This window comes from Streptosporangium brasiliense (assembly GCF_030811595.1).
Classification (GTDB): Bacteria; Actinomycetota; Actinomycetes; order Streptosporangiales; family Streptosporangiaceae; genus Streptosporangium; species Streptosporangium brasiliense.
In genome coordinates this window covers 1025628-1138921 of record NZ_JAUSRB010000001.1, presented here as the reverse complement: position 1 = coordinate 1138921, position 113294 = coordinate 1025628, and the positions used below count along the sequence as shown (strand labels likewise).

Here is a 113294-nt window from a genome sequence, read left to right as displayed (position 1 = left end):
ATGTGGCCGGAGGGGATCTCCGGGCCCACGACCGGGGCGATGTGCACGTTCTCGATCAGGGTCGCGCCCATGTGGCCTCCTCCGGCCGCCCGGCCCGCGTACCCGCCCGGCCGCCGTCCCGCCCGCTCACTCCGCGGCCGACTTCCGGGCGGCGGCGAGCCGTACGGCCTCAATGATCTTCTCGTAGCCGGTGCACCGGCACAGGTTGCCCGCCAGCGCCTCGCGGATCTCGGCGTCGGAGGGGCGCGGGACCCGCTCGATCAGGTCGTGGGCCTGGACGATGAGGCCGGGGGTGCAGAAGCCGCACTGGACGGCGCCGCACTCGACGAAGGCCTCCTGCAGCGGGTCGAGCCGGTCGCCCTCGGCCAGTCCCTCGACCGTGCGGATCCGCCGCCCCTCGGCCTGGCCCGCCGCCACCAGGCAGGCGCAGACGGGGGCGCCGTCGAGGTAGACGGTGCACGAGCCGCACTCGCCCTGCTCGCAGGCGTTCTTGGCGCCCGGCAGGCCCACCCGCTCGCGCAGGACGTACAGCAGGCTCTCGCCCTCCCAGACGTCGTCGGCCGTCTCCTCGCGGCCGTTGACGGTGAAGCTGACGCGCATCAGCCCGCCCTCCTTCCAAGCTGTCCGGCGCGGAAGTCGTTCCATGCCCAGGTCAGGGTGCGGCGCGCCATCACGCCGATGGCGTGCCTGCGGTAGCCGGCGGTGCCGCGCACGTCGTCGATCGGCGAGGCCGCCTCCGCGGCCAGCTCGCCGAAGCGCCGCAGCACCGCGGGGTCGAGCGGGGCGTCCCAGTCGAGTTCGGCGGCGAGGAACTCCTCGGCCGCCGCCGCCCGGCGGGGGGTCGGGGCGGCCGAGCCGATGCCGGTGCCCACCCGCCGCTCGCCGGGGTGGAGCGCGACCGCGAACGAGCAGACCGCGATCACCATGGCGTTGCGGGTGCCGACCTTGGAGAAGTATTGGGGGCCGCTCGCGGGGCTCATCCAGAACGCCCGGATCAGCTCGTCGGCCGCCAGGGCGCTCCGCTTGACCCCGAGGTAGAACCCGGCGGCGGGGATCATCCGCACGCCGCGGGCGGCGGACTCGACCTCGATGACCGCGTCCCCGGCCAGCAGCGGCGGGTGGCTGTCCCCGGCGGGCGAGGCCGCGCCGAGGTTGCCTCCCACGGTGCCGCGGTTGCGGATCTGCGGCGAACCGACCGTCCGCGCCGCCTGCGCCAGGCCCGGCAGGCGGTCGCCGAGCTCGGTGATCAGCCGCGCGTACGGCACGCCCGCGCCGACCCGCAGCCGCCCGTCCTCCTCGGCGCTCCACGAGGTCAGCTCGGCGACCCGGTTCAGGTCGAGCAGCGCGGCGGGCCGGCGGAGGTCGAAGTTGAGCTCCACCATCATGTCGGTGCCGCCCTGGATGGGCGCGGCCTCGGGCGTCTCGGCCTTGGCCGCCAGTGCCTCGGCCCATGTCTGCGGTCGCAGGAAATCCATGGTCAGTCCCAGGCGCAGTGGGCGGCGGGGGCGTCGTCGTGGAGCACGGCGCCCTCGATCAGCCCGTAGGGGCGGTCGGCGGCGTAGAACACCTCGTCCGGGTTGTCGAGCCCGAACGGTGTCAGATCCACCGGGAAGTGGTGCTTGTTCGGCATCGCCAGGCGCACCTCGCAGATCTCGCCACGGGCCTGCAGCACCCGCTCGCCCATCGCGTAGAGCGTCTGCTGCAGCGACAGGCTGTGGGTGTCGGCGAACGCCTCCAGCAGGCATCGCCGCACCTCACTGTACGACTTGCCGAACGGGGACCCGTCGGAGACATGCCGCCACGCGGCCGAGACCTCGGTGGCCAGGACGCGGTCGAAGGCGGGCTGGAGGGTGGTGTAGTCGTCGACGGCGAAGCCGTGGAACTCCGAGCCGGTGGAGTTCAGCACCATCAGGTTCTTGAGCCCGGAGACCACGGTCGAGGTCCCGTCGCGGTCGTGGTGGACGACACAGGTGCGCACCTCCCTGCCCGAGCGGACGAAGGAGTGCCGCTCGTCGGCGGGCCCCTGGGTGGGGATGCGGTCCCAGAAGTATTCCTCGATCTCCACGCGGGCGTGGTGGACGGCCGGCTGGGAGCTCACGTAGTGGCGGGCCAGCAGCAGCGCGAAGTCCTCGATCTGATCCACGCCGTGCTTCCTGGCGAAGGCGTAGGTGGTGTTCTTCTGCGTGTCCGTCGGCAGCACCGCGGCGTTGTCGCCCCGCAGGTGCGTCTCCCGCATGTCGCCCGAGAGCGCGGAGCTGACGTTGATGTCCTTGATGTGGTGGACGCCGCCGTCCCTGACGACGCGGACCAGGCGGGTCTCGGCCTTGCCGTAGCGATTGGGCCCGAGGATGACGGCCATGTCTAGCTCCCTCGATACGTCGAGTAGGCGAACGGGCTCAGCAGCAGGGGCACGTGATGGTGCTCGTCCGGGTCCCGGACCGTGAAGTCGATCGAGACCTGCGGGTAGAAGGTCTCCACCCGCCGGGCGGCGAAGTAGCCGCCGGTGTCGAAGACCAGCCGGTGGGCGCCCGCCCCGGACGTCCAGCCGCCTATCCGGCCGTCGGCGTCGGTGACGCCCTCGGCCAGCACCGCCCCCGCCCGCTCCAGCCGTACGGCGACGCCGGCCGCGGGCCTGCCCAGCGCGGCGTCCAGCACATGTGTGGACAGGCTCATGCTCGCTCCTCCTCTCTCATGCGACCTCCTCCTCCGTCATGCGGTCTCTCGTCATGCGGTCTCTTCCAGCAGCTTCGCCACGCGCAGGCGGGTGATCTCGGCGAGTTCGGCGCGGACGACCCCGTGCTCCGCGTCGTCGTCGTTACGCAGCCGCCCGCGCAGCCGGCTCAGCATCTCCTCGGCCGTCAGGCCGGTGGCGCAGACCAGGTAGACGTGGCCGAACCGCTCCTCGTAGGCCCGGTTGCCCTCGGCCAGCCCGTCGAGCACCGCCTGGCCGGCCGCCGCCACGCCGGACTGCTCCCGCCGGGACCAGGACGCCTCCCGGCCGGCCCCGCCGGCGCGCTCCCCCGATGCGCGGGTGCGCCTCCAGTGCCTCCTGGACGTCCGGCCAGGCCAGGGCGCGCACCGCGGCGACAGCCGTCTCGGCCAGCTCGGCGAGGTCGCGGTAGGGGCGCCGCGCGGCCACCTGACGGGCGAAGGCCCGGGAGGCGCAGCACGTCAGCAGTCCGGCCTCGGCCTCGGCGACGCTCAGCGCGTTGAAGCCGGCCGTCCCCGCCGGCGGCGTGGGGTTCACGTTCGGCATGACAGCAGTACACACACCGGTCCCCGGCGCGGTCCAGCAGCGGGAGGTCCGAAGGGGGCCAAGGGTTTGCCCCGGGTTTTCGTGTCATGCTCCAAACCGGGGCGGCCCGCCCCGGCCGGGAGCCCGCGACGGCCGGAAACCGTCGGCCCCAGCGCCTAAACTGAGCCCATCATGACTTCTCTCTCCCTCATCGGCGGCCAGGTCTCCGTCACCGGCGGCCTGGCCAAGGGCGGCCTGCAGTACGCCTCGGACATCGGCGCCGAGATGATCCAGGTGTTCGTCAGCAACCCCCGCGGCTGGGCGCTCGCCGCGGGCAACCCGGTCCAGGACACCCGGCTGCGCGAGTCGGGCGTGCTGTCCTTCGTGCACGCCCCCTATCTCATCAACATGGGCTCCCCTAGCGCCGACACGCTGGAGAAGTCGGTGGCGACCGTACGGCACGGCCTGCAGCGCTCCTACGCGATCGGCGCCGCGGGCATGGTGGTCCACACGGGGTCGGCGGTGAGCCAGTCCCGGGAGGCGGCGCTGCGCCAGCTCCACGAGCACCTGCTCCCGCTGCTGGAGGAGATCCCCGACGACGGCCCCGACCTGCTGCTGGAGCCGATGGCCGGGCAGGGCGCGATGCTCTGCGCGACCGTCCAGGACCTGGAGCCCTATCTGGCCGCCCTCGACTGGCACCCGAAGGCGGGCATCTGCCTGGACACCTGCCACGCCTTCGCCGCCGGCCACGACCTGTCGACCCTGGAGGGCGTCGGGGAGACCCTCGACGCCCTGCACGCGATCGCCCCGGGGCGGCTGAAGCTGATCCACGCCAACGACTCCAAGGACGTGTGCGACTCCAAGAAGGACCGCCACGAGAACATCGGCGCGGGCCACATCGGCATCGAGCCCTTCGGCGAGCTGATGCGTCACCCGGTGGCCGCCGGGGTGCCGCTCTGCATCGAGACCCCGGGCCCCGTCGACAAGCACCGCGAGGACATCGCGCTGCTGAAGAAGCTCCGCGACGCCTGAGCCCGCGCGGCCACCGCCGCCGACCTTACGGCGTGGGGACCTGGGCGAGGCCGGCGACCCGTGGCGGTGACAGCGCGGGCCCGCCACCCGTGTCCCGACGCCCGCCACCGGATCGAGCACTGCGCGGTCACCGCTGACGCCGCCCGCCGGCGAGCCCCCTTGCCCGCCGGCGGGATGAGACGGGACGCCCGGTCTCGTGATCCGGCCGCCCCCGCGGGCCAGATCACGGGCCGGCCCACGGGCTGGCGCGGACGTCCCGTCACACCGGAGAGCGCCGGGCCCTCCCCCCGATCCGGGGCCCGGCGACCGGACGGCCGGCCGTTTCCGCGACCGCCCGGGACTCCGCGCACCAGGACCTGTCCGAGCCTCCCGGCTCTGTCCCCCCCTGGTGCGGCGGGTCCGGCTCTCCGATGAAGGGAACACTAGAGGGGCGCCCCGGCGGGCGACCGCTCCTTTCCGGCCAGCGCGTCTAACGGTGTGTAGTCGTCGATGTGCGGAGAGTGTCGGCGCGACGAGCGGCGGGACCGGAGCGACGAGCGGTCGATTCCCGCGGCGGCACGCGCTCCGGGACGCGGGTCCGACGGGCCCGCGGGCGGCGCCCGGCGGCTCATCTGAGCGCGCCGGAGGCCAGCGAGCGGTCCTGGAGCTGGCGGTCGCGGACGAGCTGCTCGCGGACCTGGCGGGTGTGGCGGCGGCTGACCGGCAGCGTCTCCGAGCCGACCTGCAGGGTCACGCGGCCGCCGTCGAAGCGCATCTCGCTCACGTGCCGCACCGAGACCAGCGTGCTGCGGTGCACGCGGATGAACCCCGATCCGGCCCAGCGCCGCTCCAGCGCGGCCAGCGACATGCGCACCAGATAGTTGCCGTCGACGGTGTGCAGCCGCACGTAGTCTCCCCGCGCCTCGGCGAAGCGGACCGCCTGCTGGGCCACGAAGCGGGTGCGCCCGCTCAGCTCGACCGGGATGACGTCCTCCGGGACCGGCTCGCCCGCCGCCGGCGTCATGGACTCCAGGCGCCGTACGGCCTCCGCCAGCCGGTCGGCCCGGACCGGCTTGAGCAGGTAGTCGACCGCCTCCAGGTCGAACGCCTGGATCGCGCAGTCCTCGTGGGCGGTGACGAACACCAGCCGGGGCGGGTTGGGGAAGGCCCCGATGAGCCGGGCCAGGTCGAGGCCGCCCAGGCCCGGCATCCGGATGTCGAGGAACACCCCGTCGAGCCGTTCGCCGGCGCCGATCATCTGGACCATGTCCTGAAGCGCGGTTATCCCTCCGGGGGCGGTGGAGACGTGCTCGATGCGGGGATCGTGGCGGAGGAGGTGGGCAAGCTCCTCCAGCGCGGGGACCTCGTCGTCAACGGCCAGGACTCGCAACATGGATCCACGCTGCCCCGGAACCGCGCCCACCGCAATAGAAATGTCAACTTTAAGTAAAACTATGACTACTAATAGCTATAACTCAGGGGGGACCTTGGGCACGCGCAGCCGTATTCTGGTACCGGCGCCCAGCTCGGTCTCCACGACGAGCCCGTAGCCCTCCCCGTAGATCCGGCGCAGCCGCACATCCACGTTGGCCATGCCGATGCCGCCCTCGTCCGGCCCCTGGCCCCGGTCGTCGGCCAGCAGCCGCCGGGCCCGCGCCGGGTCCATGCCGAGCCCGTCGTCCTCGACGGCGATGTGGACCTCGGGGCCGGCGTCCCTGACGACCACCTGGACCTCACCGGCGCCGCCGGTGGCGGCTATGCCGTGTTTGATGGCGTTCTCGACCAGCGGCTGCAGGCACAGGAACGGCACCGGCACCGGCAGCGCCTCCGGCGCCACCTGGACGGTGAAGCGGAGCCGCTCGCCGAACCTGGCCCGCTCCAGCAGCAGGTAGCGGTCCACGCAGCGCAGCTCGTCGGCCAGGGTGGTGAAGTCCCCGCCCCGGCGCAGCGCGTGCCTGGTGAAGTCGGCGAAGTCCATCAGCAGCTCGCGGGCCCGCTCGGGGTCGGTGCGGACGAAGGAGGCGATCGTGGTCAGGGAGTTGTAGACGAAGTGCGGGGAGATCTGCGCGCGCAGCGCCCGCGTCTCCGCCTCCATCGCGCGCCTGCGGGAGGAGTCGAGCTCGGCCAGCTCCAGCTGGCCGGAGACCCAGCGGGCGACCTCCGTGACGGTCCGGACCAGCGCCGCGCTCACCTCGGCGTCGTAGGCGGCCAGCGCGCCGATCACCCGGCCCTCCACGGTGAGCGGCACCACCGCCGCGCCCCGGATCACGCAGCCCGGCGTGTCGCAGGCGAGCACGCCCCCCGCCACCACGTACGGGCGTCCCGACGAGAACACGGTGCGGGCGTGCTCGGGCGCGTGGTCGCGGTGGCAGTCCATCGCGCCGTCCCAGGCGAGCACGCCGTCGATGTCCGTCACCGCGATGGCGCTGGTGCCCAGCAGCGCGCGCAGGTGGCGGATCGCCTTGCGCGCGGAGTCGCGCGTCAGGCCGGCCCGCAGCGACGGGGCCGCCAGGGCGGCGATGTGCAGGGTGGCGAAGGTGGCCTCGTCCGGCAGGCCCGCCGGATTGCGGGGGGCGGCCGGCCGCCGGCGGGACAGGACGAACCCGAGAAAAGTGCTGGCGGCGCAGAGCAGCACCCAGGCACTGGTCGACCACATGCGGGAAACCGTAGTCAACCGCTCCGGTCAATCAGGGGTGAACGCCGATCACGGCGGGCCTTCGCCCGGTTCCTCCTGATAGGAGTAGCGCTGCTCGCGCCAGGGGTCGGCGACGTTGTGGTAGCCGCGCTCCTCCCAGAAACCGCGCCTGTCCTCCAGCAGGTATTCCACCGCGCGCACCCATTTGACGCTCTTCCACGCGTACAGGTGCGGGACGACCACCCGGACCGGGAACCCCCGTTCCGGGGAGATGGGCTTGTCGTCGAGCTCCAGGGCGAACAGCGTGTGGCCGCGGGTGAAGTCGCTCATCCGCATGTTGGCGCTGTAGCCGTACTCGGCCCAGATCATCACGTGCCTCACCTCGGGGGCGGGCGGGGCCATCTCCATCAGCGTCGCCGCGGACACCCCTCGCCACTCGTTCCCCATGATCGAGAACTTGGTGACGCAGTGGAAGTCGGCCAGGACCGTGGTGCGCGGCAGTTCGGAGAACTGCGGCCAGGTGAAGCGGTGCTGCTCGCCCGAGGCGGTCGCCCCCATGACCCGCAGCTCCCACGTCGCCGGGCGGAACGTGGGCACCCGGCCGTAATGGATCACCGGACGTCCCCGGGGGACGTACTGGCCTGGAGGCAGGCGAGTCTCCTCCCGTGGAGTTTCGGACTGCTCCACCATCACTCCCCTCGCCGTTGTCCCCACCGGCACGGGGTGGTCCTGTTCCCCGGCGGCACGGGGGCAATCCTGCCATCGCCGGTCCGCCGCCACCGCAGCGGCCACCGGATAACGCCCTCCGCCGTGTCGGCGCGGGGCGCCCGCCGCGGTCCGGACGCCGGCGGCCGCTCCCGGCCGGCGGGCCGGCGTGTCCCGGCGGTGCGCTACTATTGCCGGCGATGCGTACTGCGTTCTGGTTTTGGTATGGCGACGGACCCGTGGGTCGGACCGTTCGCCGCCAGATGCTGCGCTGACAGCCAGGCGAACGAAGGCCCCGGGTCCGTTACGGACCCGGGGCCTTCTGCGTTCACGGACCTTTTCATCGAAGGAGAGACATGGTCATCGTCATGGGCCCGGATGCCGCCCCCGCGGACATCGAGGCGATCGTGGAGACCATCGGCGCGGCGGGCGGCGAGGCGTTCGTCAGCCGCGGCGTGAGCCGTACGATCATCGGGCTGGTGGGCGACGTCGCCCAGTTCAGCGCGCTCGACCTGCGCGGCATGCGCGGGGTGGCCGACGTGATGCGGGTGACCGCCCCCTACAAGCTGGTCAGCCGTGACAACCACCCCGAGCGGTCCACGATCCGGGTCGGCGGCGTGCCGATCGGCCCCGGCACCGTCACCCTGATCGCCGGCCCCTGCGCGGTGGAGACCCCCCAGCAGACCCTGGAGGCGGCCGAGATGGCCAAGGCCGCCGGGGCCACCCTGCTGCGCGGCGGCGCCTACAAGCCCCGCACCTCCCCCTACGCCTTCCAGGGGCTGGGCGAGGCGGGTCTGCGCATCCTCGCCGACGTGCGCGAGCAGACCGGCCTGCCCATCGTGACCGAGGTCGTGGACGCCCACGACGTCGAGCTGGTCGCCTCCTACGCCGACATGCTGCAGATCGGCACCCGCAACGCGCAGAACTTCGCGCTGCTGCAGGCGGTCGGCGGCGTCGGCAAGCCGGTCATGCTCAAGCGCGGCATGAACGCCACCATCGAGGAGTGGCTGATGGCCGCCGAATACATCGCCCAGCGCGGCAATCTCGACATCGTGCTGTGCGAGCGCGGCATCCGCACCTTCGAGACCGCCACCCGCAACACGCTGGACGTCTCCGCCGTCCCGGTCGCCCAGCGCCTGTCGCACCTGCCGGTCATCGTCGACCCGTCCCACTCCGGCGGCCGGCGCGACCTGGTCCTGCCGCTCACCCGCGCCGCCATCGCGGTCGGCGCCGACGGCGTGATCATCGACGTCCACCCCCACCCCGAGCAGGCCCTCTGCGACGGCCCCCAGGCCCTGGTCGACGGTGACCTGGACGAGCTCGCCCGGGTGATCCGCGAGTTCCCGCCGCTGGTGGGCAGGACCGCGGCCGGCGACGCCCTGGCGTCCGCCTGACCGTCGCCCATGTCCGACCCCGCGTTTCAGCCACGCCACGAGCGCCCGTTTCTCCCGGCGCGGCCGGCGCCACAAGCCGCCGGCCGCGCCCACGGATGACCGGACCCACCTCCGGCGGGGATCCGCGCCGGCGGGACGGGCTCAGCCCTCCAGCTTGTACTCCTGGAGGGATCCGGCGAGCTGGACGGCCAGCTCCTCGGCGTCGAGACGCTTCTCGATCTGCCGCAGGTCCGCGATCTTGGCGGCGGTCTCGGCTCGGCGGGGCGCCAGGAGCGTGCAGCAGTCCTCGTCGGGCAGCTCGGAGATCTCCAGGGTGCCGATACGGCGGGCCTCGGCCATGATCTCGGTCTTGTCCAGGCCGATGAGCGGCCGCAGGATCGGCAGGTCGACCGCGTCGTCCTGGGCGGTGATGTTCTGCAGGGTCTGGGAGGAGACCTGGCCCAGGGAGTCACCGGTGATCAGCGCTCCGGCCCGGAGGCGGCGGGCGACCTCCTCGGCGGTCTTGAGCATCAGGCGGCGCTGGGAGATGACCGCGAGCCGGTCCTGACCGGAGGACTTGATGGACTGCTGGGCCTTGCCGAACGGGACGACCCAGAGCCGGGACCTGCCCTGGAACTTGTCCAGGGCGCGCACCAGGGCATACGCCTTGTAGATGGACTCCGACGTCGTGAACGGGATGCCGGAGAAGTGCAGGAAGTCCACGCGCAGGCCGCGGCGCATCATCCGGTAGGCGGCCACCGGCGAGTCGATGCCGCCGGACATCAGGACCAGGCCGCGGCCACTGGTGCCGACCGGCAGGCCGCCCTGACCGGGGGTGCCGCCGGTGAAGACGAAGACCTCGTCCCGGTCGACCTCGATGGAGACGACCAGCTCGGGGTTCTTCAGATCGACCGGCAGGCCGTAGATGTCGTTGAGCTCGCCGCCGATCGAGCGGTCCATCTCCATCGAGGTCATCGGGAAGCGCTTGTCGCGGCGGCGGGAGCGGACCGCGAAGGAGACGCCGCGCCTGACGTCCTCCCGGTCGGCCAGCAGCTCGATCGCCGCCTTGGTGACCGCGCCCGGGTCCTTCTCCACCCGCCAGGCGCGGTGGATCCAGACCAGGCCGGGGACGTAGGAGACCCGCTCGGCGACCGCGTCGGCGACCGCGGGCGCGGTGCCGTCCGGCAGGAAGAGCGCGATGACGCCGTGGCGCTGGCGCACGTCCACCTTGAAGTCGAAGTCCTTCAGGGCCGCCTTGATGTTGGCCTGCAGCCGCTGCTCGAAGAGCTCGCGGTTGTTTCCTTTGAGGACGACCTCGCCCAGTTTGAGCAGAACGCAGGGCTCTCCCAAGGCGGACATGGTCATGCTGCAACCTCCGGTGGAACAGTGAAGTTCGGGGGAAATACGGGCCTACCGCCCAGTGTGGCGCGTAACCGCCTCAAGACAACGCCTCGACCTAGTCACTTTAGTCCGCCTCACGACCGTCCGGAGCGGCACCGGGGCTCGACGCGGCACGGGGACTCGCACCGGCGCGGCGGCCCGACCCGGCACGGGGACTCATCCCGGCACGGCGGCCCGACCCGGCACGGATCCGGTGAACGCTCGGCGTGACGCGGAACGGGGCCCCGGCGGACGGGCCGTACGCTCGGCGCATGATGAACCCCCGTTGACGGACGATCGTCCGTCAACGGGGGAGGAAGGTCAGGTGTCCACGGGATCCGGTGTGCGCAACGGCTCCGCGCCCACCTGACGGCCAGCCGGGTCCGCGGGATGGCGCCGACGCGCGGCGCCGCCGACCTCGGCGATCACGCCATGCCACCCGGCTCCGATTCCGATGCCCCCACGGGCCGGTCCTCTCTCCGTCAAAGGTCATGACGGGCGGCTCTTCTTTTCTCTGTACGGCTTTTCTCTGTACGGCCCCCGCCGCAGCGGTTGCTCTGGAATGCGGCGGAGCGACCACGCAGGCAGCCCTCGCCTTCCGAGGCGGATTCCGCCTTCTGTGCCGAGCACGCCCTGACGGCCTCACCGCGGACGTTCTCGGTCTTTTCGATCTCTCTCCCGTCCGGGCCGTTCCGCAAGGCCGGCGGGAGAGTCCTTCACCTGTCCGGGCGGACCTAGTTGTTGTTGTTATTGTTGTTGTTGTTCCCGCCCCGCAGGTTGTTGTTGTTGTTATTGTTGTTGTTGTTCCCGCCTCCGTTGTTATTGTTGTTGTTATTGTTGTTGTTCCCGCCTCCATTATTGTTGTTGTTGTTGTTATTGTTGTTGCCTCTGCCGTTGTTGTTGTTGTTGTTATTGTTGTTGTTCCCGCCTCCGTTATTGTTGTTGTTATTGTTGTTGTTGTTCCCCCTGCCGTTGTTATTATTGTTGTTGTTGTTATTGTTGTTGCCCCGGCCGTTGTTATTGTTGTTATTGTTATTGTTGTTGTTACCTCGGCCGTTGTTGTTGTTATTGTTGTTGTTGTTGTTCCCGCCTCCGTTGTTGTTGTTATTGTTGTTGTTGTTATTGTTGCGCTTCCGCGGCGGACGTGCCGCCGGGGTCAGCAGGGAAGTGGTGACGGTCGTGGCCGCGGTCACGCCCGAGGTGCTGGCGCCGGCAGACTGAGCCGGCAGCGTCGCGGGAGCGATGAGGGCAGAGGCCACCATCACACCAGCGGCGAGAGCGTTTCTGGCCTTGGTCATAGAGATCACTCCATGTCGCGTTGGACGCGTCCGGGCGATACCCGGGCGATGAAAACGCCGGACCGGTATCACGGAAGACGCCGACACGGCGCGGAACCTGAATTCGACGCTAGTTGAGGAGAACTGGGAGGGTCATCCCAGTGAGGCAAAAGGCTCGGTTTCGGTGTGATTACTTCCCGGCCTCGAATGGCCACCCAGAGCGATCGAACAATTACCTGGAGTCATTATTGCCGGGGTGGAGGCAATGGGAGACGGGACGGCGGGCGGGCCGGTCAGGGTCACGGGCGCGTAAGCGACACCCCGAGCCGATCACGTGAATATCCGGCTGACGGGCCGGGGCCACCGCCACGGTCCGCCCCGGCTCCGCACGCGATGTCTCCGGCTGCCCCGCGGAGCAGTTCTCAACAGCGGTCGTTCACCAATTTCCGGCCACGAGAACACAGTTCTCACCCAGAAGGACATGGAAGACCCGATGCCGGCCGTACCGGCGGCCGTACCGGCGGAGAGCGGAGGGGTCGCGGAAGGGCCCACAGGAAGCGGAAGGGCCCGCGGAGACCGGAAGGGCCCGCGGAGAGCGGAAGGGGCCGCCCCACCGGGGCGGCCCCTTCTCTCACGTCCCGTCGCGGACCTGTCAGCCGAAGAAGACCTCGGCCTCCTCGTAGCGGCCGACCGGCACGGTCTTCAGCTCCTTGGTGGCCTCGGCGAGGGCGACCCTGACGATGTCGGTGCCCTGCAGCGCGACCATGATGCCGAAGTGGCCGTCGTGCACGGCGTCGATGGCCTGCAGGCCGAACCGGGTGGCCAGCACCCGGTCGAAGGCCGTCGGCGTGCCGCCGCGCTGGATGTGGCCGAGCACGGTGGTGCGGGCCTCCTTGCCGGTCCGCTTCTCGATCTCCTTGGCGAGCACCTCTCCGATGCCGCCCAGCCGGACGTGGCCGAACGAGTCGAGCTCACCCGCCTGGAGCGCCATCTGGCCCTCGATCGGGTGCGCGCCCTCGGCCACCACGACGATCGGCGCGTAACGGGTCTTGAAACGGGACTCGACGTAGGCGCAGACCCGGTCGATGTCGAAGGGCTTCTCCGGGATGAGGATGACGTTGGCGCCCCCGGCCATGCCGGCGTGCAGGGCGATCCAGCCCGCGTGGCGCCCCATGACCTCACAGATCAGCGCGCGGTGGTGGGACTCGGCGGTGGTGTGGAGCCGGTCGATCGCCTCGGTGGCGATGTTGACGGCGGTGTCGAAGCCGAAGGTGTAGTCGGTGGCGCTGAGGTCGTTGTCGATCGTCTTCGGCACGCCGACGACCTTGACCCCCCTGTCGAAGAGCTGCTTGGCGACGCCGAGGGTGTCTTCGCCACCGATCGCGATCAGCGCGTCGACGCCGGTCTCCGCCAGGTTGTCCTTGATCTTCTCGACGCCGCCATCGATCTTGATAGGGTTGGTCCGCGACGAGCCGAGAATCGTGCCGCCACGCGGCAGAATGCCCCGGACGGCCTGAATGTCCAGCGGCATGGTGTCGCCTTCGAGCGGACCGCGCCAGCCATCGCGGAATCCGATGAATTCATGCCCGTAGACGCTGGTCCCTTTGCGTACGACTGCGCGGATAACGGCGTTCAGGCCGGGGCAGTCGCCGCCCCCGGTTAGCACTCCAATACGCATGGCATCCTCCGGTGGTGGTTCCGAGGCAAGACGGCCAGACTAAATGGGGTGACGCGGCCGGTGCGGGATTTCCGGCGCCGACGCAACGCATTCTGCCTGCTGATGTGGCCAATGGTCTAGACCAAATTGGAGGAGTCCTCACATGTCGCTTCTCGCCATCGGTGTTGGAACGGCCGGTGGTGTGGAGCGCCGGCTGTCATCCCAGTCTTCTCCATGCTCCTCACGCGTCCGCGCGTGAGGAGCACGTCACGCGTCCGCGCGTGAGAAGCACCTCACGCCCCGCTCCGCCACCGGCCCGCCCGGGTCCGGGGTCCGCGGCCGTCGCCGTCAGGTCAGCGGCAGCACGCACGAGGGGGTGCCCACCGCGAACACCTCTCCGCCGAACCGCGGGATCCCCTCCTCCAGCGTCAGTACGGCGATGCCGTCGGAGCGCTGGTTGGCCACATACATCCGGCCGTCGGCGATGGCGAAGTGTCGTGGCCAGACGCCGCCGCAGGCGACCTCCCCGACCGGTTCCAGGCCGGGCGTGGAGAGCACCGAGATCGTGTCGGGCCCCCGGTTGCCGACGTAGACGTACCCGCCGGACACCTCCAGGTGTGAGGGGTGGTTGGGGCCCCCGGCGGTGCTGGCGGGGACGGCCCGGTTCTCGTGCCAGCCGTCGTCGTAGACGCGGACCGTGCCGTCCAGCTCCCCGGCGACGTACCAGTGCTCCCCGGAGCGGGCCATGTGCCGGGGGCCCATCCCGGGCGCGAGCCGTACCGGGCCGTCGGGGTGCGGTCTCACCTGGCCGTCGACCACGTAGCGGCGGACCTCGTCGGCGCCCAGGTCGGTCACGTACAGCACGCCGTCGGGGCCGAAGACGGCCTGGTGGGCATGGGCGCCGTCCCGGTAAGGGAAGATCGACACCTCGGTGAGGAGGCCGGACCCGTCGATCCCGTGCACGCTCACCGTGCCGTCGCCGTAGTTGGCCACCGCGAGCAGCGCGCCCGACGGGTCGACGGCCAGATGGCAGGGCGCCGACCCCTCGCTCGGCCGCTGGGCCAGCGGGGTCAGGGCGCCGTCGCCGGCCCTGCCGAAGACGCTGACCGTGCCCCTGTCGCTCTCCCCCACCGCGTACAGGACGGGGAGGCGGGGGTGGACGGCGAGGAAGGACGGGCCCGAGGCCACAGTGGTGCCGAGCCGTACGAGACTCCCCAGCTCCATCAGCGTGATCCCCACCCCCGACCCTCCGGTGTCCGGGGTGTATCCACCGACATACGCAACCTCAGCCATCATGCTCCCGTCGTAAAGGGCGACTTGTGCCGCTCGCAGGTCAATCATCCCTTCATGCCCGGGTTCACCCTCGGGTTCACCCCCCCGCACGACCGCCCGGCGCCCGCGCCGGCCGCAGACCGCCGGGACAGACCCGGAACGATATTCCATTGACTGAGTCAATGGAATGATTGATCCTGTCAGACATGCAGAACCATGTCGCGGAGGTCCGCGCCTTCAACCGCTTCTACACCGGGGTCATCGGCGTGCTCCACCAGGGCGTCCTGGACACTCCCTACTCCCTCACCGAGGTGAGGGTGCTGTTCGAGCTCGCCCAGCGCGACCACATGGAGACCGGCGAACTGCGGCGGCTGCTCGGGCTCGACGCCGGATACCTCAGCAGGATGCTCGGCCGGTTCGAGACCGACGGGCTGATCGTGCGCGAGCGGTCGGCCGCCGACGGCCGGCGGCAGGTCGCCGGGCTGACCGAGGCGGGCAGGGCCACCTTCGCCACCCTCGACGAGCGCTCGGCGACGCAGGTGCGTGGCCTGCTGGAGGAGGTGGGAGAGGAGGACCGGCAGCGGCTGGTGGCGAGCATGGCGGCGATCCAGGAGATCCTCACCCGGGCCCCGAAGGCCCGCCCCTACGTCATCCGCCCGCCGCGCCCGGGAGACCTCGGCTGGGTGGTGCACCGCCACGGCGTGCTCTACAGCCAGGAGTACGGCTGGGGCGAGGACTTCGAGGCGCTGGTGGCCAGGATCGTGGCCGACTACGTCGACGCCCACGACCCCGGGCGCGACGCGGGGTGGATCGCCGAGGTGGACGGCGAGCGGGCCGGATGCGTCTTCTGCGTGCACAAGGACGACGAGACGGCCCAGCTCCGGATGCTCCTGGTCGAGCCGTCCGCCAGGGGGATGGGGATCGGCGGGCGGCTCGTCGAGGAGTGCCTGCGCTTCGCCAGGGCGGCGGGCTACCGGCGGATCATGCTGTGGACCAGGGACGTGCTGACCGGCGCCCGCCGGATCTACCGGGCGGCGGGCTTCGAGCCGGTCGGCGAGGAGGCGGGCGACGGGTTCGTCGAGGAGATCTGGGCCAGAGACCTCTGACCCGCCGCACCACAGGAGCCCGCTGTCGCGGGACCTCGCAGGCCGCCCCGTGGATTCACGCCCGTGACCTGGGCGGAGAGTCGCGCCCGGCCGACGGGCGTTTCCGATGTCAGGTCCGGACGGGTCAGCCGGAGGGCTCCGGAGCGCCGCAGTGCCACCACATCGTGATCGTCAGGAGTCGCTCGTCCGACGGCGGAACGGACCGCTGACCTCGTAGGTGACGCCGCCGGTCCCGGCGGCGTCACCGCGGGCCCCGCGCTGGGAGGAGAAGTAGAGGCGGCTGCCGTCCGGGGAGAAGGCGGGGCCGGTGATCTCCGACCTGGGGTGGCCGTCGACCCGGAGGAACGGGGCGACCACCCGGCCGGGGGTGATCAGGTTGATCTGCATGTCGCCGCCGTCCTCGGCGACGTAGAGGTCACCGCCGGGAGTGCCGGTGATGTTGTCCACGCCGTTCAGCGGGGTGTCGGCGTCGTAGACGATCTCCAGGCGCTCGTTCTCCGCGTCGTAGCCCCACACCCGGTTGTCGCCCTTGGTGGTGAAGAAGCAGACGCCGTCGGCGTAGTGGCAGCCCTCTCCCCCGGCGAAGTGCCTGGCCGCGTCGACCTGGTGGCGGGTCGCCTCCAGCAACGCGGCCGGGTTGGGCACCCGCCGCCAGGTCACCGGCCCGGTGCCGGAGGGGGCGCACAGCACCTCCAGCAGGCCCGACGTCAGGTCGCCCCAGTGGGCCGGCCGGAACCGGTAGAAGCAGCCGTCCGGCTCGTCCTCGGTCAGGTAGACGACCCGCCGGTCCGGGTCGCAGGCGGTCGCCTCGTGCTTGAACCTGCCCATGGCCAGGCGCGGCATCGCGGCGCGCGAGCCGTACGGGTCGCACTCGAAGACCCGCCCGCGCGGGACCTCCTCGCACGACAGCCAGGTGTTCCACGGGGTGCGGCCGCCGGCGCAGTTGAGATTGGTGCCCGACAGGATCCGGTAGGCGCCGCGGACGGCCCCGCCGGGCCCGAACCTGATCGCCGTGGCGCCGCCGAGCAGCGGGATCTCGGAGTTGGACACGTAGATCCAGCCGTCGTCGTCGGGGAAGCACGCGCCGCCGTCGGGCGCCGGGTGCCAGAGCACCCCGCCGACCCGGTGGCCGGTGCGGGCCACGACCCTGCTGGTGAACCCGGCCGGCAGCGCGACCCCGTTGGCGTCGGGCGGGCCGGGCGGGCCGTAGGGGCCGCGGGAGCGCACCGGGGTGGCGCGCGCGGCCCCCTGCCAGAGCGATCCGGCCAGGGCCGACCCGGCGGCCAGACCTCCGGCGCGGACCAGCGTACGGCGGAGCATGGCGCCTCCTCGTTGCCTCACGGTACGCGCCCAGTCGATCGAATTCACATGAACGGGGTGACCGCCCCGGCCCAAACTTTCCGGAAACCCGGGGGCAAGCGTTCCCCAAAACCGGTCGCCCTATCGCCAAGATCCGCATGCGGCGGCGCCCGGCCGTCCAGAGTGGGGCACACATCGCCGTCAGGACGGGAGCACCGTTGAGCGAGGGACTGGCCTCCGCGCATCCGACCTTCGAGACCGCGCCCCGGGTGGGTGCCCGCAGGGCCCTGGTCTTCCTCGACCCCTCTCCGGACGCCCCGCCCGGCTCCCCGCCCGGCCCGGCCCGCACCGCCCCGCCGGACGTGCGCCTGGCCGGCGCGCTGCGCGCCGAGGGCTTCGCCGTCGACTCCGAGCGCGGCCGCGGGGCGCACGCCGACGGCGAGCGGGTGTGGGAGTTCCTGCGCTCGGCGCAGGAGCGCGACCTGCTGGTCGTCCGCCTCCCCGGCGACAACGGCTGGACCTCCGGGCAGCTCGGGTCGATGATCGGCGCGTTCGGCCGGCAGGTCGGCGAGTCGTCGGCGGCCGCCGTACTGCTGATCGTGGACTTCGGCTGGAGCGCCCTGGAGGGTTCCGCCGCACCGGTCCGGCAGCTCGCCGTGGCGGGCGAGCCCCGGGTGGCCGCGGCGGCGCTCACCCTGACCCTGAGGCTCGACGAGAGGGTCCACGGGCCCGCGCAGAGCCTGACCGGCGTCCTCGCCGACGGCCTGACCACCCGGGCCGCCGACCTGGACGGCGACGGGGTGATCACCATCGGTGACCTGCACGCCTACGCGCTGCGCCGCTACGAGAGCGTCTCCGCCGCCCGCACCCCCATCCTGATCGCCTACGGCGACGTCACGGACGTCGCGGTGACCCAGGCCCGGGACCTGTCCGCCCGCCCGCCCGCCGCCTTCGCGCGCGTGCTGGCCCGGCTCGGCGATCCCTCGCCCCCGGCCTCGGGCGCCGAGATCGTCCGGCGGGTCTACGAGCTCCAGTTGAGCGAGCCGGCCAGGGAGCTGCTGCGCAAGGCATCCCTCCTGGAAGAGGGCGAGTCGATCGACGATCTCCTCGGCGACGCCACCGAGCTCAGGAACTGGGGGCTGCTCGGCGAGACGACCATGTTCGTCCATCCGGCCGTGCGGGACTTCGCCTACTCGCGGCTGTCGGCGGCCGAGCGCGCCCGGACCTGCGCGGTGCTGCGCCGGCTGCGGGCCGGGCGGCGCCCCGTGCAGCCGCGGGCCAGGCTCACCGCCGACCGGTGGACCACCCAGGACCAGCTCGGGCACCGGGTCTACGCCGAGGCCATCGCCGCGTTCGTCCGCCACCCCGAGACGCGGCCCCCGCTCACGATCGGCGTCAAGGGGCCGTGGGGCACCGGGAAGACCTCCCTGATGCGGATGATCCAGGACCTGCTGGACCCCGGGGCCGCCGGAGACCGCCCCGCCGAGATCCACCTGCCCGGCTCCCGCGGGGAGCGGGCCCTGACCAACTCCGAGGTGCTGGCCCGGGCCCGGCGGCGGCCCGGGGAGAGCGCCGAGCTGGCCGAGCCTGGCACCCTGCCGGTGCGTCAGGCGGACTGGCGGCCGACGGTCTGGTTCAACCCGTGGATGTACCAGAACGGCGAGCAGGTATGGGCCGGGCTCGCCCACGAGATCATCAGCCAGGTCACCCGGCGGCTGCCGCGCGCGGAGCGGGAGCGGTTCTGGCTGGAGCTCAACCTGGCCAGGATCGACCGGGAGGCGGTCCGCCGGCGCGCCTACCACCTGGCGGCGACCCGGCTGATCCTGCCGGCCCTCGCCCTGGCCGCCACCCTGGTCCTCACCGGCGCCTTCCTGGCGGGCGCCGCCCTGCTGCCCGCCTCCGCCGCCCTGCTGCGGGACGCCGCCGCCGCCGTCGGCACGGCCGGCCCGCTGGCCGTGGTGGGGGCCGGCGCCGTACGGCTGGCGAGGTTCCTGCGGGAGTCGGCCGACACCGCCTTCCAGGGGCTGGTCCGCCAGCCCGACCTGCTCTCCCCCGGCACGGCGGAGGGAGCCGTCGCCGAGGCCGTGATCAACCCCGGCTACCGCTCCAGGACGGGTTTCCTCCACCTGGTCCAGACCGACATGCGGCAGGTGCTCGATCTGATCGCCACCGAGGAGCGGCCGCTGGTGGTGTTCGTCGACGACCTGGACCGGTGCTCGCCGGGGACGGTGGCGCAGGTCATCGAGGCGATCAACCTGTTCCTCGCCGGCGAGTTCCCGAACTGCGTGTTCGTGCTGGCCATGGAGCCGGAGGTGGTGGCCGCGCACGTGGAGGCCGCCTATCCGGAGCTGGTGGAGACGATGCCGGACGACGGGCGCTCCGGGCTGGGCTGGCGGTTCCTGGAGAAGATCGTGCAGCTGCCGCTGAGCGTGCCGCTGCTGGACGACGCCGACCGGCTGCCCGGCTTCGTGCGGGCGCTGCTGGGCATGCCCGAGATCTCCGGCACCGGCGGGGGCTCCGGGACGGATGCCCGCGGCGGTGCCGGCGGGACAGGCGGCGGCACGGACGCTCACGGCGAGGCACCGGAGGCACAGGTGCCCGGAACCGCGCCCGAGGCGGGGCTCCGCGGGAGGGTGCCGGAGTCGCGCAAGCCGCTCGACCTGCCGCTCGCCCTGCCCAGGACACGTCCGGTGGAGCCGGCGGACCCGGCGCTGGTGAGCCGGCTGGAGGATGCGATCTGGGGGCTGCGGCCGACGGCCGCGGATCTGGACGAGGCGGCGCGGCGGGCGCAGGAGATCCTGGGCGTGGAGGCGCTGGACGCCATCGGCGGCCTGGCCTCGGCGACGCGCGAGGCGGCCGACCGGGTCTTCGACGACCTCTACAGCGACGAGAACGCCTACCGGGCGATCGAGTCCGTGCTGCCGGTCGTGACGTTCTTCAACCCGCGCGAGATCAAGCGCTATGTGAACGTCTTCCGCTTCTACTCCTTCCTCGTCTACCGGCGCACGCTGGCCGGCGCGGCGCCCGCCTCCGACGGTGAGGTGGCCAAGCTCGCGGCGCTGACCATCCACTGGCCGCACCTGCTGTCACCGCTGGTGCGGGAGATCGACGGGGTGAGCGTGCTGCGGAGGCTCGAACGCGCCGCGGACGACGACCGGAGCTGGGAGCGGGCCGTCCGCGAGGCGGGACTGACCGGCCCGGACGCCCCGGGCCCCACCCACCTGGACACCCTGCGCGGCCTGCTCTCCTGCCCCCACCCCATCGCCGACCTGGCCCGCCACCTCCTCTGAGGGAGCGGCCTCAGACCTCCGGCCCCTCGCCCGCCGGCGGCGGGGCGGCGGCCCGGAACCGGGCGGCCTCCTGGTAGGCCGTGATCACGGCGGCGAACATGCTGACCGGCGCGGCGAGCAGGAACAGCAGCCAGCCGACGCGCGGCAGGAACAGCGGCGCGAAGAACGAACCTGTGGCGAAGATGATCCACATGACGGGAACGCCCGGGACTCTCAAAAGTCCTCCCTCCACTCGTACCAGGGTCCGCGCAGGTGGTGGTAGGCGCCGCCGTAGTCGTCCGGGGGCTCCCCGCCGGGACTCCAGGCGAAGCCGTAACGGTCGATGAAACCGGTGCCCGCCACCAGGAAACGGACGACGCCGTCGGTCCGTTCGGCCCAGTCCAGGGTGTACAGCCCCACCCAGCGGCCGCCGACCTCCAGTTCCTCCCCGGCCGCCACGGCCCGCGCGAAGCGCTCCAGGCTCGCCTCGGAGAGCGCGAAGCGGGCGGTGGCGGGGACGTCGAAGTACAGCAGCCCGGTCACGGCCGCCCCCATCACCGGCGCCGCCGCCCAGCGCAGCCAGTGCCGGCGCAGACCGGGACGGCCGTCGGCGCGCAGCAGCGCCACGACGAAACGGGGGATCCAGACGATCGCGAGGACCAGGCACAGGAAGCCGGCGAGCATCACCGTCAGGAAGTAGTCCCCCGGGACGCTCACCCCGTACATCAGGAGGGAGCCGGCGAGCGCGGTGGCGGGCAGCAGCAGGCGGCCGGGGGGACCGATCAGCGCCCGGATGAGCGGCGGCAGGCCCGGCTGTTCCGGCGGCCGTGTCATCGGCGAGTCCAGCGGCCGTTCCGGGGGGTTTCCAAGCATGCCGCAATGTAGCCCACTGATGATCACACCGGCCAGCGGGACGCCGGCCGGGCGTCACCGCCGGGCGACCGGCCCCCGCCGGGACCGGTCACCGGCGTGACGGGCCGGCTAGCGCTGGGCCTCGATCATCCAGTGGTGCTTCTCCAGGTCCTGGGTGATCTCGATGAGGATGTCCTGGGTCACCGGGTCGGGCTCGTCGGTGGCCTCGACGCGCTCGCGCATCCGGCGGACGATGGATCCGAGGATGTCCGTCATCGCGGCGACGACCTTGCCGTCGTTGATGTAGCCCGGCTCCAGCTGCTGCACCTCGGTCGTGTTGGCGATCGTGGAGGAGCGGCCGTCGGGGTTGCATCCGAGGGCCACCGCGCGCTCGGCGACGGTGTCCGCGTGCTCCCTGGCCGCCGCGACGATCTCGTCGAGCTGCAGGTGCAGCGAGCGGAAGTTGTGGCCGATCACGTTCCAGTGAGCCTGCTTGGTCAGGAGCGACAGGTCGAGCAGGTCGACGAGCGCGCCCTGGAGCGCGGCGGCGACGACCTTCTTGTCTTCGGGATTGAGCGGGCTGGTGATCGCGGACATGGGATGTCCTCCCCCTGTTTCGATATCAGTTTCCCTTTTGGCACGAAACGTCCCTACCCCGCCCCGCGCCCCTTATGTTGACACTGTCATGGTGACAGTGTCACTATCGAGACATGGAATGGACCATCGGTGAACTGGCTGAGCGGGCCTCCGCGGCGCTGACCCCCACCGCCCAGCTCAACGGGCGGGTCAGAGACGTGCCCAACGAGCGCCTCATCCGGTGGTATTCCACGATCGGCCTGCTCGACCCGCCGTCGGCCCGCCGCGGCCGCGTCGCCATGTACGGCCGGCGCCACCTGCTCCAGCTCATCGCCGTCAAGCGGCGCCAGGCCGAGGGCCGGACCATCGCCGAGATCCAGGCCGAGCTCACCGGGGCCACCGACCAGGTCCTGGAGTCGATCGCCCGCCTCCCCGAGCCCCCGGCCGAGCCGGCCGTCCCCAGGACCGCTCGGCCGCGCTTCTGGGCCGAGCCACCCACCCCGGCCGCGCCACCCCCGGCCGCCGCGGCCGCGCCACCCCCGGCCGCCGCGGCCCCGTCCTCGCCACCCCCCCGACCGGCCGCGCCACCGGCCCGCGCGGCGGCCGCCGGCGCCCGGCCGCCCGCAGCGTCCGCTCCATCCACCCCACCCACCCCGACCGCCGCCCCGTTCACCCCGACCGTCCCTACCGCTCCGACCGCCGCGGTCGTCCACGGCGTACGGCTGGCGGCCGGAGTGACGCTGCTGCTCGACGGCGGCGGCCGCGCCCCCTCACCCAACGACCTCGCCGAGATCGGCGCCGCATCCGAGGCGCTCCTCTCGATCCTGCGTGAACACGACCTCGCCCCTCCCGAAGGGAAGAAGCTGCCATGATTACCTCGATCGCGACGCTGCCGCCGGAGGAGTGCGAGCCGGTCCCGGACGCCGGGCTCGGAACGCTCGTCACCGAGCGCGGCAACCTGCCGCTGGAGAGTGTGGACGTCACCGCCGCCGTGTCCGGCCTGATCGCCGGGGTGGAGGTGGTCCAGGGCTTCCGCAACCCGCACGACGTGGCGCTGGAGGCGACCTACGTCTTCCCGCTGCCCGACCGGGCCGCCGTGACCGCCTTCAGGATGGAGGCCGACGGGCGGGTCATCGAGGGGACCCTCAAGGAGCGCGGCCAGGCCAGGGCCGACTACGACCAGGCGGTCGCCGAGGGCAGGCGGGCCGCGATCGCCGAGGAGGACCGGCCCGACGTCTTCACCATCAGGGTCGGCAACATCGTGCCGGGCGAGCGGGTCACCGTACACCTCACCCTCAACCAGCCGCTCCCCTACGAGGACGGCGCGGCCACCTTCCGCTTCCCGCTGGTCGTCGCGCCCCGCTACATCCCCGGCACCCCGCTCGACGGCGGCCAGGCCGGCGACGGCTGGGCCCCCGACACCGACGCGGTCCCGGACGCCTCCCGGATCACGCCTCCGGTGCTGCTGCCCGGCTTCCCCAACCCGGTACGGCTCTCGCTCGCGGTCTCCGTCGACCCGGCCGGGCTGGAGCTGCGCGAGCTCCGCTCCAGCCTGCACGTGGTCCAGGAGGAGGGGAGCACCGTCCGCCTCCAGCCGGGCGAGCGGCTGGACCGTGACTTCATCCTGCGCCTGTCCTTCGACGCCTCCACCTCGCTGGCGCTGGTCCCCGACGACGGCGAGGGCGACGCCGACGGCGACGGCACGTTCTCGCTGACCGTCGTCCCCGATCCGGCACCCGCCACGGCCGCCGCCAAGGACGTCGTGCTGGTGCTGGACCGCTCGGGCAGCATGACCGGCTGGAAGATGGTCGCCGCCCGGCGCGCCGCCGCGCGGATCGTCGACACGCTCACCCGCGGCGACCGGTTCGCGGTGCTCTCCTTCGACACCGTGGTGGAGCGGCCCGAGGGGCTCGGCGAGGGACTGTCGGAGGCCTCCGACCGCAACCGCTACCGGGCGGTGGAGCACCTGGCCCGGCTGGAGGCGCGCGGCGGCACCGAGATGCTGGCCCCGCTGGAGCAGGCCGTCGCACTGCTCGCCGGCTCCGACGGGGACCGGGTCCTGGTGCTCGTCACCGACGGGCAGGTCGGCAACGAGGACCAGATCCTGGAGCGGGTCGGCGCCCGGCTGGCCGGGGTGCGGGTGCACACGGTCGGCATCGACCGGGCGGTCAACGCCGGATTCCTCGGCAGGCTGGCCGGGCTGGGCTCGGGCCGGTGCGAGCTGGTGGAGTCGGAGGACCGCCTGGACGAGGCGATGGAGCACATCCACCGCAGGATCGGCGCCCCGCTGGTCACCGATCTGTCCCTCAAGGCCGACGGGCTCGACCTGGTCCCCGGCACGGTCAGCCACCTCGGCTCGATCTACCCGGGCGTGCCGCTCACCGTCCTGGGCCGCTACCGGCACCCGCGCGACGGGGCGCTGACCGTGCACGGCGTGGACGGAGCCGTCCAGCCGTGGGAGCGGCGGGTCGCCGGGGTCCGCACGGACAGCCCCGCGACCCGCGCGATCTGGGCGCGGGCCCGGCTGCGCGCACTGGAGGACCGTTACGCCGCCGGCGACCACTCGCTGGAAGGGGAGATCGTCGAGATCTCCCTCGAATACGGCGTGCTCTGCCGCTTCACCGCGTTCGTCGCGGTCGACAGCAAGGTGGTCGCCGAGGGCGGGCCGGGGCACCGCGTCATCCAGCCGGTGGAGCTGCCCAGCGGCTGGCAGAGCCCGGCCGTGGCGGCGGCGCCGATGATGATGACCGCGATGGCCCCACCCCAGCCCGGCGCGCCCGCCGGACCGCCCGGAGCCCCCGGCGCGGCGCCGAAGTTCGCGGCCGGCGGGATGGGCGGCGCGCCGCGGGGCGTGGCGGCCGGCGGTTCCGCCCCGCGCGCCAGGATGGCCCCGCCCCGTCCCGCGCCGGTGGCGGCACCCGCCGCGGCGAGGGAGCTGCCCCGGGCCGAGCTCGGCGAGGAGCTGCGGCGGCTGCGCGCCGCCGAGTCCCTCGGCGCCGCCGACCAGCTGCGCTACCTCCAGGACCTGGGCAGCCGGCTGGCGGCGCTGGCCGTCCACCTGGGCGGTCACGCGGAGCTCGAAGCCCTGGCCAGGGACCTGCAGTCCGGCACGGACGTGGACGCGCTGTGGCAGCGGGCCGTCGACGGGCTGGAGGCGCTGAGCCGCTCCGGGGGGCGCCGCCCGTTCTGGAAGAGATGAACCGTGACCGAAGTCGTCAAATCGTGTCGATCATCCAGTGACTCCCCAGGTCAGGTCGGCTAAAGTGCCGGGATGACCAGCCCGATCTTCGCCCTTTGCGATGAATATGTCACCCGTTCGGCGGCGCTCGACCCGGTCGGCGCCGGGGCGAGCGGCATCGACGTCGAATTCGCCCCGGCCACCGACTACGGCCCGGACGGCATCGCCGCCCGGGCCGCCCTGATCAGCGAGACGCTGGGCAGGCTCACTCCCCTGCGCCCGCAGGGCGAGGCGGATGTGCGGGCCGCGGCGCACCTGCGGGAGCGCCTTGAGGCCGAGCTCGCCTGGTACGAGATCGGCGAGCCGTTCCGCGCGGTGCAGGCCCCGTTCGGATTGATCACCGACCTGCGCGACAGCGTGGACCTGCTGCCGCACGGCAGCGACGACGAGTGGCGTAACGTGGCGGCCCGGCTCGCGGCCGTCCCCGAGATGCTGGACGGCTGGCGGGCGAGCCTGGCGGCCGGCCTCGCCCAGGGCATGTCGGCGGCCCGCCGCCAGGCGCTGGAGCTGGCCGTGCAGACCGAGCTCTTCGCGAGCGACGGCACGCACCAGGCGTTCGTGACGAGCTACGGCGACGGCCCGGTCCGGGAGGAGCTGGAGCGGGGCGCGGCGGCCGCGCACGCCGCCTACGCCGAGGCCACCCGCTACCTGCGGGAGGAATACGCCCCCCGCGCGGCGGAGGACGACCCGGTGGGCGCCGAGCGCTACGCGGTGGGCGCCCGGCTCAACCTGGGCGCCGACATCGACCTGGTGGAGGCCTACGAGTGGGGCTGGGCCGAGCTGTCGCGCATCGAGGCCGAGCTGTCGGCCGAGGCGCAGCGGGTGCGGCCGGGCGCCTCGGTGGAGGAGGCGACCACGATCCTCAACGAGACGCAGTACGTCGACGGCCTGGACGCCTACCGGGGCTGGCTGCAGGAGCGGCACGACCAGGCGGTCGAGCAGTTGCACGGCACCCACTTCGACATCGCCGAACCGCTGCGCCGGGTGGACGTCACCCTGGCCCTGGGCTCGACCTCGGGCGCGGCCTACTACACCTCGCCCAGCGAGGACCTGTCGCGGCCGGGCCGCACCTGGTGGCCGGTGGGCGGTGACCGGGGCCGGTTCGAGACCTGGAGCGAGCTGACCACGGTCTTCCACGAGGGCGTGCCCGGCCACCACCTCCAGCTCGGGGCCACCCGCGTGGCCGGGGACAGCCTGTCGCGCTTCGGCAGGAACTCCTGGGTGAGCGGGCACGGCGAGGGCTGGGCGCTCTACGCCGAGCGGCTGGCCGACGAGCTGGGCTGGTTCACCGAGCCGGGCACCCGGCTGGGCATGCTCGGCGCGTCGGCGCTGCGGGCCGCCCGCGTGGTCATCGACATAGGCGTCCACCTGGACCTGCCGCTCCCCGACGGCTCGAAGTGGACCTTCGAGCGGGCCTGCGAGGTGCTGCGCGACCAGGGCCGGTGCGAGCCGCACCGGGTCCACGCCGAGGTGGTCCGCTACTTCGGCTGGCCGGGCCAGGCGCCCTCCTACAAGCTGGGCGAGCGCGCCTGGCTGGCCGCCCGCGAGGAGGCCAGGCAGCGCCTGGGCGCGGACTTCGACCTGCGCCGCTGGCACACCTCGGCTCTGGAGCTCGGCCCGGTGGGTCTGTCCGGCCTGGCCGAGGCGCTGCGCCGGATCGGCTGAGTCCCCGCCCGGCCTGGCCCGGCCCGGTGCCCGCCCCGGCCGGTCCCCGGCCGGTCCCCGGCCGGTCCCCCGGCCTGGGCGGCGGCCGGGGCGGCGGGCCGGGTGTCCGGACACGGCGCCGGGCTCCCGGACGCCGCGGATCGGCCGGTCCCCGGCCGGGGCCGGCGCCCCACCCCGGCCGCGAGGGCCGTCGCTGCGGCCTGCGCGGCCGGGGCCACGGTGGCGCGGGGGCGCGGGGCCCGCGCCGCGGGACCCCGTGGAGATCGCCGGCGAGCCGGCACGCCGACAGAAGTGACATAAAGTAGCGAAATGGTAATTCTGGACGGCGGACTGGCCACACATCTGGAGGCGCTCGGCGCCGACCTGCGGGACGAGCTCTGGTCGGCCAAGCTCCTGATGGAGAACCCCTCGGTGATCAGGCAGGCGCATCTCGACTACTTCGCCGCCGGAGCCGAGGTGGCGACCACCGCGAGTTATCAGGCGAGCATCCCGGCGTTCATGCGCCGAGGGCTGAGCGCGGCCGAGGCCGAGGAGCTGATCCTGCTGTCGGTACGGCTGGCCGCCGAGGCCAGGGACTCCCACGGCACCGGCACGGTGGCCGCCAGCGTCGGACCCTACGGGGCCTATCTGGCCAACGGCGCCGAATACACCGGCGACTACGACCTCGACGAGGACGGCCTCGCCGACTGGCACCGCGACCGCTGGCACATCCTGGCCGGCAGCGGGGCCGACCTGCTGGCCTGCGAGACCATCCCGTCCTACGCCGAGGCCAGAGCGCTGGCCCGGCTGCTGGCCGAGACGCCCGGGACCCGGGCCTGGGTGAGCTTCTCCTGCCGCGACGGCGAGCACATCAGCGACGGCACCCCGCTCAAGGAAGCCGCCGCGCTGTTCGCCGGCGACCGGCAGGTGATCGCCGTCGGTGTCAACTGCACGGCCCCGCGCCACATCCCCAGCCTCATCGGCCGGATCGAGGGCAAGCCGGTGATGGTCTACCCCAACTCCGGCGAGACGTGGGACGCCGTGGACCGCCGCTGGCTGGGGCTGGCCGATCCGGTGGAGTTCGGCGCGGCGGCGGCCGGGTGGCACGCCGCGGGCTCCGCCTTCGTCGGCGGCTGCTGCCGCACCACCCCCGAGCACATCCGCCAGATCCGCGCCCATCTGGCGGAGCCGCCCACCGCCTGAGAGCCCGGCCCCGGCGGAGCCATCCGCCGCCTGAAAGTCCGGCCCGGTAAAAACGTTTTAATAAAACCGCCGGCGAAGCTACGCGGGACGCGCCGCTGTCAACACCCGGGTGCGGCCGCCCGAAACTCCGCGATGGTGCCCCGCCGGCCACGGTGGGGCACCATCGGCCACGGCGGGGCACCGTCGGACGACCCTGGCTTATCACCCCAGAAGTGGACACAATTACCAATGGTGTCGCGCACCGCCCGCCGGGGCCGCCGGACGCCGTCGAACCCATCTCGGCCCCCACCGAGGAACGACTCACAGTCGGGAGATTTCTTGTTCGTCGACATGCCCCTCGAGCAGCTCAGGAACTACCGCCCCGAGCTCCGGGAACCCGCCGGGTTCGACGCCTTCTGGGAGCGGACCCTGGCCGAGACGCGGCTGCATGACCTGGCCCCCGTCTTCACCGAGGTGGAGACGGACCTGGCGCTGGTGCGCTGCTTCGACGTCCGCTACGCGGGCTTCGGCGGACACGAGATCCGGGGCTGGCTGCTGGTCCCCGCCGCGGCCGAGGGGCCGCTGCCGTGCGTGGTGCAGTACATCGGCTACAACGGCGGCCGGGGCATGCCGCACGACTGGCTGACCTGGCCGGTGGCCGGGTGGGCGGTCCTCGTGATGGACTCCCGGGGGCAGGGCGGCGGCTGGCGCGCGGGCGAGACCGCCGACCCGGTCGGCGGCACCTGGGGCCAGGTCCACGGCAAGCTCACCCAGGGCGTGCTCGACCCCGACGACTACTACTACCGCCGCCTGTACGCCGACGGCGTCCGCGCCGTCGAGGCTGCCCGCGCCCACCCGCTGGTGGACCCCTCCCGCGTCGTGGTCTCGGGCAGCAGCCAGGGCGGCGCCCTGGCGATGGCCGTCAGCGCCCTGGTCCCGGACCTGCTGTTCGCCTTCATCGACGTGCCGTTCATGTCCCACATCCGCCGCGCCGCCGAGATCACCGACGAGGAGCCCTACGCCGAGATCGGCCGCTTCCTCAAGAACCACCGGCACCGCCTCGACCAGGTCTTCGCCACTCTCGACCACTTCGACGGCATGAACTTCGCCGCCCGCAACACCACCCCCGCCCTCTTCTCGGTGGGCCTGCGCGACGGCGTCACCCCCGCCTCCACCGTCTTCGCCGCCTACAACCACCACGCGGGTCCCAAGGACATCCGCGTGTGGCACTTCAACGCCCACGAGGGCGGCGAATCCGCCCAGGTGGCCGAGCACCTCAAGGCCGCGCGCGACCTGCTGGCCGGCCTGTCGCCCGTCACCGGCGCGGCCCCCCGGACGGAAACCGCGGCCGAGCCCTCCGGAGCGCTGACGCCATGATTGGCGCACCGAGGTTTGTTACGTTTTAATCAATGCCCATGAGTTCGGTGAGCATCAAGGATGTCGCGGCACGTGCCGGCGTCTCCCCCGGCACGGTGTCCAACGTGCTCAACCGGCCCGAGAAGGTCGCCGAATCCACGCGCGTGCGGGTGGAGGGGGCCATCCGCGAGCTCGCGTTCGTCCGCCACGGTTCGGCCTCCAGCCTGCGGGCCGGGCACAGCCGCACCATCGGCCTGTCGGTCATCGACATCGGCAACCCGTTCTTCACCGACGTGGCGGCGGGCGTGGAGGAGGGGGCCAGCGAGCGCGGATACGCGGTGATCCTGGGCAACTCCTCGGGCGACCGGCTCAAGGAGGAGCGCAACCTGCTGGTCTTCGCCGAGCAGCGGGTCCGGGGGGTGCTCATCACCCCGGCGGGGGCCAACCTCGCCGGGCTCGACCGGCTCAGGGAGCACGGCATCAGCGTGGTGCTGGTGGACCACCCCGCCGAGCGGGCCGACCAGTGCTCCGTCGCGGTCAACGACGTCACCGGCGGCGCCCTGGCGGTCTCCCACCTGTTGGGCGGCGGGGCCGGGCGGATCACCTACGTCACCGGGCCGCTCACGATCCGCCAGTGCCTCGACCGGCGGACCGGGGCCGAGCGGGCGCTGGCGGCGGCGGGCCGCGACCCGGGAGAGGCGCTGGTGGAGATCGAGACGGACGCGATGAACGCCAGGGCGGGTCAGGCGGTGGCCGAGAAGATGATCTCCGAGAGGCGGCTGCCGGACGCCGTGTTCTGCGCCAACGACCTGCTGGCCCTCGGCATGCTGCGCGGGCTGCTCCAGGCGGGCGTCCGGGTGCCCGAGGACGTCGCGCTCATCGGCTACGACGACATCGACTTCGCCTCGGCCTCGGCGGTCTCGCTCAGCTCGATCCGGCAGCCGACCCACCGGCTGGGCCGGGCCGCCACCGAGCTACTGCTCGACGAGTGCGACAACCCGGAGTCCCACGCGCACCAGCAGATCATGTTCCAGCCGGAGCTGGTCGTCCGCGAGTCGACCCGCTGATCCCGCGGCGGTCCTGACCCCTCACCGGCGCCCTCCGCCCGGGTCCGTCCCGGCGCCGCGGATGCGGGGCGGTCGCCGCCGGAGCCGTCGATGTCACGGCGGCCTTCCCGAATTCTCCTCGTTCGGCGGTTACCGGCCGGGTGGAGCCGTCCCGGCCGGTCATTCCCGGGGCCGGTCTGCGGACCACCAGGCAGAAGTGCCCTGAATCCTGCTAATGCCCATTTATTCCCCATATCCGCTTTAACTATTTTATTAGCGCCGAAATCATCGAATACGGGGATTCGCCATGAGTGCTGCCGATCAATGACCGACGGATCGGAAGCAGCCCTGAGCGAGGTGCGACGGTGCCTACCGGATTGAATACCGGACGGGCCTGGAGCCGTCAGCCGGACGGGGCCGGAGACCGTCAGCGGCGCCTGCCGGCTTCCTTGGCGGCGCGGGCGGCCTCGACCTTGGCGCTCGCGGCGTATTTGTCGACGTATTCCTGGCCGGACAGCTCCATCAGCGCGTACATGATCTCGTCGGTGACGGCGCGCAGGACGAGGCGGTCCTCCTCCATCCCGTAGTAGCGGGAGAAGTCGAGCGGCTTGCCGAACCTCACCCCCGGGCGGATGCCCAGCTTGGGCACGGGACGGCCGGGGGGCATCATCTCGAAGGTGTTGACCATCGCCCACGGGACGACCGGCACCCGCGCCTCCAGCGCCAGCCGGGCCACCCCGGTCTTGCCCTTGTAGAGGCGGCCGTCGTGGGAGCGGGTGCCCTCGGGATAGATGGCGAGCACCTGGCCCTCGCTGAGGATGCGCTTGCCGGTGCGGAGCGCCGCCTCGCTGGCCTTGCCGCCCGAGCGGTCGATCGGGACGGTGCCCACGCCGCTGAAGAAGGCCCGGCTGAGGACGCCCTTGAGGCCGCGGCCGGTGAAGTAGTCGGACTTGCCGAGAGAGATCACCTTGCGCGGCAGGAAGAGTGCCCCGAAGAAATGGTCGGCGAATGACAGGTGGTTGCCCGCCAGGATTACCGGACCCTCCTTGGGCACGTTCTTCACGCCCTCCGCCCACGGACGGAAGACGAGATGGAGGAAGGGCCAGAGGATGGCCTTCACCACCCAGTAGAACACGTGAGGCTCCTTCGGTTGACAGGCGGGACCTTGAGTTATCTTCGCACCTCCGGCGCCGACCAACTACACCGCGAAACCACTCAAATCGACCTCTCGCAAAATACGCCCCACTCGTGCGACGATCGGGCGAACCTTACAAGGAGCTGCGATGCCAGTCATGCCCGGCGCGGAGCCGTACCACCATAAAGGTGGTCAGATCGGCGTCCTGCTCTGCCATGGATTCACCGGATCGCCCCAGTCGCTGCGCCCGTGGGGCGAACACCTGGCCGCGGCGGGCCTGACCGTGGCGCTGCCCCGGCTGCCCGGCCACGGCACCACCTGGCAGGAGATGAGCCGCACCCGCTGGGAGGACTGGTACGCCGAGCTGGACAAGACCCTGGCGGACCTGCGGGGCCGCTGCTCCGAGGTCTTCGTGATGGGCCTGTCGCTGGGCGGGTGCATGGCGCTGCGGCTGGCCCAGGTCCACGGGGCGGGGATCAGGGGGCTGGTGATCGTCAACCCGTCGGTCGCCAACGACGTGCCGCTGCTCAGACTGGCGCCGCTGCTGCGGCTGGTGGTCCCGTCGGTGCCGGGCGTGGCGGGCGACATCAAGAAGGAGGGGGCGACCGAGCTAGGCTACACACGCACACCGGTCAGGGCCGCGGCCACCCTTCCCCGGCTGTGGGCGCTGACCCAGGCGGAGCTGGGCAAGGTCACCCAGCCGGTGCTGGTCTTCCACAGCCCGCAGGACCATGTGGTGAAACCGACCAGTGTGCGTATTCTGCGTGAGAGGCTGAGCGGGGGGAATCTTAATGTGGTGGAGCTCAACGACAGCTACCACGTCGCGACGCTCGACAACGACGCGGATCAGATCTTTACCGGGAGCCTGGAGTTCGTCCACGCGAACACCTCGGTACCCTTGCAGAGAGACTGATCACGGGTGGGGGATGCGCGGTTTCCAGGAGGAAGTGGCCGGCCGATGAGTAACGAGCCCAGCTAAGTGACACCTCAAAGCGATGAGGACGAGGTCTGGCGTCAGATCGTCGCGTCCTTCAACGACACCGCTGTACGCGACTCGGCCGACCAGCCGTGGCCGGACAGCGAGAACCTGCCCTCCGAGCCCCCCCGACGGGTGGTCAAGCAGTCGGACGAGGACAGGCCCCCACCGGCCGAGGAGAACTTCTCCGACGCCGGTCCCGAGCAGGCGGACCCCGACGACGAGGGTCACTACGTGCCCCCGCCGCCGCCCCCGCTGCCCAAGACGGACACCACCACCAAGATCGCCTGGCTGGCCCTCTTCGGTGGCCCGGCCTACCTGCTGCTCAGCGCCGCCCTGAACTGGAACTTGCAGGGCTGGATGCTGTTCACCGCGGTCGCGGCGTTCATCGGCGGCTTCGTGGCGCTGGTGGTGCGGATGGGCGACGGCCCGCCCAACGACTCCGGCTGGGACGACGGCGCGGTCATCTGACCGCTACGGCTTGGCCCGCCCCGACGTGCCGAGCCGCTCGATCACGTCGGTGTAGCGGCCGTTGGCGTCGACCACGTGGCCCACGGTCAGCACCGTGCCGGTGCCCGGCAGGTAGGTCACCGACTGGAGCCTGACCGTCCGCTGGGCGACGGTGGCGGCGCCGCGCAGCGCCCTGACCGTGTGGCCGTCGTAGCGGAGCAGGAACGCCTCGCCGGGCTGCTCCAGGTCCACTCCGGAGATCCAGAAGTGGCCCTTGCCGTCGCCCGTCACGCCGTACAGGCGCACGTCGCCGTCGGGCGGGGTCACCTGGGACCACTTCTTGCCGTTCCAGGACAGGATCAGCGGACGGGCCCTGCCGGAGTCGTCGTAGACGCCGCCGACGGCCAGCGCCCGCTTCGACCCGTCGAGGTAGATGTCGCGCAGGTAGCCGCCGGGGATGTCCGGGATCTGGTAGGGCTTCCAGCGCCCGCCGGACAGCCTCGTGACCAGCGGCCTGCCGCCGGTGTCGCCTACCGCCCACCCCTCGCTCTTGCCGGCCAGGGCCACGCCGTACAGCGTGCCCTTCCCCTTGAGCTGGCTGATCTTCCATTTGCCGCTGCCGCCGCCGCTGACGACGAGCGGCTGCCTGTCGCGGCGGCCGACCGCGACCATCCGGTCCGGGGTGGCCGCCACCCCCGCCCAGCCAGTCGCCCACGCGCATGCTGTCGACGGTGACCCGGTCGAAGCCCGTCCCGTCGCCCCTGGCCAGGTAGGGGAGGCTGTCGTGGCCCTCGCCGACGGCCCACAGCTCGGTCGGGGAGGCGGCCGCGACCGAGCGCAGCAGCGCCGCCCCGGTGGGGTCGTTGCGGATGCCGACCTCGGTCCAGCTCGCGCCGTCCCAGTGGGTGATCGCGCCGCGGCTCTGCCAGATGTCCCAGACGCTCTGCTGGCCCACCGCCCAGACGCTGGTGGCCGAGGCCCCGGCCACGTCCGACAGCGACCCGTCGCTGCTCAGCCGCGCGCTGGTCGGCGCCTGCCATGCCTCCACCGCGGGCGGACTGACAGGCTCGGCATGGGCGGCGGGCAGGCGCGAGGACAGCAGGAGCAGGCCTCCCACGCACAGCGCCAGCGCACGCCGCGGAAGGCGACGGGTCATGTTCAAATGGTAAGGGCCACGCTCGGCCGGCGTATGCCGCTCCCCCAGGTTGCCGTCCCGGCGGAGCGCCCGGCCGGACGCCGGCACGGTCGCAGACCCCGCCCCACCAGGACACTCCAGGCACCCCGCGCCCTCGTGCCCACCGGCCACCGGGAGACCCCGGGCGCCCCGCTCCTTCCCAGGCGGCCGCCGCCAGAGCACTCGCCCCCCACGCCGCCCCGCCTACCGGCCGCCGGGAGGCTCCGGGCGCTCCGCCTCCTCGAGCGCGCCGCTCCGGCTCTGGACGCGCTCCGGGCGCTCGCCGTCCCGGGGGAGCGGGCCGCCCAGTTCGGCGACCACCGGTAGATGGTCGGTGGCCGCCGCCAGATCGGCCGGATCGGCCTCGGCCCCGCCGCAGGAGAGGACCGGGAGCCCGGCCACCGCGAAGATCGCGTCGATGCGGTGCCTGGGCCCCCGGGCGGGGAAGGTGAAGCCGTCACCGCGCGGCGAGACCGGGTAGCAGTCGGTCAGGTGCCCGGCCAGATGGCGCCAGGCCGGCCCCTCGGAGTGCTCGTTGATGTCCCCGGCGAGCACCGGCAGCGCGCCGAACCGGTCGGCGGCGGCCCGCAGCAGGGCCAGCGCCTCCCCCGCGTGGTGCAGCCGGGCGCCCTCGTGGAGGTCGAGGTGGACGGAGCCGACGGCCACCCGCTGCCCTCCGGCCTCCACCACGGCGATCGCGATCGCCCGCCGCTCCAGGCCGAAGAAGAACTTCAGCAGGTGCCCCTCACCGTGCAGCAGCCGTACGCCCGGGCCGACCAGCACGGCCACCCCGCCCGGACGGCGGCCCGCCGCAACGGTGAGCCCGCCGGAGGCGGCCAGCCGCCTGCGCCGGCGGCGCCAGCACAGGAACCGGGGGGCCTCCTGCACGCAGAGCACGTCGGCGTGGAGCGCGGTGATCACCCGCCCCAGCGCGACGACGTCGTCTTTCATGGAGCGCACGTTGTAGCTGGCGACTCTGAGCACCACGGCTGCCTCACCCGACAAAACGCCATGAAACGTGATGAAACCTGCCGCGAGCGTAACCGCGCGGACCCCGGCGTACCAGGGCCCCCGCCACGACTCCAGCCTCCGGCGCGCGAGAGCACCGCCTCAACCGCTTGGAAGCATCGCCTCAACACCTCCGGCGCACAGGACACCTTCAGCGCAGGGGGCAGCGCCTCACCGCCTCGACGCGCAGGAGCACCGCCTCACCGCCTCCGGCGCAAGGGGCAGCGCCTCACCGCCTCACCGCCTCACCGCGCAAGGAAACAGCGCCTCACCGCTGCCGGCGGGATCCGCCACGCCTCCGGTGCTCCGGTGCGCGCATGACCCCGCCCCGACGGCCTCCGATGCCGGGAGCAGCGCCTCAGCGGCTCCGGGCGAGGTCCGCCGCGCCGACCAGGCCCGCCGACGCGCCCAGCTCGGCCAGGCGGATGTCGGCCACGGGACGGTGCCCCCGGCCGGTCAGGTTGCGGGCGTAGGCCTCACGGACCTGGTCGATCCAGAGGTCGGCGGCGCGCGAGACGCCGCCGCCCAGGACGAAGCACCCGGGGTCGAGGACGGCGGCGAGATCGTCCAGACCCTGGGCCAGCCAGTCGGCCATCGTGGAGAAGGCGGCCAGCGCGGCCGGGTCTCCCTGCCTGGCCGCCTCGGTGACCTCATGACCCTCGATCTGCTCCGGGGTGCCGCCGGCGATCTCCAGCAGTCCGGCGGCGCGCGCCGGGTCGGCCTCGGCGATCGCCCTGGCCTCGGCGACCAGGGCGTTGCCGCTGGCGTACTGCTCCCAGCAGCCGAGGTTGCCGCACCCGCACAGGCGCCCCTCGGGGACCACCTGCATGTGGCCGAGCTCGGCGCCCATGCCCCAGCGGCCCCGGTAGAGCGAGCCGTCGAAGATCATCCCGCCGCCGATGCCCGTGCCGATGGTCACGCAGACCAGGTGGCTCTCACCGCGCCCGGCGCCGAACTTGGCCTCGCCCCAGGCCATCGCGTTGGCGTCGTTCTCCACCACGACGGGCAGGCCGACGAGGTCGGAGACCTTCTTCTGCAGCGGCTCCTCGCGCCAGGCCAGGTTGGGCGCGAAGTGCACGATGGACCGGGTCTCGTCGACGAACCCGGCGGCGCCGAGACCCACGGCCTCGATCTCCCTGCCCTTGGACAGCTCCCGGACGGCCTCGGCGATCGTCTCGGCGACCTGCTCGGGGTTGGTGGCCGGGGTGGGCCGCAGGAGATGCTCGACGATCCGGCCGTCCTCGTCCACGACGCCCGCCGCGACCTTGGTCCCGCCGATGTCAACGCCGATGGTCAGCGCCATTGTCCACCCTTTTCCCCTGGGTCCGTCCCAGGTCTCCCCCTGGGCTCACCCCAGGTCGATGTGCTCCACGGGGGTCTCTTCCCTGCCGCGCTCCCGCGCCCGCTGCCCGGGCGTGGGCTTGTTGAGTCCGTCGACGGCCGACTTGAACGCGGCGAACAGCTCGCTGCCGGCCTGCATCAGGTGATCGGCGACCGCCCCGCCGGACTCGCGCTGGGCGGCCATGGCCCGGCAGACGGGGCAGGCCCGGCAGATGTATTCGTCATGCTCGGAGACCGCCTCCTCCCACACGTCCCGGCCGCCGCCACGGCCCGTGCCGCTGGAGAAAGCGCTGCCGAACCCGGTCATCGTGCCCTTGATCAGGTTTTTGCGCAGCTCCCTGGCCGCTCTCTGCTGGAGCGTGTCGAAGAGCTTGAACGCCTCTTCGGCCGCGCTGCCCAACGGGTCTCTGTCACTGCCGGGCTTCTCGGTCTTCTCGGTCTTCTCAGTCATCAGGCCCTCCCGTCTGGAACCGTACCCGGAGAAGGCCGTCACGGAGCACGGCCTCTCGCACGGGCCTGCGGGCCAGGGCGGCGGGCAGGGCCAGGACCCGGCGGTAGGGGCCCGCGTCGACGATCAGCTCGTCGCCCTTGCGGGCCAGGTCCACCTCGCCCTTCTCGGCGAGCGGCAGGGCCAGGATCAGCTCGCCCTCGGGGGTGATCCGCAGCGGCGGGTCCACGGTGGGCGGGGCGAAGGGGTCACCCTGGCCGTACATGGCCTCGGCGACCTGGGCGAGGGCGGCGGCGCCGACGGGCTCGGCGTCCAGGTAGGGCACGGTGTGGATGGGCAGCGGGGCGAAGGACTGCTCGACGTCGGCCAGGTGCCTGGCCTGGGCCTCCACCCACCGCCGCCGCCACGGGTCGGCGCCCTCGGCCGGGAAGACCCGGTTGGCGATCACCGCGTCGACGCGGTAGCCGTACAGGCTGAGGGAGGTGAGCGTGCGGCGGGCCTCGGCCAGCACGACGGCCTCGGGGGTGAGCACCAGCCGGACGCTGGCGTCGGGACCGGTGAGCAGCTCGCGGACCTCCAGCAGGCCCCGGTGGAGGCGCTCCCCCGCGCCGACCACGTGATCCTCGGGCACGCTGACCTGCGCCACCCGGCGGATCAGCGGGGAGAGGGTGCGCAGCAGCCGCCTGCCGACCGGCAGCAGCCGGTTGACGTGCCAGTCGAGGGCCTCGGGCAGGGCGAGCAGCCGGAGCGTCTCGGCGGTGGGCGCGCAGTCGACGACGATGACGTCCCAGCGGCCGCTGCGGGCCTGCTCGCGCAGCTCCAGCAGGGCGATGACCTCGTCGGCGCCCGGCAGGACCGTGATCTCCTCGGCGGTGACCTCGTCCAGGCCCAGCTCGGCGAACAGGCCCCGGGTGTAGTCGCGCAGGTCGCCCCACTGGCGCTCCAGCGCCTGCTGGGTGTCGACCTGGTGCAGGTAGAGGCCGGGCGAGACCTCGGTGGGCCCGTCGCCGGCGCTCGCGTCGAGCGCGTCGGCGAGCGAGTGGGCGGTGTCGGTGGAGACCACCAGCGTCTTGTGCCCCGACCGGGCCGCGAGCGTGGCGGTGGCGGCCGCGGCGGTCGTCTTGCCGACGCCGCCCTTGCCGGTGAACAGCAGGACCCTGCTCACGCGCCCTCCCCGCCGGCCGGCGTGGCCCCGGCCCGGCGGGAGCGTCCGCCCGGCTCCCTCATGAGGCCTCGACGCGCTTCTTCAGCCCCTTCAGGGCGGTGTCGATGATGACCTTCTCCGCCTTCCGCTTGATCATGCCGATCATCGGGACCTTGAGGTCCACGGCGAGTTCGTATGTCACCTCGGTGCCACTGCCCCCGTCGGTCAGGCGGTAACTCCCGGTGAGCCCGGAGACCATCTTCCCCGCCTCGGCGATGTTCCAGCCGACGGAGTCCTCGCCGTGCCAGGTGTAGGCCAGGGTGTATTCGTCGCTGATCACGCCGGCGTCCAGGACGAACCGGACCGTCGCCGGGCGTCCGTCCTCGTCGGTGGACAGGACCCGCGCGGACTTCACCTGACCCGCCCACTCCGGGTATGAGGCGAAGTCGGCGATCACCGTCATGATGGGCGATCGGCCGGCGCCGATCATGATGCTCGAAGTGGTGCGATCAGCCATGGGGTTACCGTACTCGTTCATCGTTCCCAGGCGAACGTCTGGCTCACCACTCCAGCACGAAAGGGACTCCCCTGCCGCGGAAGTGGCCGACGTTGAGGCACTCGGTCCTGCCGATGCGCGTGCGGGCGGTCAGGGGCTGGTGCACGTGGCCGAACAGGGCGTAGCGCGGCTGGGTCCGCTTGATCGCCTCCAGGGTGGCCTCGCTGCCCCGCTCGAAGCGCCGGGCGACCACGTCGTAGAGCAGCTCGGGGACGGCCGGAGGGATGTGGCAGCACAGCACGTCCACCTCTCCCACGGCCTCGACCTTGCGCGCGAACTCCTCGTCGTCGATCTCGTTCGGCGTCCGGTACGGCGTGCGCAGCCCGCCCCCGACGAAGCCGAAGCGGAGGCCGCCGATCTCCACGGTCTGCCCGTCGAGCACGTGGTGGCCCTCCCTGAGGTATTCGGGCCAGTAGCGCGGCAGGTCCACGTTGCCGTGGGTGAGATAGGCCGGGGTCGGCATGGCGGCGAAGATCTCGCGGTACTGCCGGCGGACGGAGCGCTCGATGTGGTCGCGGGGGTCGCCGTCCAGCGACGCCCACAGCTCCGCCGACATCGCCCGCGCCTCGTCGAACCGCTTGGCCGTGCGCAGCGCGATGAACCGGGTGGCCTTCTCCCGCCCGAACAGCTCGGGGAAGATGCCCTGGGAGTGGTCGTCGTAGTCGATGAACAGGATCAGGTCGCCCAGGCAGACGAGCGCGTCGGCGCCCTCCCCCGCACGCGCCAGGGCGTCGGCCTTCCCGTGCACATCGCTGACGACATGAACCCGCATGCCGGACATCCTAACCAACCGTTAAATACGGACATAAGTAACAACTCGGATGCGACATCAATGGCGGAAGGTCAGCCCGAGGAGCCCGCGAGATGAGGCTGATACCGTGAAATCGCCCCCGGCAACGCCTGGGTAACGGATCTACCCGTGCGTAACTTATCGCGATAACTTCCAGGCAGCCCATCGATCCGTGCGTCTTCAGGAGTGACCCGTGCGCGAGTACAGCGTCCCCGTGCTGGTGGATGTCCCCGCCTCCGCCAACCTGACCGACACGGTGTTCCAGCGCGCCGAACGGGAGCCGGGCACCGTCTGCCTGCGCCGCAAGGTCGGCGACGACTGGGTCGCCGTCACCGCCGGGGAGTTCCGCGACCAGGTCGCCGCGGTCGCGAAGGGACTGATCGCGGCCGGGATCGAGCCCGGTGACCGGATCGCCCTGATGTCACGCACCCGCTACGAGTGGACCGTGATCGACTACGCGATCTGGGCCGCCGGCGCGGTCAGCGTGCCGATCTACGAGACCTCCTCCGCCGACCAGGTCAAGTGGATCGTCGCCAACAGCGGCGCGGAGGCCGCCTTCGTGGAACTGGAGTCACACGAGGAGACCCTCCGCGAGGCGCTGGCCGAGCTGCCCGGCTTCAAGCACCTGTGGCGCATCGACGACGGCGCGCTCGACGGGCTGAGCGCCGACGGCGCCGAGGTCCCCGACGAGACGCTGACCGGGCGCAGGACCGGCCGCGGCATCGCCGACCTGGCCACCATCGTCTACACCTCGGGCACCACCGGCCGGCCCAAGGGCTGCGCCCTGTCCCACGACAACCTGCTGTTCACCGCCAGGAACGTGGCGGCGGGCCCGCTGGACCAGCTGTTCACCGTGGACGGCCGGGCGGCGCTGCTGTTCCTGCCGCTCGCGCACGTCTTCGCCCGCATGATCCAGGTCGTGCTGGTCGAGACGGGCACGGTGCTCGCGCACACCCCCAACATGAAGAACGTCGCCCCCGACCTGCAGGGCTTCCGGCCGACGTTCCTGCTGGGCGTGCCCCGGATGTTCGAGAAGGTCTACAACGGCGCCGAGCAGAAGGCCGCGGGCGACGGCAAGGGCAAGATCTTCCACGCCGCCGCCGCCACCGCCATCGCCTGGAGCCGGGCGCAGTCGGCGGGCGGGCCCGGCCTCGGCCTCAAGGTCAAGCACGCCCTGTTCGACAAGCTGGTGTACGGCAAGCTCCGCGCGGCCACCGGAGGCAGGCTGTCGGCCGCGGTGTCCGGCGGCTCGGCCCTGGGCGAGCGGCTGGCCCACTTCTTCCGCGGCGTGGGCATCGAGGTCTTCGAGGGCTGGGGCCTGACCGAGACCTCCGCCCCCTCGGCGGTCAACATGCCGGGCGCCAACAAGATCGGCACCGTCGGCAAGCCGTTCCCCGGCGTCACGATCGGCATCGGCGACGACGGCGAGGTGCTGGTCAAGGGCCGTCACGTCTTCGGCGGCTACTGGGAGGACGAGAAGGCCACCGCCGAGGTGATCGACGCCGACGGCTGGTTCCACACCGGCGACGTCGGCGAGCTCGACAAGGACGGCTACCTGCGCATCACGGGCCGCAAGAAGGAGATCCTCGTCACCGCCGCGGGCAAGAACGTCGCCCCCGCGCCGATGGAGGACCTCATCCGGGCCCACCCGTTGATCAGCCAGGCGATGGTGGTCGGCGACGACCGCCCGTACGTCGCGGCGCTCATCACCCTCGACCCCGAGGCCCTGGAGCAGTGGAAGGCGGCCAACGGCAGGGCCGGGGCCGGCCTCGCCGACCTCAGCGCCGACCCGGCGATCCTCGCCGAGGTGCAGACGGCGGTCGACCGGGCCAACCGATCGGTCTCCAAGGCCGAGCAGATCAAGAGGTTCGTGGTGCTCGACAGCGACATCAGCGAGGAGAGCGGCCACCTCACCCCGACCCTCAAGGTCAAGCGCAACATCGTGATGCGCGACTTCGCCAAGCACATCGACTCCCTGTACAACTGACGCCCCCCTGTACGGCCCGCGCCGCGCCCCCGGTCCGCTCCGGCGTGCGCGGCGGGCCGGCCGGGCCGGTGCGAGAGATCCACGGGACATGCCTTAAGGGGGCGGCGATCCGAGCAGCCGGGCGAAGCGGGCGGCGACGAGGTCCCAGTCCCACTCGCGCGTGACCCACTCGCGTCCGCGCTCTCCCATCGCCCGGGCCCGCGCCGGATCCTTGAGCAGGCCGATCAGGGCCTCGGCCACCTCGGCCGGGGAGGTCCCGTCCACGACCAGGCCGGTCTCCCCCCGCAGCACCGCGTCGGGGGCCCCGCCCGACGAGCCGGCCACCACCGGCAGCCCGCTGGCGGAGGCCTCCAGGTAGACGATGCCGAGTCCCTCCACGTCGATGCCGCCCAGCCGGGTGCGGCACGGCATGGCGAACACGTCGCCGGCGGCGAGGTGGGCGGGCAGCGACGCCGCCGACACCGGCCCGGTGATCCTGACCGAGCCGCCCATCGGCCGGGCCAGCCGCTCCAGGGTCCTGCGGTACGGCCCGCCGCCGACGAGCAGCAGCACGCCGTCCGGCACGGCCCGCAGCACCTGGGGCCAGGCCCGCAGCAGGACGTCCTGTCCCTTGCGCGGCACCAGCCGCGACAGGCAGACCACGACCGGCCGCTCCCCCAGCCCCAGTGCCGCGCGCACCTGTCCCCCACCGGCGTCCGGCCGGAACACCCCGGTGTCGACGCCGGGCGCGAGCCGTACCAGCTTGCCGGCGGGGATCACCCGGGCCAGCCGCTGCCGGGTGTAGTCGCCCAGGTAGGTGACCACGTCGGCGTGGCCGCCGATCCTGGCCAGCAGGCGGCGGGCGAGCGGGACCTGGGCCCAGGAGGCCTCGTGGCCGTGGGTGACCATGACGACGCGGTCCGCCCCGGCGGCGCGCATCCTGGGCGCCAGCAGGCCCAGCGGGGCCGCCGCCCCGAACACCACGGTGTCGCACTTGAACTCGGCGACCAGCTCCGCGGCCCGGCGGGCGACCCCGCGCGTGGGCAGCATCAGCGAGGTGGGGTGCCGCACGACCGGATACGGCTGCCGCGCGTCGAACGCCTCGCAGCCGGGCCAGCGCGGGGCGTAGACGGTCACCGAGTCCGGCGGGAGGCAGGCGGCCAGACCGTGCACGAACGACTGGATGCCGCCGGCTCTGGGCGGGAAGTCGTTGGTGACGATCAGCGCACGGTTCACGGCTCCTGCATGCCGTTCAGCAGGGCCCAGGAACGCGCCATGGCGATGCGCTGCGGCGCGGTGGGATGTGAGACGTAGAGCACGTATTCGACGCCGTCCGGCGACAGGTCCGAGATGTTGGTGACCGACAGCCGTTTCTGCATGGACACGAACACCGCCGGGTCCCTGGTCAGGTCCAGCGCGTGCGCGTCGGCGCGGGCCTCGATGTGCCTGCTGACCAGGTTCTGCGCCGGCCCGGACAGGACCGTGGCCAGGCTCAGCAGCCCCACGAGCAGGCCGGCCGCCCTCGGGTCGGCCACCGAGGCGATCCCGGTGCGCCGCCGTACCGGCCCCCAGGACGTCACCAGATAGAGCAGGCACGCCCCGCAGGCCGCGCCCAGGCCGCCGACGAGCGTGCCGTACAGCACGTCACCGGCCTTGGCGTGGCCCAGCTCGTGCGCGACCACCAGCTCGACCTCGTCCGCGGGGGCCCGCAGCAGCGTGTCGTAGACCACGATCCTGCGGGTCGCGCCGAACCCGGAGACGTAGGCGTTGAGCGCGGTGGTCCGCCGGGAGGCGTCGGCGACGAGGACGTCCTCGACGGGCACGCCGTCGCGGTCGGCCATGGCGAGCAGGTCGTCGCGGAGCTGTCCGGCGGGCATCGGCGTGAAGTCGTTGAAGACCGGCTCGATCAGCACCGGGTAGGTGAAGGAGGCGGCCACGGTCAGCACGAACGCGCCGACGGCCGCGGGGATCCACCAGCGCCGGTAGCGGCGCGCCAGCGCCACCACCGCGAGCACCATGATCGCGCTCAGCCCGGCCTGGATGCCGATGTTCTTGAGCCGGTCGGCCGTCCAGTCCGGCCAGTGCTGGGTGGACAGGCCGAACTCGCGCAGGTAGGTCTCCGACCACATGCCCAGTGGCCAGCGCAGGATCTGCGTCGCCGCCGACAGCGCGAGGACGCCGAGCAGCACCCGCAGCCACCACGGCCCCCGCAGCCGGCCCAGCAGCCGCGCGCCCAGCGGGGTGGCCACCAGAAGCCCGGCCACCACCAGGGTCAGGCCCAGCGACAGGTAGGCGGGCGCGCTGAGCACGGCGTCGAAGGCCTCGGAGCGGGCGATCTGGTCGGGGGTGAAGTCCCGGGCCGGGTCCGGGGCGACGGGCGGGGCCGCGGCGGGCAGGGCCCGCCAGGGCGTGGTCAGCGCCACGATCGCCAGCGTGGCCACGCCGAGGGCGGCCAGCGCCCACCCGGCCGCCCGGACCCCCGGGCGCGCCTCCGTCACGACCGTCGTCATGCCAGTTCCCTCCGGAGGTGGTCACGCCAGGCGGCGGTGAGCTCCGCCCGCGACAGGCCCAGTGCGCTGCCGACATCGCTACCGTAGAGCCTCACCAGCGCCTTCTCGCCGAAGCGCTCCGCGATGTAGCGGCAGGCGAGCCAGGCCTCCTCGTAGGACTGCGCCAGCCGCGGCGCGCCGGGGGCGAAGTCGGCGGCCTCCGGCAGCCGGGCGGGCAGGGTGCCCGCGCGCACCTCCTCGGCCAGCTCCGCGGCGGCCTCGCGGACCCCGATCCCGGCGTCGCGGTATCCCACGTAGTCGGCGAACCCCTCCGACAGCCACGCCGGCACCCGGCCGCCCCTGGTCGCGCCGGTGGCCACGTGCGTGAGCTCGTGGGCGATCACCACGTCCCGGCCGACCTCGCTGAGCTCCGCGTAGCCCGACGGCAGGACGATCACCCGGTCGGCGGTGGCCATCGCGGCCAGGCCGCCGGTGCTCCCGGCGCCCGCGAGCGCCGCCGCCTCGGCGTCGGTGGCGGGAAAGAGGATCACCGGCCGGACCGGCCCCCAGATCCGCCCGACGGCGCGGCCGGCGCGGTCGGCCCGCGACGCCAGGTCGCGGAGGTCGGCCCGGGGGACGTGGTGGCCGATCACGACGGAGTGCTCGCCGCGGACCATGGTGGCGGAGCCGGGCCAGGGGTCGCGCGTCCGCTGCGGGAGCGGTCCCGCTCCGGCGGTCAGGCCGGCGCCCATCAGCGCCAGCATCCCGGTGAGCACGGCGCGGCGCCCTCTCGGGGCGGACATATGAGTCGATGCTACTCGACGGACACGGAGCGGCCCGTCCATCCACTCGACGGACATGGAGCGGCCCCGTCCATCCACCGGGGATGGGCGGGGCCGATTCCCTCCGTCAGCCGCCGGGGCGGACCGCTCCGGCGAAGGAGGACTTGTAGTACCCCTTCAGCCGCACGGTCCGGACCGTCTTGCCGCTGCTCGGCGAGTGGACCATCTTGCCCTTGCCGACATACATGCCCACGTGGCCCTTGCCGTAGAAGAACAGCAGGTCACCGGGGCGCAGGCTGCGCCACGAGACCTTCTTCCTGACGGCGCGGTACTGGCTGTGCGTGATCCGGGGGAGGGAGACGCCGGCCTTGCGCCACGCGTACTGGACGAGCCCGGAGCAGTCGAACGCGCCGGGACCGGAGGCTCCCCACCGGTACGGATCGCCGATCTGCTTCGTGGCCGCCGAGACGGCCTTGGCCGCCTTCGCCTTCTGTCGTGCGACCTTGCTCGTGCCGGCCTTCCTGGTCCTGCCCGTCCCGGCCTTGGCGGCCTTCGCGGTGCTTTTGACCTGGATGACATGCACGTTGTCCGTCTCCGCCTGTGCCGCCGCGGAGCCCAGCGCGACCGCTCCGGAGGAGGCGGTCAGGGTGAGTGCGACACCGCCGAGGGAAAGGCGGGCAAGGCGCGACAGACGAGGGTTACGCAGGGTGGTAGACAGGATTTCTCCTTGGGACTTCCACTGATGCCTACCGGGTTAGCTGACGGATTCGGGCGGGGAAGTCGCCCTACGGCATGACATATGCCGATTCACCCCTGGCCATACCTTGAGGGCCCTTGGGTCCCCGGTTCCATGCCTCCTGGCTGCACGGATTCGGCAGGCCGCCGCGGGTGGGGTCCGACCCCTCAGGGGAGCGGCGGCCAGTTGGATTCTTTAGCGGAATGCCGGCTTCCGGGCAGGCATCCATCGCGGTGACATGGCGTGCCACCGCGACGCCAGAAGGTACTCCGATCCCCAAATTTCAGCAAAGCAATGCAAAGGAAATGGAGATCGATAAGAACTTCCGAAGTTCCGTAATCCCTGCGTGATAGGCGGTTCTCTTATCCCGTTATGACTCTCGTCACATTCTCCTGAGCATCATGTGAAGATCGTCTTTTCTGTAACATCAGTCACACTTATTGCGATCTTCGATCCCCGTCGGCGGAGCGGGTCGCCAGGCCAGGACTCGCAGGCGTTGTCCGCCTCCGCGGTGATCGCCGCCAGGCGGCTCCGGTCGGCGTCGGCGTCGGCGTCGAAGACCCCCTCCTCGCCGTAGCGGGCGGTGAACGTGCCCGCGCCGTCGACTCGCCGCTCCTCCAGCACCCTGCCGGTGCCCGGGTCGTGGGAGAGCACGGCCGGGGGCGGGGCCCGCCCCACGCCCCCGGGCCGGGTAGTCCCGGCGGTCCGGCCCGCCGTGTCGTAGGCCGTGGCGGTGGTGGCCGCCAGACCTCCCGGGTCCCGGGCGGCCGCGCGAGGCATCGACGCCTCCGCTGAACGCGGACGCCTCTCACGAGAGCCGCGGCGAGGGGCGTCCGGCGGACCTGAGGCAGGGCCGTACGCCTGGCCCGGAGCGGCCGGCTGCTCCAAGCGCCTGGCTGTCAGGGGCGGCCGGACACTCCGGGAGACCGGCGGTCGGGGCGGACGGACGCTCCAGGAGAGGCCATCAGGGACGGACAGCCATCGCAGGCGCCCGGCGGTCAAGAACAAGCGCAGGCGCCCGGCGGGCAAGAACAGCGGGCGGCTGCTCCGGGAGACCGGCCGTCAGGGGCGGACGGCCCCGACCAGGCGGCGGCCGTAGGCCGACAGGGGGACGACCTTGACGACGTCTCCGGTCTGCGGGGCGTGGACGATCCGGCCGTTGCCGGCGTAGATGCTCACGTGGCCCAGGCCCTCGCTGAAGATGAGGTCTCCGGCCTGGAGCTCGCTCAGTGAGACCTTGCGGCTCGCGCCCCAGCTCCACTGCTCCCAGGTCGTGCGGGGGAGGCTGACGCCGCCGCTGCGCCAGGACGCCTGGACGAGGCCGGAGCAGTCCCAGCCGCCCGGACCCGTGCCTCCGTACTGGTACGGCTTGCCGATCTGGGCGAAGGCGAAGTCCAGGGCGGCCCGGGCGTTGCCCGAGGCCGGGCCCTTGTACTGGATCCCGGTGCTGTTGGGGTTGCCGGTCTTGAAGGTGCCGAGCTCGCGCAGCAGCTTGGTCTGGGCCCTGACCATCTTCTCGACCTTGGCCTTCTCCGCGGCCAGCTCGTCGCGTGTCGCGTCGGCCTCGCCCAGGGCGACCTTGGCCTTGTCGCGGTTGTCGCGCAGCGCCTTGTTGGCCTCGTCGAAGGCCTCCAGGGAGCGGGCGCGGGCGGCGGACATCTGCTCGGCCCTGGCCAGGCCGCCCAGCAGCAGCCCGGGGTCGGGCTGGCTCATCAGACCCTGCCAGCCGGTCACACCGGCGAGCTGGTAGCTGCTGACGGCCATCGTGACCAGCTCCTGGCGGAGCCCGGCGACCTTGGCGTTCTGACGCGTGAGATCGGTGTTGAGCGTCTCGTACTTCTTCCGGGCCTTCTTCAGCTTCTCGCCGGCCTGGTTGTACTTCTCGACGACCTTGTCGGCCTGCTCGTTGAGCTTGTCCAGCTTCTTCTTGGCCTGAGCGACCGTCGGTTTCGGCTCGGCGAGAGCCCCGCCGACCGGCAGCAGGAGCAGCGCGAGGGCCAGCCCTGCGGCCATCGGCATCCGCCTGAATCCAACCGGCATACCTGCCACGGCCACAGTGCCGCCTCCCCAAGTGCAAAGACCTGGGCGGAATAGTACAGAACTAGTAAGGGTCAGCTCACCTTTTTGGCTGATTTGCTCGTTTAACCGCAGGTGACGGTCAAGCGCAGGCCGCGATCCCGCAGATCTTCGCGGTCATCTTGGTGGCGTCCCGCAGCTGGTCGGCCCAGTCGCGCTTGACCGGCTTGGCGTACTCCCCGGCCCAGAGGTAGACCAGGACGGCGCTGCCCTTGCGGACGACCACGCTCCGGTCCCCGCCGACGCCGACCTTCCCGCCGTAGTAGACCTGCCCGGAGACCTTCAGGGCGTCGTCGCCGAGCCCGGCCACGGCCGTGGAGACGTATCGGTAGCTGGAGCCGCTGTCGGTCCGGGCCCGGCACGCGGACAGGGCCGCGCGCACCTGGGCCATGGCCTGCTCCGCGGCCGCCCTGGAGCCGTACAGGACCACCTGCTCGACCTTCATGAAATCCGGGACACCGGTGAACGTCACCGTCCGGGCGGCGACCCGTCCCGCCTTGCCCGGGGCGTCCTTGCCGCAGGGGTCCAGCGCGAGCCGCGCCTTCGGTGAGTCGCTGACCTTCCAGTTGGTCTCGGGGTCGTTGTCCTTCATGGCCGCGGCCTTCTCGTAGAGCAGGAAGCCCCGGGGGATGCCGGGGGCGGCGGCGGCCGTGCCCGCCACGAGAGCGGCGCATACCAGCGCGATGGTCATCTTCATCGGATCAACCTCCAGTGTGATCCGACGCACCATACGGCCTAAAGGTTCAGCCGCGCCCCAGACGGCGCAGGAGCAGGCCCGACGGGACCGGCCGCGCGCCCATCCGGCGGACCGACTCGGCCACCTCGCGGTCGGAGGAGACCACCGCGACGGCCCGGCCGGCGGGCTCGGCGCGGACCAGCTGGCGGATCAGGTCGTCGGCGATCTGGCCGGGCGCGCTGAACATCACCCGGACCCCCCGGGGGGCCGACACCGGGACCGGGCCGTTCAGCTCGGCGCCGTCGAAGACGCAGGTCAGCTCGGTGCGCGTCTGCGCATAAAGCGCCCCGAGACCGGTGAGCAGGCGGTTGCGCTGGTCGGCGAGGGTGAGCGTGCCGTAGCCGGTCTTGGTCACGTTGTAGCCGTCCACGATCAGGTGGATCTGCGGCAGGGCGAGCAGTTGGTCGAGCAGGACCGGGTCGTCGTCGGCGAGCGCCCTGGCGGGCACCGCCTGGACCCCCTGCCGGCCAGGCGCGACCGAGACCACCGAGTCGGCGGGCCTGCTGATGCTGGAGGGCAGGGCGAGCTCCCTGCGCAGCCCGGCGGCGGCGTCCTGGAGCGCGTCGAGCAGCATGCGGACCTTGGTGTCCTCCACGCTCCGGCCCTCGCGGGCGGCCCGGCGGGTGGCCTCCAGCTGCCGTTCGGCGTCGGCCAGACGCTCGCGGAGACGGCGCAGCTCGCTCTCCCCCGCGCTGCCCGCCGACGCGGCGGCGGCCTTGATCTCCTGCGCGGCCTCCTCCACCTCGGCGGCCCGCGCGTCGGCCGCCCTGGCCCTCTCTCGGGCGTCGTGCAGCTTGCGGCGCAGGTCGGAGATCTCCGAGCGGGCCGCCTTGAGCTGCTCGCGCAGCCGGTCGGACTCCTCCTTGGCCGAGCTCTTCTGCGCGGCGAGCTGCTCGCGCAGCCGGTTGAGGGTCTGCTCCTGGGCCGAGCCCTCGGCCGCGGCGGCCGACTGCTCCAGGTCCGCGCGGGCGACCTCCACCATCTCCACCCACCCGGGAGGCCGGGTGAGGTAGGCGGCGGCGGCGACCAGGACGGGCTCGGCGGCCGGCGGCACGACGCCCTCGGCGAGGCTCGCGACCAGCTCGGGCCAGCCGGTGCCCAGCGCCTCGGCGACCAGCTCCCGGAACTCCTTGTCGCTCTCCAGCTGGGCGGCGATCGGCGCGCTGCCCAATTTGGCGCGTTTGCGAGGATCGAACCTGGCGATTCCCCTGAGCGGCAGGGGCACGGCGGACGAGGGCATCGACCCCAGGATCTGGGATGCCAGCTCCACCACATGTAAGCGAACCTGCTCGGGTAACGGACGAGACAGGCCCTCTCCGGCTGAACTCATCACGGCCCCTACTCGGATTGGTCTTCACGTCAAGGGTACGGCTACCGCACCCTGACCCGGACATGACCAGAAATCCGGTTTGTGTTCACCGGACAGGTGAACGGCGGGTGGACAAGCGCTTGCTCACAGGTATACGACTGTGCCCAGCGACTTGTGACGCACGCCACCGGGGAGAGCGCGATGGACGGACGGCCTGGCCAGGACGGGCGGATGCGCACCTCCACCCGCGACCTCGGCGAGCTGCGCGGACGGGTGCGTTCCTGGCTCGCCGACCGCCTGGGCCACCCCGTCACGGTGTCCCGGCTGTCGCAGCCCTCGGGCAACGGCATGTCCAGCGAGACCCTGCTCTTCGACGTCTCCTGGGACTGCGCCGAAGGCAGGCGGGAGGTCGAGTGCGTCGCCCGGATGGCCCCGGCGAGCGAGGCCGTTCCGGTCTTCCCGAGCTACGACCTCGGCAGGCAGTTCGAGGTCATGCGGATGGTCAGGGAGCGCGCCGGGGTGCCCGCCCCGCGCGCCCTCTGGTTCGAGCCGGACCCGGGGCCGGTGGGCACGCCGTTCTTCGTGATGGAGCGGCTCGCCGGGGACGTGCCGCCGGACGTGATGCCCTACACCTTCGAGGGCTGGCTGCTCGACGCCTCCCAGGCCGACCGGGACCGGCTCCAGCGGCAGAGCGTCGAGATCCTGGCCAGGCTGCACGACGCCCCGTTCACCGCCGAGGAGCTCCGGCGGGTGGAACCTCGACAGGCCGGCCGGCCGGCGCTGCGCGGGCACGTCGACGGCCAGCGGGCCTACTACGAGTGGGCGCACGGCCGGATGCCGATCCCGGTGCTGGAGCGGGCGTTCGCCTGGCTGGCGGAGCACTGGCCGGCCGCCCCCGGGCCCTCCGTACTGAACTGGGGTGACGCCCGCATCGGGAACGTGGTGTATCAGGACTTCACCCCGGTGGGGGTGCTGGACTGGGAGATGGCCACCGTCGCCCCCCGCGAGCTGGACATCGCCTGGATGATCTTCCTGCATCGGTTCTTCCAGGACGTCGCCCAGGTCTTCGGACTGCCCGGACTGCCGGATTTCATGCGGCGCGAGGACGTCTGCCGGACATACGAGGAGATCACCGGCTACACGCCCCGGGACATGGAGTTCTACGAGATGTACGCCGCGCTCCGGCACGGCGTCATCATGGCCCGCGTCTGGCAGCGGCGGATCCACTTCGGCGAGCAGGCCATGCCGGAGGACCCCGACGACCTGGTCATGCACCGGGCCACGATCGAGCGGATGCTGGACGGGAGCTACTGGGACTGACCCGCCCGCCACCACCCCGACCTCAGGCGGCCCGCCTCGGACGGTCCGCCGCCCCGACCTCAGACATGCGGCCTCAGATGGTCCGCCGCGCCGGCCTCAGGCGAGATGCCCGGCGTCGTGGACGATCAGCGCGATCTGGACACGGTTGTTGAGCTCCAGCTTGGTCAGCACCCGCGAGACGTGGGCCTTGACCGTCGCCACACTCATGTAGAGGCCGGCGGCGATCTCCGCGTTCGACTTCCCCTGGCCGACGGCCACCGCGACCTCGCGCTCGCGGTCGCTGAGCCCGGACAGCATCGTCATGGCCCGCTCGCGGCGCGTCACCACGCCGCCGTCGGCGACGTGCGCGATGAGCTGCCGGGTCACCACGGGCGACAGGATCGGCTCGCCCGCCCCCACCCGGCGGACCGCGGCGACCAGCTCGCCGGGCGGGGTGTCCTTCAGCAGGAATCCCGCCGCCCCGGCGCGGAGCGCCCGCAGCACCTGGGCGTCGGCGTGGAAGGTGGTCAGGATGATCACTTCCGGGGCCGCGGCGGCCGAGCGCAGGCGCTCGGTCGCGGTCAGCCCGTCGACCCCGGGCATGCGGATGTCCATCAGCACCACGTCCGGCCGGTGCTCGGCCACCAGTCCGGGCACCTCGCTCCCGTCGGCGGCCTCGCCCACCACCACGAGGTCGCCGGCACCGCCGAGGATCAACGACAGCCCGGCGCGGATGAGCACGTCGTCGTCGACGATCAGCACACGGATCTCCGGACCGGGAAGGGGCGTGCTCACGCCGGCCACCTCAGCCACCTCTCGTCCTCCCATGACGCCGTCCGGTCACACCCTACGGTCCACGCGCCCGCCGGGGGCGTCCGGCGTGCCTCCCCGCCCTGGCCGGGCCGCCCACGGGACGTCACGCGGCCCACGGCAGCCACGCCCTGAGCCGGAACCGGCCGTCGGGGCCCCTGCCGTAGTCGAGACGGCCGCCCATCAGCTCGGCGCGCTCGGTGAGCCCGATCAGGCCGCTCCCGCTGCCGGGGATGGCCTGCCCGACGGTCACCGGGTTGCGGATCTCGACGGTGAGCCCGTCGCCGGGTCCGCCGGCCACGGTGACGCCCACCGGGGCGTCGGCGGCGTGCTTGCGCGCGTTGGTCAGCCCCTCCTGGGTGATCCGGTAGGCGTTTCTGCCGAGGCGGGCGGGGGCCTCGGCGGGATCGCTCACCCGCATGTCGAGCGTCACCTCCATGCCCGCGAGCCGGGACTCCTCGACCAGGCCGGTCAGATCCGCCAGGGTCGGCTGGGGCCGGTCGGGGGTGGTGCCCTCGGGGGCGATCCGGAGCACGCCGATGACCTCGCGCAGGTCCTGGAGCGCCTGATGGGCCCCCGCCCGGATCACCCCCGCCGTCCTGGCCACGTCGTGCGGCTCCATGTCCGGCCGGTATTCCAGCGCGCCCGCGTGCACGCTCAGCAGCGACAGCCGGTGGGCGAGCACGTCGTGCATCTCCCTGGCGATGCGTTCGCGCTCCAGGTGCCTGGCCCGCTCCACCCGCAGCTCCGCCTCCACCTCCGCCCGCTCGGCCCGCTCGCGCAGCGTGAGCACGAGCTGGCGCCGGGCCCGCACGAACATGCCCCAGATGACCAGCAGGACGTAGAGCAGCGCGGCGACCGTGAACTCCACCCAGAAGGGGAGCTCGGGATCGGGCCGCCAGCAGAGGTAGGGCGCCAGCGTGAGCAGGTGCAGCCCGCCCGTCAGGGCCGCGAACTTCAGCGGCCGGTGCACGGCCACGGTGAACAGCGCCACGCAGACGGGACCGGTGGCGACGCTGGACAGCAGCGAGACCGGCAGCAGCGCCAGCGCCAGCCCCACGGGCCAGCGGCGGCGCAGCCAGACCGCGGCGCACGCGAGCGCCCCCACCACCTGGTCGGCGAGGAGGATCGGCTGCGGTGTGGAGGTGTCGGAACGCAGGGCGAGGGCCATGAGCAGCCCCGTCCCCGCGGCCCCGAGGAAGACGAACATGTCCACGGCCCAGTCGCGGGTCGAACGCCGCACCCCGGGCTGCCCCTCCCCCGGATCCCCGTGCAGGACCGCGGGGAGCAGCCACCGATATTCCGTCACGTTCCCCGACGGTACGGCGGAGCGCACCCGGCCCGGTAGCGACCAAAGTCGATGCCACCGCCGACCTTCGGCCGAGGCGGCGCAGCCGGACCGCTCACCAGTATCGACGGCATGAAGGGATCTCTTGAGCTGGCCGGAGCCGTCTGTCTCGTCCAGGGTGTCGGCGGAGCCGCGAACTCCCTCCTGGGATGGTGGCGGTGGGCCGACGATCTGCTCCTGGTCAACCATCTGGGATTCCTGCGCGGATACGAGATCTTCGCCTGCATCGTGCTGGGCGTGCTGGGGCTGGCGCTGTGGGCGGCGGGCTCGGCCGTGGACAGGGACTGACCCGCGGCCGGGCGGGCCCGTCACAGAGCCCGTCACAGAGCCCCTCACAGGGTCCCCCACAATGCCCGCCACAGAGCCCGCCACCGGATCCCTCACAGGGCCCGCCACCGGATCCCTCACAGGTCCGGTCCACGCCTCCGGCGGGCCCCGGCGCGCTAAATGTCGGTCGGGGCTCCTATGGTCTTGAACCGTGGATTACGTCGTGCAGGGAACGCTGGACGAGCTGGGCACGCCACTCGATCAGATCACGTTCGTCGTGTTCGACCTGGAGACCACCGGGGTTTCGGCGGGCGAGCACGCGATCACGGAGATCGGCGCGGTCAAGGTCCGGGGCGGTGAGGTGCTGGGAGAGTTCGCCACTCTGGTCGATCCCGGGTCGCCGATCCCGCCGTTCATCTCCGTGCTCACCGGCATCACCGACACCATGGTCATGGCGGCCCCGAAGATCGAGTCGGTGCTGCCGTCGTTCCTGGAGTTCGCCGAGGGCACCACGCTCGTGGCGCACAACGCGGGCTTCGACCTGGGCTTCGTCAAGGCCGCCTGCGCCGCCCACGGCTACCCCCCGCCCACCCACCAGGTGGTCGACACCGTCGTGCTGGCGCGCAAGCTGCTGACCCGCGACGAGGCGCCGAACTGCAAGCTGTCCACGCTGGCCCGGATCTTCAGCCGGACCGAGCCCTGCCACCGCGCCCTCGCCGACGCCCAGGCCACCGTGGACGTGCTCCACGCGCTGCTGGAGCGGGCGGGCTCGTTCGGGGTGCACACGCTGGAGGAGCTCAAGGGCTTCGTCCGCGCGCCCACCCCGGAGCAGCGGCGCAAGCGGCACCTGGCCGACGCGGTGCCGACCGGCCCCGGCGTCTACGTCTTCGAGGACGAGCGCGGCGACCCTCTCTACGTCGGCAAGAGCACCAACCTCCGCAACCGCGTGCGCAGTTACTTCACCGCCGGGGAGACCCGGCCGCGGATCCGCGAGATGATCGGCATCGTCGAGCGGGTCCGGCCGATCTCCTGCGCCACCGCGCTGGAGGCCGAGGTCAGGGAGCTGCGGCTGATCGGCTCCGCCAAGCCGCGATACAACCGCAGGTCGCGCTTCCCCGAGAAGATGCTCTGGCTCAAGCTCACCGACGAGCCGTTCCCCCGCCTGTCGATCGTCCGCGAGGTCAGAGACGACGACGCCGGCTACCTGGGCCCGTTCACCAGCACCCGCGCGGCCGAGGACGCCCGCGCCGCGCTGCACGAGGCGGTCCCGCTGCGGCAGTGCACCGAGCGGATCACCCCGCGCACCAGGCGTCCCGCCTGCGCCCTCGCCGAGCTGGGCAGGTGCGGGGCGCCCTGCGAGGGCCGCCAGGGCGCCGAGGAGTACGGCCTGCACGCCGCGGCCGCGCGCCGGGCGATGGAGCTGGAGGCCACGACGGTCTTCTCCGCGGTCCAGGCGCGCATGGAGCGGCTGTCCTCCGAGGAACGCTACGAGGAGGCCGCGGCCGACCGCGACCGGCTCGCCGCCTACGTCCGCACCTCCGCGCGCATGCAGCGACTGCGCTCCCTCACCTCGATCCCCCAGTTGGTCGCGGCCTCCCCCGCGGCGGCCGGCGGCTGGCAGATCCACGTCGTCCGGTACGGCAGGCTGGCCTCGGCCGGGGTGATGCCCCGGGGCGCGCACCCCACCCCGTTCGTGGACGCGCTGGTGGCCACCGCCGAGACCGTCGTGCCGGGGCCGGGTCCCGTGCCCGCCGCCAGCGCCGAGGAGACCGAGTGCATCCTGCGCTGGCTGGAGAGCCCCGGCGTGCGGCTGGTGCAGGTGGAGGGCACCTGGAGCCTGCCCGTCGGCGGCGCCGGACGGCTCAGGGCCCGCCTCGACCACGCCTACCGTCCCGCTGAGCCGCACCAGCGGCGTGAGGGCCGCCCGGCGCGCTGATAACTTCGGAGCTGCAAGCCGCACTCAACGAGGAGGAAGCTCGTGATCACCGCGATCGTGCACATCAACGCCGAGGTGGACCGGATCCCCGAGGTCGCCCAGACGATCGCCGAGATCGACGGGGTGAGCGAGGTCTACTCCATCACCGGTGAGTACGACCTGATGGCCATGGTCCGCGTCACCGCCTACGAGGAGATCGCCGAGGTCATCCCGGGCCGGATCAACAAGGTCGCCGGGGTGCTGCGCACCGAGACGCACATCGCCTTCCGCACCTACTCCCGGCACGACCTCGAGGCCGCCTTCTCGATCGGTCTCGGCGAGTCCGACTGACGCCCACCAGGGGGCGGGGCCGAGGACCGGCTGTGCCCCCTCACCAGGCGGGCGGACGCCGGAGGCCGGCCGAGCCGCGCCCGCCGAAAAGGACCGAGGCCGGCGCTCACCCACGCGGGCGGGTGCCCAGGGCCGGCCTGGCCTCATCCAGACGGACGAGATCCGGAGCCGACCGAGCCGCGCCCGCCGAAAAGAACCGAGGCCGGCGCTCATCCACGCGGGCGGGTGCCCGGGACCGGCTGGGCCTCTCCGGGGCGGGTGAGGGCCGGCCGTGCCTCGCCCACCGTGGGCAGCCGGGCGCGCACCTCGAAGCCCCCCTCGGGGAGGGCCTCGGCTTCGAGCGTGCCGCCGAAGAGCGTGGCGCGCTCGCGCATGCCGAGCAGGCCGTGGCCGGTGGTCGCCGTGGTGGTGGCCTGGCCGTCGTCGCGGACCAGCACGTCCAGGAAGCCCGGACGCCAGCGCAGGGTGACGTGGGCCGACTGCGCCCGGGCGCGCCTGAGGGTGTTGCTGAGCGCCTCCTGGACGATCCGGTAGGCCGACAGTTCGAGGGCGAGACCGATCTCGACGGGCCTGCCGTCCTCGACCACGTCCACTCGCAGGCCCGCCGTACGGACCTGGGTCAGCAGGTCGGACAGGTCCGACAGCTTGGGCTGGGGCGTCCTGGCCCCCGGGGCCCCCTCGGCCTTCAGCAGGCAGAGCATGCGCTGCAGCTCCAGGAGCGCCTGGCGGCCGGACTCCTCGGCCAGCCGCAGGGTCTCGCGGGCCCGCGCCGGGTCCTTCTCCATGATCATACGGCCGGCGCCGACACCGAGCGTCATCATGCTGACCCCGTGGGCGACGACATCGTGCAGCTCGTGGGCGATGCGGGCGCGTTCCTCGGTGACGGCGGCATGGGCCAGCGCGACCTGCTGGTCGGCGAGCTTGGCCTGCTCACGGCGGAGCCTCAGGAGCAGGAGCCTGCGCTCGCGGGCGAGTCCCGCGACGGCCAGGGACAGGCCGAGCAGAACGGACAGCGCCAGGGCAGGCAGTATCTGCTCGGTCAGGGGATCGACACGCCACATGGGCGCAATCTAAGACGGCCCCGCGGAGGGAGGCATCCCCTCACGGGTGGATCTCCCGTCCGCCCGTGAGGGGATGGCCGAGGTCAGCGCGGCCTGCGCGCCTGGCTGGCCTCGACCCAGCGGTCGAGGACGGCCGCGGCGGCGCCGGAGTCGACGGCCTGGACGGCTCTCGCGTGGGCGGCGGACATGGCGGCTTCGAGGTCGTCGCCCTTGCTGTCGAGGGCGACCAGCGCGGCGGCGGCGTTGAGCAGCACCGCGTCACGGACCGGACCGGTCCTGCCCTGGAGCAGGTCGCGCACGGCCTGGGCGTTGAAGACCACGTCCCCGCCGCGCAGCGCGTCGGGCGCGGCCCGGGGGATGCCGAGCGCGGCCGGGTCGAAGACGGTCTGCGTGGCGGCGCCCTCGCGCACCACCCAGACCGTGGAGGTCGTCGCGGTGGTCAGCTCGTCGAGCCCGTCGTCGCCCCGGAAGACCAGGGCCGACACCCCGCGCTCGGCGAACACGCCCGCGACCACGGGGAGCATGCCCGGGTCGAAGATGCCGATCGCCTGCGCCTCGGGCCTGGCCGGGTTGGTCAGGGGGCCCAGGAAGTTGAAGACGGTCGGGATGCCGAGCTCCTTGCGCGGCGGGCCGGCGAAGCGCAGCGCGGGGTGGTAGAGCGGCGCGAAGCAGAAGGCGATGCCCGCCTCCACCGCGACCTCGGCGGTGGCGGCGGGTGACAGGTCGAGCACGACCCCCAGGTGCTCCAGCACGTCGGCGGCGCCGCAGGAGGAGGACGCGGCGCGGTTGCCGTGCTTGACCACCCGAGCGCCCGCGGCGGCCGCCACGATCGCCGCCATCGTCGAGACGTTGACCGTGTGCGCGCGGTCGCCGCCGGTGCCGACGACGTCGACGACGGGGCCGGCCACCGACAGCGGGGTGGCCCGCTCCAGCATCGTGCGCGCCAGCCCGGTCACCTCCGCGACGGTCTCGCCCTTGGCCCGCAGGGCCACGGCGAAGCCCGCGATCTGCGCGGACGTCGCCGAGCCGGACATGATCTCGTTCATCGCCCAGGCGGTCTCGTCGGCCGTCAGGTGCTCGCCGGCGAGCAGGGCCGTCAGCAGCGCGGGCCAGGTGGTGCGCGCGTCCATGGGGGTCTCCAGGAGTGGTCTACCGGGCGGTCAGGCGGGTGGAGAGGCGGCGGCGCATCAGGTCGGCGACGGTGTCGGCCAGGACCACCGGGTCGATCGGCTGCGCCACCACGGCCTCGGCGCGGGACCACTCGGCCAGCCAGCGGTCGTCGCGGCGGGCGATCAGCAGGCAGATCGGCGGGCAGTCGTAGACCTCGTCCTTGGCCTGGCGGGCCACGCCCATGCCGCCGGCCGGCTGCGCCTCGGCGTCGAGCACGGCGACGTCGATCTCCCCGGAGTCGAAGTGCTGGACGACCTTGGCGTGGGTGGCGCACTCCACGATCTCCACCAGGGGCACGTCGGCGGCGGGACGCCGGCCGATCGCCTGGCGCACCTTCTCGCGGGTGCTCGCGTCGTCGCTGTAGACGAGGACCCTCAGCTTGTCGTCGGTGCTCACGGTCGCGCTCACTATCCCTTGTCGATGTATGGTCACCTGGGATGCTACCGGTCACCCCGCCCGCAGACCCAGGCCGGAGGCATTGACGGGCAAAATGCCCCGTACATCCAGTTTGGATGGACATTTGAGGCCCCTATTGGGGGGTCGTGCGGCGACCCGAGCTGGAGAGCCGCAATAATGCTGCCCGTGGCGACAGCATCCGCAATATCAACGACGACGACAGCACATTCGTCCCGCCGACCCGATCTGGTCAGCGTCGGGACGATCGTCTGGCTGTCCTCCGAGCTCATGTTCTTCGCGGCGCTGTTCGCGATGTACTTCACCATCCGGTCAGTGAGCCTGGGCGAGGGCCTGCCCTGGCCCGAGGCTCATCTGAACGTCCAGTTCTCACTGGTCAACACGATCATCCTGGTCCTGTCGAGTGTGACCTGCCAGCTTGGCGTGTGGGCCGCTGAGAAGGGCCAGGTCGCCAAGCTGCGCTTCTGGTACATCGTCAGCTTCCTGATGGGCGCCGTGTTCGTCGGCGGCCAGCTGTACGAGTACAGCCAGCTGGTCGAGGAGGGGCACACCCTGTCGCACTCCGCGTACGACTCGGTGTTCTACCTGACCACGGGCTTTCACGGCCTCCACGTGACCGGTGGACTGATCGCGTTCCTGTTCATGCTGGGACGCACGTACGCCGCGAAGCGCTTCACCCGTGAGCAGGCGACCAGCGCGATCGTCGTGTCCTACTACTGGCACTTCGTCGACGTGGTCTGGATTGGCCTTTTCGTGACCATCTACGGCATTCATTAAGGAATCGGGGATCTCAGTGAACAGGATCACCGCTAGGCGGCGGCATCCCCTCGCGAGATACGCCGTCCTGCTTCTGGCCCTCGGGCTGGTCGGGGGGTTCTACACCCTCGTGGCCCCGCCGAGCGAGCGGGCCGACGCGGCCATCGCCGCCGGCAGGGCCGACGACGTGGCGCAGGGCAAGAAACTCTTCGAGCAGAGCTGCGCCAGCTGCCACGGCCTCAACGCCGAGGGCACGGCGAACGGCCCGACGCTCGTCGGCGTCGGCGCGGCGGCCGTGGACTTCCAGGTCAGCAGTGGCCGTATGCCCCTGGCCAACCCCGGCGCCCAGGCGCCGCGCAAGCCCGTGGCCCCGTGGGTCAACGACGAGACCATCAGGCAGCTCTCGGCCTACATCCAGTCCCTCGGCGGCGGCCCGACCGTCCCCACGCAGGAGCAGGTCGACCCCGCGAAGGGCAACAAGGCGAAGGGTGGCGAGCTGTTCCGCGCGAACTGCATCCAGTGCCACAACTTCGTCGGCTCCGGCGGCGCCCTGACCCAGGGCAAGTACGCTCCGCCGCTGCACGACGCCACCCCGACGCAGATCTACGAGGCCATGATCACTGGCCCGCAGGCGATGCCGGTGTTCAACGACAGCATCATCACTCCCGAGCAGAAGCGGGACATGATCGCCTACATCGTGGGCGTGCGTGAGGAGCCCAACCCCGGCGGCGCAGGTCTCGGCCGCATCGGCCCGGTAACCGAGGGCCTGGTGGCCTGGATCGCGGGCATCAGCCTGCTCGCCCTGGCCGCCATCTGGATCACCGCGAAGAAGCGACAGGCCCAATGACTGACAACAATCACGACATCGAGCAGCCCGAAGACCGCGTGCCCAAGCGCGTCATCGGCACCCCCTCGCCCGCCACAGGCACCTCCCTGCTCGGCGCCGAGGAGCAGCACGCCGGGGGCGTCGACGTCCCCGGCGTGACCCTCCAGAACGAGGCGACGGCGAAGAAGGGCGAGAAGTTCGCCGCCCTGTGCTTCACCGTCGCCCTGCTCGCGGGCATCGGCTTCATCGTGGCCTACGTGGTCTTCCAGGTCGGCGACGTCGAGAAGACGCAGCTCTCCACCCTGGCCCTGGGCGGCGCGCTCACCCTGGCGCTGATGGCGCTGGCCGCGGGCATCGTGGTCTGGGTCCGCATGATCATGCCGAAGTACAACCTGGTCCAGGAGCGCCACCCGATGGCCTCCGACGGCCAGACCCGGGAATACGTCGCCGAGACCTTCACCCAGGGCGTGGCCGAGAGCGGCATCACCAAGCGGCCGCTGCTGCGCCGCACGCTGCTGATGGCCGCCGCCCCGCTGGGCCTGGCCCCGCTGGTCCTACTGCGCGACCTCGGCCCGTCCTACGCCGACTTCCCGAGCAAGCTGCGGCACACCGTCTGGGGAGAGAAGACCAAGGACGGCAAGCCTCGCAAGCTCGTCGTGGAGGGCACCGGCGCGCCGATCCGCGCGGCGGACTTCAACTCCCCGGGCGGCATCCTGTCGGTGGTGCCCGAGGGTTACGAGCACGACCTGAACGCGCTGGCCAAGGCCACGCTGATCTTGATCAAATTCCGCCCGGAAGAGATCAAGTCCGGAACGAACCTGAACTGGACGCACGACGGCATCGTCGCGTACTCGAAGATCTGCACGCACGTGGGCTGCCCCGCCGCCCTCTACGAGCAGACCACGCACCACATCCTGTGCCCGTGCCACCAGTCCACCTTCGATGCCGCCGACGGCGCCAAGGTCATCTTCGGTCCGGCCGCCCGGCCTCTGCCCCAGCTGCCCATCGCCGTGGACGATGAGGGATACCTCGTGGCCACGGCTGACTTCGCCGTCCCCCCGGGCCCCAGCTTCTGGGAGCGCGGCGACGCCGAGGCCGAGGTCCGTGAGAACGGAGGCCACGCATGAGCACCGGAACCGTTCCGAAGCCCATAGCGAGCACGAGCAATTTCATCGATGAGCGCATCGGCGCCGGAAACTTCCTCAAGCGCAACCTGCGGAAGGTCTTCCCCGATCACTGGTCGTTCCTGCTGGGCGAGATCGCGCTCTACTCGTTCATCGTCCTGCTGCTGACCGGCACGTTCCTGACGTTCTTCTTCAAGCCCACCATGGGCCACGTCGTCTACGAGGGCTCCTACGAGCCGCTCAAGGGCGTCATGATGTCCGAGGCGTACGCCTCGTCGCTGCACATCAGCTTCGACGTGCGCGGTGGTCTGCTGATGCGGCAGATGCACCACTGGGCGGCCCTGCTGTTCGTCGCCGGCATGATGGTCCACGCGCTCCGAGTGTTCTTCACCGGTGCGTACCGCAAGCCGCGCGAGCTCAACTGGCTGATCGGCGTCCTGCTGCTGACGCTGGCCCTGGCCGAGGGTCTGACCGGCTACTCCCTCCCCGACGACCTGCTCTCCGGCGCGGGTCTGCGGATCACCGAGGGTGTGGCGATCTCGCTGCCGCTGGTCGGCACCTGGATCACCTTCTTCCTCTTCGGCGGCGAATACCCCGGCGAGGACGTGATCTCCCGGTTCTACTCCCTCCACATCCTGCTCATCCCGGGCATCCTGCTGGCGCTCATCACCGCCCACATGATCCTGATGTGGGTGCAGAAGCACACGCAGATGCCGGGCAAGGGCCGCACGAACGACAACGTGGTGGGCGCCCCGTTCTACCCGGCCTTCATGGCCAAGGCCGGCGCCTACTTCATGTTCACCTTCGGCACCATCGCGCTGCTGGGCACCTTCGCGCAGATCAACCCGATCTGGCTGTTCGGCCCCTACACGCCGGCCGACATCTCGGCGGGATCCCAGCCCGACTTCTACATGGGATTCCTGGAGGGCTCGCTCCGGCTGATGCCGGCCTGGGAGATCAACGTCCTGGGCTTCACGCTGCCGATGAGCGTGCTGATCCCGGCGCTGGTCCCGATGGGCATCGTCATGACGGGCCTGGCCCTCTACCCGTTCATCGAGCAGTGGGTGACCGGGGACCGCAGCGAGCACCACGTCGCCGAGCGTCCCCGCAACAACCCGCACCGCACCTCGATCGGCATGTCGGCGGTCACCTTCTACGGCATCCTGTGGCTGCTGGGCGCCAACGACGAGATCGCCTCGTTCTTCCACGTCTCGCTGAACTGGACGACCTACGTCGGCCGGGTGCTGATCTTCGTCGGCCCGGCGGTGGCCTACATGATCACCTACCGGGTCTGCCTGGGCCTGCAGCGCAGCGACGCCGCGGTCATCGGGCACGGCGTGGAGTCCGGCGTCATCAAGCGCCTGCCCTCGGGTGAATACATCGAGGTCCACGTCCCGCCGAACGAGGCCATCGAGGCCCACGTCCGGGGCAAGACGGCGATCCCGGTGATCACCGGTACCGACGTCGACAGCGACGGCATCCCGCCCAAGGGGATGCGCGGCCCGCTCGGCAAGCTCCGCGCCAAGATGAGCAATGCCTACGGCGGCGAGAAGATCCCGCTCGACGGTGACCACGGTCACGACGAGCACGCGGCCATCGGCGCGGGCGAGGAAGACAAGTCCCTCACCCGCCACTGATCCGCTACGGACAGGGCCCGGACACCTCGGTGTCCGGGCCCTGTCGCTTTCCCGGGACGGGTCGCCCACGCCGCCCGGAACGGTCCCCCGGCGCTCCGGGGGCGGCTCCCGACGACCCACGTCGCCTCCCGGACCGATCCCCGGCGTCCCCGAGACGGCCCCTGAGGCGCTCCTACGCCCCACCCCCTCCCCAGGGGCCCACGTCCCGCCGGGCGGGCCGTACGGCCTCCTCAGCGGCTTCCACGCCCCGCCGCGCCCGCCGCCCGCCCCGGTCACCCGGCCGAGCCGTGCTCCTCCGGGTCCCACCGGCACGGCCCGGGGCCCTCCCAGGACCGCCCTGGGGACTTCTCACGGCTCCTCACGCCTGTGCCGCCCCTCGCCCGGTCCAGGGAGCGGGCGGGCCGTACGGCGCCCCCAGGGGCCCGCGCAGGCGCGGTCAGCGGGCCTCGGTGGTGAAGTGCTTGACGCTGCTCCACTTGAGCCACTGCTTCCAGTTCTCCTGCCAGTGCCCCCACCCGTTGGTGGGCTCCAGTACCCGGGGCGAGCCGGTGATGATGATCGGGTCGCCGATCAGGGTGTTGTCGATGAACCACTTGGCGTTCGCCGGGCTGACGTTGACGCAGCCGTGGCTGACGTTGGAGTTGCCCTGCGAGCCCACCGACCACGGGGCGCTGTGGACGTATTCGCCGCTGTTGGAGATGCGGACGGTGTTGTAGACCGTCATCTGGTAGTAGCCCGCCTGGCCGGGCCCGATCCCGGGCGAGGTCATGACGGTGACGGGCTCGCGGGACATGGCCAGGTGGATGCCGCTGGTCGTGTAGTACTTCCAGGTCCCGCCCTGGCCCGCGCTCATCGGCATCTCGCGGACCCTCCTGCCGTCGCGCCTGACGGTCAGGTGGTGGGAGTCGGTGCTCCCCCGGGTGATCTGGGAACGGCCGATCTTGAATTCGATGCGCTGGTTCCGCGCGCCGTACAGGCCCTCGCCGCCGCGCACGCCGGCCAGGCGGGCCTCGACCCGGACCTTGGTGTGGGCCGGCCAGAACTCCTTGGGGCGGAAGTGCACCGTCTTGTCGTCGAACCAGTGCCACGCCCCGAAGACCGGTTTGGAGGTGTGGACCAGCAGGTTGCGCTCCACCGAGACGCGGTCGGTGATGGGCTGGTCGAAAGTGATCATCACCGGCATGCCGACGCCGACGGTGAGACCTGTCATGTCCTTGTTGGGGACGAAGGTCTCGATGGCGAAGGTCTTGTCGGCCTTGACGGTGGAGAAGGAGGTGGTGGTCTGGGTGACCTTGCCGGCCGGGTTCACCGCGGTGGCGCTGACCTGGTAGGAGGTGCCGGGGGCCGCGGTGCCCCGGCTGCGCCACTGGGTGCCGTCGGCGCTCAGCGTGCCCGGCAGGAGACCGCCGCGGCCCTTCACGGTGACCTTCTTCAGGGTCCCCCCGTGGGCGGCCACCAGGACGGTGGTGTCGGTCGGCACCCTGCCGGTCCTGTCGATGGGCAGCACGGTGACGGTGGCGTCGGCGTGGCTCGCGGGGGTCGGTCCGCCCCGTACGTCGGTGCCGGTGCCGGCCGAGCATGAGGTCACCAGCACCAAGGCCAGCAGCCCGGCCCCCTGGCTCGAACCGCGGATCGCCTGCCTCACGTGAATTCCCCCGTCCCGGACTGATCGACTGATTCTGTTATTACCCGGAGTAAGCGGAGCACCACGTACGGCATGCCTCATGAACAGCCAACAAACGCAAAAAAGCGGGCCACGGAAGATTCCGTGGCCCGCCTCTCAGCGGAGATCGGCCGGGATCAGTGCGAGAAGTGACCCCGGTAGTACTCGAAGACGAACCCGATCATGCTCATGATGATCGCGAAGACGCCGATGATGAACAGCCACCAGCCGATGACCAGCCCGACCGCGGCGAGCGAGACGGCCAGGCAGACGAACAGCGGCCACCAGCTGTGCGGGCTGAAGAAGCCGAGCTCCCCGGCGCCGTCGCTGATCTCGGCCTGCTTGTTGTCCTCCGGCTGGTCGCCGATGCGGCGGGCCGTGTACATCAGGTAGTAGCCGATCATGAAGGCGAAGCCCACCGAGATGGCCATCGCCGTCGTGCCGACCGGCTCCCTCGACCAGAACCAGTAGACGACGTCCACTGCGGCGAAGAAGATTCCGCAGAGGATGAACAACCAACCCTGGACTCTCATCGGGTCTCCTCCTGCAGCTCGCGCGGGGCCGAGGCGTAGGGGTATCTGAGGTCGAACGCCGGGCGCTCGGAGCGGATGCGCGGCAGCGAGGTGAAGTTGTGCCGCGGCGGCGGGCAGGAGGTCGCCCACTCCAGGGAGTTGCCGAAGCCCCAGGGGTCGTTCACGGTGACCTTCGGCGCGGTCTTGTGGGTCTTCCACACGTTGTAGAGGAACGGCAGCGTGGAGGCGCCCAGCAGGAAGGCGCCGACCGAGGAGACCATGTTCAGGTCGGTGAAGCCGTCGATCGGGCTGTAGTCGGCGTAGCGGCGCGGGAAGCCCTGCGCGCCGAGCCAGTGCTGGACCAGGAAGGTGGTGTGGAAGCCGATGAACAGCGTCCAGAAGTGCACCTTGCCCAGGGTGTCGTTGAGCATCTTGCCGGTGAACTTGGGCCACCAGAAGTAGAAGCCGGCGAACATCGCGAACACCACGGTGCCGAAGACGACGTAGTGGAAGTGGGCCACGACGAAATAGGAGTCGGCGACCTGGAAGTCCAGCGGCGGCGAGGCGAGGATGACGCCGGTCAGGCCACCGAACAGGAAGGTGACCAGGAAGCCGATCGAGAACAGCATCGGCGACTCGAAGGACAGGTGTCCCCGCCACATCGTGCCGATCCAGTTGAAGAACTTCACTCCGGTCGGGACCGCGATGAGGAAGGTCATGAACGAGAAGAACGGCAGCAGCACCTGTCCGGTCGGGAACATGTGGTGCGCCCAGACCGTGATCGACAGACCCGCGATGGCGATGGTCGCGCCGACGAGGCTGATGTAGCCGAACAGCGGCTTGCGGCTGAAGACCGGCAGGATCTCGGTCACGATGCCGAAGAACGGCAGCGCGATGATGTAGACCTCGGGGTGGCCGAAGAACCAGAACAGGTGCTGCCAGAGCAGCGCGCCGCCGGTGGCCGAGTCGAAGATGTGGGTGCCGAGCTTGCGGTCGGCCTCCAGGGCCAGCAGCGCGGCGGCCAGCACGGGGAAGGCCATCAGCACCAGGATCGAGGTGAGCAGCACGTTCCAGGTGAACATCGGCATCCGGAACATGGTCATGCCGGGGGCGCGCATGCAGACGATCGTGGTGATGAAGTTGACCGAGCCGAGGATCGTGCCCAGACCGCTGATGGTCAGGCCGACGATCCACAGGTCACCGCCGATGCCCGGCGAGCTGATCGCGTTCGACAGCGGGGTGTAGGCGAACCAGCCGAAGCTGGCCGCGCCGCCCGGGGTCAGGAACCCCGACAGGGCGATGGTGCTGCCGAAGGTGAACAGCCAGTAGCTGACCATGTTCAGGCGCGGGAACGCCACGTCGGGGGCGCCGATCTGCAGCGGCATGAGCTCGTTGGCGAAGCCGGCGAACAGCGGCGTCGCGAACATCAGCAGCATGACCGTGCCGTGCATGGTGAACAGCTGGTTGAACTGCTCGTTGCTGGTGATCTGCAGGCCCGGCTGCGCCAGCTCCGCTCGCATGATCAGCGCCATGACGCCGCCGATCAGGAAGAACACGAACGAAGTGATCAGATAGAGGTGCCCGATGATCTTGTGATCGGTGGACGACGCCCACTTGGTGATGATCGATCCCTTGCGGGTCGTCACCGGCGCGAGGGCGATGGGCTCGTTAAGTGCGGTCACTGGGCACCCGCCTGGCTAGCGATGTACTGGTCGAACTCGGCCTGCGGGACGAGCTTCACGTTGAAGAGCATCCGGCTGTGGTCGACGCCGCAGAGCTCGGCGCACCGGCCGGCGTAGACGGCCGGCTTGTCCAGCGTGTCGACCTCGAACTTGTTCTCCACCCCGGGGATCACGTCCCGCTTGAAGTGGAAGGCCGGCACCCAGAAGGAGTGGATGACGTCCGGCGAGACGAGGTCGAACTCCACCTTCTGGTTGACCGGGAGCATCAGCTGCGGCCCCTGGGTGTAGTCGCCCACGGGCTTGCCGACGACTTCGACCTTCTTGCCGTTGTATTCGGTCGTGAAGCGCCAGCTCCACTGGAAGCCCTCGACCTTGACCTTCACCGGCGCCTGGCCGGACACGATGTTGATGTAGTTCTGGTCGCGCGCGGTGAAGAAGAAGAACACGCCGACCATGATGATCGGCACCACCGTGTAGAGGATCTCGATGGGGAGGTTGTAGCGCACCTGCGGCGGCAGCTCTTCCTTCGAGTGCTTCTTCTTACGGTGGAAGGCGACGGACCACAGGATCAGGCCCCACACGACCACACCGGTGGCGAGAGCGGCGATCCAGGATCCGTTCCACAGATTCTGGACGGTCTCGGCCTGCTTGGTGACGGCACCCGGCAAGCCGCCACGGGACCATTCTTCGGCACTACACGCCGTCGCGGACACCAACACCAGCGCCAGAGCGGCAGCGCGTGGCACCCGGCGGCGGGCCAACGGACGCCGTGCAGAACGGCGGGTCGGACTCACGGATCGCCTACCCCACAGATGAAGCCCAGGAGTCACTCCTGGGCGGTCGTTTATTCATGTTCACAACTTGTAGTTCACAGCTTTACGCTGGGGGACACATTAGCGCGGACCACCCCCGCCCCCCCGCGCAGCCCCCGATTGCGCCGCGCGTGATGCGACGATTGAGGCGTGGCGTACTTCGACGCGGCCTCCACCGAGCCGCTGCACCCTCAGGCACGCGAGGCCCTGATCGCGGCGCTCGACGTCGGCTGGGCCGATCCGGCGAGACTGTACGGTCCCGCCCGCCGGGCAAGCATGTTACTGGAACAGGCGCGCACCGAGGTCGCCGAAGCGCTCGGCGCCCGGCCCGACGAGGTCTCCTTCACCACCTCCGGCACCCAGGCGGTGCACCTGGGCGTGCTCGGCACCCTGCACGGACGGCGCCGCGCCGGGCGCCGCCTGGTGACCTCGGCGGTGGAGCACTCCAGTGTGCTGCACGCCGCCGGTGTCCACGAACGCGACGGCGGCTCGGTCGAGACGGTCGGCGTCGGCCGCACCGGCGCGGTGGACCTGACGGCCTTCGGCGAGGCGGTGCGGGCCGACGGCACGGCCCTGGCCTGCCTGCAGAGCGCCAACCACGAGGTCGGCACGGTCCAGCCGGTCGCCGAGGCGGCGGCCCTGTGCGCCGAGGCCGGCGTGCCGCTGCTGGTGGACGCGGCGCAGTCCGTGGGCCGGATGCCGCCGCCGCGGGGCTGGTCGGTGCTGACGGCCAGCGCGCACAAGTGGGGCGGCCCCGCGGGGGTCGGCGTGCTGGTGGTCCGCAAGGGCACCCGGTGGCGCAGCCCGCTCCCCGAGGACGAGCGGGAGCGCCGCCGGGTCCCCGGCTTCGAGAACGTGCCGGCGATCGTCGCGGCGGCCGCCGCGCTGCGCGCGACGGCGGCCGAGTCGGCGCAGGAGTCGGCCCGGCTCTCGGCGCTCGTGGACCGGATCAGGACCGAGGTGCCCCGGCTCGTCCCCGACGTCGAGGTCATCGGCGATCCCGTCGCACGGGCCCCGCATATTGTCACCTTTTCGTGTCTTTACGTAGAAGGTGAGGCATTGTTGACAGAACTAGATAAGGCGGGATTCGCCATATCGTCCGGTAGTTCCTGCACGGCGAGTACGCTTCGTCCATCACACGTTTTGGAGGCCATGGGCGTGCTTACCCACGGGAACGTCCGGGTATCGCTGCCTCAGGGCGCATCCGCGGCGGACGTCGACCGCTTCCTCGCCGTCCTGCCGGACATGGTGAAGAGGATCCGCGAGGAGGCGGGCGTAAGGCTGTGATCGACATTCGGGGAGTGAAGGTTTCATGACGTCCAGGCAGACCGCCACGGAGGGATCCACCCAGCCTCCGGCGCTGACCATCGACGCGCTGGGCAAGAAGTGCCCGATCCCCATCATCATGCTCGCCGAGCAGATCAACCACGTCCCGCGCAACGGGATCGTCTCGGTCCTCGCCGACGACCCCGCGGCCTTCACCGACATCCCGGCCTGGTGCCGGCTGAAGTCCCACCACCACGTGGCCAGCTACGAGCTGCCCGGCGGCGGCTGGGCCATCCATGTGCGGCGCAACTACTGACCCGCCGGGAAACGGGTAGGACCCCCTGAAAGCCCAGCACACGTTTCGGGGGGAACAATGAGCGGAGAGACCGCCAAGGACCTCATGAGCCCGGGGGCCCGCTGCGTGGAGGCGCACGAGACGCTCGACCGCGCCGCGCAGATGATGCGGGAGATGAACGTCGGCGCGCTGCCGGTCTGCGGCAGCGACGACCGGCTCAAGGGGATCATCACCGACCGTGACATCGTGGTCAAGTGCGTGGCCGCGGGCAAGGACCCGTCGAGGGTGACCGCCGGGGAGATGGCCGCCGGCCTGGTCTGGGTACCCGCGCACGCCACCGTCGGGGAAGTCCTGTCCAAGATGGAGGAGCACCAGATCAGGCGGCTCCCGGTGATCGAGAACAACCGTATCGTCGGGATGATCAGCGAGGCTGATCTGGCCAGACATCTTCCGGACGACCAGCTCGCCGACTTCGTCCATCACATCTACACGGGGGCCTGACCCCCGCACCGCCCGGGGCCCGCCTGGCCCCGGGCGCTCCGGCCCCGGCGGCACGGACCTCATGACGGACGAGGCCACCCAGGGGCGGGAACACGGCCCGCGGGTGGCACGGGCCTCACGACGGGCAGCGCCACCAGGGGCGGGAACACATCCCCCGGCGGCACGGACCTCATGACGGGCGGCGCCGCCAGGAGACTGGAACACGGCCCGTGGTGGAGCCGGTGAGCGGCCGGTGGCCGCCCGCCGGCTCCGCCGTGGCCGGGCCGCTCAGGCGTAGTGGCACTTCACGGACCGGGCCACCTCGGCGGCGGCCTCGGCGCCGTAGGCGGCGGCGAAGCGCTCCAGGAAGACCTGCTGCCCCAGTTCGTACTCCTGGCCGCCGACGCGCTCCAGGACGTGGGTGGCGGTGAGGTTGCCCACCTGGCCGCAGCGCTCCAGGGACAGCCCCCAGGCCAGGGCGGCCAGGAAGCCGGAGCGGAAGGCGTCGCCCACACCGGTGGGGTCGGCCTTGCCGAGCTCGGGAGCCGGGGGGACGTGCAGGGACGGCTCGCCCTTGCGGCCGATCACCACGCCCTTGGGACCCAGCGTGGTGACGCGGACGCCGACCCGGTCGAGGATCTCCTCGTCGGACCAGCCGGTCTTCTGCTCGATCAGACCCTTCTCGTAGTCGTTGCCGAACAGGTAGGCGGCGCCGTCGACCAGCTGGCGGATCTGGTCGCTGGGCATGCGGGCCAGCTGCTGCGAGGGGTCGGCCGCGAACGGGATGCCCCGCTGGCGGGCCTCGTCGGTGTGCCGGAGCATCGCGTCGGGGTCGTTGGGGCTGACCAGCACCAGGTCCAGGCCGCCGAGCCGCTGGGCGATCGGGCCGAGCTCGATCAGCCGGGCCTCGGCCATCGCACCGGTGTAGAACGACGCGATCTGGTTGTGATCATCGTCGGTGGTGCACAGGAAGCGGGCGGTGTGGTGGAGCTCGGAGACGTATACCGACTCGCAGTCGACGCCGTGCCGCTCCAGCCAGGAACGGTAGTCGGCGAAGTCAGCGCCGACGGCACCGACCAGGACGGGGTCCAGCCCCAGGCAGCCCATGCCGAAGGCGATGTTGGCCGCGCAGCCGCCGCGGCGGATCTGCAGGTCGTCGACGAGGAACGACAGGGACACCCGGTCGAGCTGGTCGGCGACGAGCTGGTCGCCGAAGCGACCCGGGAAGGTCATCAGGTGGTCGGTCGCGATTGAGCCGGTGACGGCGATGCGCACGGGATCTTTCTCCTCGTTGTCAGCATCTAAGGGAAGGGGTGAGCATTGAAACCCCGCAAGAATACGCGACCCCGCACACGCGCGACGGCCCCTACGAGACCCCGTAGACGCGCGAAAGCCCCGCAAGGTGATGGATGTCTCACCTCAGCGGGGCCACCGCGCGGTTCTTCCGCCTAGTTGAACGAGTCGCCGCAGGCGCAGGAGCCCGTGGCGTTCGGGTTGTCGATCGTGAAGCCCTGCTTCTCGATCGTGTCGACGAAGTCGACCGTGGCACCCACCAGATAGGGGGCGCTCATCCGGTCGGTGACCACGCTGACACCGTTGAAGTCCGTGACGATGTCGCCGTCCATCGAACGATCGTCGAAGAAGAGCTGGTAGCGGAGGCCCGAACAGCCGCCGGGCTGCACGGCCACGCGCAGCTGGAGACCTTCCTCGCCCTGCTGCTCCAGCAGGCTCTTGACCTTGGCGGCGGCCGCGTCACTAAGGATCAGGCCCTGCGCCGTGGTCTCACTGCTCTCAACCGACATGTGGTGACTCCCGCGTCTGCGTCAACCGTCCGGTCGGAACGGCTGTCTGTTTCTGACGTCCTTCTTAGACGCTACCAACACCCACTGGCAGCTACACATTCCTCCGTCCGGAACTACCCCCTCACCCCGGAATAAAGCCCCCTCCGCCGTGTGTCATCATTAGTCGTCAGTTCGACGATAAGGGGGTGTGGCCGTGACGACCACCGAGACCGGGCTTCCGCTCTTCGTCCTCGGCCGGGGGACCGATCCGCACAGTGAACGCGGTGTCGACTGTCCCGGCGAGTTGCCGTCGGCCTCCGATCCAGCGCTCGTGGAGCGCGCCAGGCGGGCCAAGGCCGCCCTCGGCGACCGGGTCTTCGTGCTGGGCCACCACTACCAGCGTGACGAGGTCATCCAGTTCGCCGACGTGACCGGCGACTCCTTCAAGCTCGCCCGGGAGGCGGCGGCCCGGCCGGACGCCGAGTACATCGTCTTCTGCGGCGTGCACTTCATGGCCGAGTCGGCCGACATCCTCACCGGCGACTCGCAGAAAGTCGTGCTGCCCGACCTCGCGGCCGGGTGCTCGATGGCCGACATGGCCACCTTCGACCAGGTCGAGGAGTGCTGGGAGGCGCTGGAGGACGCCGGGATCGCCGGTGTCACCGTCCCGGTCACCTACATGAACTCCAGCGCCGACATCAAGGCGTTCTGCGGCCGCAACGGCGGCGCCGTGTGCACCTCCTCCAACGCCAGGCGCGCCCTCGACTGGGCCTTCTCCCGCGGCGAGAAGGTGCTCTTCCTGCCCGACCAGCACCTGGGGCGCAACACCGCGGTGCTGGAGATGGGCCTGTCCCTGGACGACTGCGTCGTCTACAACCCGCACCGGCCCAACGGTGGGCTGACCGCCCAGCAGCTCGCCGACGCCAAGATGATCCTGTGGAAGGGTCACTGCTCGGTGCACGGCCGCTTCACCGCCGAGTGCGTGGACGACGTCCGCGAGCGGATCCCCGGCGTCAACGTGCTGGTGCACCCCGAGTGCCGGCACGAGGTGGTCACCAAGGCCGACCACGTCGGCTCGACCGAATACATCATCAAGAAGCTCGAAGAGGCTCCGGCGGGGTCGTCGTGGGCGGTGGGCACCGAGCTGAACCTGGTCAAGCGGCTCGGGCAGATGTTCCCCGACAAGAACGTGACGTTCCTGGACCGGACCGTCTGCTACTGCTCGACGATGAACCGGATCGACCTGCCGCACCTGGTGTGGGCGCTGGAGTCGCTGGCGGCCGGCCAGGTCGTCAACCAGATCACCGTGGACGAGGACACCACCCACTGGGCCAAGGTGGCCCTGGACCGGATGCTGGCCCTCCCCTGAGCCGGCCCCGGCGGCCTGGGGCCGGTCCCGGGGTGGGCCCCGGCGCGCTGCGAGCGCCGGGGCCCGCCCCGGGCGCCCCGGGTCACCGCAGCTCGTAGACCACCCGGACGCGGACCGAGACGCTCTGCTGCCCGGGGCTGACGGAGGCGGCCTTGTCGGCGAGCATGGCGCCCCCGAACGTGACCGGCGGGGGCGGGGTGACAGTTTCCTCGTCGATCGACAGGATCCGGCCCAGCTCGCGGCCGGCCAGCCTGGCGTACTGCTCGGCACGGGCGGCGGCGTCCTTGAACGCGGCCTCGCGGGCGGCCTTGAGGATCTTGCGGGTGTTGGACACCTCGAAGGAGACGCCATTCAGGCGGGCGTCCTCGCCGACCCCGGCAGCCGCGTCGATCACCTTGTCGGCGGCCTCGATGTCGCGCACCACGGCCTCGACGCCCTGCGCCGCCCGGTAGCCGGAGACCTTGGGATAGTCGTCGTACTCCGGGCCGAGCGACAGCTCGTCGGTCCGCAGGTCCTTGGCCTCGATCCCCGCCTTGAGCAGGGCATTCGTCAGCCTGGCGGCGGCCTCGCGCGCGGCGGCGAACGCCTCACCCGCGGTGGCGCGGCGCACCTCGACGCCGGCGTTCAGGCGCATGACGTCGGGGGCGGAGGCCAGGCTGCCCTCCCCGCCGACCGTGATCCGAGACTGTCTGTCGTCCACTGTCACCCTCGCGAGATCGGAGCCGGAGTCGTGTCCGGAGGCGGGACCGGAATCGGCGGACGCGGTCCCGCCGAGCATGCCCATGGTGACGAGCGCGGCGGCGGCCGCGGCGTGAGACATCTTGATCATAGGCTCATGGCACCACGGGGCGGGGGCGGCTGCGGGGAGCCACCGGGGTGCCCTGTCATGTCTTGAACCTCCGATCGCCGTGCGCCTCAGATCACGGCGCGCTCCAGCCACCAGCCGAGCAGCCCGGCGTCGCCCTCGACGCCGTAGTCCTGGGGGCTGCGCCGCCCCCACACGACCTGCAGCAGGTCCGCCGCGGTGGCGGCGCGGACGGTCACGGTCCCCGGCCGGAGGGAGCGCGCGTGGTGGAAGCGGTCGGGATCGACGGTGACCACCCATCCGGCGCCGGTGTCGGCCTGCAGGGAGATCGTCTCGCCCGCCCCCCTCAGCTCGGCCACGCCGGGGCTCCAGCGCGCGTACGGCAGGATGTCGAAGAACTCCTCGACCCCGTCGGCGGCCACGTCCTCGTCGACCGAGACCGGCAGGCCCAGCGCGAGCTCGGCGTCCACCCGGTGCACCACGGTCTCGTGGAGCTGGCGCCGCGACCAGAACCGCACGTGCCGGTCGCCGCCCCAGGCCCACATCGGCGCCTGCGGCTCCCGGGACAGCAGCGCCTCGGGCAGGGAGCCGGCCCCCTCCCCCAGCCAGGCGGCGTAGCCGCCGGGGTCGGCGGGCAGGCCCAGCTCCATCCTGTCGCGGTCGTAGCGCCGCTCGGCCAGGTCGCGCACCATCGCGGCGGCCCACCGGTGCACGCCGCCGGTGTGGGCGGTGAGCGCGGCCAGGTCCCAGCCCGGGCAGGTGGGCACCGGGGTGGACATGTCACGGTCCCGCAAGACCTCCGCCATCCGGGTGATCTCCCGGCCGGTGGCCTCGGCGTGCTCGGCGTGGGTCCAGTCCCTCAACTCAGTCCTCCCGCGTGAAGCGCATGAACTGCTTGTCATACTCCTTGGCGTTGGTGCTGGTGGCCAGCACCCGCTTCACCTTCCCCTGAAAGTCGATCACTACCGCCTCGTAGCCGGTGCCCTTGCGCCGCCAGCCGGCGATGTGCCGGTCGTCGTACCAGCCGATGAGCCGCTTGGTCGCGAACGGGATCCTGACCTGGGCCTCGGCGTCGGCGGCGGTGGACCAGACGCAGATCTCCTTCTTGGTCTCCTTGCAGTACGTCATGAGGAGCGTGCCCGAGGGGGAGATGTCGTCGCCCTCCACGGTGATCGGGGTGCCGACGTCCAGCAGGGTCTGCAGCACGGTGCCCTGCAGGTCGTAGAAGCGGATGCGCTGGGTCTTGCCGGTCAGCGCCCAGGTGCCGACCGCCCGGCCGTCCCCTCGCCAGAAGTAGCTCCAGGTGCCCGCGTCCTTCTCCTTCACGTGGACGATCCTGGCCTTCTTCCTGGCGATGTCGATGACCGCGTAGCCGTACTCCTTGCTGGTGTCGCCGGCCGCCTCGTACAGCGTCACCAGGCCCTGCCTGCCGTCCGGGGACCACTGCGGCAGGGTCGGGTAGACCGGCGCCTTGGTGATCTTGACCTTGCTCACCGAGCCCGACCGCCGGTCGACGACGGAGACGACGGCGTAGTTGTTCTTGTCGTAGACCTTGTCGGTGGCCAGCGCGTGGGTGCCGGAGGCGTTCACCGTGTACTGGAAGTACTTGTCGTTCTTGGTGAAGCCGTCGGTGCCGGAGGTGCGGACGTAGAGTTTCTTGTCCCAGTCCAGGCTGTAGGAGCTCAGCTTGATCGGGTCGTCGTCGCTCTCGTGGAGCGTGATCGAGCTGCCCGGGAGCTTGACCGTCCTGGTGGCCTGGGGCAGGGCGGAGACCGCCGGGGTGGCGGCGGGGGTGACGGTGGCGACGGGGTCCCCGGACCCGGAGACGGCCGTCGGCCGGGTGCCGTCCGCCAGGGGGGAGGGCCCCGGATCGGGCGTGGTGCCGCCGCGCAGCGTCAGGGTGATCCCCACGGCGGCGACGAGCGTGACCGCGAGCCCCGCGCCGACCGCGACCCAGACGCCGCGCCCGCGCCTGGCCGCGGGGCCCGCCCCCGGGTACGGCGGGGCGCCCGGGACCGGGTAGGCCGCGGGCCCCCGGCCGGGGCCGCCGTAGGGCGGCGGGGGCGCCTGCTGCGGGTAGCCGGGCCCCCGCTGCCACTGATGGTCCGGCCCGCCCTGCTGCGGGTGGCCCGGTCCGGCCGGGTGGGCCTGCGGATGGCCGCCGGGGCCGGCCGGGCGGGTCTGCTGGTAGCCGCCGGGCCCGGTCTGCTGGTGGCCGCCAGGGCCGGTCTGCTGAGGCTGCTGGTAGCCGTTGGGGCCGGGGCCGGTCTGCTGCGCGGCGGCGGCCGACCCCTCGGCGAGGATCCCGCGGGGGGCGGTGGGCCCCGGCACGCCCGGCGCGCCGCCGGCGTGGCCGAGCAGCCGCAGCAGCGCCTCCCCCGCCGTGGGCCGCAGGGCGGCGTCCTTGGACAGGCACTGCCCCACCAGATCACGCAGCGCCGGATCGGCGATCGCCCGCAGGTCGGGCTCCACGTTCATGATCCGGTTGAAGATCGCGGGCAGGCTGTCGGTGCCGAACGGCGGCGCGCCGGTGGCCGCGAAGACCATCGTGCAGCCCCAGGCGAACATGTCGGCGGGCGAGCCGGCGGCCTCCCCCGCGAGCTGCTCGGGGGTCATGTAGGAGGGGGTGCCGATCGCCATCGCGGTCAGCGTGGAGGTCCGGTCGAGCGCCTTGGCGATGCCGAAGTCGATCACCCGGGGGCCGTCGGGGGCGAGCAGCACGTTGGACGGCTTGAAGTCGCGGTGCACGATCCCGGCCTGGTGGATCGCGACGAGCGCGGTCACGGTGCCGATCGCCAGGCGGTGCAGGGCCGAGCCCTCGCGCGGTCCCTCCTGGGCCACGACGGCGTCCAGCGTCAGGCCGTCGATGTACTCGCTGACGATGTAGGGCCGGTGCTGGTCGACACCGGTGTCGATGACCGCGGCGGTGCAGAACGGCGCGACCCGCTGAGCCGTGCTGACCTCGCGGATGAAACGTTCCAGAGCCTCCTCGTCCTGGGCGAGGTCGGCCCGGAGCAGCTTGACCGCGACGCGGGCGCCGGTGGGCGCCACGCCGAGGTACACCGTCCCCTGGCCCCCTTCACCGAGCCGCGCGGTGAGCCGGTACTCCCGCACCTGCTCGGGATCCCCAGGCCGCAAGGACGCGAGGTCCGGCATGACCACACCCTCCCTTTAAGGACTTTTTACGGTCCATTGTGGGGGTAAATGGTCACGATCAGTGCATCAACTCCGGGGCCGGGTCAGCGGGAAGGGCAGCACCTGCCTCATCGACCCGCCGGTCAGCAGCATGAGGAGCCGGTCCACGCCGATGCCGAGGCCGCCGGTGGGCGGCATGCCGTACTCCAGCGCGCGCAGGAAGTCCTCGTCCAGCTCCATCGCCTCCGGGTCTCCGGCGGCGGCCCGCAGCGACTGCCCGGTCAGGCGGCGGCGCTGCTCCAGCGGGTCGGTCAGCTCGGAGTAGGCGGTGCCGACCTCGACGCCGAAGGCGACCAGGTCCCACCGCTCGGCCAGCCGGGCGTCCCGGCGGTGCGGCCGGGCCAGCGGGGAGACCTCCGACGGGAAGTCGGTGTAGAAGACCGGTTCGACGGTCCGCTCCTCCACCAGCCGCTCGTACAGCTCCAGGATCATCGCGCCCCACCCCCACTCCGGGTCGTACGGCACCGCCAGCCGGTCGGCCAGCTTGCGGAGCTCCTGGACGGAGGTGTCCGGGCCCACCTGTTCCCCCGCCGCCTCCGAGAGGGCCTCGTTCACGCAGGCCGTCCGCCACGGCCCGGAGATGTCGATCTCCTGCCCGTGCCTGCGGATCACCGGCACGCCGAACGCCGCGGTGGCCGCCTCCTGGACGAGCTCGCGGGTGAGCTCCAGCATCGTCCGGTAGTCGGCGTACGCCTGGTACGCCTCCAGCAGCGTGAACTCCGGGTTGTGCTTGTAGGAGACGCCCTCGTTGCGGAAGGCCCGGCCGAGTTCGAAGACCCGCTCCGCCCCTCCCGCGCACAGCCGCTTCAGGTGCAGCTCCGGCGCGATCCGCAGGTAGAGGCGCATGTCGTAGGCGTTCATGTGGGTGGTGAAGGGCCGGGCGCAGGCACCGCCGTGGACCGGCTGCAGGATCGGCGTCTCGACCTCCAGGAAGCCGCGCCGGATCAGGGCGGCGCGCAGACCGTTCAGGACGGCGCCCCGGATCCGCAGCGTCTCGCGCGCCTCGGGGTCGGCCACCAGGTCGAGGTGGCGCTGCCGGGCCCGCGCCTCGGGGCCGGCCTGGCCGCGGTGCCGGCCAGGCGGCGGGCGCAGGCACTTGGCGGTCATCGTCCACCCGTCGGCGAGCACCGACAGCTCCCCGGTCCTGCTCGTGACGACCTCGCCGGTGCAGGCGACGTGGTCGCCCAGGTCCACGGCGCGGCGCCAGCGGTCCAGGCCGGCGGCTCGGGTGATCATGAGTTGGAGGGTGCCGCTCCAGTCGGCGACCGTGGCGAACAGCAGCCCGCCGTGGTCGCGGACCAGCGTCACCCGTCCGGCCACCGCGGCCCGCTCCCCGGTCCGCGTGTCGGCCGCCAGGCCGGGGTGGGCCCGGCGCAGCTCGGCGGCGGTGTGGGTGCGCGGGTGGCCCACCGGGTACGGCTCGCCGCCCTCGGCCCGGAGCCGCTCCAGCTTGGCCAGGCGGACCCTGACCTGCTCCGGTACGGCGGGGCCCCGCCGGCGGCCGCCGCCCGTCCCCGGCGCGCGGGCCGCGGGGGGCGCCGCCGGCTCCTCCGCCGCCGGGCGGGCGGGATGCTCCCCGCGCCGCAGCAGCGTGGGCAGGCTGGGCCCGTGCCCCAGGAAGCCTTCGGCGATCGCCGAGGCCAGACCCACCTTGGGCAGGTCGCGGCCGTCCTCGTAGGCGAGGTAGCGCGGCACCCAGTCGGGGCGGTACTTCACGTTCGACCGGTACAGCGACTCCAGCTGCCACCACCGGGAGAAGAACAGCAGCATCCCCCGCCAGGCCCGCAGCACCGGACCGGCGCCGATCCGCGCCCCCTCCTCGAAGGCGGCGCGGAAGACCGCGAAGTTCAGCGAGATGTGCTCCACCCCGATCTCGGGCGCCTGCCTGACCAGGCCGGAGACCATGAACTCCATCAGGCCGTTGTCGGCCTCGCGGTCGCGGCGCATGAGGTCCAGGGACAGACCGTGCTCGCCCCAGGGCACGAAGGACAGCAGCGCGGCGTGGCCGCCGTCCGGCCCGAGGGCCTCCACCAGCACGCACCTGCCGTCCGCCGGGTCCCCCAGGCGGCCCAGCGCCATGGAGAAGCCGCGTTCCGCCTCGGTGTCCCGCCACGCCTCGGCCCGGTCGATGATCCGGCGCATCTCCTCGGGGCTCAGCTCCTCGTGCCGGCGGACGCGCAGCGTGTATCCGGCCCGCTCGACCCGGTTGACCGCCTGCCGCACCCCGCGCATCTCCCGGCCGTCCAGGGTGAAGCCGGCCACCTCGATCACGGCCTCGTCGCCGAGCTGGAGCACCCGCAGCCCGGCCCGGTTGTAGGCCCTGGCGCCCTCCTCGCTGGCGCCGATGGCCGCGGGGGTCCAGCCGTACTCCCCGGCCTGCTCCATCCACGTCCTGATGGCCGGCTCCCACGCCTCCACGTCCCCGATCGGATCGCCTCCGGCCAGGCTGACCCCGGCGACCACACGGTAGGAGACGGCCGCCTTGCCGCTCGGCGAGAAGATGGCGGTCCGGTCCCGGCGGGTGGCGAAGTATCCCAGCGAGTCCCGCTCTCCCCTGGCGGCCAGCAGGGCGCGCACCGCGGCCTCCTCGGCCGGGGGCAGCTCGGCGCTGGCCTTCTGGGAGCGGAACAGCACCAGGAACGCCGACAGGATCGCGACGGCGGTCAGCAGGCCCACGACGAAGCCGACCCAGGCGGGCGGGTGCCCGACCCGGTCGAGGTCGAGGGTGACCGCGCCGCCCAGCGCCTTCTCCAGCGCCCAGGCGAACCGGCCCGGCGCCGCCAGCGTGCCAGGGAAGAGGGTGACCAGCAGGTAGGCGACGCCGAAGGAGACGGCGAACAGGACGGCGAGGGTGAGCAGCGCCTTGCGGAAGGCGCCGCGCTGCACCTTGGCGTAGAACTCGTGGCGCGCGAGGACCAGCACGGCCAGCAGGCCGGTGACGAAGACCAGGTTGACCGTGCCCGTGATCAGCAGCCAGGCGGACCTGAACCCCCGGACGGCGCCGTCCCCGAAGAGGTGGACCAGTGGCAGCAGGAGCACGTCGAGCGCGATGTTCGACGACAGCAGCACCACCAGCAGCCAGTACGCCGCGCGCTTGTGCCGGGCGACGGCCCCGGCGAGGATCGCCAGGAACACCGCGTAGCCGAGGTTCGCCTCGACCGAGAAGATGCTGGTGCTGATCACTTCGGTGGCCGGCCGCAGCAGCCTCCGCAGCGGCCCGATGAGTGCGATGAGCGCCGAGTAGGCCGCCAGCACCGCGAAGAACACGCCCAGCGCCCCGGGCACCGCCGCCGTCCAGCGCCGGTCCTCCAGCCGAGATGCCATCATCACCCCCGAGATGATCGCTACTCAAATCGTATACCCGGCTACGTATCGTGAAATCTGCCGAGCATCCGGACTGCTTCGGCGATCGCCTCGGGGCGTTCGAGCTGCACCTCGTGCCCGGTCCCGGGCAGCAGGATCAGCTTGGCGTCGAGGAGGCCGGCCAGCTCCTGGTGGCAGCGGTCCTCCGGGCCGGCGCTGAGGATGACGACGGGGACCTCCGGGAAGGGATGGCTCCGGCGCAGTTCGCCGAGCTCGGCGGCCATGTCCGGGTAGGCCAGCCACTCGGCCGCCACGGCGGCCAGGACCCGGCCCCGGCCGTACACCGCCCGGGCGCGCCTGTCCGCCCCCATGACGAGGCGGTGTGCGGCGGGCAGCACCAGGCAGGCGGCGGCGGTCGCGCCGAACGTGCCGCCGAGGGCGGGCAGCGCGCGCTGCACGGCGCGCACGGCGGCCGCGCGCGCCCCGCCCCGGGGCCTGGGCGCGGGCTCGCAGCTGGGGTCGACCAGCACCAGCCCCGCCACCCGCCCGGGATGGAGCCGGGCGAACGCCTCCGCGTGCGGGCCCGCCGCCGAGTGCCCGACCACCACCGGGCACTCGGCGAGCGCGCCGATCCGCTCCGCCTCCTCGCGGAGCGTGGGCGGGCCGCGGTGGCCGGAGCTGAGCCCCAGGCCCGGCCGGTCGAACCGGATCACCATGTGGTCGCGGCTCAGGTCGGCGGCGACCCCGTCCCAGTGGAACCACGCCCCCGCCATTCCCGCGCAGATCAGCACCGGCGGCGTCCCGGCCCCCTCCAGCAGGACATGCGACTTCGGCGGGGCCGGCGCCGTCCGGTCCCGCCACAGCGCGGCCCCCAGCAGCAGCAGCCAGAGCCCGGTGACCGCGACCTGGAGACGCTGCGCGACCCCCACCGGGGCGCCGGAGGCGATGGCCGCCAGGGTCCACACCGTGGCCACGGCCATGAGCACGGCCAGCGCCGCCCCGCCGTACCCGACAAGCGGCCACCTGCGCCGCCGCAGCGCGCTCACCGGCAGCGCCATGAGGCTGAGCACCGCTCCGGCCGAGGCCAGCGCACTGGTCACCGTGTGGATCCGGTGGGCCGCCGAGACCCGTCCGGCCGCCTCGGCCGCCGCGCACAAGGGGTCGCTCAGCGCGGCGCAGTCCAGCGGGAACAGGCCGCCGTCCAGGACCGTCATCGCGCCCAGCAGCGCGAGGGCGAGCCAGCCGATCGCCCCCAGCCGGCCGGGGCGCTCGTCGGGGACCAGGGCCACCGCGGTCAGGCACGCGATCCCGGCGGCCACGTCGGCCGCCCGGACCAGCCACGACCACGGCTGGTCGACCGCCGCCAGCTCGCTGACGTACGCGCCCGTCCCGCCGATCGCGGTGTTGAGGAACTGCGCCGGCACCCAGGCGCTGTAACACAGGCCCGCGACGGCGAACGCGCAGGCCGCGATCCGGGTCAGCCTCCACCGGGCGCGCATCGCTCTACAGTCCGGGAGCGCCCCAGAGGGGGAACCAGCGGCCGAGGTCGGGCTCGATCGGGAGCTCCCCCTCCAGCGCGGCGCGCGTCTGGAGCTCCAGCGCGTTGTCCCTGTGCCCGGACAGCGGCGCGAACGGGTAGAAGGAGCCCCTCTTGTAGAGGTAGACCAGGGCGAGCTTGCGCGCGTCCTCGTCGGCGAAGACGACCAGGGAGCAGAGCAGGGAGGGGCCGAAGCCCGCCCCCTCAAGGGAGGAGTTGACCCCGTGCAGGTCGGTGACCAGCTCGCCGAGCTGCTCGGGTGAGCGGCGCACCAGCAGCCAGTCGTAGCCGTAGGTGTCCTTGGACTGCTCCACCGGCGGGGCGCCCCCGGTGGCGAGCAGCCGGGTGACGTCGCGCTCCAGCTCGCTGAAGGCCCCGCCCTCGGCCGGGCGGAAGCAGACCGACCCGGTCCCGGTCGGTGTCAGTCCGGTCGCGGCCTGCAGGGTCACCGCCGCCGACGGCAGCGCGAACAGCGCGTCCAGGTCCGGCTCGGCGGGTTCGGTACGGCCCAGCAGCGCATCCCACCACTTCACCGCTCACACTCCCTGTCCGAGCTGGGCGGAGATCCTGGCGAGCTGTTCCAGGCGCCGTTCCAGCGGCGGGTGGGTCGCCAGCAGCGTGGCCGGTCCGGACCGGCCCGCCAGCGCGGGGGCGAAGAAGAAGGCGTTGAACGGCTCGGCCTCGCGCAGGTCCCTGGTCGGGATGCGGGACATCTCCCCGCTGATCTTGACCAGCGCGCCGGCCAGGACCGAGGGACGCTGGGTGAGCAGCGCGCCGGCGCGGTCGGCGGCCAGCTCGCGGTAGCGCGACAGGGCGCGGGTGAGCAGGAAGCTGACCGCGTACACCAGGACCGAGACCAGCATGACGATCAGGCCGATCGGCAGGCCGCCCCGGTCGTCGCGGCTGCGCCCCAGGCCGCTGTAGAGGGCGAACCTGGTCATGAGCCCGGCGACGATGCCGAGGAAGGAGGCGATGGTCATCACGGCGACGTCGCGGTGGGCGACGTGGGACATCTCGTGGGCGAGGACGCCCTCGACCTCGGCCCGGTCGAGGCGGCGCAGCAGTCCGGTGGTCACGCACACCACGGAGTGCTTCTGGTTGCGGCCGGTGGCGAACGCGTTCGGGACATCCGAATCGGCGATCGCCACCCGAGGCTTGGGCATGTCGGCCATGGCGCAGAGCCGGTCGACCAGGCCGTGCAGCTCCGGTGCCTGCTCCGGGGTGACCTCACGTCCGTGCATCGCGAACAGCGCGATGCGGTCGGACATGAAGTATTGGACCAGCAGAGTGCCGCCCGCGATGAGCAGCACCACCACCGTCTGGACGCCCAGCGCGATCAGCACGCTCACGAACAGGACATACAGCAGTCCGAGCAGGAACATGGTCAGGACCATGCGACTGGTCAGGCCCCGGTCCGGGGCGAACCGGGTGTGTGCCATATGCCCAAACTATCCGGGAATCAGCCCCTCATCGCCGAGCATCTCCCGCACTTCTTCCATGGAAGCGTCGGCCGGAGGCAAAATCAGCTCCGAGGACTCCAGGCTGTCGTCCGGGAGCGCCCTGCCGACGTGGCGGACCTTGTCCAGCAGGTCGTGCAGGCAGGCCCGGAAGGCCTCCTCGTCACCGGCCTCGATCGCCGCCTCCAGCTCACCGTCCAGGGCGTTGAGGACGTCGAGGTCACTGGGGTCGATCTCGGTCTGGCCCTCGCCCATGATGCGAACGATCACAGCCCCTCCCCCGGCTGGCGGTACTGCTGGGTCTGGGGGGACTGCTGCGGCTGCTGGTGCTGCTGCGGCTGCTGGTGCTGCTGGGGCGGTCCGGACTCGATCGCGCTCTTGGGCGCGGGGCCCTGCCCGAGCTCGGCCTTCATCCGGGCGATCTCCAGCTCCACGTCGTGGCCGCCGCCCATGCGGTCCAGCTCGGCCTGGATGTCGTCGCCGCGCTGCCCGCTGAAGTCGTCGAGGGCGCCGCTGGCCAGCAGCTCGTCGATGGCGCCCGCGCGGGCCTGCATCGAGGCGGTCTTGTCCTCGGCCCGCTGGATCGCCAGGCCGACGTCGCCCATCTCCTCGGAGATGCCGGAGAACGCCTCGTTGATCCGCGTCTGCGCCTCGGCCGCGGTGTAGGTCGCCTTGATCGTCTCCTTGCGGGTGCGGAAGGAGTCGACCTTGGCCTGCAACCGGTGCGAGGCGGTGGTGAGCTTCTCCTCCTCGGCCTGCAGGTTGTCGTGCTGCACGCGGAGGTCGGCGATCTGGGTCTGCAGGCTCGAGCGGCGGGTCAGCGCCTCGCGGGCGAGGTCCTCGCGGCCGACCCCGAGCGCCTTGCGGCCCTGCTCCTCAAGCTTGCGCGACTGGGCCTCGATCTGGTTGATCTGCAGCTCCACCCGCTTGCGCGAGGTGGCGACGTCGGCCACTCCCCGGCGCACCTTCTGCAACAACTCCAACTGACGCTGGTAGGAGTAGTCCAGGGTTTCGCGTGGATCCTCCATCTTGTCCAAGGCATTGTTCGCCTTGGACCGGAAGATCATGGAAAGTCTCTTCATCACGCTCATGCGCGTCGGCCCGTCCCCTTCTTCAAATGCGCTTCGGGTCTCCCCAGTGATTCCGGCCCCCCGTGAAAAGCGCCGGAGTCACTTAGGGTTCACCCTACGCATAACGCACGAGGGCGTCACTAAGTTGCAGTCCCGGTAGGCTGACGATGTGTTCCGACGTACCCAGACCACCGCGGACGACTCCCCCGTCTCCGCTAACGATCCTAAGCCTGCGGGCAAGGGGCGTCCCACACCCAAGCGCCGGGACGCCGAAGGCCGTCGCCGCCAGCCGGTGAACGCCCCCCAGAACCGCAAAGAGGCCTACAAGCAGCTCCGCGAGCGCCAGGCCAACGAGCGCGTCAAGGCGCGCGAGGGCATGATGCGCGGCGACGAGCGCTACTTCCCGGCCCGCGACCGGGGCCCGGCCCGGAAGTTCGCCCGCGACTGGGTGGACTCCCGCCGGATCGTCAGCCAGTACTTCCTGCCGTTCTCGCTGCTGATCCTGCTGCTCACCTGGGTCCCCTTCCCCCCCGCCAGCCGCCAGTACATCTACGCCGCCGTCATCACGATCGGCTGGCCGATCATGATGGTCGGCGTGCTGTTCACCTCGGTCTGGGTGTCCTGGAAGGTCAAGAAGCTGGTGGCCGAGAAGTTCCCCGGCGAGAACGTCAAGGGGGTCGGCTTCTACGCCGCCATGCGCGCGCTGCAGATCCGCAAGCTGCGCTTCCCGCCGCCCGCCTTCCTGCCCGGCGGCAAGCCCGTCCCGCCGAAGAAGTAGGCCCCCGCTCCCGCCGGAGCGCCGCGCCCCGCGCCCCGTCCCCTCCCCTGGGGGCGGGGCGCCGTCAGTCCACGACCTCCCAGTCGAGCGCCCCGTCGACCGCCCGGGGCCTCCAGTAGCCGACGGAGCCGCCGGTCTCCAGCGCCTCGGCGGCCGCCTTCAGCAGGGCGTAGTGCGAGCGGACCGCGATCCCGCCCGGGGCGAAGTCCAGCTGATCCTCGCTGTCGGTCTCCCCCACGTCGCGCCTCATCGAGTCGATCACGAGGTACCCGCCGTTCCCGTCGGCGCCGATGGGGATCATCCGCCCGTCCCACCACTCCACGCGCGGGTCGGGGCCCCTGTCCTGGCCGTCGAGCTCGCACAGCTCCCGCCAGGTGTCGCGGATCTCGCGGACGCCGAGGAGCCCGTTGGCCAGGAGTCCGAACCCGCCCGCGGCGCCGGCCCCGTTGTGCCTCAGCAGGGAGGCTCGCAGGTCGTTGGGGAAGCGCAGGCCCATCTGGGCCTCCGCGACCGCGATCGTCCGGGCCCTGGCCGGCGGCGCGAGCGTGCGGTGGGTCACGGGGGCGTTGGCCTTCAGCCATCTCTCGATCCGCGCCCACTGTCTGTTCACCGCCCGGGTGACCCGTGGGCTGAGCGGCCGCACCCGCGCCTGCCGGACCGCCGGCCGGCAGTCCGCGTCGGGGACCACCCGGTACGGCTCCGCCGGGGAGCCGACGTCCGGGGCCGGGGTGGCGTCCGGGGAGGACGCGTCCACCTGCGACCAGTCCTCGGACACGCCCCCGTCGCCGTCCTCCGGGCAGAGCTCGACGGCGCGGGTGCCCGGCGCCGTGGTGGGCGGCGCCCAGCCCGGGTAGCAGGAGCCGGCCACGGGATCGGAGGGGTCCTCGAACCGGACCTCCCCGGTGGCCTCCGTGGCCGTCGTCCCCTTGGAGAAGGTCGCGTTCTCCAGTGCCTGGGAGGCGAAGACCAGCAGGCAGAGCGCGGCCGCGGCGGCGCCCCAGCGGACCAGGCGGCGGCGGGTGGCGTGGTCCAGAGGTTCGCGCGCCGGAGGCGCCGCGGCGAGGAAGCGGGGTATGTAGGCCCTGGTGGCGTAACGGTCCAGGTCGCGGGCGGTGGGGGTGCCCAGGATCGGGGCCGGGGGCCACTGCGCTGCGGGGGCCGGGCCGGGCTCGGGCCGGGGGACGGCCGCGGGCTCGGCGCGGAGGGCGGCGCCGGAGGCGGCCGGGCGGCGGCGCAGGCGCAGGACCGCCACGACGATCGCCGCGGCCACGGCGGCCACGAGTGCCAGCCGTACCCATCTAGAAGTGATCAACCGCAACACGCCGGGCAGAGTATCCCGAATCGGTCGTCCGTATGACACCTACTAGGGTCGGAGCCATGGAATTCCGCCACCTTGGCCGTAGCGGCCTCATGGTCAGTGAGATCAGCTACGGCAACTGGATCACTCATGGTTCCCAGGTCGAGGAGGACGCCGCCAGGGAATGCGTGCGGGCGGCGCTCGACGAGGGGATCACCACTTTCGACACCGCCGACGTGTACGCGGGCACCAAGGCGGAGGAGGTGCTCGGCCGCGCGCTGAAGGGGGTGCGCCGCGAGTCCCTGGAGATCTTCACCAAGGTCTACTGGCCCACCGGCAAGGGCCCCAACGACCGTGGTCTCTCCCGCAAGCACGTCACCGAGTCCATCCACGGCTCGCTGCGCCGCCTGCAGACCGACTACGTCGACCTCTACCAGGCCCACCGCTTCGACAACGAGACCCCGCTCGAGGAGACCCTCAAGACCTTCGACGACCTCGTACGGCAGGGCAAGGTCCTCTACGTCGGCGTCAGCGAGTGGACCGCCGACCAGATCTCCCGGGCCCTGAAGATCGCCGACGAGATGGGCTTCGACCGCCTGGTCTCCAACCAGCCCCAGTACTCGATGCTGTGGCGGGTCATCGAGGCCGAGGTCGTGCCGCTGTCGGAGAAGGAGGGCCTCAGCCAGATCGTCTGGTCCCCGATCGCCCAGGGCGTGCTCACCGGCAAATACCTGCCGGGCCAGCCGCCGCCCGCCGGCTCCCGGGCCACCGACCCGTCCGGCGGCGGCTTCATCTCCGGGCTCATGGGCGACGACGTCCTCACCCGCGTCCAGGACCTGAAGCCGATCGCCGCGGACCTGGGGCTCAGCATGGCCCAGCTCGCCGTGGCGTGGGTGCTGCAGAACCCGAACGTGGCCTCGGCCATCATCGGGGCGACCAAGCCGGAGCAGGTCCGCGACAACGTCAAGGCGTCCGGTGTGAAGCTGGACGACGAGGTGCTGAAGAAGATCGACGATGTCCTCGGCCCGGTCGTCGAGCGCGACCCGGCCAAGACCGTCAGCCCCCAGAAGCGCCCGTAGTCACCGCGACGACGCTCGTCGTCACCGTGACGGCGCTCGTCGTCACCGCGACGGCGCTCGTCGTCACCGTGGCGGCGCTTGCCTGTAGTCACCGCGACAGACGGAAACCCCCCGGCGCTCCATTGCGGAATGGAGCGCCGGGGGGTTTCTCATTCACTCGGCGCGCAACGACATTTTCTCGTATTCAATCCGGTCGTCCTCAAACAGAGTGACCTTTTCGACCCCGGATTCCAGCAGCTCACGCCAGCTCTCACCAAGCCATGACTCCGCATCCGCCTGACTCGGGAACGTTTCGGACGGTGCGACCCCCTCGGTCACCACGCCGCCGTCCGCGTTTTCGTAACGCCAGTGCCAAGCCATGTCACACGCTCCTCTTCGCGGGCTTTTCCCGGTGCCGCCGCCAGCTCAGCGAACCCTACATCGGCCACCCCCGCGGCCGTGGCGCGCGGACCGTCGCGCCCGGCCTCCGGACGGCGCCCGGCCCCTCGGAAGACGGCCCCGCCCGCCAGGGAACCGACCCGCGTCACTCCCCCGGCCACCGGGAAACCCGTGGCCGGTCGTGGGGCCCGCCCGCCGGGGACCCCGTACCCCCGGAAGGGACGGATCCCGCACCCGCCGGGGAAGCCGTGGCCGGTCGAGGGGCCCGGAGCCGTCGGGGGACGGATCCCGCGCCCGTACGCTGAGGCGGTGAAGGTCCTGATCTCCGGCACGGCGGCGGCCGGTGGCTGGCCCGTCCCGGGCTGCGGGTGCGCCTCCTGCGCGCGCCTGACCCCCGGTCATCGCCGTCCCACCGAAGTCGCCCTCGCCGGTCCCGTACTGCTCCCGCCCACCGGCCCGCTCCCGCCCGGCCACCGGGTCTCCACCGGCCCGGACGGCCTCACCCTGACCACCCCCGGCGGGCACCGGATCCTCTACGCCGCCCCGCTCCCCGGCCCTCCCCCGGACCGGTCCGGGACGCCGGACGAACACGGCGAGCACAGCGAACACAGCGAGCACGGCGAGCCGCGGCGCCCGGCGCGCGCGGACGGCGAGCCCGCCTGCGATCTGGTGCTGATCGACGTGCTGGAGCGGCCGGAACGGCTGGGGGACCTGCGCCGCCGGGGCGTGATCGGCGGGCGGACCCAGGTCGTGGCCGTGGACGTCGACCACCGGGTGCCGACGGAGGCGGAGCTGGCCCGGCGGGCCGAGCTGTGGGGGGTGCGGGCCGTCCCCGACGGGACGGTCCTCGACCTCGGCGGACCCGTCCCCCACCGGCCGCCCCGGCCGCGACGGACCCTGCTCCTGGGCGGGACGCGCTCGGGGAAGTCGGCCGAGGCCGAGCTCCGGCTGGCCGGCGAGCCCGAGGTCCTCTACGTCGCGACCGGGCCGTCCGGCGGAGACGACGCCGAATGGGCCCGCCGGGTCCGGGCGCACCGGGACCGCCGGCCGGCCCACTGGAGCACGGCCGAGACCACCGACCTGGCCGGGCTGCTGCGGACCGCCGAGGTCCCGATGCTGATCGACGGGCTCGGCACCTGGGTCGCCGCGGTCTTCGACGAGTGCGGCGCCTGGTCGGGCGGGGACGGCCGGGACGCGGTCACTGCCCGATGCGACGAGCTGGTCGACGCCTGGCGGCAGGCCCGCGTCCAGGTCGTGGCGGTCTCCGACGAAGTCGGGCTCGGCGTGGTGCCCGCCACCTCCAGCGGCCGGATGTTCCGCGACGCGCTCGGCCGCCTGAACCAGCGGCTGGCCCTCGAATCCGAGGACGTCGCCCTGGTGGTGGCCGGCCGCCTCCTCCCCCTGCCCGTCTGACCGCACCTCTGACCGATCCCCCGCCAGACCGACCGGTCCGGAGGTTCCGGCCGGATGGGCCGCGGCCCGGGGGATCCCCCGGGCTACGATCGTCGACCGTGTCTGGAACTCCGCCTCCGGAGAGGCCGTCCACGTTCGCCGACGGGGTCCGCCTCGCGATCGGCACGTTGAGCGTGTTCCCGGTCCGGCCGGGGGTGGTCGACCGCAGGGCCGGGGGGATCGCGATGACGCTCGCCCCGCTCGTGGGGGTGCTGCTCGGTGCCGCCGGCGGGGCCGTGCTCGTCGCGGCGCTGTGGCTGGGGATCACCCCGCTGCCGGCGTCGGTGCTGGCCGTGGCGGCCGTGGCGCTGCTCACCCGGGGGCTGCACCTGGACGGGCTGGCCGACCTGGCCGACGGGCTGGGCAGCGGCAGGCCGGCCGAGCAGGCGCTGGACATCATGAAGCGGTCCGACATCGGCCCGTTCGGCGTCGTGACGCTGGTGCTCACCATGCTGGTCCAGGTGGCGGCGCTGTCGGAGGTCGCCGCCACGGGGGCGGGCCCGGTCGCGCTGGTCACGGCCTGCGTGGCGGGGAGGCTGGCGCTCACCTGGGCCTGCCGGGCGGGTGTGCCCTCCGCCCGGCCGGGCGGGCTCGGCGCGATGGTCGCGGGCACCGTACGGCGGGGCCCCGCGCTGGCCGTGACGGCGCTCATGCTCGCCGCGCTGGCGGCCCTGACGTTCCTGCCGTCCGCCGGCGCCTTCGGACCGCCTCTCCCGGCCCCGGTGCCCGACGGCGCGCTCTCCTACGAGAGCGGGACATGCAGCGCCTACGAGACCACCGGAGGAATCATGGCGCCGTCCGGGCTCTCCGGCTGGACGGCCGCCGGCCCCTGTCCTCCGGTCTTGTCGCCTTCCTGGGGACCCGCTCTGGCCGTCCTCGCCGGGCTGGTGGCCGCCTGGGCCCTGCGGCGCAGGGCCGTGCGGCGGCTGGGCGGGATCACCGGGGACGTGCTCGGCGCGCTCGTCGAGACCGCCGTCGCCACCGCTCTCGTCGTGTGCGCGGTGGTCGTGGGCTGACCCGGCCCCGGCCCACGACCTGGGCGGGCGCCCGACCGGCCTCAGACGGCGGCCGGGGCGGGCCGCCCGACCGGCCAGCGGGTGAACAGCACGGCGGCGATCACGGCCAGCAGCGCCGATCCGACCAGCCCGGTGATCCCGGCGACGGCGAGGTCGGGCGGGTCGGCCGCGTCGCCGACGAGCAGGATGAGGCTCGCCGACGCGTTGAGCGCGCCGTGGCCGACGACTGCGGGCCAGATGCTCCCGGAGCGGAGGCGGAGCCAGCCGAGCACGGCTCCGTAGACCACGCAGAAGATGACGAACATGGGCGCCGCCCACGCGCCGAGCTCGGGATAGTTGTAGCCGCGCAGGGTGAGCGGGGCGTGCCAGGCGCCCCAGATCACCCCGGAGGCCAGCAGCGCGCGCCAGGTGCCCAGCGGCATCAGCCGCGGCAGCAGCCAGCCGCGCCACCCCCACTCCTCGCCGAACGCGGCGACCGAGTTGATCAGCGGGGCGACCAGGAACGCCGACGCGATCTGCACGACGGCCAGCGTCTCGGGGGCCACCCGGGGTGCGCGGCCCCCGCCGGCCTCGGCCATGCCCTGGCGGAACAGGCTGAACCCGTCGAGGTCCACGGCGAGCAGCCCGGCGGCGGCGCTGAGCGCGATCGCCGCGACGACCAGCAGCGGGGTGCCGAGCCAGGCCAGCGCGGTGAGCGCGAGCGTGCGGCCCCGGCGCTCGCCCAGCGTCAGCCCCGTCCGCCCGGCCCATTCGCGCCAGGTGGTCCCGGGCTCCGCGCGCCGCCGGCCGTACAGCCAGACGGCCAGGACGCCGAGCGCCGGTGTGAACATCATCGCGACGCCCACCACCATGACCAGGGGAGAGGCGAGGGACGCGCCGGTCAGCCAGATGGGGAGGGCCGACAGCCAGGACAGGCCGTACGCGGTGAGCAGGAACAGCCAGAGGCCGGTCGGACGGCGGGGCATGACACCACCTTCGGGGGAGATCTCCGCGGACGGGCGCGGATCGGACGTGGGCAGGGCCCGGGTCAGCGGGCGGCCTGCAGGACGAGGGTGTTGAGGAGGGCGGCACCGCGCTCGGCGTCGTCGACCGAGACGGCGAGCTGGCCGCCGGAGGCGTAGCGCACGACGAGGCAGTCTCCGCCCCGGAGCATGACCGTCGCGGCGCCGGGCAGGCCCCGGACGCCCCAGCCGCCCACCTCACGGGGGAAGCGCTCCTCCGCCCAGGCCCGGTCGAGCCTGGCGAGCGGGACGTGCCTGCGGGGCAGGCGCAGCGGGCCGTAGGAGACCTGGAGACCGTCCTCGGCGACCCGCACCCGCACCGAGCTGAGCGCCACGGCGAGGAGACCCGCGACGACCATGACCACGAGGAGGGGCCACGGGCCGGTCTCCCCGCCGAAGGCCGCGGCCACCAGCAGGCCCGCCCCGGCGGCGGTGAGGGAGGCCCCGATGGCCAGCAGCCAGCCGTTGCGGGCGGAGGAGACCCAGACCGCGCGCTGGCCGGGGCGCAGCTCCAGCAGGTCGGCGTCGGTGCAGCCGCGGAGGGAGACCTCGTCGGGACCCGGGCGGGCGGCGAGCGCGCCCAGCCAGCCGCCCAGAGCCAGTCCCGCGAGGACCAGCAGCGCGGCGAGGGACAGGCCGCCCGCCCGCCGCCAGTCGGGCGCGTCGAGGTTGGCCGACACGGTGGCGAGCTGGAGCGCCAGGCAGGCCAGGCCGCCTCCGCCCAGCACCGCCCCGAACCCCATCCGGCCCGCGCGGCGGCGCAGCGCCCGGGGCTTGAGAGCGGCGGCGACGCATACGCCACACCCGACCAGCAGCCACGTCACCACCACGGCGGCCAGCGCGGCGGTGAGCGGCGCCGACCCGTCGGGGGCGCCCGAGGGGCCCCAGTGGACGGCCATCGGGTCGGGGAGCCGGCCGCGCAGCGCCAGGGCCACCGCGGCCAGCGCGGCGGCCACCAGCACCACCCAGCCGGCGGCCGTCCAGACGAACCTGCTTCGCAGACCCATGCCGTCGTCTCCTTCTTCCAGCGGCCGGGCGCCCGGCCCGGTCACGAGATCTCCCTGATCAGATCGATGACGTCGTCGCTCCGGTAGCCGTACTGGCCCGCCTCGGCGAGCAGCGACCGGAGCTTGCCCTCCAGCACGCTGCGGGGATCGGGGCGGCTGAGCACGCTCACGCCGCGCCCGCGGCGGAACTCCAGCAGCCCCTCGTCACGCAGGTCGCGCAGGGCGCGCAGCACGGTGTTGGCGTTGATGCCCAGCGCCTCGGCCAGGTCACGGGCCGGCGGGAGCCGGTCTCCGGGCGCGTAGGAGCCCTCCGCGACGGCACGCCGGATCGCCTCGGCCACCTGTCCGTGCAGGGGCCGGGGGTCGTTCAGATCCAAGGTGAGCAGCATAGTGATAGCGACATTAGCACCATCAGTCCGGATGATGCTAATCGCAATGGCACCATCCGGCCCGGTGATTCGTAGGACGAACCCTCGTTTATGCGTACTGCGCAAGCCCGACTAGCATCGGGCGACGTGACCACTGTGCGGCTGAACTCAACTGACAACGCTGTCTCGTTTGATACCGATGCCCTGGTCGTCGGCGTCCATACCGGTCCGGACGGCCCGCGGCCCGCTCCGGGGGCCGAGAAGGTGGACGAGGCGCTCGGCGGCAGGCTCGCCGCGACACTCGTCTCGATGGGCGTCAAGGGCAGGCCGGGCGAGATCGCCAAGCTTCCGACCTTCGGCGCGCTGGCCGCCCCGCTCCTGACCGTCGTCGGCCTCGGTGACGCTCCCGAGGGCGACTACGACGCCGAGGCCCTGCGCCGCGCCGCCGGCGCCGCCACCCGTGCCCTCGCGGGGACCTCCCGCGTCGCGCTCGCGCTGCCGGCCGCCGACGCGGAGCGGGCCGGGGCCGTCGCCCTGGGCGGCCTGCTCGGCACCTACTCCTTCACCACCTACCGGACCACCGGCGAGCAGACCGCCCCGGTGGCCGAGCTGACCGTGCTGAGCGGCGCCGGCGGCGCCCAGGCCGCGGTCGAGCGCGCCGCCACCGTGGCCGGATCGGTCTCCCTGGTCCGCGACCTGGTCAACACCCCGCCCTCGGACCTGTGGCCGGCCCGCTTCGCCGAGATCGCCGAGCAGACCGGCTCGGAGGCCGGACTCTCGGTGGAGATCCTGGACGACAAGGCCCTCAAGGAGGAGGGCTACGGCGGCATCGTCGCCGTCGGCCAGGGCTCGGTCAACCCGCCCCGCCTGGTCCGCCTCGCCTACAGCCACCCGGAGGCCGCCAAGACGGTCGCGTTCGTCGGCAAGGGCATCACGTTCGACTCGGGCGGCCTGTCGCTCAAGCCCTCGGCCTCGATGGACTGGATGAAGTCCGACATGAGCGGCGCGGGCGCGGTCTTCGGCGCGCTCGTCGCGATCGCCAAGCTGGGGCTGAAGGTCAACGCCGTCGGCTACCTGTGCCTGGCCGAGAACATGCCGAGCGGCAGCGCCCAGCGCCCCTCCGACGTCTTCACCAGCTACGCGGGCAAGACCGTGGAGGTCCTCGACACCGACGCCGAGGGCCGCCTGGTCCTGATCGACGGCATCGCCCGCGCCGGGCAGGACAGCCCCGACCTGATCGTGGACGTCGCCACGCTCACCGGGGCGCAGATCATCGCGCTCGGCTGGCGTACGGCCGGCGTCATGTCCAACGACGACGAGCTCCGCGAGGAGATCGTCCGGACCGCCGCCGAGCAGGGCGAGGCCGCATGGGGCATGCCCCTGCCGGAGGAGCTCCGGAAGGGGCTCGACTCCCCCGTCGCCGACATCGCCAACCTGCACCCCGAGCGCTTCGGCGGGATGCTGACGGCGGCCATCTTCCTGCGGGAATTCGTGCCGGACGGAGTCCGTTGGGCACACATCGACATGGCGGGCCCGGCCTTCAACAAGGGCGAGCCCCACGGCTACACGCCGAAGGGCGGCACCGGGGCGATCACCCGGACCCTCGTCGGCCTCGCCGAGCGCTACGCGGGCTAGCGGCGCCGCGCAAGCGGGTCACAGCCGACGTAGACAAATGAAAAGATGCGGTTGTCGGGGCCAGGCCAAGAGCGAGGCCCCGGCGATGCGGCGAGCCGTGCCCGAGGGGGAGGCGTGGACGCGGATCAGTTTCCGCCGAACCAGCCAGGGCACGGAGCGGGCGCGACCGTGAAGACGGTAATCGAATCCGAACAAGGAGCTTTCCTGTGGCTGATGGCAGCGGCCCCTACGACATCGTCGTCCTGGGTGGCGGTAGCGGTGGGTATGCCTGTGCCCTGCGGGCGGCCGAGCTGGGCAAGACGGTCGCGCTGATCGAGAAGGACAAGATCGGCGGCACATGCCTGCACCGGGGATGCATCCCCACCAAGACCCTTCTGCACTCGGCGGAAGTGGCCGACGAGACCCGGGAGAGCGCGGCGTTCGGCGTCAAGGCCCGCTTCGAGGGCATCGACATGGACGGCGTCCACGCGTTCAAGGACAAGATCGTCACCCGCGCCTGGAAGGGCGTCCAGGGCCTGCTCAAGAGCAAGGGCATCACGATCATCGAGGGTGAGGGCCGCCTCGCCGGCCCGAACCGGGTCGCCGTCGGCTCCGAGGTCTACGAGGGCCGCAACATCGTGCTGGCGACGGGCTCGGCCCCCCGGTCGCTGCCCGGCCTGGACATCGACGGCGAGCGGGTCATCACCAGCGAGCACGCGCTCAAGCTCGACCGGGTGCCCACCTCGGTGATCGTCCTGGGCGGCGGCGTCATCGGCGTGGAGTTCGCCAGCGTGTGGCGTTCCTTCGGCGCCGAGGTGACGATCGTCGAGGCCCTGCCGCACCTGCTCCCGCTGGAGGAGGAGTCCAGCTCCAAGCTGCTGGAGCGCGCCTTCCGCCGCCGCGGCATCAAGCAGGAGCTGGGCGTCTTCTTCGAGGGCGTCAAGACCACCGACACGGGCGTGGTCGTCACGCTCGCCAACGGCAAGACCCTCGACGCCGAGCTGCTGCTCGTCGCCGTCGGCCGCGGCGCCGTCTCCTCGGGCATGGGCTTCGAGGAGGCGGGCATCGCGGTCGAGCGCGGCACCGTCACCGTCAACGAGTTCTGCCAGACCAGCGTGCCGGGCGTGTACGCGGTCGGTGACCTGATCCCGACCCTGCAGCTCGCCCACGCGGGCTTCGCCGAGGGCATCCTGGTGGCCGAGCACATCGCCGGGCTCAACCCGGTGCCGATCGACTACGACGGCGTGCCGCGGATCACCTACTCCGACCCCGAGGTCGCCTCGGTCGGCATCACCTCGGCCCAGGCCCGCGAGCGTGGCCACGAGGTCGTCGAGTTCACCTACGACCTCGCCGGCAACCCCAAGAGCCAGATCCTGCAGACGCAGGGCGCGGTCAAGGTCGTCGCCGAGAAGGACGGCCCCGTGCTCGGTGTGCACATGGTCGGCCGCCGTATCGGCGAGCTCGTGACCGAGAGCCAGCTGATCTACAACTGGGAGGCGCTGCCCTCCGAGGTCGCTCAGCTCATCCACGCGCACCCGACCCAGTCCGAGGCCGTCGGCGAGGCCATGCTGGCCCTGGCCGGCAAGCCGCTGCACGTCCACAACTAACCACGAGCCCTCACTCGGAACACGAGAGAAGACACCCAATGCCGAAGTCCGTACAGATGCCCCAGCTCGGCGAGAGCGTCACCGAGGGCACCGTCACCCGTTGGCTGAAGAAGGAGGGCGAGCGCGTCGAGGCCGACGAGCCGCTCCTCGAAGTCTCCACCGACAAGGTCGACACCGAGATCCCGTCGCCGACGGCGGGCATCCTCACCAAGATCGTCGTGGCCGAGGACGAGACCGTCGAGGTCGGCGCCGAGCTGGCCGTCATCGACGAGAACGGCTCCGCGGGCGCCGCCCCGGCCCAGGAGGCCGCCCCCGCTCCGGCCGCCGCTCCGGAGCCCGAGCCCGCCCCGGCCCAGCCGATCTCCTCGATCCCGCAGCCCGCCCCGCAGGCGGCCGCTCCGGCTCCGCAGGCCCCGGCCCCCGCCCCGGCCCCGGCCCCGCAGGCCCCGGCCCCGCAGGCCGCCGCTCCCGCCCCGGCCCCGGCACCGGCTCCCCAGGCGGCCGCTCCGGCCCCGCAGGCCGCTCCCGCCTCCGGTGACAGCCCGTACGTCACCCCGTTGGTCCGCAAGCTCGCCGGCGAGCACAACGTCGACCTCGACACGCTGAACGGCACCGGCGTCGGCGGCCGCATCCGCAAGCAGGACGTGCTCGAGGCCGCCCGCAACCAGCGCGAGCAGGCCGCCGCCCAGGCTCCGGCCCCGCAGGCCGCCGCCCCGGCCGCCGCCCCGCAGGCCGCCGCCCCGGCCCCCGAGCCGGTCGCGGTGGACACCACGCTGCGTGGCCGTACCGAGAAGATGTCGCGCCTGCGTCAGACCATCGCCAAGCGCATGGTCGAGTCGCTGCAGGTCTCGGCCCAGCTCACCACCGTGGTCGAGGTCGACGTCACCAAGATCGCGAAGCTCCGTGACCGCGCGAAGGCCGAGTTCCAGCGGCGCGAGGGCGTCAAGCTCTCGTTCATGCCGTTCTTCGCCCTGGCCACGATCGAGGCGCTCAAGCAGCACCCCAAGCTGAACGCCACGATCAACAGCGAGACCAACGAGGTCACCTACTTCGACGCCGAGCACCTGGCCTTCGCGACCGACACCGAGCGCGGCCTGATCGTCCCGGTGATCAAGGACGCGGGCGACCTCAACATCGCCGGCCTCGCCCGTAAGATCGCCGACCTGGCCGAGCGCACCCGCACCAACAAGGTGAGCCCGGACGAGCTCGGCGGCGGCACGTTCACGCTGACCAACACCGGCAGCCGTGGCGCGCTGTTCGACACGCCGATCCTCAACCAGCCGCAGGTCGGCATGCTGGGCACCGGCGCGGTCGTCAAGCGCCCGGTCGTCCTGGACACCGCCGAGGGCGAGGTCATCGCCGTCCGCTCGATGGTCTACCTCGCGCTCAGCTACGACCACCGCCTGGTCGACGGCGCCGACGCCGCCCGCTTCCTGACGACGATCAAGCGCCGTCTCGAGGAGGGCCGCTTCGAGAACCAGCTGGGTCTCAACGCCTAGTCCCCGTTCTCGTCCCACCGGGCCGGTCCGCATCCGCGGGCCGGCCCGGTCCTTTTCCGGCCGTGCCCTCTCCCGGCCACGACCTCTCCGGCCACGGCTTGTCCGGCCGTGACTTGTCCAGGCCACGACTTGCCCGGTCCGGTCTTCGCCCGCCGGGTCCGTACCCGGTGAGTCCGCCGGCCGCCTGGCTCCCGAAGATCCCAGGGGAGGTCGACTAGATTGGACGATATGACGATCATCGTGACCGGGTCCTCGGGCCTGCTGGGATCGGCTCTGGTCAGGGCTCTGCGGGCCGACGGCGTCCGGGTGGTCCGTCTGGTGCGGCGGGCGCCGCAGGGCGCCGACGAGTCGTTCTGGAACCCGGCGAAGGGGCTCATAGACCCGGCGGCCCTGGAGGGCGCGGAGGCCGTGGTCCACCTCGCCGGGGCGGGGATCGGCGACCGGCGCTGGAGCGACGACGTCAAGCGCGAGGTGGTCCGCAGCCGGGTCGAGGGGACCAGGACGCTGGTGACGGCGCTGGGCGGGCTGGCGGCCGGGCCGCCGACGCTGCTGTCCGGCTCGGCGATCGGCTTCTACGGCGACACCGGGGACCGCGAGGTGGACGAGACGGCGCCGCCGGGCAGCGGGTTCCTCGCCCAGGAGGTCGTGGTCCCGTGGGAGGCCGAGACGGCGCCCGCCCGGGAGGCCGGCGTCCGGGTGGCGCTGCTCCGCACCGGACTGGTGCTGAGCGGCGACGGCGGCATGCTGGCCAGGATCCTGCCGATCTTCAAGCTGGGGCTGGGGGCACCCCTGGGGTCGGGGGGACAGTACTGGTCGTGGATCTCGATCGACGACTGGGTCGGTGCCGTGCGGCACGTCCTGAAGGATCCGGAGATCTCGGGCCCGGTGAACCTGACCGCGCCGGAGCCGGTCACCAACGCGGAGTTCACCAGGGCTCTCGGGGAGGCCGTGCACCGGCCCACCATGCCGCTGGCCGTACCCGGCTTCCTGCTGCGCGCGGCCCTCGGGGAGTTCGCCGGGGAGGGGGTGCTGACGGGACAGCGGGTGATCCCCCGGCGCCTGCTGGAGGCGGGCCATGCGTTCCGGCATACGGGTCTCAACGAGGCACTCGCCGCCGTAATCTAGGGTCCCTGTTTCCGCTGAAGCCATTGGAGAGATCACATATGGGCAGGTCCGGGCAGTCCCACATCCTCGCCATCGGGGGCGGCTCGTTCCGCCCGTCCGCGCGCCACGGATTCATCGAGGCCAGCGCGCTGCTGCGATACGCCCTTGACCTGACCGGCCAGGACCGGCCCAAGCTGGGCCTGCTCGCCACCGCCCTGGGCGACGACTCCGACTGGCTGCTGAAGATGTACGGCGCCTTCCGCGACTGGGACGTCGAGGTCAGCCACCTGACCGTGTTCCCGATGCCCAACGTCGAGGACCCGCGCGAGTGGATCCTGAACCAGGACGTCATCTACGTCAGCGGCGGCAGCGTGGCCAACCTGGCGGCGCTGTGGCGGCTGCACGGCCTGGACGAGGCGTTCGAGGAGGCATGGCGGTCGGGCGTGGTGCTGTCCGGGCAGAGCGCGGGGGCGCTGTGCTGGCACGTGGGCGGCAACACCGACTCCTTCGGGCCGACGCTCCGGACGTGGGCCGACGGTCTCGGCCTGCTCCCCCACTCGTGCGGCGTCCACTACAACTCCGACCCGCAGCGCCGCAGGCTGCTGCACGAGGCGGTGGCCTCGGGCGAGCTGCCCGGCGGCTACGCCGCCGACGAGGGCGTCGCCCTGCACTACGTGGGCACCGAGTTCATCCAGGCCGTCAGCGTGGATCCGGAGGGCTACGCCTACCGGGTGGAGCACGACGGGGCCAACGGGGTCAAGGAGTTCCGCATCGAGCCTCGGCTTCTCACGTCATGACCAAGGGCGGGTCAACTACTCTTGATGCGTGAGTGACCTGGCGATCGTCCGTCTCGGCGTTGACTTCCCCTACGAGCAGGCATGGGATCTCCAGCGGCGGATCCATGCCCGCCGGGTGGCCGGTGAGGTCCCCGACACCTGCCTGCTGCTCGAACACGCGCCGGTCTACACGGCCGGCAAGCGCACCGCCCCGAGCGAACGGCCCGCGGACGGCACCCCGGTCATCGACGTGGACCGGGGTGGCCGGATCACCTGGCACGGTCCCGGGCAGCTGGTGGGCTATCCGATCGTCAGGCTCGGCGAGCCGCTGGACGTGATCTCCTATGTCCGGCTGCTGGAGGAGACGCTCATCCATGTCTGCGCCGACTTCGGGGTGCAGGCCGGCCGGGTGGAGGGGCGCAGCGGCGTCTGGGTGGCCGGTGACCCCTCGCACGGCCTGCCCGACCGGAAGGTCGGCGCGATCGGCATCAGGGTCGCCGGGGGCGTCACGATGCACGGATTCTCGCTCAACTGCTCCAACGACCCGAGCTGGTACAACCGGATCGTCCCGTGCGGGATCAGCGACGCCGGGGTCTCCTCGCTGTCGGCCGAGACCGGCCGCCGGATCGTGGTCGACGAGGTCATGCCCTACGCCGAGAAGCACCTGGCCGAGGCGCTCGGCGCGCGGGCCTTCGAGCTGCCGGAGGAGGAGCTCTTCCGGCGCTGAGCCCCGCGCGGCGACCGGCCGGGGGCACGCCCTGCGGTCCGGAGCGGCACGCCGTACGGCCCGGCGCCCCGGGCAGGGCGACACACCCTGCGGCCCGGCGGCCCCGAGCGGCACGCCGTACGGCCCGGCGCCCCGGGCAGGGCGACACACCCTGCGGCCCGGCGGCCCCGAGCGGCACGCCGTACGGCCCGGCGCCCCGGGCAGGGCGACACACCCTGCGGCCCGGCGGCCCCGAGCGGCACGCCGTACGGCCCGGCGGCCCGGACGGGGCCGTCCGCTCCCGGCGGCGGGGCGCTCGACGGCCGGACCAGGCGCGGGACCGGGCCGGTCCGGAGCGCCGCCCCCTCATGTATGGCCATTCTCCGGCGGGACATAAGCTGGGGCGGTGAGCGAGCGTAGCGAGCGAGCGAATAGAAACAGCACCTCGGTCCCGCGACCGACGAAGGAGGTCGCATGACCGTTGCTCCGGAAGGCCGAAAGCTCCTCCGTCTGGAGGTCCGCAACGCCGAGACCCCCATCGAGAAGAAGCCCGAGTGGATCAAGACCAAGTTCAGGACCGGTCCCAACCACACCGAGCTGCGAGCACTGGTCAAACGCGAGGGCCTGCACACCGTCTGCCAGGAGGCCGGGTGTCCCAACATCTCGGAGTGCTGGGAGGACCGTGAGGCCACCTTCCTCATCGGCGGCGACCAGTGCACCAGGCGATGCGACTTCTGCCAGATCGACACCGGCAAGCCCAAGGAGTACGACACCGACGAGCCACGGCGGGTGGCCGAGTCGGTCCAGCAGATGGGCCTCAACTACGCGACCGTGACCGGGGTCGCCCGTGACGACCTGCCCGACGGCGGCGCGTGGCTGTACGCCGAGACCGCCAGGCAGATCCACACGCTGCTGCCGGGCTGCGGCGTCGAGCTGCTGGTGCCCGACTTCAACGGCGACCAGGGCCAGCTCGAGGAGGTCTTCTCCGCCAAGCCCGAGGTCTTCGCGCACAACATCGAGACCGTGCCGCGGATCTTCAAGCGCATCCGCCCCGCGTTCCGTTACGAGCGGTCCCTGGGAGTGATCACCAAGGCTCGCGAGGCCGGGCTGGTGACCAAGTCCAACCTGATCCTCGGCATGGGCGAGGACCGCGAGGAGGTCGTCCAGGCCATGCGCGACCTCCACGAGGCCGGCTGCGACCTGCTGACCGTGACCCAGTACCTGCGTCCCACCCCGCGCCACCACCCGGTGGAGCGCTGGGTGAAGCCCGAGGAGTTCGTGGAGCTCCAGAAGGAGGCCGAGGCCATCGGTTTCGCCGGAGTCCTGTCCGGTCCGCTGGTCCGCTCCTCCTACCGGGCCGGCCGCCTCTACAAGCAGGCCATCGAGGCCCGCCAGCACGCCTGATCCCGCATCTCGGCCCAGGGCCCCGCGCGTCCCGCGCGGGGCCCTGCGCGTTGCCCGCCGGGCCGCCTTCCGAGGCCGCGCACCGGTCTCCCCACCGGCACGCGGCAGGTCACGTTTTCATATCTTGACCCATGGATTTGTATCCTTCAGAACATGGCCAAGAAGCCCGAAGACCCAGAGCGCCCGGGGCGCATCAAGCAACTCCGCATGATCGCTCAGATCATCAAGGAGGCCAACCCCAAGGGGATGCCGATCGTCTACGCGTCGGCGCTCGGCACGCTCGCGCTGTTCATAGTGATCGGCCTGGTCACGGGCTTGTTCTGGTACCTGCTCGTCATCGGGATCATGCTGGCCCTCACGGTCGGCCTGGTGGTGTTCGGCCAGATCGCCCAGAAGTCGCAGTATTCGATGCTGCACGGCCAGGTCGGCGCCGCCGCCGCGATCCTGCAGGGCATGCGCGGCAACTGGGAGGTCACCCCGGCCGTCGCGGTCAACCGCGACCAGGACATCGTGCACCGCGTGGTCGGCTACCCCGGCATCGTCCTGGTCTCGGAGGGACCGGGCAGCCGCGTGCAGAAGATGCTGGTGGCCGAGAAGAAGCGGGTCCAGCGGGTCGCGCTCGACGTCCCGGTCTACGACATCCAGTCCGGTGACGGCGAGGGACAGATCCCCCTGGCCAAGCTGCAGCGCCACCTGATGAAGCTGCCCCGCAACCTCAAGAAGCCCGCGGTCTACGAGATCAACAACCGTCTCAAGGCCCTTCCGCAGACGCTGCCGATGCCCAAGGGCCCGCTGCCCCGCGGGGCGCGGATGCCCCGCCCGAAGATGCGCTGATGGACCTCGCAGGAGTCGACCGGCGTCAGGTGGACGCCGCCGGCACCTCCCGGGCCAACCGCGGCTGGTGGGACGGCGCCGCGGACGAATACCAGGCCGAGCACGGGGAGTTCCTCCGTGACTCGGGCTTCGTCTGGTGCCCGGAGGGCCTCGACGAGGCCGACGCCCGCCTGCTGGGCGACGTCGCCGGCAGAGACGTCCTGGAGATCGGCTGCGGCGCGGGACAGTGCGGGCGGTGGCTGATCGGGCAGGGGGCCAGGGTGGCGGCCTTCGACCTGTCCTTCCGGCAGCTCCAGCACTCCCGCCGGATCGACCTCGACGCCGGCGCGCCGCTCCCGGTGGTCCAGGCCGACGCCGAGGCCCTGCCCTTCGCCGACGGGTCGTTCGACCTGGTCTGCTCGGCCTTCGGCGCGCTGCCGTTCGTGGCCGACGCGGCGGCCGTGCTCGCCGAGACCCGCCGGGTGCTGCGCCCCGGCGGCCGTCTGGTCTTCTCCGTCAGCCACCCGGTCCGCTGGGCCTTCCCCGACGATCCGGGCCCCCGCGGGCTGACCGCCGACCGGTCCTACTTCGACCGCTCGCCGTATGTGGAGATCGGCGACGACGGGCGGCCGTCCTATGTCGAGCACCACCGCACGATGGCCGACTGGATCGGGCTCATCGTCACCTCGGGCCTGTCCGTCGAGGGGCTGACCGAACCCGAGTGGCCCGACGGCCATGACCGCGAGTGGGGCGGCTGGAGCCCGCTGCGCGGCCGTCACCTGCCGGGCACCGCGATCTTCACCTGCGTGCGGCGGGCCTGAGCCCCGCCGCTCCGCCCGCCTGTCCGTCGTCCGTCTGTCCGTCTGTCCGGACCGCTTTTGGCGCCCCGCGGACCTACAGGCGCACGACCACGGTGTTCGCCGCCCGGTCGTGCAGGCCCCGCTGGTCGCGGTCCCAGATGAGGGCCGGTACGGCCAGGCACAGCAGCAGGGTCCGGACCAGCACCGCCACGAGACCCGGACGTCCACCGCCGAGCGCGGCGACCCGGATGCCGAACAGCCGCATGCCGAAGGTCATGCCCATGGTGCCCACCAGCACGATGTATTCCACCGCGAAGATCGCGAGCGGGACCCAGCCCTGTTCGGCCGGGTTCACCCGCAGGAGCCCCTGCGCGATGGCCCAGGTGCAGATCAGCCAGTCGATCACGATGGCGCCGATCCGGCGGCCGAACCCCGCGACCGCGCCGCTGCCCTCCTGGGGCAGGCCGAGCCGTTCCCCCGGGTAGCCCAGGTCGACTCCGGCCGACCTGACACCGCCGAGCCAGGTCTGGGTCCAACGGGGCTGCTGCCTGCTGTTCATGGCTAAACGGTATCCGCCCGGCGGACCGCCCCCGCATCCGCCCGAGCCGACTACCCGGATCACCCGGAAGCCGTACATCATGTGGATCAACCGTCTCTCATGCACATCCCTCGGAGCACCCCCCAAGTGTCTGACATAGATGACATAGACCGGCGTTTCGCCGCGCTCACCGCCCAGATCAGCCAGGAAGAACGCCGGAGGATGAGCAGGGCGGCCAGGCGGGGGCAGGCGCGCCCGCCGCGTTCCCGGCGCCGCCGGAGGCGGATCGCCGCGTTCACCGTGGTCGCCGTGGTGGCGGGCGCCGGAGTGTACGTCGCCTACCGCCCCGAGGTCGTCGACCGGATCCGGACCGCCCTCACCGGCCAGGCCCCCGGCGTGGCCGGCGCCCGGGACCCCGGCGCGGCCCCCGAGGAGACCGCGCCGGCCGCCGTGGAGCCGGCGCAGATCTCCCCCTTCTACGGCTCACCCGCCGAGAAGTACGCCGACGGCGTCGAAGGACTGGTGATGCCGCCGGCCAGGGCGATGGGCGGGCTGAGCGCCAAGGAGGTGTCCGCCGCCCTGAAGCGGACGGTGAAGTTGCTGAAGGCCTCGAACCTGGACCGCGGGGTGCTGGCCGGCGGCAGGCCCACGGAGCTGATCGGCCTGCTCGACCCCGAACAGCGCAAGCGCTTCGTCAAGGAACTCGACCGTCCCGGGAAGGACGGGTCCAACAGCCGGTGGTGGGTGACCAGCCTGGCACCCGGAACGGCGGAGCTCGCCGTCGAGACCGTCAAGGTGGACGGCGACGCCCGGCTGTCCGCCTTCCGCCGCGACGGCCGCCCGGGGATCCGGGTCAAGGTGAACCACCTGTTCGTCTACGCCGTCCGGCGGCCGGGCCGGCCGGACAGCACGATGCGGCTCGTCAAACACAGCATGGGGACGCTGGAGGCGTGGAAGGACGGCGGTCGGCTCCGCTTCTGGCTCACCCGCTGGAACAGCGGCATGGTCTCTCCCGCGCGGTGCGACATCGACGACGGCTTCGTGCGGCCGCTCTACCCGGACTCCGGTCCCGGCGGGGAGGCGGAGAAGGCCACCGGTCCCCTCCAGGACCCCTACTCCCGCGAGGACGACCCGGAGCACGAGGACTGCGTACGGGTGTCGCGGACCTGAGGAGCCGGAGGGCGCGGGCCAGGGACCGGACGGCCCAGGTCCGGGAAACGGATGGTCCGGAGGTCCGGAAACGGACGGTTCAGACGTGAAAAGTCCGGCAAAGGACGGCCCTTCACGCCCGCTCCGGCGGGACGCGGGGCTACCGTGAAGGCGGCTTTCCCTTAACACGAGTGAAACAGACGAGACACGGGGCGGTAACGGCACAGACCTACGTTCGGCTCTGATGGCCCGTGCCCCTTGGGAGGTTCGCGTGTTCAACTCCGCCGACGACGTCCTTAAGTTCATCAAGGACGAGGGGGTGCAGTTCGTCGATGTCAGGTTCACCGACCTGCCGGGGACGACGCACCACTTCACCTTTCCCACGGAAAACTTCGGAGCGAACGTCTTCACCGACGGCCTCATGTTCGACGGCTCGTCGATCCGGGGTTTCCAGGCCATCCACGAGTCGGACATGCTCCTGCTGCCCGACCCCACCACGGCCGTGCTCGACCCCTTCCGGCAGCACAAGACGCTCAACATCAACTTCTTCGTGCACGACCCGCTGACGGGCGAGGCCTACAGCCGCGACCCGCGCAACGTCGCCCGCAAGGCCGAGGAGTATCTCAAGGGCACCGGCATCGCCGACACGGTCTTCTTCGGCCCCGAGGCCGAGTTCTACATCTTCGACGACGTGCGGTTCGAGACCAGCGCGCACGCCAGCTACTACCACATCGACTCGATCGAGGGCGCCTGGAACACCGGTAAGGCCCAGGAGGGCGGCAACCTCGGTTACAAGCCGCGCTACAAGGGCGGCTACTTCCCGGTCCCGCCGATGGACCACTTCACCGACCTGCGTTCGGAGATGGTGCGCAACCTCATCGACGCGGGCATCGACGTGGAGATGCAGCACCACGAGGTCGGCACGGCCGGCCAGGCGGAGATCGACTTCCGCTTCAACACGCTGCTCAAGGCCGCCGACACCCTGATGCTGTACAAGTACATCGTCAAGAGCACGGCCCTGGCCCACGGCCACACGGTCACCTTCATGCCCAAGCCGATCTTCGGTGACAACGGTTCCGGCATGCACTGCCACCAGTCGCTGTGGAAGGACGGCGAGCCGCTGTTCTACGACGAGGTCGGCTACGCGGGCCTGTCCGACACCGCTCGCTACTACATCGGCGGCCTGCTCAAGCACGCCCCCTCGCTGCTGGCCTTCACCAACCCGACGGTGAACTCCTACCACCGCCTGGTCCCCGGCTACGAGGCCCCGGTCAACCTGGTCTACTCCCAGCGCAACCGCTCGGCGTGCATCCGCATCCCGATCACGGGCTCCAACCCGAAGGCCAAGCGCATCGAGTTCCGTGTTCCGGACCCGTCCTGCAACCCCTACTTCGCCTTCGCCGCCCAGCTCATGGCGGGCATCGACGGCATCCGCAACAAGATCGAGCCGGTCGAGCCGGTCGACAAGGACCTCTACGAGCTCCCTCCGGAGGAGGCCCGTAACATCCCGCAGGTCCCGGGCTCGCTGACCGACGTGCTCGCCGCCCTGGAGGCCGACCACGAATACCTGCTGGAGGGCGGCGTGTTCACGCCGGACCTGATCGAGACCTGGATCTCCTACAAGCGCGAGCACGAGATCGACCCGATCCGGCTCCGCCCCCACCCGCACGAGTTCGAGCTCTACTACGACGTGTGACGGCGGGGTTCTCCAGCCTCGGCGACCTTCCTGGAAATGGGCGCTGAGCTGGAGAAAACCTGTCGTTGGTTGTCATTGCTGAGCAACGTCGACCGGAACAGAACGGCCCGGCACCGCGATCGGTGCCGGGCCGTTTCTGCGATTGACCCGCGCTCAGTTCTGCAGATCGTCCCAATAGTCTTTGAGCATCTCATTCGGCCAACTGGGCTCGCGCACTTCGCCGCGCGGGCCCATCTCCTTGAAATAGGGCGCCAGATCGAAGACGGGGCTGCCGTCGATCGCGTCCAGGTCGGCCACGTGCAAGTCCAGGCCATCAACCTTCAGAAGCCGCGGGAAGGACTGCGCAAGCTGATTCGGCCTACGGTGGTTACGGTGAACAAACGTTCCCGTGGCCGGCCATTTAGGGTTGTTGCGTGGGCTCCGAGCGTGCAGAGCGACATCTTCGGGCGAAGCCTGGTGGAAGTGCCAGACGACCAGCAGGTGGGAGAACTCCTCAAGACCCTGGACGACCTCGACGGGGAAGTCGGGATTCAGGCGGATGATCGCCGTGCCGCTCCAGTGGTCGTCGGTGGGTTCGGTGCGTCCGCCGACCACGGTGCCGATGGGCTTGATATCCAGCGACTGAGCCATATGGTTGCCCTCATCCCTTCGCCGTGACTCGTAACGGGATCAATCTACGTGGGTCAGGCACGCAGCGGCTCGCGCGTCCAGCTCAGCGACCGCCGATATCCCTCGGCGCCGGTACGGGGAGAGAAGGTCACGCATGTTGACGACCGCTTGCCGCGCCCGCCCCGAGTAGATGCCCTCTTCCATCGCGTCGAGAGCGGTGCTCCAGGTGGCACACGCCTCTTCCACGCCGCCAGTGGCGACCTGTATCGCCCCCAGGTATCCAAGCGTCACCACGTGTGTGCGACGGAAGGCGTCTCCTCGGGTCCGGACGCTGCGTCGAAACTGGCGGATGGCGCCCTGTCGGTCCCCGCAGTCCCGCAGGGTGCACGCGGTTTCGTGAGCCAATGAGGCTTCCCCGAAAAAGAACGTGCGCTGCGGTTCCTCAATGTCCGCGCCGGCCGAAGCGAGATCGTTCTCAGCCCTCAGCAGGGCCTTGGCCGCATCCTGCTTTCTGCCGTTCGCGGCCAGAGCACGGGCATGGACGACACCGAGCAACGCCCGCTCCCGAGGCGTGGCACTGGCGTAGCGCCGGCCCTGCATGGAGGCTGTCGACAGATCGAGGCCCTGCGTAACGAACCCGAGGTCGATGGCTTGGTGCGCCATGGCGCGCAGGATGTGGCCGCTCAACGGCGCGTTGTCAGCCCGAGCGGCCAGCTTCACGGCCAAGATGAAGTACCGCTGCGCCAGAGCGTGCTTACCGTTGTCAAATCCCATCCAGCCCGACAGGTAGGCCAACTCTGCGACGGCGGAGAACATATCACGCCGTACTTGCTCGTCAAGGAACGTCCCATGGAGAAAGGCGGCAACGTCCGACTGCAGGTATTGCACCAGCGCTTTCCTGCCGTGACCACCGCCGCGCCGCTGATCGATTCGAGAGAAAGCCGCAGTGAGCTCTTGAACGGTCACCACATCACCACGCCCGACCCGCTGATGCTTCGTCGGCGCGGACGGCTGCTCGGCCATCTTCTCCCACCACCCCCGCCCCGGCAGCGCAAGGGCGGCCACTGAATACACCGCCCCGCTCAGAAGGCTTCTGCGCTCTGAGTTCACGTCCGTTCTCCCCAGGTCAGTCAGCGCGATCAGTGGATCGACACGCCACTCCAGCGCCTCCTGTGTTGGCGCGTCGGGAACTGTGAACCCGAGCTCATCTGGTGTGATGATGCGCTTCAGGCGACGAGACAGCGCCTGGCACAGGATTATGGGAGCTGCGCCTGACGGCTTCGTCCCGGCCCCCCACATGCTGACGTGGGAGCGGCCTATGCAGGTGTAATCGAGCAGATTGCTCTCTTGCGCGACACGGTTGAACGCATTCGCCGCTTGTGCCCGTGACCAGCCCGCCTCTTGGAGGAGTACGGCGAGCCGCTCATTCCGTTCGCTCGCCACAATACGCCTCCGCATGACAGAACGAATCTTCAACCGCCTTGATCAACCTGCACCTGCGGTATGTATATCTCCCGCATTGCATTGATCACCATAGTCGCCGACATCGGTGTTCTCATGACGAATAACGAGAAGCCTGACCGGATCCAATAAACGATCTTTGACCACTTTGACCACCGTACAGGCCTTGACCCCATACTCAACGCTCTCTGATCTTCGTAACTTGGGCAGCGTGGACGACGAACGCACCACCTTGTCATTCGGCCCCGACTTGGCCGGAATTCTGCCGTCATTTCTCGGTGCAGAGACGAATGACGGCCGATGCCTGTGATGGGCGTGGGGCCGCGGTCACCCGGCAGAAGAAGATCGCCTGACGGGTGGTCTCGTGATCGAGAACCCCCGCATGCCCGGACGGCACCGCGAGGGCTCAACCCTCGCCACCGTGCACCACGGCTCCTTCTCCACTCCATGAAAGGAATGGCACGAGATGGAAGGACGATTAGAGTTCGATCGGTGGTTCGGCCGGGCCCGGACCTTGGTCCTTCAGCCGACCACGCTGTGCAATCTCGATTGCGTGTACTGCTACCTGCCGCACCGGCGCCTCAACAATGAGATGACCCCCGAGGTCGCTCAGGCCGTTGCCGACTCGGCTGCGGAACTGACCGACCCCGGCACCCCGGTGGACATCGTGTGGCACGGCGGGGAACCCCTCGCCCTGGGCCGACGCAAGTTCACCGCCCTGCTCGCGCCGTTCGAGGACCTCCGTCAGGCGGGCCGGATCCACCACAGTGTGCAGACCAACGCCACCCTCATCGACGACAAGTGGTGCGACCTGCTCACTCGTTACCAGGTCCACGTCGGCGTCAGCATCGACGGCCCCGCGGCCTTGAACGCCCGACGGGTGGATCTGCGCGGCCGGCCTGCCTTCGACCGGATCGTGCGCGGCATCCGCCGCCTCCACGATTACGGCATCCGCTTCAGCTTGATCGCCGTCGTGGGGGCCGAAGGCATTGATCAGCCGGTCGCACTCCTGGACTTCCTCGCCGAGCTGGGGCCGCACACGATCGGCTTCAACGTGGAGGAGATGGAAGGCGTCAACGACCAGCGGTGCGGGATCGCCCAGGACCAGGCCGAACGGTTCTGGAAGGGAGTCATGGACTGGCGCAGGACCCACAGCGGAGGGCCCGCGCTGCGGGAGCTCGAGCGGCTCGCCGACTACCTGCGCCTTGCCCGCAGCGGGCAGCGCGGCGAGTGGTGCAGGTACGGCCTCGATCCGATTCCGACGGTGTCGACGGATGGAGACGTGGTACTGATGTCGCCCGAGCTGGCCGGCATCAGGGATGACGCCTACGGCGATTTCCTCGCCGGGAACGTCCGCTCTCAGAGCATCGCCGGCATGTTGGATCAGGCGCACCGGCTGCGCTACGTCGCCGAGTTCATGACCGGCCTGTCCCGGTGCCAGATGGAATGCGAGTTCTTCGACTTCTGCCGCGGCGCCCAGGCATGCAACCGCTACTTCGAGAACGGCAGCTTCGCGACCACGGAGACCGACTACTGCCGACTCACCCGTCAAGCCCTCGTCACCGCTCTGTACACCTCGCCCCAAAAGGAGATCGTGGCATGACCATGCTGGAGTACCTGGCCACCACGGATGCGAACGTGGTTGACGACCTGATCGGCGCCGGCACCCTCAAGACCCCCGATCCGCTGCAGGCCGCCAAGTTCGACAACAAGCCGAGCTGGGACAACGGCAAGAAGGGCGGGTTCGACAACAGGCCATCCTGGAACAACTGGTCCAAGAAGAAGTAGGAGATGACCGTCGTGGGCGCGGTGACCCCGCGCCCACGACGGGACCGATATGGAAGACAGGGCAATGGAGACACGCACCGTACGCCAGACGAGCGTTACGCTGCCCGACCTGGATGACGCCGACCTGAACGAGGTCGATTCGCTGGAAGGCGAGCACGGCACGCTGCGCGACTTCCGATACGCCGACGCCCAGCTGCGTGAGCTTCCCCTGTCGGGGACCCAGCTCATGGACGGACATATCACCGGCCTCATCACCCAGCGGGCCCGTCTGGAGGACCTGCGCCTGCACTCGGTGGAGTTCTCCGGCTGTGACCTGGCCGGCGTCCGCTGGGAGGGCGGCAAGCTCTCCCGCGTCACCTTCACCGACTGCAAGCTGCTCGGTGCCGTGTGGGAGAACGTCACGCTCGACGACGTGGTCTTCGAACGGTGCAAGCTGGACTACGCGACCTTTACACAGCTCCGCGCCGTAGGGTCGACGATCTTCACCGACTGCTCGTTACAAGAAGCGCGTTTCAGCGGGTCTGACCTGAGCGACGTGGCGTTCGACAGCTGCGACCTGCACCTGACGCAGTTCGACGGCGGCGCATATCGCGACTGCGACCTGCGCGGCAACGACCTGTCCGGCCTTCGCGGTGTGAGTGCGCTCAAGAAGATCATCATCGATCGGTCGCAGCTTCAGGGCCTCGCCCAGGCGTTCGCGGCCGAGCAGGAGATCACCTTCGATTAGGGCCTCGACGACCAAGGAGTCGGAGACATGGGCTTACAGCTGCTGTTCGACCAGTTCAGCGACATCCAGGGGCGTATCGAGATCGGGAACGTCAGGCAGGCGGGGGACGCGGCGGGCTATGACGACGGCGTGGCAGTCGTCCCCCAGGGGGACTGGACACCCCTCAGCAGCGTGGAAGCCGACCGGCTGCGACCCGATGACGCCACCCCGGCCAGCGTGGTGATTGAGCTGGTTGCCCAGCCTCTGCCGGTGTTCGCCTCCGACGATCTACAAGGCCGTGTGAACGCCGCGTCCGCCCTCGACCCGCTGCAAGGCCGCTGGCCGCGCAGGCGCCTCGCCTGCACGGACAGCCCGGCCGGGCTGCTCACCAGCACCGAGGATTCCACGACTGGCCACCGGATCGGACTGCACATCGACAACTTCGACCGGCTGCCCTGTCCCGTCCGGCAGAACAGCCGCCGGCGCTTCTGCCTCAATCTGGGGCCCGGCACCCGCTATCTCCTGGTCGGCGACCGGGACATCACGGAGATCTGTCGTGTCCTGGGCCGTGACCAGGAACGGCACTGCCCGCACACTGACGACCTGCGCCGTTACGTCGCGGAAGGGCACCCGCTGCGGTGCCTGCGCATCCGGCTGGAGCCTGGCCAGGGGTACATCGCCCCTACGGAGTTCCTGCCGCACGACGGCTCCACCAGCGGCGTCCAGACGTGGTCACTGGCGGCTTTCTGGCTGGGTTGAGAACGCAAAAGAGGCCCGATGCTTTGATCGGATTCCCGTGCCCTTCATCGCCGGTCGGGGCAGCGCTGCTCAGCGTTCCCAGGCTCCGGCGGGGATGCTGTAGAAGGTACGGGCCGGTGTCCACCACTCCCGATCCGCGAAGCGTCCCGTGATCCGGCCGACCACGCACCACAGGGTGTGGACGTCATGCTCAAGGTCACCGTCGGGGTCGAGCGCCAGCCCCTCGGTGAAGGGCCGGTAGTCGGGGAGGGACATGTATCCGCCCTCCTCGTACGGTGGATTGACATCGCCGAGCAGTTCGCCGTCGTAGTGGAGGTACAGCGGCTCGAGCCCTTCGCCCACCTCGCCCCAGTATTTGATCTGGAAGGCTCGCCGCTCTCCGAGATTGTCGAGCGCGGGATGGGTCGAGGACAGCCCGAAGGCGAAGAGATGGGTCCAGCCCGGCGCGTGCGGGCCGATCCAGATGCCTTTCGCCGGAGGGCCTTTGTACGTTCCCGCGAGCGTCGTCACGTCGCACTCCAGGCGTGAGCCCGGGTCCACGCGGAATCGGCCGGCCAGTTCTTCCGGGTCGTCGCTCTCCGCCCAGAGGGCATGGAAGCCGAGCTGGAGTCCGCGGCCGTGCTCGACCAGCAGGTCCCACTGGTTCTCCGCGGGAAGAGCCTGTTCCGTGTCCGTCATTGTTCGCATCCTGCTGTCCAACGGGAATGCGGGGCTGCGCTCGGCAGCCCCGCATTCGATGGCCGGTCAGTTCACGATCTTCACCCAGAACGGGCTGTCGCTGGTCTTGGTGATGGTGTTTTCAGGGTCGTGGTCGAGAAGGCGACAGTGGCCGTAGAACGCCTTCAGCGCAGCTCCATGATCCTCGTTGCGGTCTCCTCGGATCCCCTGAGCGGTAGGGCGGGTAGGTGAGGGCGTCCGTCGCCGGGTTCAGGGCCTGCTCGCATGGGCGCCGGCCATGGTCCGGCGTCGTGCGTGTCACCCCACGGTGGCCCGGCGTCGCGCGTGTCACCCCATGGGCCGGCGTCGTGCGTGCCACCCCATGGGCCGGCGTCGCGCGTATGGTCACACGGTCGGCCGGCCGCCTCCGCCGTCGGCACCGCTCAGGGCGTGGGCCGCGGCGCGCACCTGGGCCCGGTAGCGCCGGCGCGCGTGTCTCGCCAGGAGATACAGGCCCGCGGCCGTCAGGACCACGGCCGCCAGCCAGTGGAGCGGGAGGACGACCACGGTCGCCGTCGCGGCCGTCGGCGTCCCGCCGGGGCCGGGGATGGACACGGCGGCCCGGCACAGGCACCACAGGGGCGGGTCGAAGGTGGTGGAGATCTCGCGGATGGCGCCCCGGCCCACGGTGAAGTCGGGGAAGGCGACGCTCTCCCCGTTCACCCGCAGCCGCAGGCGGTCGTCGCCGCGGAAGTCGCGGTGCACGGTCCCGGTGTCGCGCACCGTGGTGGTGAAGGTGAGGGGCCCGCCGAGCGCGAAGCCCGGGGCGCGCAGGCCCGTGACCTCCGCCGAGTCGTCGACGGGTCCGGGGACGGCGATGTAGACCGGGGCGCCGATCCCCCGGTTGACCCGGATGTTGCCGGCACCGGTGCCGGCGGGCACCATGAAGATCAGGGCGAGCTGGTGGTCTCCTGGCTCCGGGGCGGACGGCACGCTGATCCGGACGGACACCGACCTGGTCCTCCCCGCGGGCAGACGGAAGCGGTCAGGGGTGACGGTGACCCAGTTGCTGGCGGAGTAGGGGGCCTTGGGCTGGAAGAGCAGCGTCCCGTCCAGGTCGGGCTTGAAGTCGGCCTTGCGGACCTCGACGTCGACCGGGCGCTCGCCCTGGTTGACGACCTGGAACCGCTGTTTCTCGTCGATGTCACCGGGCTGGACGGCGAGGCGGGTCGGGCTCACCGTCAGCGAGAAGTCCGTTCCGGGTGTGGGCGGGGCCGATCCCGCGCCGGCCGGACCCACCGCCAGCGGACCGGCCGGACCCACCGCCCACAGCAGGAACGCGCCGGCCAGGACGGCGGCGCGCCCGCGCCTCGGCCATACAGTCACCTTCGGCTCTCCACAATGCCGCTGTCCGGGTGGGGGATGAGGGGCCTGCCGCCGGGGTCCGCCTGCAGGGCCGCGGGGTCCGCCTACAGGGTGGTGGCCACGTAGGTGAGGGTCGCGGAGTAGGTGTCGGGGCGCACGAACGGGATCGTGATCCGGTAGTCGTGCTCGAAGTCGTCTCCGGTCGAGGCCGACGGACCGGTCTTGCGGTACAGCTCGACCGGGCTCCCGGAGGTCAGCGGGACGAACGCGCCGCCGGTGACCTGTTCCACCAGCAGCGAGCTGATCGGGATGGTCTCGGGGTTGCCGCCGGTGCCCTGGAGCTCGGCGGACGCCGGAGAGACCGTCACGGTGTAGCCCGCGAAGTTGTTGGTCGTCACGGTGAACCCCACCGGGGTGGCGGTCTCGACGGTCT

The 113294-nt window shown here is 71.7% G+C and carries 109 protein-coding genes, 1 pseudogene and 1 riboswitch (2 of these 111 cut by a window edge); of the genes and pseudogenes, 46 read left to right on the top strand and 64 right to left on the bottom strand.

All coding sequences use genetic code 11. The features are described from left to right. From J2S55_RS05065 to J2S55_RS05035, 7 genes and pseudogenes are all read right to left on the bottom strand, one after another. Positions 1–71, bottom strand: the 5' portion of a protein-coding gene (locus J2S55_RS05065; protein WP_306857658.1) for an 8-oxoguanine deaminase. The gene continues 1318 nt to the left of window position 1, outside the view; the window shows 71 of its 1389 coding nt (coding positions 1–71); its start codon is at positions 69–71; its stop codon lies beyond the left edge, outside the window. Between the two features lie 55 nt (positions 72–126). Beyond that, complete coding sequence (locus tag J2S55_RS05060) at positions 127–600, bottom strand: (2Fe-2S)-binding protein (protein WP_306857657.1); 474 nt, start codon at positions 598–600, stop codon at positions 127–129. Beyond that, the gene (locus tag J2S55_RS05055; protein ID WP_306857656.1) at positions 600–1475 is read right to left on the bottom strand and encodes an FAD binding domain-containing protein; all 876 of its coding nucleotides are present in this window, start codon (positions 1473–1475) and stop codon (positions 600–602) included. The genes J2S55_RS05060 and J2S55_RS05055 overlap by 1 nt, the downstream gene beginning before the upstream one ends. Before the next feature lie 2 nt (positions 1476–1477). Continuing rightward, complete coding sequence (gene pucL, locus J2S55_RS05050; protein ID WP_306857655.1) at positions 1478–2359, bottom strand: factor-independent urate hydroxylase; 882 nt, start codon at positions 2357–2359, stop codon at positions 1478–1480. A 2-nt stretch (positions 2360–2361) separates the two neighbouring features. Then, positions 2362–2673 (bottom strand): hydroxyisourate hydrolase, encoded by a 312-nt coding sequence (uraH, locus tag J2S55_RS05045; protein ID WP_306857654.1) that lies wholly within the window; start codon positions 2671–2673, stop codon positions 2362–2364. 51 nt (positions 2674–2724) lie between these two features. Next, a complete protein-coding gene (locus tag J2S55_RS05040; RefSeq protein ID WP_306857653.1) occupies positions 2725–2961 on the bottom strand; it encodes a 2-oxo-4-hydroxy-4-carboxy-5-ureidoimidazoline decarboxylase in 237 nt (78 codons plus the stop codon). Between the two features lie 121 nt (positions 2962–3082). Beyond that, positions 3083–3256, bottom strand: a pseudogene (locus tag J2S55_RS05035) (2-oxo-4-hydroxy-4-carboxy-5-ureidoimidazoline decarboxylase); the annotation flags it as partial. Positions 3257–3427: 171 nt separating this feature from the next. On the opposite strand from J2S55_RS05035, the gene J2S55_RS05030 reads away from it, so the two are divergent. Further along, complete coding sequence (locus tag J2S55_RS05030; protein ID WP_306857652.1) at positions 3428–4267, top strand: deoxyribonuclease IV; 840 nt, start codon at positions 3428–3430, stop codon at positions 4265–4267. A 607-nt stretch (positions 4268–4874) separates the two neighbouring features. Here J2S55_RS05030 and J2S55_RS05025 read toward each other — a convergent pair. From J2S55_RS05025 to J2S55_RS05015, 3 genes are all read right to left on the bottom strand, one after another. Then, on the bottom strand, positions 4875–5639 hold the full coding sequence (locus tag J2S55_RS05025; RefSeq protein ID WP_306857651.1) for a LytR/AlgR family response regulator transcription factor: 765 nt from the start codon (positions 5637–5639) through the stop codon (positions 4875–4877). Positions 5640–5714: 75 nt separating this feature from the next. After that, positions 5715–6902, bottom strand: a complete 1188-nt coding sequence (locus J2S55_RS05020) for a histidine kinase (protein WP_306857650.1) — start codon at positions 6900–6902, stop codon at positions 5715–5717. Positions 6903–6950: 48 nt separating this feature from the next. After that, the gene (locus J2S55_RS05015; RefSeq protein ID WP_306857649.1) at positions 6951–7571 is read right to left on the bottom strand and encodes a molybdopterin-dependent oxidoreductase; all 621 of its coding nucleotides are present in this window, start codon (positions 7569–7571) and stop codon (positions 6951–6953) included. Positions 7572–7942: 371 nt separating this feature from the next. Between J2S55_RS05015 and aroF the strand changes: the two genes are divergently transcribed. After that, positions 7943–8980, top strand: a complete 1038-nt coding sequence (aroF, locus tag J2S55_RS05010; RefSeq protein ID WP_306857648.1) for a 3-deoxy-7-phosphoheptulonate synthase — start codon at positions 7943–7945, stop codon at positions 8978–8980. Between the two features lie 141 nt (positions 8981–9121). Here aroF and thiI read toward each other — a convergent pair whose 3' ends face one another. Further along, positions 9122–10324 (bottom strand): tRNA uracil 4-sulfurtransferase ThiI, encoded by a 1203-nt coding sequence (gene thiI, locus J2S55_RS05005; protein WP_306857647.1) that lies wholly within the window; start codon positions 10322–10324, stop codon positions 9122–9124. Between the two features lie 506 nt (positions 10325–10830). Here thiI and J2S55_RS05000 point away from each other — a divergent pair. Beyond that, positions 10831–11754, top strand: coding sequence for a hypothetical protein (locus J2S55_RS05000; protein ID WP_306857646.1), 924 nt, complete (start codon positions 10831–10833; stop codon positions 11752–11754). Positions 11755–12268: 514 nt separating this feature from the next. On the opposite strand, the gene J2S55_RS04995 is transcribed toward J2S55_RS05000, so the two are convergent. Further along, positions 12269–13294, bottom strand: coding sequence for a 6-phosphofructokinase (locus J2S55_RS04995; protein ID WP_306857645.1), 1026 nt, complete (start codon positions 13292–13294; stop codon positions 12269–12271). Between the two features lie 327 nt (positions 13295–13621). Continuing rightward, positions 13622–14569: a lactonase family protein gene (locus J2S55_RS04990; RefSeq protein ID WP_306857644.1), complete on the bottom strand. Its 948-nt coding sequence runs from the start codon at positions 14567–14569 to the stop codon at positions 13622–13624. A gap of 182 nt (positions 14570–14751) precedes the next feature. Here J2S55_RS04990 and J2S55_RS04985 point away from each other — a divergent pair, with 182 nt between their 5' ends. Then, a complete protein-coding gene (locus tag J2S55_RS04985; RefSeq protein WP_306857643.1) occupies positions 14752–15651 on the top strand; it encodes a bifunctional helix-turn-helix transcriptional regulator/GNAT family N-acetyltransferase in 900 nt (299 codons plus the stop codon). A 171-nt stretch (positions 15652–15822) separates the two neighbouring features. Here J2S55_RS04985 and J2S55_RS04980 read toward each other — a convergent pair whose 3' ends face one another. Continuing rightward, complete coding sequence (locus J2S55_RS04980) at positions 15823–16971, bottom strand: alkaline phosphatase PhoX (protein WP_306857641.1); 1149 nt, start codon at positions 16969–16971, stop codon at positions 15823–15825. A gap of 197 nt (positions 16972–17168) precedes the next feature. On the opposite strand from J2S55_RS04980, the gene J2S55_RS04975 reads away from it, so the two are divergent. Next, on the top strand, positions 17169–20240 hold the full coding sequence (locus J2S55_RS04975; protein WP_306857640.1) for a KAP family P-loop NTPase fold protein: 3072 nt from the start codon (positions 17169–17171) through the stop codon (positions 20238–20240). A 10-nt stretch (positions 20241–20250) separates the two neighbouring features. On the opposite strand, the gene J2S55_RS04970 is transcribed toward J2S55_RS04975, so the two are convergent. The 3 genes from J2S55_RS04970 to J2S55_RS04960 all read right to left on the bottom strand — a co-directional run bounded on the left by J2S55_RS04970 (position 20251) and on the right by J2S55_RS04960 (position 21668). Next, complete coding sequence (locus tag J2S55_RS04970; RefSeq protein ID WP_306857639.1) at positions 20251–20433, bottom strand: hypothetical protein; 183 nt, start codon at positions 20431–20433, stop codon at positions 20251–20253. 20 nt (positions 20434–20453) lie between these two features. Then, a complete protein-coding gene (locus J2S55_RS04965) occupies positions 20454–21053 on the bottom strand; it encodes a hypothetical protein (RefSeq protein ID WP_306857638.1) in 600 nt (199 codons plus the stop codon). 147 nt (positions 21054–21200) lie between these two features. After that, positions 21201–21668: a Dps family protein gene (locus J2S55_RS04960; RefSeq protein ID WP_306857636.1), complete on the bottom strand. Its 468-nt coding sequence runs from the start codon at positions 21666–21668 to the stop codon at positions 21201–21203. Between the two features lie 113 nt (positions 21669–21781). Here J2S55_RS04960 and J2S55_RS04955 point away from each other — a divergent pair, with 113 nt between their 5' ends. The 6 genes from J2S55_RS04955 to J2S55_RS04930 all read left to right on the top strand — a co-directional run bounded on the left by J2S55_RS04955 (position 21782) and on the right by J2S55_RS04930 (position 30134). Further along, positions 21782–22519, top strand: coding sequence for a MerR family transcriptional regulator (locus tag J2S55_RS04955; RefSeq protein ID WP_306857635.1), 738 nt, complete (start codon positions 21782–21784; stop codon positions 22517–22519). Next, positions 22516–24846, top strand: coding sequence for a VIT domain-containing protein (locus J2S55_RS04950; RefSeq protein ID WP_306857634.1), 2331 nt, complete (start codon positions 22516–22518; stop codon positions 24844–24846). Before J2S55_RS04955 ends, J2S55_RS04950 begins: the two co-directional genes overlap by 4 nt. Positions 24847–24918: 72 nt before the next feature. Further along, the gene (locus J2S55_RS04945) at positions 24919–26550 is read left to right on the top strand and encodes a DUF885 domain-containing protein (protein ID WP_306857633.1); all 1632 of its coding nucleotides are present in this window, start codon (positions 24919–24921) and stop codon (positions 26548–26550) included. A gap of 309 nt (positions 26551–26859) precedes the next feature. Continuing rightward, positions 26860–27732, top strand: a complete 873-nt coding sequence (gene mmuM / locus J2S55_RS04940) for a homocysteine S-methyltransferase (RefSeq protein ID WP_306857631.1) — start codon at positions 26860–26862, stop codon at positions 27730–27732. Positions 27733–28050: 318 nt separating this feature from the next. After that, positions 28051–29088: an acetylxylan esterase gene (locus J2S55_RS04935; protein WP_306857630.1), complete on the top strand. Its 1038-nt coding sequence runs from the start codon at positions 28051–28053 to the stop codon at positions 29086–29088. A gap of 38 nt (positions 29089–29126) precedes the next feature. Continuing rightward, a complete protein-coding gene (locus J2S55_RS04930) occupies positions 29127–30134 on the top strand; it encodes a substrate-binding domain-containing protein (protein ID WP_306857629.1) in 1008 nt (335 codons plus the stop codon). A 406-nt stretch (positions 30135–30540) separates the two neighbouring features. Here J2S55_RS04930 and J2S55_RS04925 read toward each other — a convergent pair whose 3' ends face one another. Beyond that, complete coding sequence (locus J2S55_RS04925) at positions 30541–31248, bottom strand: lysophospholipid acyltransferase family protein (protein WP_306857627.1); 708 nt, start codon at positions 31246–31248, stop codon at positions 30541–30543. A 148-nt stretch (positions 31249–31396) separates the two neighbouring features. Between J2S55_RS04925 and J2S55_RS04920 the strand changes: the two genes are divergently transcribed. Beyond that, a complete protein-coding gene (locus J2S55_RS04920) occupies positions 31397–32161 on the top strand; it encodes an alpha/beta hydrolase (RefSeq protein ID WP_306857625.1) in 765 nt (254 codons plus the stop codon). Positions 32162–32227: 66 nt separating this feature from the next. Next, the gene (locus tag J2S55_RS04915) at positions 32228–32695 is read left to right on the top strand and encodes a hypothetical protein (protein ID WP_306857624.1); all 468 of its coding nucleotides are present in this window, start codon (positions 32228–32230) and stop codon (positions 32693–32695) included. A 3-nt stretch (positions 32696–32698) separates the two neighbouring features. Here J2S55_RS04915 and J2S55_RS04910 read toward each other — a convergent pair whose 3' ends face one another. Beyond that, complete coding sequence (locus J2S55_RS04910) at positions 32699–33367, bottom strand: hypothetical protein (RefSeq protein WP_306857622.1); 669 nt, start codon at positions 33365–33367, stop codon at positions 32699–32701. A 176-nt stretch (positions 33368–33543) separates the two neighbouring features. On the opposite strand from J2S55_RS04910, the gene J2S55_RS04905 reads away from it, so the two are divergent. Further along, positions 33544–33843: a hypothetical protein gene (locus J2S55_RS04905; RefSeq protein ID WP_306857620.1), complete on the top strand. Its 300-nt coding sequence runs from the start codon at positions 33544–33546 to the stop codon at positions 33841–33843. 209 nt (positions 33844–34052) lie between these two features. Here the strand turns inward: J2S55_RS04905 and J2S55_RS04900 are convergent, their stop codons facing one another. From J2S55_RS04900 to J2S55_RS04875, 6 genes are all read right to left on the bottom strand, one after another. Next, on the bottom strand, positions 34053–34832 hold the full coding sequence (locus tag J2S55_RS04900) for an endonuclease/exonuclease/phosphatase family protein (protein WP_306858559.1): 780 nt from the start codon (positions 34830–34832) through the stop codon (positions 34053–34055). A gap of 382 nt (positions 34833–35214) precedes the next feature. Beyond that, positions 35215–36159 carry an ROK family glucokinase gene (locus J2S55_RS04895; RefSeq protein ID WP_306857618.1) on the bottom strand — a complete coding sequence of 315 codons (945 nt, stop codon included), beginning with the start codon at positions 36157–36159 and terminating at the stop codon, positions 35215–35217. 45 nt (positions 36160–36204) lie between these two features. After that, positions 36205–36648, bottom strand: a complete 444-nt coding sequence (locus J2S55_RS04890; RefSeq protein ID WP_306857617.1) for a hypothetical protein — start codon at positions 36646–36648, stop codon at positions 36205–36207. Beyond that, positions 36641–37810, bottom strand: a complete 1170-nt coding sequence (locus J2S55_RS04885; protein ID WP_306857616.1) for an ArsA family ATPase — start codon at positions 37808–37810, stop codon at positions 36641–36643. Before J2S55_RS04885 ends, J2S55_RS04890 begins: the two co-directional genes overlap by 8 nt. 58 nt (positions 37811–37868) lie before the next feature. Further along, the gene (locus tag J2S55_RS04880) at positions 37869–38306 is read right to left on the bottom strand and encodes an SRPBCC family protein (RefSeq protein ID WP_306857615.1); all 438 of its coding nucleotides are present in this window, start codon (positions 38304–38306) and stop codon (positions 37869–37871) included. Positions 38307–38349: 43 nt separating this feature from the next. Further along, the gene (locus J2S55_RS04875; RefSeq protein ID WP_306857614.1) at positions 38350–39117 is read right to left on the bottom strand and encodes a metallophosphoesterase family protein; all 768 of its coding nucleotides are present in this window, start codon (positions 39115–39117) and stop codon (positions 38350–38352) included. A 211-nt stretch (positions 39118–39328) separates the two neighbouring features. Here J2S55_RS04875 and J2S55_RS04870 point away from each other — a divergent pair, with 211 nt between their 5' ends. After that, a complete protein-coding gene (locus tag J2S55_RS04870) occupies positions 39329–41122 on the top strand; it encodes an AMP-dependent synthetase/ligase (protein ID WP_306857613.1) in 1794 nt (597 codons plus the stop codon). Positions 41123–41215: 93 nt separating this feature from the next. Here the strand turns inward: J2S55_RS04870 and J2S55_RS04865 are convergent, their stop codons facing one another. The 8 genes from J2S55_RS04865 to J2S55_RS04830 form a co-directional block, all read right to left on the bottom strand. Beyond that, positions 41216–42337: a glycosyltransferase family 4 protein gene (locus J2S55_RS04865; RefSeq protein ID WP_306857612.1), complete on the bottom strand. Its 1122-nt coding sequence runs from the start codon at positions 42335–42337 to the stop codon at positions 41216–41218. After that, positions 42334–43611 (bottom strand): M48 family metallopeptidase, encoded by a 1278-nt coding sequence (locus J2S55_RS04860; RefSeq protein ID WP_306857611.1) that lies wholly within the window; start codon positions 43609–43611, stop codon positions 42334–42336. Before J2S55_RS04860 ends, J2S55_RS04865 begins: the two co-directional genes overlap by 4 nt. Beyond that, complete coding sequence (locus J2S55_RS04855) at positions 43608–44393, bottom strand: hypothetical protein (RefSeq protein ID WP_306857610.1); 786 nt, start codon at positions 44391–44393, stop codon at positions 43608–43610. Before J2S55_RS04855 ends, J2S55_RS04860 begins: the two co-directional genes overlap by 4 nt. Positions 44394–44499: 106 nt before the next feature. Next, positions 44500–44955, bottom strand: coding sequence for a C40 family peptidase (locus tag J2S55_RS04850; protein ID WP_306857608.1), 456 nt, complete (start codon positions 44953–44955; stop codon positions 44500–44502). 145 nt (positions 44956–45100) lie between these two features. Further along, a riboswitch (cyclic di-AMP (ydaO/yuaA leader) is annotated at positions 45101–45259 on the bottom strand. 248 nt (positions 45260–45507) lie between these two features. Next, positions 45508–45888: a hypothetical protein gene (locus tag J2S55_RS04845; RefSeq protein WP_306857607.1), complete on the bottom strand. Its 381-nt coding sequence runs from the start codon at positions 45886–45888 to the stop codon at positions 45508–45510. A gap of 282 nt (positions 45889–46170) precedes the next feature. Continuing rightward, on the bottom strand, positions 46171–47127 hold the full coding sequence (locus tag J2S55_RS04840) for a C40 family peptidase (protein WP_306857606.1): 957 nt from the start codon (positions 47125–47127) through the stop codon (positions 46171–46173). 139 nt (positions 47128–47266) lie between these two features. Next, entirely contained in the window at positions 47267–47881 is a 615-nt protein-coding gene (locus J2S55_RS04835; RefSeq protein WP_306857605.1) for a hypothetical protein, read from the bottom strand. A gap of 46 nt (positions 47882–47927) precedes the next feature. Continuing rightward, positions 47928–49193, bottom strand: a complete 1266-nt coding sequence (locus J2S55_RS04830) for an NYN domain-containing protein (protein ID WP_306857604.1) — start codon at positions 49191–49193, stop codon at positions 47928–47930. 237 nt (positions 49194–49430) lie between these two features. Between J2S55_RS04830 and J2S55_RS04825 the strand changes: the two genes are divergently transcribed. Next, the gene (locus J2S55_RS04825; protein ID WP_306857603.1) at positions 49431–50549 is read left to right on the top strand and encodes a phosphotransferase family protein; all 1119 of its coding nucleotides are present in this window, start codon (positions 49431–49433) and stop codon (positions 50547–50549) included. A 96-nt stretch (positions 50550–50645) separates the two neighbouring features. Here J2S55_RS04825 and J2S55_RS04820 read toward each other — a convergent pair whose 3' ends face one another. Together J2S55_RS04820 and J2S55_RS04815 are read right to left on the bottom strand one after the other, a co-directional pair. After that, positions 50646–51356 carry a response regulator transcription factor gene (locus tag J2S55_RS04820; protein ID WP_306857602.1) on the bottom strand — a complete coding sequence of 237 codons (711 nt, stop codon included), beginning with the start codon at positions 51354–51356 and terminating at the stop codon, positions 50646–50648. Between the two features lie 88 nt (positions 51357–51444). Next, positions 51445–52647 carry a sensor histidine kinase gene (locus tag J2S55_RS04815; RefSeq protein ID WP_306857600.1) on the bottom strand — a complete coding sequence of 401 codons (1203 nt, stop codon included), beginning with the start codon at positions 52645–52647 and terminating at the stop codon, positions 51445–51447. A 111-nt stretch (positions 52648–52758) separates the two neighbouring features. Here J2S55_RS04815 and J2S55_RS04810 point away from each other — a divergent pair, with 111 nt between their 5' ends. The 3 genes from J2S55_RS04810 (at position 52759) to J2S55_RS04800 (ending at position 55219) form a co-directional block, all read left to right on the top strand. Further along, complete coding sequence (locus tag J2S55_RS04810) at positions 52759–52974, top strand: hypothetical protein (protein ID WP_306857599.1); 216 nt, start codon at positions 52759–52761, stop codon at positions 52972–52974. Between the two features lie 190 nt (positions 52975–53164). Continuing rightward, positions 53165–54889, top strand: a complete 1725-nt coding sequence (locus J2S55_RS04805; RefSeq protein WP_306857597.1) for a DEDD exonuclease domain-containing protein — start codon at positions 53165–53167, stop codon at positions 54887–54889. 42 nt (positions 54890–54931) lie between these two features. Next, positions 54932–55219, top strand: a complete 288-nt coding sequence (locus tag J2S55_RS04800) for an Lrp/AsnC family transcriptional regulator (protein ID WP_306857596.1) — start codon at positions 54932–54934, stop codon at positions 55217–55219. Between the two features lie 209 nt (positions 55220–55428). Here J2S55_RS04800 and J2S55_RS04795 read toward each other — a convergent pair whose 3' ends face one another. The 3 genes from J2S55_RS04795 to J2S55_RS04785 form a co-directional block, all read right to left on the bottom strand. After that, the gene (locus J2S55_RS04795; protein WP_306857595.1) at positions 55429–56280 is read right to left on the bottom strand and encodes a sensor histidine kinase; all 852 of its coding nucleotides are present in this window, start codon (positions 56278–56280) and stop codon (positions 55429–55431) included. 83 nt (positions 56281–56363) lie between these two features. Then, positions 56364–57410, bottom strand: coding sequence for an anthranilate phosphoribosyltransferase (gene trpD / locus J2S55_RS04790; RefSeq protein WP_306857594.1), 1047 nt, complete (start codon positions 57408–57410; stop codon positions 56364–56366). A gap of 19 nt (positions 57411–57429) precedes the next feature. Then, positions 57430–57846, bottom strand: coding sequence for a response regulator (locus J2S55_RS04785; RefSeq protein WP_306857593.1), 417 nt, complete (start codon positions 57844–57846; stop codon positions 57430–57432). A gap of 177 nt (positions 57847–58023) precedes the next feature. Here J2S55_RS04785 and ctaE point away from each other — a divergent pair, with 177 nt between their 5' ends. The 4 genes from ctaE to qcrB are packed head-to-tail and all read left to right on the top strand — an operon-like array spanning position 58024 to position 62207. Continuing rightward, positions 58024–58641, top strand: a complete 618-nt coding sequence (ctaE, locus tag J2S55_RS04780) for an aa3-type cytochrome oxidase subunit III (RefSeq protein ID WP_306857592.1) — start codon at positions 58024–58026, stop codon at positions 58639–58641. A 16-nt stretch (positions 58642–58657) separates the two neighbouring features. Beyond that, on the top strand, positions 58658–59467 hold the full coding sequence (gene qcrC, locus J2S55_RS04775; protein WP_306857591.1) for a cytochrome bc1 complex diheme cytochrome c subunit: 810 nt from the start codon (positions 58658–58660) through the stop codon (positions 59465–59467). Next, complete coding sequence (qcrA, locus tag J2S55_RS04770; RefSeq protein WP_306857590.1) at positions 59464–60573, top strand: cytochrome bc1 complex Rieske iron-sulfur subunit; 1110 nt, start codon at positions 59464–59466, stop codon at positions 60571–60573. Before qcrC ends, qcrA begins: the two co-directional genes overlap by 4 nt. Then, positions 60570–62207 (top strand): cytochrome bc1 complex cytochrome b subunit, encoded by a 1638-nt coding sequence (gene qcrB, locus J2S55_RS04765; protein ID WP_306857589.1) that lies wholly within the window; start codon positions 60570–60572, stop codon positions 62205–62207. The genes qcrA and qcrB overlap by 4 nt, the downstream gene beginning before the upstream one ends. Positions 62208–62643: 436 nt before the next feature. On the opposite strand, the gene J2S55_RS04760 is transcribed toward qcrB, so the two are convergent. The 4 genes from J2S55_RS04760 to ctaC form a co-directional block, all read right to left on the bottom strand. Next, positions 62644–63852, bottom strand: a complete 1209-nt coding sequence (locus J2S55_RS04760) for a L,D-transpeptidase (RefSeq protein WP_306857588.1) — start codon at positions 63850–63852, stop codon at positions 62644–62646. A gap of 155 nt (positions 63853–64007) precedes the next feature. Continuing rightward, entirely contained in the window at positions 64008–64403 is a 396-nt protein-coding gene (locus J2S55_RS04755) for a cytochrome c oxidase subunit 4 (protein ID WP_306857586.1), read from the bottom strand. Beyond that, positions 64400–66064, bottom strand: a complete 1665-nt coding sequence (ctaD, locus tag J2S55_RS04750) for an aa3-type cytochrome oxidase subunit I (protein ID WP_306857584.1) — start codon at positions 66062–66064, stop codon at positions 64400–64402. The genes J2S55_RS04755 and ctaD overlap by 4 nt, the downstream gene beginning before the upstream one ends. Beyond that, positions 66061–66810 (bottom strand): aa3-type cytochrome oxidase subunit II, encoded by a 750-nt coding sequence (ctaC, locus tag J2S55_RS04745; RefSeq protein WP_442480239.1) that lies wholly within the window; start codon positions 66808–66810, stop codon positions 66061–66063. Before ctaC ends, ctaD begins: the two co-directional genes overlap by 4 nt. A gap of 216 nt (positions 66811–67026) precedes the next feature. Here ctaC and J2S55_RS04740 point away from each other — a divergent pair, with 216 nt between their 5' ends. From J2S55_RS04740 to J2S55_RS04730, 3 genes are read left to right on the top strand one after another with little or no spacing between them, the layout of a single operon-like run. Next, positions 67027–68163, top strand: a complete 1137-nt coding sequence (locus tag J2S55_RS04740; RefSeq protein WP_306857582.1) for a cysteine desulfurase family protein — start codon at positions 67027–67029, stop codon at positions 68161–68163. A gap of 25 nt (positions 68164–68188) precedes the next feature. Further along, the gene (locus J2S55_RS04735) at positions 68189–68458 is read left to right on the top strand and encodes a sulfurtransferase TusA family protein (RefSeq protein ID WP_306857580.1); all 270 of its coding nucleotides are present in this window, start codon (positions 68189–68191) and stop codon (positions 68456–68458) included. Positions 68459–68515: 57 nt separating this feature from the next. Continuing rightward, positions 68516–68938, top strand: a complete 423-nt coding sequence (locus J2S55_RS04730; RefSeq protein ID WP_306857579.1) for a CBS domain-containing protein — start codon at positions 68516–68518, stop codon at positions 68936–68938. A 267-nt stretch (positions 68939–69205) separates the two neighbouring features. On the opposite strand, the gene J2S55_RS04725 is transcribed toward J2S55_RS04730, so the two are convergent. Both J2S55_RS04725 and erpA read right to left on the bottom strand, forming a co-directional pair. Further along, positions 69206–70192 carry a carbohydrate kinase family protein gene (locus tag J2S55_RS04725; protein WP_306857578.1) on the bottom strand — a complete coding sequence of 329 codons (987 nt, stop codon included), beginning with the start codon at positions 70190–70192 and terminating at the stop codon, positions 69206–69208. Between the two features lie 173 nt (positions 70193–70365). After that, positions 70366–70719 carry an iron-sulfur cluster insertion protein ErpA gene (gene erpA, locus J2S55_RS04720; protein WP_306857577.1) on the bottom strand — a complete coding sequence of 118 codons (354 nt, stop codon included), beginning with the start codon at positions 70717–70719 and terminating at the stop codon, positions 70366–70368. 193 nt (positions 70720–70912) lie between these two features. On the opposite strand from erpA, the gene nadA reads away from it, so the two are divergent. Further along, positions 70913–72067, top strand: coding sequence for a quinolinate synthase NadA (nadA, locus tag J2S55_RS04715; protein ID WP_306857575.1), 1155 nt, complete (start codon positions 70913–70915; stop codon positions 72065–72067). An 82-nt stretch (positions 72068–72149) separates the two neighbouring features. Here the strand turns inward: nadA and J2S55_RS04710 are convergent, their stop codons facing one another. The 9 genes from J2S55_RS04710 to J2S55_RS04670 form a co-directional block, all read right to left on the bottom strand. Next, positions 72150–72896: an SIMPL domain-containing protein gene (locus tag J2S55_RS04710; protein WP_306857573.1), complete on the bottom strand. Its 747-nt coding sequence runs from the start codon at positions 72894–72896 to the stop codon at positions 72150–72152. A gap of 86 nt (positions 72897–72982) precedes the next feature. Beyond that, positions 72983–73735: a maleylpyruvate isomerase family mycothiol-dependent enzyme gene (locus J2S55_RS04705; RefSeq protein ID WP_306857571.1), complete on the bottom strand. Its 753-nt coding sequence runs from the start codon at positions 73733–73735 to the stop codon at positions 72983–72985. Position 73736: 1 nt separating this feature from the next. Further along, the gene (locus J2S55_RS04700; RefSeq protein ID WP_306857569.1) at positions 73737–76028 is read right to left on the bottom strand and encodes a serine/threonine protein kinase; all 2292 of its coding nucleotides are present in this window, start codon (positions 76026–76028) and stop codon (positions 73737–73739) included. A 66-nt stretch (positions 76029–76094) separates the two neighbouring features. Further along, positions 76095–79394 carry a bifunctional lysylphosphatidylglycerol synthetase/lysine--tRNA ligase LysX gene (lysX, locus tag J2S55_RS04695; RefSeq protein WP_306858558.1) on the bottom strand — a complete coding sequence of 1100 codons (3300 nt, stop codon included), beginning with the start codon at positions 79392–79394 and terminating at the stop codon, positions 76095–76097. 38 nt (positions 79395–79432) lie between these two features. Then, on the bottom strand, positions 79433–80869 hold the full coding sequence (locus tag J2S55_RS04690) for an alpha/beta fold hydrolase (RefSeq protein WP_306857567.1): 1437 nt from the start codon (positions 80867–80869) through the stop codon (positions 79433–79435). A gap of 4 nt (positions 80870–80873) precedes the next feature. After that, on the bottom strand, positions 80874–81440 hold the full coding sequence (gene pspAB, locus J2S55_RS04685; RefSeq protein WP_306857565.1) for a PspA-associated protein PspAB: 567 nt from the start codon (positions 81438–81440) through the stop codon (positions 80874–80876). Between the two features lie 3 nt (positions 81441–81443). After that, a complete protein-coding gene (gene htpX / locus J2S55_RS04680) occupies positions 81444–82346 on the bottom strand; it encodes a zinc metalloprotease HtpX (RefSeq protein WP_306857564.1) in 903 nt (300 codons plus the stop codon). 9 nt (positions 82347–82355) lie between these two features. After that, a complete protein-coding gene (gene pspAA, locus J2S55_RS04675; RefSeq protein ID WP_306857563.1) occupies positions 82356–82634 on the bottom strand; it encodes a PspA-associated protein PspAA in 279 nt (92 codons plus the stop codon). Further along, positions 82631–83455, bottom strand: a complete 825-nt coding sequence (locus tag J2S55_RS04670) for a PspA/IM30 family protein (protein ID WP_306857561.1) — start codon at positions 83453–83455, stop codon at positions 82631–82633. The genes pspAA and J2S55_RS04670 overlap by 4 nt, the downstream gene beginning before the upstream one ends. A gap of 148 nt (positions 83456–83603) precedes the next feature. On the opposite strand from J2S55_RS04670, the gene J2S55_RS04665 reads away from it, so the two are divergent. After that, positions 83604–84212 carry a DUF3043 domain-containing protein gene (locus J2S55_RS04665; RefSeq protein ID WP_306857559.1) on the top strand — a complete coding sequence of 203 codons (609 nt, stop codon included), beginning with the start codon at positions 83604–83606 and terminating at the stop codon, positions 84210–84212. Positions 84213–84276: 64 nt separating this feature from the next. Here J2S55_RS04665 and J2S55_RS04660 read toward each other — a convergent pair whose 3' ends face one another. After that, positions 84277–85533: an SMI1/KNR4 family protein gene (locus J2S55_RS04660; RefSeq protein ID WP_306857558.1), complete on the bottom strand. Its 1257-nt coding sequence runs from the start codon at positions 85531–85533 to the stop codon at positions 84277–84279. Between the two features lie 56 nt (positions 85534–85589). Between J2S55_RS04660 and J2S55_RS04655 the strand changes: the two genes are divergently transcribed. After that, positions 85590–86588, top strand: a complete 999-nt coding sequence (locus tag J2S55_RS04655) for an aldo/keto reductase family protein (protein ID WP_306857556.1) — start codon at positions 85590–85592, stop codon at positions 86586–86588. 153 nt (positions 86589–86741) lie between these two features. On the opposite strand, the gene J2S55_RS04650 is transcribed toward J2S55_RS04655, so the two are convergent. Beyond that, positions 86742–86948, bottom strand: coding sequence for a hypothetical protein (locus J2S55_RS04650; protein WP_306857555.1), 207 nt, complete (start codon positions 86946–86948; stop codon positions 86742–86744). 327 nt (positions 86949–87275) lie between these two features. Here J2S55_RS04650 and J2S55_RS04645 point away from each other — a divergent pair, with 327 nt between their 5' ends. Together J2S55_RS04645 and J2S55_RS04640 are read left to right on the top strand one after the other, a co-directional pair. Beyond that, a complete protein-coding gene (locus J2S55_RS04645; RefSeq protein WP_306857553.1) occupies positions 87276–88379 on the top strand; it encodes a bifunctional adenosylcobinamide kinase/adenosylcobinamide-phosphate guanylyltransferase in 1104 nt (367 codons plus the stop codon). 98 nt (positions 88380–88477) lie between these two features. Further along, positions 88478–89434, top strand: coding sequence for an adenosylcobinamide-GDP ribazoletransferase (locus tag J2S55_RS04640; protein WP_306857552.1), 957 nt, complete (start codon positions 88478–88480; stop codon positions 89432–89434). A 41-nt stretch (positions 89435–89475) separates the two neighbouring features. Here J2S55_RS04640 and J2S55_RS04635 read toward each other — a convergent pair whose 3' ends face one another. The 3 genes from J2S55_RS04635 to J2S55_RS04625 form a co-directional block, all read right to left on the bottom strand. Then, the gene (locus J2S55_RS04635; RefSeq protein WP_306857551.1) at positions 89476–90399 is read right to left on the bottom strand and encodes a CPBP family intramembrane glutamic endopeptidase; all 924 of its coding nucleotides are present in this window, start codon (positions 90397–90399) and stop codon (positions 89476–89478) included. Positions 90400–90461: 62 nt separating this feature from the next. Then, positions 90462–91442: a DUF1648 domain-containing protein gene (locus tag J2S55_RS04630; protein ID WP_306857550.1), complete on the bottom strand. Its 981-nt coding sequence runs from the start codon at positions 91440–91442 to the stop codon at positions 90462–90464. A gap of 41 nt (positions 91443–91483) precedes the next feature. Continuing rightward, positions 91484–91819 (bottom strand): GntR family transcriptional regulator, encoded by a 336-nt coding sequence (locus J2S55_RS04625; protein ID WP_306857549.1) that lies wholly within the window; start codon positions 91817–91819, stop codon positions 91484–91486. 102 nt (positions 91820–91921) lie between these two features. On the opposite strand from J2S55_RS04625, the gene J2S55_RS04620 reads away from it, so the two are divergent. The 9 genes from J2S55_RS04620 to J2S55_RS04580 all read left to right on the top strand — a co-directional run bounded on the left by J2S55_RS04620 (position 91922) and on the right by J2S55_RS04580 (position 102154). Continuing rightward, positions 91922–93445 (top strand): leucyl aminopeptidase, encoded by a 1524-nt coding sequence (locus tag J2S55_RS04620; RefSeq protein ID WP_306857548.1) that lies wholly within the window; start codon positions 91922–91924, stop codon positions 93443–93445. A gap of 206 nt (positions 93446–93651) precedes the next feature. Next, the gene (gene lpdA, locus J2S55_RS04615) at positions 93652–95031 is read left to right on the top strand and encodes a dihydrolipoyl dehydrogenase (protein ID WP_306857547.1); all 1380 of its coding nucleotides are present in this window, start codon (positions 93652–93654) and stop codon (positions 95029–95031) included. 38 nt (positions 95032–95069) lie between these two features. Continuing rightward, a complete protein-coding gene (gene sucB, locus J2S55_RS04610) occupies positions 95070–96530 on the top strand; it encodes a 2-oxoglutarate dehydrogenase, E2 component, dihydrolipoamide succinyltransferase (protein WP_306857545.1) in 1461 nt (486 codons plus the stop codon). 228 nt (positions 96531–96758) lie between these two features. Next, on the top strand, positions 96759–97655 hold the full coding sequence (locus J2S55_RS04605) for a TIGR01777 family oxidoreductase (RefSeq protein WP_306857543.1): 897 nt from the start codon (positions 96759–96761) through the stop codon (positions 97653–97655). A gap of 38 nt (positions 97656–97693) precedes the next feature. Beyond that, positions 97694–98431: a Type 1 glutamine amidotransferase-like domain-containing protein gene (locus tag J2S55_RS04600; protein ID WP_306857541.1), complete on the top strand. Its 738-nt coding sequence runs from the start codon at positions 97694–97696 to the stop codon at positions 98429–98431. A 28-nt stretch (positions 98432–98459) separates the two neighbouring features. Continuing rightward, positions 98460–99137, top strand: a complete 678-nt coding sequence (gene lipB, locus J2S55_RS04595; protein ID WP_306857539.1) for a lipoyl(octanoyl) transferase LipB — start codon at positions 98460–98462, stop codon at positions 99135–99137. Between the two features lie 453 nt (positions 99138–99590). Then, the gene (lipA, locus tag J2S55_RS04590) at positions 99591–100520 is read left to right on the top strand and encodes a lipoyl synthase (RefSeq protein WP_306857537.1); all 930 of its coding nucleotides are present in this window, start codon (positions 99591–99593) and stop codon (positions 100518–100520) included. A 153-nt stretch (positions 100521–100673) separates the two neighbouring features. Further along, positions 100674–101354, top strand: coding sequence for a DUF4191 domain-containing protein (locus J2S55_RS04585; protein ID WP_306857536.1), 681 nt, complete (start codon positions 100674–100676; stop codon positions 101352–101354). Then, positions 101354–102154: a class I SAM-dependent methyltransferase gene (locus J2S55_RS04580; RefSeq protein ID WP_306857534.1), complete on the top strand. Its 801-nt coding sequence runs from the start codon at positions 101354–101356 to the stop codon at positions 102152–102154. The genes J2S55_RS04585 and J2S55_RS04580 overlap by 1 nt, the downstream gene beginning before the upstream one ends. Positions 102155–102227: 73 nt before the next feature. Here J2S55_RS04580 and J2S55_RS04575 read toward each other — a convergent pair whose 3' ends face one another. After that, positions 102228–102692 (bottom strand): RDD family protein, encoded by a 465-nt coding sequence (locus J2S55_RS04575; RefSeq protein WP_306857532.1) that lies wholly within the window; start codon positions 102690–102692, stop codon positions 102228–102230. Between the two features lie 126 nt (positions 102693–102818). Here J2S55_RS04575 and J2S55_RS04570 point away from each other — a divergent pair, with 126 nt between their 5' ends. Beyond that, the gene (locus tag J2S55_RS04570; protein ID WP_306857529.1) at positions 102819–103841 is read left to right on the top strand and encodes a hypothetical protein; all 1023 of its coding nucleotides are present in this window, start codon (positions 102819–102821) and stop codon (positions 103839–103841) included. A 250-nt stretch (positions 103842–104091) separates the two neighbouring features. Further along, a complete protein-coding gene (glnA, locus tag J2S55_RS04565) occupies positions 104092–105516 on the top strand; it encodes a type I glutamate--ammonia ligase (RefSeq protein WP_306857528.1) in 1425 nt (474 codons plus the stop codon). Between the two features lie 153 nt (positions 105517–105669). Here glnA and J2S55_RS04560 read toward each other — a convergent pair whose 3' ends face one another. Together J2S55_RS04560 and J2S55_RS04555 are read right to left on the bottom strand one after the other, a co-directional pair. Further along, positions 105670–106146, bottom strand: a complete 477-nt coding sequence (locus J2S55_RS04560; protein WP_306857527.1) for an SAM-dependent methyltransferase — start codon at positions 106144–106146, stop codon at positions 105670–105672. 39 nt (positions 106147–106185) lie between these two features. After that, entirely contained in the window at positions 106186–107568 is a 1383-nt protein-coding gene (locus J2S55_RS04555) for an NsdA family TPR-like regulatory protein (RefSeq protein WP_306857526.1), read from the bottom strand. A gap of 484 nt (positions 107569–108052) precedes the next feature. Between J2S55_RS04555 and amcB the strand changes: the two genes are divergently transcribed. The 4 genes from amcB (at position 108053) to J2S55_RS04535 (ending at position 110839) form a co-directional block, all read left to right on the top strand. Beyond that, complete coding sequence (gene amcB, locus J2S55_RS04550) at positions 108053–109189, top strand: cyclophane-forming radical SAM peptide maturase AmcB (protein WP_306857524.1); 1137 nt, start codon at positions 108053–108055, stop codon at positions 109187–109189. Beyond that, positions 109186–109374, top strand: a complete 189-nt coding sequence (gene amcA, locus J2S55_RS04545) for a multiple cyclophane-containing RiPP AmcA (RefSeq protein ID WP_306857522.1) — start codon at positions 109186–109188, stop codon at positions 109372–109374. The genes amcB and amcA overlap by 4 nt, the downstream gene beginning before the upstream one ends. Positions 109375–109438: 64 nt before the next feature. Continuing rightward, a complete protein-coding gene (locus tag J2S55_RS04540; protein ID WP_306857520.1) occupies positions 109439–110101 on the top strand; it encodes a pentapeptide repeat-containing protein in 663 nt (220 codons plus the stop codon). A gap of 27 nt (positions 110102–110128) precedes the next feature. Beyond that, positions 110129–110839 (top strand): hypothetical protein, encoded by a 711-nt coding sequence (locus tag J2S55_RS04535; RefSeq protein ID WP_306857518.1) that lies wholly within the window; start codon positions 110129–110131, stop codon positions 110837–110839. Between the two features lie 69 nt (positions 110840–110908). Here J2S55_RS04535 and J2S55_RS04530 read toward each other — a convergent pair whose 3' ends face one another. The 3 genes from J2S55_RS04530 to J2S55_RS04520 all read right to left on the bottom strand — a co-directional run. Further along, the gene (locus J2S55_RS04530) at positions 110909–111517 is read right to left on the bottom strand and encodes a hypothetical protein (RefSeq protein WP_306857516.1); all 609 of its coding nucleotides are present in this window, start codon (positions 111515–111517) and stop codon (positions 110909–110911) included. 384 nt (positions 111518–111901) lie between these two features. Next, a complete protein-coding gene (locus J2S55_RS04525) occupies positions 111902–112882 on the bottom strand; it encodes a hypothetical protein (protein ID WP_306857515.1) in 981 nt (326 codons plus the stop codon). Positions 112883–112965: 83 nt separating this feature from the next. Beyond that, positions 112966–113294, bottom strand: the 3' portion of a protein-coding gene (locus tag J2S55_RS04520; protein WP_306857514.1) for a hypothetical protein. It continues 208 nt past the right edge of the window; 329 of the gene's 537 nt are visible here — the last part of the coding sequence; the start codon falls outside the window, past its right edge; it ends in the stop codon at positions 112966–112968.

What these genes read in the sequence shown, in the direction of transcription:
- htpX (WP_306857564.1), bottom strand. Translation starts at nt 82,346, where the DNA reads ATGGCACACACCCGGTTCGCCCCGGACCGGGGCCTGACCAGTCGCATG.
- trpD (WP_306857594.1), bottom strand. Translation starts at nt 57,410, where the DNA reads ATGGACGCGCGCACCACCTGGCCCGCGCTGCTGACGGCCCTGCTCGCC.
- J2S55_RS04930 (WP_306857629.1), top strand. Translation starts at nt 29,127, where the DNA reads ATGAGTTCGGTGAGCATCAAGGATGTCGCGGCACGTGCCGGCGTCTCC.
- J2S55_RS04540 (WP_306857520.1), top strand. Translation starts at nt 109,439, where the DNA reads ATGGAGACACGCACCGTACGCCAGACGAGCGTTACGCTGCCCGACCTG.
- J2S55_RS04605 (WP_306857543.1), top strand. Translation starts at nt 96,759, where the DNA reads ATGACGATCATCGTGACCGGGTCCTCGGGCCTGCTGGGATCGGCTCTG.
- J2S55_RS04755 (WP_306857586.1), bottom strand. Translation starts at nt 64,403, where the DNA reads ATGAGAGTCCAGGGTTGGTTGTTCATCCTCTGCGGAATCTTCTTCGCC.
- J2S55_RS04955 (WP_306857635.1), top strand. Translation starts at nt 21,782, where the DNA reads ATGGAATGGACCATCGGTGAACTGGCTGAGCGGGCCTCCGCGGCGCTG.
- mmuM (WP_306857631.1), top strand. Translation starts at nt 26,860, where the DNA reads ATGGTAATTCTGGACGGCGGACTGGCCACACATCTGGAGGCGCTCGGC.
- J2S55_RS04650 (WP_306857555.1), bottom strand. Translation starts at nt 86,948, where the DNA reads ATGGCTTGGCACTGGCGTTACGAAAACGCGGACGGCGGCGTGGTGACC.
- qcrA (WP_306857590.1), top strand. Translation starts at nt 59,464, where the DNA reads ATGACTGACAACAATCACGACATCGAGCAGCCCGAAGACCGCGTGCCC.
- J2S55_RS04630 (WP_306857550.1), bottom strand. Translation starts at nt 91,442, where the DNA reads ATGGGTCTGCGAAGCAGGTTCGTCTGGACGGCCGCCGGCTGGGTGGTG.
- J2S55_RS04905 (WP_306857620.1), top strand. Translation starts at nt 33,544, where the DNA reads ATGCCGACCTCGGTCCAGCTCGCGCCGTCCCAGTGGGTGATCGCGCCG.
- J2S55_RS04825 (WP_306857603.1), top strand. Translation starts at nt 49,431, where the DNA reads ATGGACGGACGGCCTGGCCAGGACGGGCGGATGCGCACCTCCACCCGC.
- qcrB (WP_306857589.1), top strand. Translation starts at nt 60,570, where the DNA reads ATGAGCACCGGAACCGTTCCGAAGCCCATAGCGAGCACGAGCAATTTC.
- J2S55_RS04970 (WP_306857639.1), bottom strand. Translation starts at nt 20,433, where the DNA reads ATGTGGATCATCTTCGCCACAGGTTCGTTCTTCGCGCCGCTGTTCCTG.
- J2S55_RS04960 (WP_306857636.1), bottom strand. Translation starts at nt 21,668, where the DNA reads ATGTCCGCGATCACCAGCCCGCTCAATCCCGAAGACAAGAAGGTCGTC.
- sucB (WP_306857545.1), top strand. Translation starts at nt 95,070, where the DNA reads ATGCCGAAGTCCGTACAGATGCCCCAGCTCGGCGAGAGCGTCACCGAG.
- J2S55_RS04670 (WP_306857561.1), bottom strand. Translation starts at nt 83,455, where the DNA reads ATGAGCGTGATGAAGAGACTTTCCATGATCTTCCGGTCCAAGGCGAAC.
- J2S55_RS04875 (WP_306857614.1), bottom strand. Translation starts at nt 39,117, where the DNA reads ATGCGGGTTCATGTCGTCAGCGATGTGCACGGGAAGGCCGACGCCCTG.
- J2S55_RS04655 (WP_306857556.1), top strand. Translation starts at nt 85,590, where the DNA reads ATGGAATTCCGCCACCTTGGCCGTAGCGGCCTCATGGTCAGTGAGATC.
- J2S55_RS05025 (WP_306857651.1), bottom strand. Translation starts at nt 5,639, where the DNA reads ATGTTGCGAGTCCTGGCCGTTGACGACGAGGTCCCCGCGCTGGAGGAG.
- uraH (WP_306857654.1), bottom strand. Translation starts at nt 2,673, where the DNA reads ATGAGCCTGTCCACACATGTGCTGGACGCCGCGCTGGGCAGGCCCGCG.
- erpA (WP_306857577.1), bottom strand. Translation starts at nt 70,719, where the DNA reads ATGTCGGTTGAGAGCAGTGAGACCACGGCGCAGGGCCTGATCCTTAGT.
- J2S55_RS04730 (WP_306857579.1), top strand. Translation starts at nt 68,516, where the DNA reads ATGAGCGGAGAGACCGCCAAGGACCTCATGAGCCCGGGGGCCCGCTGC.
- J2S55_RS04895 (WP_306857618.1), bottom strand. Translation starts at nt 36,159, where the DNA reads ATGGCGCTGACCATCGGCGTTGACATCGGCGGGACCAAGGTCGCGGCG.
- J2S55_RS04710 (WP_306857573.1), bottom strand. Translation starts at nt 72,896, where the DNA reads ATGATCAAGATGTCTCACGCCGCGGCCGCCGCCGCGCTCGTCACCATG.
- J2S55_RS04945 (WP_306857633.1), top strand. Translation starts at nt 24,919, where the DNA reads ATGACCAGCCCGATCTTCGCCCTTTGCGATGAATATGTCACCCGTTCG.
- aroF (WP_306857648.1), top strand. Translation starts at nt 7,943, where the DNA reads ATGGTCATCGTCATGGGCCCGGATGCCGCCCCCGCGGACATCGAGGCG.
- lysX (WP_306858558.1), bottom strand. Translation starts at nt 79,394, where the DNA reads ATGATGGCATCTCGGCTGGAGGACCGGCGCTGGACGGCGGCGGTGCCC.
- J2S55_RS04950 (WP_306857634.1), top strand. Translation starts at nt 22,516, where the DNA reads ATGATTACCTCGATCGCGACGCTGCCGCCGGAGGAGTGCGAGCCGGTC.
- J2S55_RS05060 (WP_306857657.1), bottom strand. Translation starts at nt 600, where the DNA reads ATGCGCGTCAGCTTCACCGTCAACGGCCGCGAGGAGACGGCCGACGAC.
- J2S55_RS04990 (WP_306857644.1), bottom strand. Translation starts at nt 14,569, where the DNA reads ATGATGGCTGAGGTTGCGTATGTCGGTGGATACACCCCGGACACCGGA.
- J2S55_RS05015 (WP_306857649.1), bottom strand. Translation starts at nt 7,571, where the DNA reads ATGGTGGAGCAGTCCGAAACTCCACGGGAGGAGACTCGCCTGCCTCCA.
- J2S55_RS05055 (WP_306857656.1), bottom strand. Translation starts at nt 1,475, where the DNA reads ATGGATTTCCTGCGACCGCAGACATGGGCCGAGGCACTGGCGGCCAAG.
- J2S55_RS05000 (WP_306857646.1), top strand. Translation starts at nt 10,831, where the DNA reads ATGACGGGCGGCTCTTCTTTTCTCTGTACGGCTTTTCTCTGTACGGCC.
- J2S55_RS04585 (WP_306857536.1), top strand. Translation starts at nt 100,674, where the DNA reads ATGGCCAAGAAGCCCGAAGACCCAGAGCGCCCGGGGCGCATCAAGCAA.
- J2S55_RS04530 (WP_306857516.1), bottom strand. Translation starts at nt 111,517, where the DNA reads ATGACGGACACGGAACAGGCTCTTCCCGCGGAGAACCAGTGGGACCTG.
- J2S55_RS04635 (WP_306857551.1), bottom strand. Translation starts at nt 90,399, where the DNA reads ATGCCCCGCCGTCCGACCGGCCTCTGGCTGTTCCTGCTCACCGCGTAC.
- J2S55_RS05020 (WP_306857650.1), bottom strand. Translation starts at nt 6,902, where the DNA reads ATGTGGTCGACCAGTGCCTGGGTGCTGCTCTGCGCCGCCAGCACTTTT.
- J2S55_RS04795 (WP_306857595.1), bottom strand. Translation starts at nt 56,280, where the DNA reads ATGTGGCGTGTCGATCCCCTGACCGAGCAGATACTGCCTGCCCTGGCG.
- J2S55_RS04920 (WP_306857625.1), top strand. Translation starts at nt 31,397, where the DNA reads ATGCCAGTCATGCCCGGCGCGGAGCCGTACCACCATAAAGGTGGTCAG.
- J2S55_RS04810 (WP_306857599.1), top strand. Translation starts at nt 52,759, where the DNA reads ATGAAGGGATCTCTTGAGCTGGCCGGAGCCGTCTGTCTCGTCCAGGGT.
- J2S55_RS04575 (WP_306857532.1), bottom strand. Translation starts at nt 102,692, where the DNA reads ATGAACAGCAGGCAGCAGCCCCGTTGGACCCAGACCTGGCTCGGCGGT.
- J2S55_RS04835 (WP_306857605.1), bottom strand. Translation starts at nt 47,881, where the DNA reads ATGAAGATGACCATCGCGCTGGTATGCGCCGCTCTCGTGGCGGGCACG.
- amcA (WP_306857522.1), top strand. Translation starts at nt 109,186, where the DNA reads ATGACCATGCTGGAGTACCTGGCCACCACGGATGCGAACGTGGTTGAC.
- J2S55_RS04880 (WP_306857615.1), bottom strand. Translation starts at nt 38,306, where the DNA reads ATGGCTGATCGCACCACTTCGAGCATCATGATCGGCGCCGGCCGATCG.
- J2S55_RS04535 (WP_306857518.1), top strand. Translation starts at nt 110,129, where the DNA reads ATGGGCTTACAGCTGCTGTTCGACCAGTTCAGCGACATCCAGGGGCGT.
- amcB (WP_306857524.1), top strand. Translation starts at nt 108,053, where the DNA reads ATGGAAGGACGATTAGAGTTCGATCGGTGGTTCGGCCGGGCCCGGACC.
- J2S55_RS04690 (WP_306857567.1), bottom strand. Translation starts at nt 80,869, where the DNA reads ATGCGCGCCCGGTGGAGGCTGACCCGGATCGCGGCCTGCGCGTTCGCC.
- J2S55_RS04840 (WP_306857606.1), bottom strand. Translation starts at nt 47,127, where the DNA reads ATGCCGATGGCCGCAGGGCTGGCCCTCGCGCTGCTCCTGCTGCCGGTC.
- J2S55_RS04820 (WP_306857602.1), bottom strand. Translation starts at nt 51,356, where the DNA reads ATGGGAGGACGAGAGGTGGCTGAGGTGGCCGGCGTGAGCACGCCCCTT.
- J2S55_RS04995 (WP_306857645.1), bottom strand. Translation starts at nt 13,294, where the DNA reads ATGCGTATTGGAGTGCTAACCGGGGGCGGCGACTGCCCCGGCCTGAAC.
- J2S55_RS04700 (WP_306857569.1), bottom strand. Translation starts at nt 76,028, where the DNA reads ATGCCGGACCTCGCGTCCTTGCGGCCTGGGGATCCCGAGCAGGTGCGG.
- pucL (WP_306857655.1), bottom strand. Translation starts at nt 2,359, where the DNA reads ATGGCCGTCATCCTCGGGCCCAATCGCTACGGCAAGGCCGAGACCCGC.
- J2S55_RS05030 (WP_306857652.1), top strand. Translation starts at nt 3,428, where the DNA reads ATGACTTCTCTCTCCCTCATCGGCGGCCAGGTCTCCGTCACCGGCGGC.
- J2S55_RS04855 (WP_306857610.1), bottom strand. Translation starts at nt 44,393, where the DNA reads ATGTCCGCCCCGAGAGGGCGCCGCGCCGTGCTCACCGGGATGCTGGCG.
- J2S55_RS04735 (WP_306857580.1), top strand. Translation starts at nt 68,189, where the DNA reads ATGACGTCCAGGCAGACCGCCACGGAGGGATCCACCCAGCCTCCGGCG.
- J2S55_RS04620 (WP_306857548.1), top strand. Translation starts at nt 91,922, where the DNA reads ATGCGTACTGCGCAAGCCCGACTAGCATCGGGCGACGTGACCACTGTG.
- lipA (WP_306857537.1), top strand. Translation starts at nt 99,591, where the DNA reads ATGACCGTTGCTCCGGAAGGCCGAAAGCTCCTCCGTCTGGAGGTCCGC.
- J2S55_RS04845 (WP_306857607.1), bottom strand. Translation starts at nt 45,888, where the DNA reads ATGCCTCGCGCGGCCGCCCGGGACCCGGGAGGTCTGGCGGCCACCACC.
- J2S55_RS04965 (WP_306857638.1), bottom strand. Translation starts at nt 21,053, where the DNA reads ATGACACGGCCGCCGGAACAGCCGGGCCTGCCGCCGCTCATCCGGGCG.
- thiI (WP_306857647.1), bottom strand. Translation starts at nt 10,324, where the DNA reads ATGACCATGTCCGCCTTGGGAGAGCCCTGCGTTCTGCTCAAACTGGGC.
- J2S55_RS04980 (WP_306857641.1), bottom strand. Translation starts at nt 16,971, where the DNA reads ATGCTCCGCCGTACGCTGGTCCGCGCCGGAGGTCTGGCCGCCGGGTCG.
- J2S55_RS04890 (WP_306857617.1), bottom strand. Translation starts at nt 36,648, where the DNA reads ATGACTGAGAAGACCGAGAAGACCGAGAAGCCCGGCAGTGACAGAGAC.
- J2S55_RS04860 (WP_306857611.1), bottom strand. Translation starts at nt 43,611, where the DNA reads ATGACGACGGTCGTGACGGAGGCGCGCCCGGGGGTCCGGGCGGCCGGG.
- J2S55_RS04985 (WP_306857643.1), top strand. Translation starts at nt 14,752, where the DNA reads ATGCAGAACCATGTCGCGGAGGTCCGCGCCTTCAACCGCTTCTACACC.
- J2S55_RS04580 (WP_306857534.1), top strand. Translation starts at nt 101,354, where the DNA reads ATGGACCTCGCAGGAGTCGACCGGCGTCAGGTGGACGCCGCCGGCACC.
- J2S55_RS04560 (WP_306857527.1), bottom strand. Translation starts at nt 106,146, where the DNA reads ATGGCTCAGTCGCTGGATATCAAGCCCATCGGCACCGTGGTCGGCGGA.
- ctaE (WP_306857592.1), top strand. Translation starts at nt 58,024, where the DNA reads ATGCTGCCCGTGGCGACAGCATCCGCAATATCAACGACGACGACAGCA.
- J2S55_RS04600 (WP_306857541.1), top strand. Translation starts at nt 97,694, where the DNA reads ATGGGCAGGTCCGGGCAGTCCCACATCCTCGCCATCGGGGGCGGCTCG.